The organism is Enterococcus sp. DIV1283b, assembly GCF_051710965.1.
Taxonomy (GTDB): domain Bacteria; phylum Bacillota; class Bacilli; order Lactobacillales; family Enterococcaceae; genus Enterococcus_B; species Enterococcus_B lactis.
Genome location: NZ_JBIOLR010000002.1, coordinates 57672 through 173014, shown reverse-complemented (window position 1 = coordinate 173014; position 115343 = coordinate 57672). Strand labels below are relative to the sequence as shown.

112 protein-coding genes and 8 pseudogenes (1 of these 120 only partly in view) are annotated in these 115343 nt (G+C 31.3%); 35 read left to right on the top strand and 85 right to left on the bottom strand.

All coding sequences use genetic code 11. The features are described from left to right. Positions 1-1834: 1834 nt before the first annotated feature. The gene (locus IGJ53_RS15110; RefSeq protein ID WP_201065359.1) at positions 1835-1978 is read right to left on the bottom strand and encodes a hypothetical protein; all 144 of its coding nucleotides are present in this window, start codon (positions 1976-1978) and stop codon (positions 1835-1837) included. A 158-nt stretch (positions 1979-2136) separates the two neighbouring features. Between IGJ53_RS15110 and IGJ53_RS15105 the strand changes: the two genes are divergently transcribed. Further along, positions 2137-3780, top strand: a complete 1644-nt coding sequence (locus IGJ53_RS15105) for a hypothetical protein (protein ID WP_259742142.1) — start codon at positions 2137-2139, stop codon at positions 3778-3780. Positions 3781-3899: 119 nt separating this feature from the next. Continuing rightward, positions 3900-4352, top strand: a complete 453-nt coding sequence (locus IGJ53_RS15100) for a phosphatidylglycerol lysyltransferase domain-containing protein (protein ID WP_438750683.1) — start codon at positions 3900-3902, stop codon at positions 4350-4352. Positions 4353-5072: 720 nt separating this feature from the next. Here IGJ53_RS15100 and bsh (IGJ53_RS15095) read toward each other — a convergent pair. Further along, positions 5073-6026: pseudogene (gene bsh, locus IGJ53_RS15095) on the bottom strand (choloylglycine hydrolase). Positions 6027-7654: 1628 nt separating this feature from the next. On the opposite strand from bsh (IGJ53_RS15095), the gene IGJ53_RS15090 reads away from it, so the two are divergent. From IGJ53_RS15090 to IGJ53_RS15060, 7 genes are all read left to right on the top strand, one after another. Continuing rightward, positions 7655-8209, top strand: coding sequence for a tyrosine-type recombinase/integrase (locus IGJ53_RS15090; RefSeq protein WP_259742143.1), 555 nt, complete (start codon positions 7655-7657; stop codon positions 8207-8209). A 592-nt stretch (positions 8210-8801) separates the two neighbouring features. After that, entirely contained in the window at positions 8802-8933 is a 132-nt protein-coding gene (locus IGJ53_RS15085) for a hypothetical protein (RefSeq protein ID WP_259742144.1), read from the top strand. A gap of 788 nt (positions 8934-9721) precedes the next feature. Then, positions 9722-9898: a leucocin A/sakacin P family class II bacteriocin gene (locus IGJ53_RS15080; protein ID WP_081201481.1), complete on the top strand. Its 177-nt coding sequence runs from the start codon at positions 9722-9724 to the stop codon at positions 9896-9898. Positions 9899-9999: 101 nt separating this feature from the next. Further along, complete coding sequence (locus tag IGJ53_RS15075; RefSeq protein WP_259742145.1) at positions 10000-12060, top strand: peptidase domain-containing ABC transporter; 2061 nt, start codon at positions 10000-10002, stop codon at positions 12058-12060. A gap of 59 nt (positions 12061-12119) precedes the next feature. After that, a complete protein-coding gene (locus IGJ53_RS15070; RefSeq protein ID WP_048340601.1) occupies positions 12120-12416 on the top strand; it encodes a bacteriocin immunity protein in 297 nt (98 codons plus the stop codon). Positions 12417-12827: 411 nt separating this feature from the next. Then, positions 12828-13037 carry a DUF3173 domain-containing protein gene (locus tag IGJ53_RS15065; RefSeq protein WP_038811063.1) on the top strand — a complete coding sequence of 70 codons (210 nt, stop codon included), beginning with the start codon at positions 12828-12830 and terminating at the stop codon, positions 13035-13037. Further along, on the top strand, positions 13030-14220 hold the full coding sequence (locus tag IGJ53_RS15060; protein WP_438750659.1) for a tyrosine-type recombinase/integrase: 1191 nt from the start codon (positions 13030-13032) through the stop codon (positions 14218-14220). The genes IGJ53_RS15065 and IGJ53_RS15060 overlap by 8 nt, the downstream gene beginning before the upstream one ends. 64 nt (positions 14221-14284) lie before the next feature. Here IGJ53_RS15060 and xerS read toward each other — a convergent pair whose 3' ends face one another. Beyond that, positions 14285-15370 (bottom strand): tyrosine recombinase XerS, encoded by a 1086-nt coding sequence (xerS, locus tag IGJ53_RS15055; RefSeq protein ID WP_259742149.1) that lies wholly within the window; start codon positions 15368-15370, stop codon positions 14285-14287. A gap of 474 nt (positions 15371-15844) precedes the next feature. Between xerS and IGJ53_RS15050 the strand changes: the two genes are divergently transcribed. Further along, a complete protein-coding gene (locus tag IGJ53_RS15050; protein WP_259742147.1) occupies positions 15845-17038 on the top strand; it encodes an ATP-binding protein in 1194 nt (397 codons plus the stop codon). A gap of 222 nt (positions 17039-17260) precedes the next feature. Then, positions 17261-17486, top strand: a pseudogene (locus IGJ53_RS15045) (addiction module antitoxin); the annotation flags it as partial. Positions 17487-18347: 861 nt separating this feature from the next. On the opposite strand, the pseudogene IGJ53_RS15040 reads toward IGJ53_RS15045, so the two are convergent. The 8 genes and pseudogenes from IGJ53_RS15040 to IGJ53_RS15005 all read right to left on the bottom strand — a co-directional run bounded on the left by IGJ53_RS15040 (position 18348) and on the right by IGJ53_RS15005 (position 24245). After that, positions 18348-18744: pseudogene (locus IGJ53_RS15040) on the bottom strand (hypothetical protein). 151 nt (positions 18745-18895) lie between these two features. Beyond that, positions 18896-19245 (bottom strand): annotated as a pseudogene (locus tag IGJ53_RS15035) (hypothetical protein). Then, positions 19238-20173, bottom strand: a pseudogene (locus IGJ53_RS15030) (DinB/UmuC family translesion DNA polymerase); the annotation flags it as partial. The pseudogenes IGJ53_RS15035 and IGJ53_RS15030, both read right to left, overlap by 8 nt. Positions 20174-20223: 50 nt before the next feature. Beyond that, positions 20224-21462, bottom strand: coding sequence for a reverse transcriptase domain-containing protein (locus IGJ53_RS15025; protein WP_438750656.1), 1239 nt, complete (start codon positions 21460-21462; stop codon positions 20224-20226). A gap of 11 nt (positions 21463-21473) precedes the next feature. Further along, complete coding sequence (locus tag IGJ53_RS15020) at positions 21474-21989, bottom strand: helix-turn-helix domain-containing protein (RefSeq protein WP_438750654.1); 516 nt, start codon at positions 21987-21989, stop codon at positions 21474-21476. A gap of 195 nt (positions 21990-22184) precedes the next feature. Then, positions 22185-22745, bottom strand: a complete 561-nt coding sequence (locus IGJ53_RS15015; protein ID WP_201065521.1) for an SLATT domain-containing protein — start codon at positions 22743-22745, stop codon at positions 22185-22187. A gap of 18 nt (positions 22746-22763) precedes the next feature. Next, positions 22764-23582, bottom strand: a complete 819-nt coding sequence (locus IGJ53_RS15010; RefSeq protein WP_259742343.1) for an SMODS domain-containing nucleotidyltransferase — start codon at positions 23580-23582, stop codon at positions 22764-22766. A 417-nt stretch (positions 23583-23999) separates the two neighbouring features. Further along, positions 24000-24245: a hypothetical protein gene (locus IGJ53_RS15005; protein WP_201065494.1), complete on the bottom strand. Its 246-nt coding sequence runs from the start codon at positions 24243-24245 to the stop codon at positions 24000-24002. Between the two features lie 286 nt (positions 24246-24531). Here IGJ53_RS15005 and IGJ53_RS15000 point away from each other — a divergent pair, with 286 nt between their 5' ends. Both IGJ53_RS15000 and IGJ53_RS14995 read left to right on the top strand, forming a co-directional pair. Next, a complete protein-coding gene (locus IGJ53_RS15000) occupies positions 24532-26061 on the top strand; it encodes a helix-turn-helix domain-containing protein (RefSeq protein ID WP_438750588.1) in 1530 nt (509 codons plus the stop codon). 582 nt (positions 26062-26643) lie between these two features. After that, positions 26644-27056: pseudogene (locus tag IGJ53_RS14995) on the top strand (DUF4231 domain-containing protein). 91 nt (positions 27057-27147) lie between these two features. On the opposite strand, the gene bsh (IGJ53_RS14990) reads toward IGJ53_RS14995, so the two are convergent. From bsh (IGJ53_RS14990) to IGJ53_RS14975, 4 genes and pseudogenes are all read right to left on the bottom strand, one after another. Further along, the gene (gene bsh / locus IGJ53_RS14990; RefSeq protein WP_201065496.1) at positions 27148-28122 is read right to left on the bottom strand and encodes a choloylglycine hydrolase; all 975 of its coding nucleotides are present in this window, start codon (positions 28120-28122) and stop codon (positions 27148-27150) included. A 282-nt stretch (positions 28123-28404) separates the two neighbouring features. After that, positions 28405-28656 (bottom strand): hypothetical protein, encoded by a 252-nt coding sequence (locus IGJ53_RS14985; RefSeq protein WP_259742347.1) that lies wholly within the window; start codon positions 28654-28656, stop codon positions 28405-28407. Positions 28657-29080: 424 nt separating this feature from the next. Next, positions 29081-29246 (bottom strand): annotated as a pseudogene (locus IGJ53_RS14980) (recombinase family protein); the annotation flags it as partial. A 388-nt stretch (positions 29247-29634) separates the two neighbouring features. Beyond that, complete coding sequence (locus tag IGJ53_RS14975) at positions 29635-29961, bottom strand: hypothetical protein (protein WP_259742346.1); 327 nt, start codon at positions 29959-29961, stop codon at positions 29635-29637. 840 nt (positions 29962-30801) lie between these two features. Here IGJ53_RS14975 and IGJ53_RS14970 point away from each other — a divergent pair. Then, a complete protein-coding gene (locus IGJ53_RS14970) occupies positions 30802-31146 on the top strand; it encodes a hypothetical protein (protein WP_259742345.1) in 345 nt (114 codons plus the stop codon). A gap of 200 nt (positions 31147-31346) precedes the next feature. On the opposite strand, the gene IGJ53_RS14965 is transcribed toward IGJ53_RS14970, so the two are convergent. Continuing rightward, positions 31347-31928 (bottom strand): recombinase family protein, encoded by a 582-nt coding sequence (locus IGJ53_RS14965; RefSeq protein ID WP_438750650.1) that lies wholly within the window; start codon positions 31926-31928, stop codon positions 31347-31349. Positions 31929-32167: 239 nt separating this feature from the next. Here IGJ53_RS14965 and mazE (IGJ53_RS14960) point away from each other — a divergent pair, with 239 nt between their 5' ends. The 9 genes from mazE (IGJ53_RS14960) (at position 32168) to IGJ53_RS14920 (ending at position 40520) form a co-directional block, all read left to right on the top strand. Then, the gene (mazE, locus tag IGJ53_RS14960) at positions 32168-32398 is read left to right on the top strand and encodes a type II toxin-antitoxin system PemI/MazE family antitoxin (RefSeq protein WP_201064949.1); all 231 of its coding nucleotides are present in this window, start codon (positions 32168-32170) and stop codon (positions 32396-32398) included. Continuing rightward, positions 32398-32739 carry a type II toxin-antitoxin system PemK/MazF family toxin gene (locus IGJ53_RS14955; RefSeq protein ID WP_201064947.1) on the top strand — a complete coding sequence of 114 codons (342 nt, stop codon included), beginning with the start codon at positions 32398-32400 and terminating at the stop codon, positions 32737-32739. Before mazE (IGJ53_RS14960) ends, IGJ53_RS14955 begins: the two co-directional genes overlap by 1 nt. Before the next feature lie 530 nt (positions 32740-33269). Further along, positions 33270-33941, top strand: coding sequence for a hypothetical protein (locus tag IGJ53_RS14950; RefSeq protein WP_201064945.1), 672 nt, complete (start codon positions 33270-33272; stop codon positions 33939-33941). 76 nt (positions 33942-34017) lie between these two features. Beyond that, positions 34018-35040, top strand: coding sequence for a DUF916 and DUF3324 domain-containing protein (locus IGJ53_RS14945; protein WP_259742170.1), 1023 nt, complete (start codon positions 34018-34020; stop codon positions 35038-35040). Continuing rightward, positions 35040-35453, top strand: coding sequence for an LPXTG cell wall anchor domain-containing protein (locus IGJ53_RS14940; protein ID WP_201064943.1), 414 nt, complete (start codon positions 35040-35042; stop codon positions 35451-35453). Before IGJ53_RS14945 ends, IGJ53_RS14940 begins: the two co-directional genes overlap by 1 nt. Then, positions 35453-35653 carry a hypothetical protein gene (locus IGJ53_RS14935; protein WP_201064941.1) on the top strand — a complete coding sequence of 67 codons (201 nt, stop codon included), beginning with the start codon at positions 35453-35455 and terminating at the stop codon, positions 35651-35653. The genes IGJ53_RS14940 and IGJ53_RS14935 overlap by 1 nt, the downstream gene beginning before the upstream one ends. A gap of 18 nt (positions 35654-35671) precedes the next feature. Beyond that, a complete protein-coding gene (locus IGJ53_RS14930) occupies positions 35672-38542 on the top strand; it encodes a BspA family leucine-rich repeat surface protein (RefSeq protein WP_438750646.1) in 2871 nt (956 codons plus the stop codon). A 65-nt stretch (positions 38543-38607) separates the two neighbouring features. Then, positions 38608-39003 carry a hypothetical protein gene (locus tag IGJ53_RS14925; protein WP_201064937.1) on the top strand — a complete coding sequence of 132 codons (396 nt, stop codon included), beginning with the start codon at positions 38608-38610 and terminating at the stop codon, positions 39001-39003. 74 nt (positions 39004-39077) lie between these two features. Further along, positions 39078-40520 (top strand): helix-turn-helix domain-containing protein, encoded by a 1443-nt coding sequence (locus IGJ53_RS14920; RefSeq protein WP_259742172.1) that lies wholly within the window; start codon positions 39078-39080, stop codon positions 40518-40520. Between the two features lie 130 nt (positions 40521-40650). Here IGJ53_RS14920 and IGJ53_RS14915 read toward each other — a convergent pair whose 3' ends face one another. From IGJ53_RS14915 to IGJ53_RS14905, 3 genes are all read right to left on the bottom strand, one after another. Continuing rightward, on the bottom strand, positions 40651-41010 hold the full coding sequence (locus tag IGJ53_RS14915) for a type II toxin-antitoxin system PemK/MazF family toxin (RefSeq protein WP_259742173.1): 360 nt from the start codon (positions 41008-41010) through the stop codon (positions 40651-40653). A gap of 189 nt (positions 41011-41199) precedes the next feature. After that, positions 41200-42072, bottom strand: a complete 873-nt coding sequence (locus tag IGJ53_RS14910; protein ID WP_438750643.1) for an ROK family protein — start codon at positions 42070-42072, stop codon at positions 41200-41202. A gap of 200 nt (positions 42073-42272) precedes the next feature. Continuing rightward, positions 42273-44216, bottom strand: a complete 1944-nt coding sequence (locus IGJ53_RS14905) for a sucrose-specific PTS transporter subunit IIBC (RefSeq protein ID WP_259742175.1) — start codon at positions 44214-44216, stop codon at positions 42273-42275. 190 nt (positions 44217-44406) lie between these two features. Here IGJ53_RS14905 and IGJ53_RS14900 point away from each other — a divergent pair, with 190 nt between their 5' ends. Together IGJ53_RS14900 and IGJ53_RS14895 are read left to right on the top strand one after the other, a co-directional pair. After that, the gene (locus IGJ53_RS14900; protein WP_259742176.1) at positions 44407-45846 is read left to right on the top strand and encodes a sucrose-6-phosphate hydrolase; all 1440 of its coding nucleotides are present in this window, start codon (positions 44407-44409) and stop codon (positions 45844-45846) included. Between the two features lies 1 nt (position 45847). Further along, a complete protein-coding gene (locus IGJ53_RS14895) occupies positions 45848-46810 on the top strand; it encodes a LacI family DNA-binding transcriptional regulator (protein ID WP_259742177.1) in 963 nt (320 codons plus the stop codon). 204 nt (positions 46811-47014) lie between these two features. On the opposite strand, the gene IGJ53_RS14890 is transcribed toward IGJ53_RS14895, so the two are convergent. The 39 genes from IGJ53_RS14890 to IGJ53_RS14700 form a co-directional block, all read right to left on the bottom strand. Continuing rightward, positions 47015-47479 (bottom strand): CPBP family intramembrane glutamic endopeptidase, encoded by a 465-nt coding sequence (locus tag IGJ53_RS14890; RefSeq protein ID WP_242478299.1) that lies wholly within the window; start codon positions 47477-47479, stop codon positions 47015-47017. Between the two features lie 104 nt (positions 47480-47583). After that, the gene (locus tag IGJ53_RS14885; RefSeq protein WP_201064914.1) at positions 47584-48039 is read right to left on the bottom strand and encodes an LMxysn_1693 family intestinal colonization protein; all 456 of its coding nucleotides are present in this window, start codon (positions 48037-48039) and stop codon (positions 47584-47586) included. 584 nt (positions 48040-48623) lie between these two features. Continuing rightward, a complete protein-coding gene (locus tag IGJ53_RS14880) occupies positions 48624-49070 on the bottom strand; it encodes a PBECR4 domain-containing protein (protein ID WP_259742178.1) in 447 nt (148 codons plus the stop codon). Between the two features lie 501 nt (positions 49071-49571). Then, positions 49572-50069, bottom strand: coding sequence for a hypothetical protein (locus IGJ53_RS14875; protein ID WP_259742179.1), 498 nt, complete (start codon positions 50067-50069; stop codon positions 49572-49574). A gap of 275 nt (positions 50070-50344) precedes the next feature. Further along, a complete protein-coding gene (locus IGJ53_RS14870; protein ID WP_002305052.1) occupies positions 50345-50776 on the bottom strand; it encodes a type II toxin-antitoxin system HicB family antitoxin in 432 nt (143 codons plus the stop codon). Between the two features lie 33 nt (positions 50777-50809). After that, positions 50810-50995, bottom strand: a complete 186-nt coding sequence (locus tag IGJ53_RS14865; RefSeq protein WP_065305698.1) for a type II toxin-antitoxin system HicA family toxin — start codon at positions 50993-50995, stop codon at positions 50810-50812. 129 nt (positions 50996-51124) lie between these two features. Continuing rightward, positions 51125-51793, bottom strand: a complete 669-nt coding sequence (locus IGJ53_RS14860) for a hypothetical protein (RefSeq protein WP_259742180.1) — start codon at positions 51791-51793, stop codon at positions 51125-51127. A 129-nt stretch (positions 51794-51922) separates the two neighbouring features. Beyond that, positions 51923-52513 carry a two pore domain potassium channel family protein gene (locus tag IGJ53_RS14855; protein ID WP_201065158.1) on the bottom strand — a complete coding sequence of 197 codons (591 nt, stop codon included), beginning with the start codon at positions 52511-52513 and terminating at the stop codon, positions 51923-51925. Between the two features lie 55 nt (positions 52514-52568). Beyond that, positions 52569-53033, bottom strand: coding sequence for an ArdC-like ssDNA-binding domain-containing protein (locus IGJ53_RS14850; protein ID WP_259742181.1), 465 nt, complete (start codon positions 53031-53033; stop codon positions 52569-52571). 82 nt (positions 53034-53115) lie between these two features. Further along, entirely contained in the window at positions 53116-53874 is a 759-nt protein-coding gene (locus tag IGJ53_RS14845) for a Fic family protein (RefSeq protein ID WP_259742182.1), read from the bottom strand. Between the two features lie 51 nt (positions 53875-53925). Further along, positions 53926-54195, bottom strand: coding sequence for a Txe/YoeB family addiction module toxin (locus IGJ53_RS14840; RefSeq protein ID WP_201065149.1), 270 nt, complete (start codon positions 54193-54195; stop codon positions 53926-53928). Next, positions 54180-54434 (bottom strand): type II toxin-antitoxin system Phd/YefM family antitoxin, encoded by a 255-nt coding sequence (locus IGJ53_RS14835; RefSeq protein WP_010720565.1) that lies wholly within the window; start codon positions 54432-54434, stop codon positions 54180-54182. The genes IGJ53_RS14840 and IGJ53_RS14835 overlap by 16 nt, the downstream gene beginning before the upstream one ends. Positions 54435-54611: 177 nt before the next feature. Continuing rightward, entirely contained in the window at positions 54612-54950 is a 339-nt protein-coding gene (locus IGJ53_RS14830; RefSeq protein WP_259742183.1) for a type II toxin-antitoxin system PemK/MazF family toxin, read from the bottom strand. Then, entirely contained in the window at positions 54943-55170 is a 228-nt protein-coding gene (gene mazE / locus IGJ53_RS14825; protein ID WP_259742184.1) for a type II toxin-antitoxin system PemI/MazE family antitoxin, read from the bottom strand. The genes IGJ53_RS14830 and mazE (IGJ53_RS14825) overlap by 8 nt, the downstream gene beginning before the upstream one ends. A 200-nt stretch (positions 55171-55370) precedes the next feature. Then, entirely contained in the window at positions 55371-55838 is a 468-nt protein-coding gene (locus tag IGJ53_RS14820) for an EF0163 family protein (protein ID WP_311135322.1), read from the bottom strand. An 18-nt stretch (positions 55839-55856) separates the two neighbouring features. Then, complete coding sequence (locus IGJ53_RS14815; RefSeq protein WP_375379640.1) at positions 55857-56936, bottom strand: glucosaminidase domain-containing protein; 1080 nt, start codon at positions 56934-56936, stop codon at positions 55857-55859. A 94-nt stretch (positions 56937-57030) separates the two neighbouring features. Beyond that, positions 57031-58239 (bottom strand): DUF3991 and toprim domain-containing protein, encoded by a 1209-nt coding sequence (locus IGJ53_RS14810; protein WP_259742187.1) that lies wholly within the window; start codon positions 58237-58239, stop codon positions 57031-57033. Between the two features lie 57 nt (positions 58240-58296). Further along, positions 58297-60243: a MobP2 family relaxase gene (gene mobP2, locus IGJ53_RS14805; protein WP_438750634.1), complete on the bottom strand. Its 1947-nt coding sequence runs from the start codon at positions 60241-60243 to the stop codon at positions 58297-58299. Beyond that, positions 60243-60617 (bottom strand): hypothetical protein, encoded by a 375-nt coding sequence (locus IGJ53_RS14800; RefSeq protein WP_438750632.1) that lies wholly within the window; start codon positions 60615-60617, stop codon positions 60243-60245. The genes mobP2 and IGJ53_RS14800 overlap by 1 nt, the downstream gene beginning before the upstream one ends. Continuing rightward, on the bottom strand, positions 60595-60882 hold the full coding sequence (locus IGJ53_RS14795; protein WP_438750630.1) for a hypothetical protein: 288 nt from the start codon (positions 60880-60882) through the stop codon (positions 60595-60597). Before IGJ53_RS14795 ends, IGJ53_RS14800 begins: the two co-directional genes overlap by 23 nt. A gap of 382 nt (positions 60883-61264) precedes the next feature. Beyond that, positions 61265-62197, bottom strand: coding sequence for a hypothetical protein (locus IGJ53_RS14790; RefSeq protein WP_438750628.1), 933 nt, complete (start codon positions 62195-62197; stop codon positions 61265-61267). A 16-nt stretch (positions 62198-62213) separates the two neighbouring features. Further along, positions 62214-64703: a VirB4 family type IV secretion system protein gene (locus IGJ53_RS14785; RefSeq protein WP_438750626.1), complete on the bottom strand. Its 2490-nt coding sequence runs from the start codon at positions 64701-64703 to the stop codon at positions 62214-62216. Further along, complete coding sequence (locus tag IGJ53_RS14780) at positions 64700-65035, bottom strand: DUF5592 family protein (protein WP_002334427.1); 336 nt, start codon at positions 65033-65035, stop codon at positions 64700-64702. The genes IGJ53_RS14785 and IGJ53_RS14780 overlap by 4 nt, the downstream gene beginning before the upstream one ends. An 85-nt stretch (positions 65036-65120) precedes the next feature. Next, the gene (locus IGJ53_RS14775; protein ID WP_438750623.1) at positions 65121-67172 is read right to left on the bottom strand and encodes a pLS20_p028 family conjugation system transmembrane protein; all 2052 of its coding nucleotides are present in this window, start codon (positions 67170-67172) and stop codon (positions 65121-65123) included. Next, positions 67173-69731, bottom strand: coding sequence for a type IV secretory system conjugative DNA transfer family protein (locus IGJ53_RS14770; protein ID WP_438750621.1), 2559 nt, complete (start codon positions 69729-69731; stop codon positions 67173-67175). After that, the gene (locus tag IGJ53_RS14765) at positions 69719-70114 is read right to left on the bottom strand and encodes a hypothetical protein (RefSeq protein WP_438750619.1); all 396 of its coding nucleotides are present in this window, start codon (positions 70112-70114) and stop codon (positions 69719-69721) included. Before IGJ53_RS14765 ends, IGJ53_RS14770 begins: the two co-directional genes overlap by 13 nt. Position 70115: 1 nt before the next feature. Then, on the bottom strand, positions 70116-70952 hold the full coding sequence (locus IGJ53_RS14760) for a hypothetical protein (RefSeq protein WP_438750617.1): 837 nt from the start codon (positions 70950-70952) through the stop codon (positions 70116-70118). Continuing rightward, a complete protein-coding gene (locus tag IGJ53_RS14755) occupies positions 70952-72607 on the bottom strand; it encodes a hypothetical protein (RefSeq protein WP_438750615.1) in 1656 nt (551 codons plus the stop codon). The genes IGJ53_RS14760 and IGJ53_RS14755 overlap by 1 nt, the downstream gene beginning before the upstream one ends. Further along, positions 72582-73691 carry a hypothetical protein gene (locus tag IGJ53_RS14750; RefSeq protein WP_438750613.1) on the bottom strand — a complete coding sequence of 370 codons (1110 nt, stop codon included), beginning with the start codon at positions 73689-73691 and terminating at the stop codon, positions 72582-72584. Before IGJ53_RS14750 ends, IGJ53_RS14755 begins: the two co-directional genes overlap by 26 nt. Positions 73692-73714: 23 nt before the next feature. Next, positions 73715-74074, bottom strand: a complete 360-nt coding sequence (locus tag IGJ53_RS14745) for a hypothetical protein (protein WP_259742199.1) — start codon at positions 74072-74074, stop codon at positions 73715-73717. Continuing rightward, complete coding sequence (locus tag IGJ53_RS14740) at positions 74064-74261, bottom strand: hypothetical protein (protein WP_002334239.1); 198 nt, start codon at positions 74259-74261, stop codon at positions 74064-74066. The genes IGJ53_RS14745 and IGJ53_RS14740 overlap by 11 nt, the downstream gene beginning before the upstream one ends. A 74-nt stretch (positions 74262-74335) precedes the next feature. Beyond that, positions 74336-75145, bottom strand: coding sequence for a hypothetical protein (locus IGJ53_RS14735; RefSeq protein ID WP_438750611.1), 810 nt, complete (start codon positions 75143-75145; stop codon positions 74336-74338). A gap of 16 nt (positions 75146-75161) precedes the next feature. Next, a complete protein-coding gene (locus tag IGJ53_RS14730) occupies positions 75162-75569 on the bottom strand; it encodes a hypothetical protein (protein WP_192211821.1) in 408 nt (135 codons plus the stop codon). A gap of 61 nt (positions 75570-75630) precedes the next feature. After that, complete coding sequence (locus IGJ53_RS14725) at positions 75631-75993, bottom strand: hypothetical protein (RefSeq protein WP_376116479.1); 363 nt, start codon at positions 75991-75993, stop codon at positions 75631-75633. A 186-nt stretch (positions 75994-76179) separates the two neighbouring features. Beyond that, a complete protein-coding gene (locus IGJ53_RS14720) occupies positions 76180-76563 on the bottom strand; it encodes a hypothetical protein (protein ID WP_259742384.1) in 384 nt (127 codons plus the stop codon). Positions 76564-76591: 28 nt separating this feature from the next. Then, the gene (locus IGJ53_RS14715) at positions 76592-76897 is read right to left on the bottom strand and encodes a hypothetical protein (protein WP_259742385.1); all 306 of its coding nucleotides are present in this window, start codon (positions 76895-76897) and stop codon (positions 76592-76594) included. A gap of 18 nt (positions 76898-76915) precedes the next feature. Then, entirely contained in the window at positions 76916-77215 is a 300-nt protein-coding gene (locus IGJ53_RS14710) for a hypothetical protein (RefSeq protein ID WP_438750608.1), read from the bottom strand. A gap of 31 nt (positions 77216-77246) precedes the next feature. Beyond that, positions 77247-78764: a peptidoglycan DD-metalloendopeptidase family protein gene (locus IGJ53_RS14705; protein WP_438750606.1), complete on the bottom strand. Its 1518-nt coding sequence runs from the start codon at positions 78762-78764 to the stop codon at positions 77247-77249. Positions 78765-78803: 39 nt separating this feature from the next. After that, positions 78804-79187, bottom strand: a complete 384-nt coding sequence (locus IGJ53_RS14700) for a hypothetical protein (RefSeq protein WP_259742354.1) — start codon at positions 79185-79187, stop codon at positions 78804-78806. Between the two features lie 324 nt (positions 79188-79511). On the opposite strand from IGJ53_RS14700, the gene IGJ53_RS14695 reads away from it, so the two are divergent. After that, positions 79512-80225: a hypothetical protein gene (locus IGJ53_RS14695; protein WP_259742355.1), complete on the top strand. Its 714-nt coding sequence runs from the start codon at positions 79512-79514 to the stop codon at positions 80223-80225. Positions 80226-80505: 280 nt separating this feature from the next. Here the strand turns inward: IGJ53_RS14695 and IGJ53_RS14690 are convergent, their stop codons facing one another. Together IGJ53_RS14690 and IGJ53_RS14685 are read right to left on the bottom strand one after the other, a co-directional pair. Beyond that, on the bottom strand, positions 80506-84507 hold the full coding sequence (locus tag IGJ53_RS14690; RefSeq protein ID WP_438750603.1) for a SpaA isopeptide-forming pilin-related protein: 4002 nt from the start codon (positions 84505-84507) through the stop codon (positions 80506-80508). A gap of 151 nt (positions 84508-84658) precedes the next feature. Then, positions 84659-85435 carry a LysM peptidoglycan-binding domain-containing protein gene (locus IGJ53_RS14685; protein WP_438750600.1) on the bottom strand — a complete coding sequence of 259 codons (777 nt, stop codon included), beginning with the start codon at positions 85433-85435 and terminating at the stop codon, positions 84659-84661. A 155-nt stretch (positions 85436-85590) separates the two neighbouring features. Here IGJ53_RS14685 and IGJ53_RS14680 point away from each other — a divergent pair, with 155 nt between their 5' ends. Together IGJ53_RS14680 and IGJ53_RS14675 are read left to right on the top strand one after the other, a co-directional pair. Then, positions 85591-85830 carry a hypothetical protein gene (locus tag IGJ53_RS14680; RefSeq protein WP_259742327.1) on the top strand — a complete coding sequence of 80 codons (240 nt, stop codon included), beginning with the start codon at positions 85591-85593 and terminating at the stop codon, positions 85828-85830. Positions 85831-85884: 54 nt separating this feature from the next. After that, positions 85885-86328 (top strand): hypothetical protein, encoded by a 444-nt coding sequence (locus IGJ53_RS14675; protein ID WP_259742326.1) that lies wholly within the window; start codon positions 85885-85887, stop codon positions 86326-86328. A 241-nt stretch (positions 86329-86569) separates the two neighbouring features. On the opposite strand, the gene IGJ53_RS14670 is transcribed toward IGJ53_RS14675, so the two are convergent. The 14 genes from IGJ53_RS14670 to IGJ53_RS14605 form a co-directional block, all read right to left on the bottom strand. Continuing rightward, the gene (locus tag IGJ53_RS14670) at positions 86570-86935 is read right to left on the bottom strand and encodes a hypothetical protein (RefSeq protein WP_259742325.1); all 366 of its coding nucleotides are present in this window, start codon (positions 86933-86935) and stop codon (positions 86570-86572) included. A gap of 364 nt (positions 86936-87299) precedes the next feature. Continuing rightward, a complete protein-coding gene (locus IGJ53_RS14665) occupies positions 87300-87518 on the bottom strand; it encodes a hypothetical protein (RefSeq protein WP_438750596.1) in 219 nt (72 codons plus the stop codon). Positions 87519-88050: 532 nt separating this feature from the next. Beyond that, the gene (locus IGJ53_RS14660; protein WP_438750594.1) at positions 88051-88263 is read right to left on the bottom strand and encodes a hypothetical protein; all 213 of its coding nucleotides are present in this window, start codon (positions 88261-88263) and stop codon (positions 88051-88053) included. Between the two features lie 953 nt (positions 88264-89216). Next, on the bottom strand, positions 89217-89522 hold the full coding sequence (locus IGJ53_RS14655; protein ID WP_201065432.1) for a type III secretion system protein PrgN: 306 nt from the start codon (positions 89520-89522) through the stop codon (positions 89217-89219). 157 nt (positions 89523-89679) lie between these two features. Then, positions 89680-91176 (bottom strand): primase C-terminal domain-containing protein, encoded by a 1497-nt coding sequence (locus IGJ53_RS14650; RefSeq protein WP_201065430.1) that lies wholly within the window; start codon positions 91174-91176, stop codon positions 89680-89682. A 688-nt stretch (positions 91177-91864) separates the two neighbouring features. After that, positions 91865-92290, bottom strand: a complete 426-nt coding sequence (locus tag IGJ53_RS14645) for a hypothetical protein (RefSeq protein WP_201065480.1) — start codon at positions 92288-92290, stop codon at positions 91865-91867. A 19-nt stretch (positions 92291-92309) separates the two neighbouring features. Continuing rightward, a complete protein-coding gene (locus tag IGJ53_RS14640) occupies positions 92310-93122 on the bottom strand; it encodes a ParA family protein (protein WP_259742139.1) in 813 nt (270 codons plus the stop codon). Positions 93123-93899: 777 nt separating this feature from the next. Then, complete coding sequence (locus IGJ53_RS14635) at positions 93900-93986, bottom strand: putative holin-like toxin (protein ID WP_219842351.1); 87 nt, start codon at positions 93984-93986, stop codon at positions 93900-93902. Between the two features lie 155 nt (positions 93987-94141). Next, complete coding sequence (locus tag IGJ53_RS14630; protein ID WP_201065484.1) at positions 94142-94513, bottom strand: hypothetical protein; 372 nt, start codon at positions 94511-94513, stop codon at positions 94142-94144. 302 nt (positions 94514-94815) lie between these two features. Continuing rightward, positions 94816-95037 carry a hypothetical protein gene (locus IGJ53_RS14625; protein WP_201065486.1) on the bottom strand — a complete coding sequence of 74 codons (222 nt, stop codon included), beginning with the start codon at positions 95035-95037 and terminating at the stop codon, positions 94816-94818. Between the two features lie 397 nt (positions 95038-95434). Then, positions 95435-95638 carry a hypothetical protein gene (locus IGJ53_RS14620; RefSeq protein ID WP_201065489.1) on the bottom strand — a complete coding sequence of 68 codons (204 nt, stop codon included), beginning with the start codon at positions 95636-95638 and terminating at the stop codon, positions 95435-95437. A 9-nt stretch (positions 95639-95647) separates the two neighbouring features. Further along, positions 95648-96070 (bottom strand): hypothetical protein, encoded by a 423-nt coding sequence (locus IGJ53_RS14615; RefSeq protein ID WP_086324091.1) that lies wholly within the window; start codon positions 96068-96070, stop codon positions 95648-95650. Positions 96071-96492: 422 nt separating this feature from the next. Continuing rightward, on the bottom strand, positions 96493-97053 hold the full coding sequence (locus IGJ53_RS14610; RefSeq protein ID WP_259742140.1) for a hypothetical protein: 561 nt from the start codon (positions 97051-97053) through the stop codon (positions 96493-96495). Between the two features lie 461 nt (positions 97054-97514). Beyond that, positions 97515-97760, bottom strand: coding sequence for a hypothetical protein (locus tag IGJ53_RS14605; protein ID WP_201065494.1), 246 nt, complete (start codon positions 97758-97760; stop codon positions 97515-97517). 286 nt (positions 97761-98046) lie between these two features. On the opposite strand from IGJ53_RS14605, the gene IGJ53_RS14600 reads away from it, so the two are divergent. The 3 genes from IGJ53_RS14600 (at position 98047) to IGJ53_RS14590 (ending at position 101208) form a co-directional block, all read left to right on the top strand. After that, on the top strand, positions 98047-99576 hold the full coding sequence (locus IGJ53_RS14600) for a helix-turn-helix domain-containing protein (protein ID WP_438750588.1): 1530 nt from the start codon (positions 98047-98049) through the stop codon (positions 99574-99576). Positions 99577-100166: 590 nt separating this feature from the next. Then, positions 100167-100373, top strand: coding sequence for a hypothetical protein (locus tag IGJ53_RS14595; RefSeq protein WP_425268222.1), 207 nt, complete (start codon positions 100167-100169; stop codon positions 100371-100373). 385 nt (positions 100374-100758) lie between these two features. Further along, positions 100759-101208: a helix-turn-helix transcriptional regulator gene (locus IGJ53_RS14590; RefSeq protein ID WP_201065538.1), complete on the top strand. Its 450-nt coding sequence runs from the start codon at positions 100759-100761 to the stop codon at positions 101206-101208. Positions 101209-101399: 191 nt separating this feature from the next. On the opposite strand, the gene IGJ53_RS14585 is transcribed toward IGJ53_RS14590, so the two are convergent. Beyond that, complete coding sequence (locus IGJ53_RS14585) at positions 101400-101894, bottom strand: hypothetical protein (RefSeq protein ID WP_201065535.1); 495 nt, start codon at positions 101892-101894, stop codon at positions 101400-101402. Between the two features lie 279 nt (positions 101895-102173). On the opposite strand from IGJ53_RS14585, the gene IGJ53_RS14580 reads away from it, so the two are divergent. From IGJ53_RS14580 to IGJ53_RS14570, 3 genes are all read left to right on the top strand, one after another. Next, positions 102174-102491 (top strand): hypothetical protein, encoded by a 318-nt coding sequence (locus tag IGJ53_RS14580; RefSeq protein WP_201065540.1) that lies wholly within the window; start codon positions 102174-102176, stop codon positions 102489-102491. Positions 102492-102526: 35 nt separating this feature from the next. Then, the gene (locus IGJ53_RS14575) at positions 102527-104497 is read left to right on the top strand and encodes a BspA family leucine-rich repeat surface protein (RefSeq protein WP_438750585.1); all 1971 of its coding nucleotides are present in this window, start codon (positions 102527-102529) and stop codon (positions 104495-104497) included. A 248-nt stretch (positions 104498-104745) separates the two neighbouring features. Next, positions 104746-105264: a hypothetical protein gene (locus tag IGJ53_RS14570; protein ID WP_201065554.1), complete on the top strand. Its 519-nt coding sequence runs from the start codon at positions 104746-104748 to the stop codon at positions 105262-105264. 428 nt (positions 105265-105692) lie between these two features. On the opposite strand, the pseudogene IGJ53_RS14565 reads toward IGJ53_RS14570, so the two are convergent. The 9 genes and pseudogenes from IGJ53_RS14565 to IGJ53_RS14525 all read right to left on the bottom strand — a co-directional run. Further along, positions 105693-105782, bottom strand: a pseudogene (locus tag IGJ53_RS14565) (helix-turn-helix domain-containing protein); the annotation flags it as partial. Positions 105783-105801: 19 nt separating this feature from the next. Further along, positions 105802-106149, bottom strand: a complete 348-nt coding sequence (locus IGJ53_RS14560; protein WP_438750583.1) for a hypothetical protein — start codon at positions 106147-106149, stop codon at positions 105802-105804. Next, positions 106142-107467, bottom strand: coding sequence for a Y-family DNA polymerase (locus IGJ53_RS14555; RefSeq protein ID WP_438750581.1), 1326 nt, complete (start codon positions 107465-107467; stop codon positions 106142-106144). Before IGJ53_RS14555 ends, IGJ53_RS14560 begins: the two co-directional genes overlap by 8 nt. A gap of 532 nt (positions 107468-107999) precedes the next feature. Further along, a complete protein-coding gene (locus IGJ53_RS14550) occupies positions 108000-109385 on the bottom strand; it encodes a hypothetical protein (protein ID WP_259742203.1) in 1386 nt (461 codons plus the stop codon). Positions 109386-109572: 187 nt separating this feature from the next. Beyond that, entirely contained in the window at positions 109573-110871 is a 1299-nt protein-coding gene (locus tag IGJ53_RS14545; RefSeq protein WP_201067428.1) for an MFS transporter, read from the bottom strand. Positions 110872-110895: 24 nt separating this feature from the next. Further along, positions 110896-111405 carry a flavodoxin family protein gene (locus IGJ53_RS14540; RefSeq protein WP_201065546.1) on the bottom strand — a complete coding sequence of 170 codons (510 nt, stop codon included), beginning with the start codon at positions 111403-111405 and terminating at the stop codon, positions 110896-110898. Between the two features lie 230 nt (positions 111406-111635). Continuing rightward, entirely contained in the window at positions 111636-112259 is a 624-nt protein-coding gene (locus IGJ53_RS14535) for an NAD(P)H-binding protein (protein ID WP_201065548.1), read from the bottom strand. Next, on the bottom strand, positions 112256-113122 hold the full coding sequence (locus IGJ53_RS14530; RefSeq protein WP_201065549.1) for an aldo/keto reductase: 867 nt from the start codon (positions 113120-113122) through the stop codon (positions 112256-112258). The genes IGJ53_RS14535 and IGJ53_RS14530 overlap by 4 nt, the downstream gene beginning before the upstream one ends. A gap of 76 nt (positions 113123-113198) precedes the next feature. Beyond that, positions 113199-113618 carry a MerR family transcriptional regulator gene (locus tag IGJ53_RS14525; RefSeq protein WP_002332330.1) on the bottom strand — a complete coding sequence of 140 codons (420 nt, stop codon included), beginning with the start codon at positions 113616-113618 and terminating at the stop codon, positions 113199-113201. Between the two features lie 313 nt (positions 113619-113931). Between IGJ53_RS14525 and IGJ53_RS14520 the strand changes: the two genes are divergently transcribed. Beyond that, complete coding sequence (locus IGJ53_RS14520) at positions 113932-114513, top strand: recombinase family protein (RefSeq protein WP_438750577.1); 582 nt, start codon at positions 113932-113934, stop codon at positions 114511-114513. Between the two features lie 664 nt (positions 114514-115177). Here IGJ53_RS14520 and bsh (IGJ53_RS14515) read toward each other — a convergent pair. Next, positions 115178-115343: the 3' end of a choloylglycine hydrolase gene (gene bsh / locus IGJ53_RS14515; RefSeq protein WP_201064622.1), read on the bottom strand. The gene runs 809 nt beyond the window's last position; only the last 166 of its 975 coding nucleotides appear in the window; its start codon lies off the right edge, out of view; it ends in the stop codon at positions 115178-115180.

The window sequence follows — 115343 nt, the reverse complement described above, 5'->3', positions numbered from 1 at the left end:
ATAAGTAGAGCACAGTGTAAAGTTTATCTGTCAGGAGTGGTTCTTATGTTGTATGTTGGAATAGATATTGCAATCACAAGAATGACTTATCTGTTATTAATACTGAAGAAAAGATATTTATCCGTCATCTTCAGATCGAAAATAACAGTGAAGGATTTACGAATTTTCAAATGACGCTTGCGAATCTGCAGAAAACAAGACGCAAAGGTAGCTATACTCCGTAATTAAAGAATTTGCCAAAAATCAAAACTTGCGAAAAACAAAAACGATGAAAAAGACACCATGAAGATTACTCGAAAACTACATATCTTGATAAACAACGTTTTACCACCCAACCTTTGATAATTAAGTTGAAGTATTTAATTCGACATACAATCAGATTAAAAGAGTACTGTATTTGAAAAAAATTAAGTTACATCCGCATTTTATATATTCTATTTCTTTTCAGAGCTGTTATCTTCTTTTTGTTCTTCTTTTGCGAAGCACCAATTCTATGTGTAAGCATTCTTAAAAGAATAACCCTCTGCTAGAAAACTAAAAACACTAGTGCTAGCGTTAGAATTTGAAATACTTCAAACCATTGATGTCATTCAGTACCTTACAACTATGCGAGACGCAGCAGATAAGGAAGTTGATCGATTAATAAGTGAAATCGATTCACCTATTTTAACGATTTTTGGTATTGGTTTTAAATAAGGGAGTGTCATTCTAGCCGAATTTTGAGATATTAATAATTTCCGTTCTCCGAATCAATTACTGGTCTATACAGGTGCAGAACCTTCAGTCCCTTCAGTTTCTACTTCTGAAATGAATCAAGACTGAAACTGGTCGAATAATCAAACGAGGTTCTTCTCAATTACGTTAGTCCTTACATAAAGCACTATTTGGTCACCGTCTATGCGCGTTTCTATTTCCAGAAAAAATAGCTGAAGGAAAATACTACAACTCGCACTCAGTCATATTGTTAAAAAGCTGCTGCGGATCATTTACCAACTACTGAAAGATAATAAAACTTATGAAGAGCAGAAAATGATTGTTAACTGACCTTTTCAAAAATTCTCTTTGCCTAAGTTTTTTTGCCATACTTCAAAGCATATCCAAACAACTACGTTATTCAAGCTTTTCATTTTGTGATTGACTTAATATAGTTTGTCTTTCTACCACTTCCTGACGACTGGTTGAATCAAAAAGAGGGAATCCTTACCTCCAAAATTTCTTCATAAATAAATCTAGCACCAACTACTCATTTGATAATAATGATAAATATTTGTTTAAATAAATCATTTTTTCTGAAATGCTTACCCAAATGTGAAAAATCAGGAACTTTATCAATTAAAATAATTCCAAGAAATAAACAATAAGCTGGTCTTGTTTCAACTTCTTTAATGGTCTAATGTATTGAACGAATATATATTTTTTCTCGAAACTAAGTCTTTTCTTTAATTGTAACAAAAAACTGTAGGCAAAGAAAAAATTTCTTTGCCTACAGTCTAAAACTGATCTGTTTAGAACAGTTTTTTAGAGGTACGACGTTTCTTATATGATAATATAACAAACTTGCATACTTTATTTTGGAGTAAATCAATAATATCAAATATCGATACATAACACAATTATTCTTTTAGCAAACACATATATATAAAATGTTATTTTATAACATTTAACAAACATTTTTAATAACTAAAAAATGTAAGTATATATGTAGTTTTTTATATATTTTCAATGTACCATTTACTTTTCTATAATTGTTTTTCAACATGGAATAAAATATAGACAAAATAGTGACACTACTATTATTAAATTAATTGATTAATTCTTTTAAATAATTAGGAGTCTATTCTAACGTGTAGTACATCATATAATCAACTTCAAATTTTTCTTCAAATAATAAAATCAGTTGTTCCACTTCTGGTAATACTGTACAAATCAATTCTTGTTCTTTTGTATAAGAAAGTTTATTACAGGTATTTAATGGCATCAAAGCCAATAACAGAGTCAAGAATGACAGATATCAGACGTAACAGTTACTTTTTATGTTTCGATGTTTATGACGAATAAAAAAGATCAAATAACATAAATGTCTAATATTTGTTAACATTAATTATAAATAGAAATAGAAGGAGGAATAGTAACATTTTGAAAATAAATAAAAAAATAGTATTACTTACTTTACTTGTAGTTATTGCTAGTCTTTATTCTTTTTTATTTTTTAAAAATGCACAAAAAATCTCAACAACGGGGGATCTATCCTTTCATTTTTCTAGAATAAAAGGATTAACATCTGTATTATCAGGTCCGGTAAACTTTAGTACATTTAATAATTATGGTGGAGGAGTAAATTTCTTTTATCCTTATCTCACATTATTTCCAGCTGTAATTTTTTATTGGGTTACAAATAACTTGATTTTAAGCTATATTTTGTATGTTTGGGTTCTTAATGTTTGTACAATCGTGGTAATCTATCATTATGGAAAAAATTTTTTCAAAAGCATAGACGCTGCTTTTATGTTCAGCTGCCTATATAGTTTTTACGGTTATCGTTTAATTGATATATATCAGCGTTCAGCAATATCAGAAGCAATTGCTTTGACAATTATCCCAGTCGTTTTGTACTACACATACTGCCTTATTTTTGAAAAGAAAAATTGTGTGATTTGTTTAGCTATTAGTATGAGTTTACTCATTTATACTCACGTTATTTCTACTTTCTTGAGTGTGTTTGTTATAGGAAGTATATTCATAGGAACCATTATTTCTAATATAAAAGATAAAAAAGCAATTTTTTATTTAATAATAAGTATGTTAAAAGCTATCAGTTGGACAATTCTGTTAACTGCTTATGTTTGGTATCCTATGTTACAGCAAGTATTATACCAAAAAATTAATCGACCTTTTACTACAAATCTTCAAAAAAGAGCATTAGACTTATCTGAAAGCTTAATTGGTTCGATAAATAATGATCTAACAACATTCACTATGGGATCAATTGGAATGATATCATTGATTCTCCCAATTTTCTTTTTTAAGAAATTTGGTATGAAAGAAAAAGTCATTTATTTTTTTACAATAATTACTTGGTTCTTATCAACTAATCTTTTTCCGTGGAAAGTTTTACAAAAAACACCTTTTCTGTTGATACAATTCCCTTGGAGAATTCTGGGATTGCAAGTATTATTTGGTTCATTGATTTTAACTTTAGTATTTTCTAAATGGAGAATGGATAGGAGAAACAGTATATATAGTATTGTAGGAATACTTATTTTGCTTTTTGTTGTAACTATGGCAACGGAAATAAACTATTCACAAAAAATTGAATCGTATAAAGGTAATTTGATTATGACAAAAAAAGATGTTACCCGTTATACTACCTCATGTACTGTAGGACTTTATGATTATGCTCCATTAAATGCATTGAAATATAAACAACATTTAAAAAAACATGAAGTGAAAATTGGAAACAAATGGGAAAAGTCAACTTATAAAGTTTACAATTCAAAAATAGTATATGTAGTAGAAGGCGCTGAGGACTTAAAAGTCACATTACCAGTATTTAATTATTGGGGAACAGTCGTAAAAATAAATGGAAAAAAAACAAATTTAGAAAATGACAATGGTTTAGTATCTATTAAAAGTAATAGAGGATTAAATATAGTTGAAGTTTCATCAACTTATCCAATAACAATGATTTTATCTTTATTCATAAGCTTAGGAACTCTATTATTCTTGTTTGTACGTTATTTATTTTATAAAGTAAAACTATTGCATAAAGAAGATTATTAGATTATATTAACAAAACTAAAGCAAAAAAGCTCTTTGGAAAATTTGGAGGAAATTATTTATCCTATCTTATCTATTTAAAAGACAATTATTTTATCCTTGAGTAAGATTTAGAAGTTGGTATTATATTTCAAGAATATGAGCACAATATCTTTATTTTAGGATATCCAATTGGGAATTCAAAAAACATATTTGAGTTTCTAAATAGACTCTTAATTATGGCAGAAATAAAAGGAAAATATCTTATTTTTTATCAAGCATCTATAAGGTTTTTTAATTATTACAATGAATTAAATTTTAGTATGTTTAAATTAGGTGAAGAAGGAGTAATTGACTTAAAAAATTGGTCGTTATCAGGAAAAAGCAAAGGAGGATTTCGATCGACTTGGAATCAAGCAGACAAACTGGGATATAAATTTGAAACAATTGATCCTCCATTTGATAGTTATGTCTATCAGGAATTAGAAGATATTTCGAATGAGTCGTTAGCTGAACGATCAGAAATGACATTTTCTGTAGGAAAATATGCGGAATACTATAAATCACTCCTCTATAGGAGTGATAAAAGAAGGTAGTAGGATCATCGGTTTTGTGTCTCTTATGCCGACTAATAACAGCACATACCATATCTGTTGATTTGATTCGTTGGAAAGAAAATTCAAATATTGTCATGATGGATATACTTTATCTTAAAATATTACAATCGTCTCAAGAGGAGCGATTCAGTCCATTTAATTTGGGAATGGCATCGTTATCTCGTTCCTATGAGAATACAAACACATAGAAAGATACGATTTTTTCTAGTGTACATTCTAATTCGAAACAGTTTTATTTCTTTTAAAGGATTACAAAAATATAAAGAAAAGTTCAAACCAAATTGGCAAGAAAATATGTAGTCTACAACAAAAAATCATTGTTTAAAGCATTATATTCTTGTTATTGCATTATTCACGAAAAAAAGTAATACATCAAATAACAATTATATTAAAAAAATAGTGGAACTGAATAAACTAGTCAATGAAATCTCCATAAGTAGTCTGAACTGTTAATAAAATTTAAATAATATAAACTTATGTTAAAATTACTTCGAAATCATGAACGTTATATGATTTCGGAGTACTTTATTGTTAATAGAAAACGTAATTTTTTATAGATATTAGGTTGTCAAGCTCTAGAATTATTCGATCTACTGTCCTAACGTATAATGATACCATCTGTTTATACTTTCCTTGTTGCTCAATAGATATACAAAACAATCAAGGTGGTTTTACTGATTAATTCATATACTTAATTTTTTATTCTCCTATTATTGGATAACTAATTAATTGCTCACTATCTAAATTCTCTCTATTTAGAACTACTGCCGTAATTTGGCTATTTTGATATGTTCGGTAATAATAAATACCCTTATCCATATTACAACAGGACGAATAGATTGTATATTCATATTCTCCATCACCTACATTACACAATCCCTTTTGTTGTTCAACAGATCCAAGAATATGAAAAAATTGACTAATACTTTCAGACTCAGAGCTACCAGATACTGAGTTGAGTTTAGTAAAAGTTGCTTTAACAAACCGAGAAACTGATGACAAATCTCCAGGTAATCCAATTCCCCCCATCCCACGACTATAATCTTGCAAATCGATTTTATTTGAAAAATTATTTTGGGGATTTTTGCTTGATAATACGCGATAATTATTCAAATTAAATAATTGATAATTAAACGAAGAATTATTGGTCAAAACGCCTACAGGATTATCATAGATATACAGCCCATCTGTTATATTTTCAATAACTATTGACTGATTTTTATCTGCTAATAGCCAATGTAATGGTGATAACGGGAGTTCTTCGCTAAAATTAATATTTGCTAAATTGATACTTTCTAGTCTTTTTTTAGCTTCTTCTACAGTTGCACATTGCCCTAAAATTCAAGGTATTAACTCGAAAGGGGAGACATTTTCTTTTCCTGATTGTATTGTTTGATAGTCTGCATAGCCAGCAAAGTTTAATCCTGCCATACTTAGCCCCTTTTCGTTTGTAGCATCATAATAAAGTGGATAACTTGCTATTCCAGCTGCAATTCCAATTATGGCATAATGTTTGTCTAAGTTATTGACCTTTCGAAATCCCAATGGATAATTTCTTGGAGTGATAGTAATTGCTTCATTGTAAGACACCTCGTAATCAAAGTTTCTTCCAAAATAATGATCCTTGGTAATATAAGTAATAGATGTACACATATTAAAATCCTCCGATAAATAATTAACCGTATTTATTAGACTATTTAGAACATGTTAAGAATAGTAACTATTTATTAGTGGAACAACATCTCTTATGATAAATAATTATAAAAAATATTAATTTAAAAAGTATATTACTAACATTTTTAAACAAACCAAGGATGTTTAGAAACAACTTATTCTTTTATTATTTACTTATAGAACTGCTATTATTCTTTATAATCACTTGTGTAATAGAAAAAGAAGCTAAAAATAGGATAAATAGCACCTAATAACCAATACAAAGGAAAAAATGGCTTTTATGATTTTGTTAAATTTATTAAAAAATATAAATAAAAACAAAAAAAATAAAATAGCATATATAGTCAAAAAAGTAGATAATAAGTATTATAAGATTATGTCATATGGATAGGTTCAATCTCTTTCTTTTTTAAGTAATTGTAAAATAAAAAAATTCTTCTATTTGGTTAATAAATAGAAGAATTTTTTTATTCAGAAGATAAATGTCCTATTTATGTCAATATTTAAAGAACGTCAAACTTTATATCAAGTAACAAATTGAACTATATTAAATTTTAACAAAACTATATAATACTATTTTTAATTATATGTCAGAAGAAATATCATAACAAAAAACGGTTAATACTTCAGAAATTATAGGTAAAAGTATTGCTATTAACCTAACGTTGAAGATATAGCTATTGAAGATAATGATTTACTTGAAACCAAATAAATGTATTTTCTTAAATCATGAATTTACAGAACTTATCAATAACTGTATTAATTACCTCAAATTATAAGATATGGTGTTCTTCAAAATCTTAGATGGTAAGTTTTAATAATCGGTTACTTAGTGGTTAGTTAAAGAAAGGAAATTCTTTTAATATAGACAAAAGTAACGAAGATAATATCCAGTGTTAAGAATTTATATCAATTTAAAAGGATGATCATAATTTAAAATAGTTAGCACAATACAAAAAATAAAGTACTACCAACTAAGGGTAGTACTTTATTTTTTGTATTTAAATTATATTAGTGTGCAATATTATACTACCAATAAACTACCATTTATTAGTAGTATAATATAAATAAAATAAGTGACTCCTTTATTAATTACGTTTAGTTTTTTTACAGGAAAAATTTAACGATATAGCTAATAATATAAATGAAGTCATTAAAACTTATTGTTTTTAATGATATAATGTATTTTTTATACTTTTGAGATTATAAACTTCTCGTAAAATAATAAAAAAATACTTTGTTAATGACAAACGTGTTAGCTCTTTTAATCATGTGTTCTTTATTTCACTTTGTAGTAAGGAGAGTCCTTAGTATATTATTCAAATTTAAATTTAATATAAATTAATTATGTAAACTAGGGGTTCTAAGAACTTCTACGGAGATCTGACCGTCTAAATTTTAAACAAAGGCTTAGAATCTTCATATAAGAAAAGGAAATTTTTTCGCATAAAAAATCAGAATATTCTGAGTTAATAAAATGATATAAAATCATAAACTAAACCCCTTGATTTCATTGACTTTTAAAAGTTTATATATATAAGTTCATGATTATGGTAAAATACATACATAATCATAAACTCAGAATATTTTTAAGAAGGGAAACAGTAGTGAGCTATAATGTACAACCATTAAGGACAAATGAAGAGATACAAGATTTTCAGTTTTGGCTAAGAAGAACAAGCAATCCGGAAAGAGATAGTTTTTTATTTTTGTTTGGAATCAATAATGGGTTACGTATGTCAGATATTATAGGATTAAAAGTTGGAGATATACGAGGTAAAAGTAAGCCTATTATTGTTGAACATAAAACAGGTAAGCGAAAACCGATTTTTATAGATAATTTGAGAGAAGAGATTTTATTATATACTGAAGGTAAAGAAGAAAATGATTGGTTATTTCCAAGTCGGCAGCAAGGTCGACATATAACAAGGGATCGTGTCTATCAGATATATGCGGATATAGCAGAAAAATTAGGAAGAGATGATATAGGAACACATACCTTAAGAAAAACTTTTGGGTATCACTACTACAAGAAAACTAGAGACATTGCTACCTTAATGTTTATTTTTAATCATAGTTCTCAATCGATTACTAAAAGATATATTGGAATAACAGAAGACGAAATCGGCGCTTCTTTAAAAGGCTTTAAACTAGGTGTTTAGTAAGTACATGATTGTAACAAAAATTAAGATATTGAATCAATCATCCTATTTCAAAAAGAATTAAAAACCTCCAAGATATTCTTGAAGGTTTTTTAGTTAGTTGAACTTCTTAAAATCAATGAAAAACAAACTTTTCAAAATTGTTTTTTTCTAATAAAATTCCAGAGATAAACATTTTTAAAGTATATCGTTTAGTTCTTCTAATAGTTCCATCTCTAATAAGTGAAATTTTTGCTTTATAAAATTCTTTTCTGTAAGCTAATTCGTATAAAAATTTTAGGACTTTTTTTCGAGATGTTGTATTATTGACATTTATCTTTTGCAAATTAGGATATTTTTTATTGAATTCATTTGGTCTTTCCAATTCTTCAAGTTTAAGTCGTTTTTTATTTTCCTTTTCTTCTTGTACTAAATATTATTCATATTCGGAAACAGTCATACCGTAGTTTTAGACGCCTTATTTTTTTGTACTCTTCCTCTAACATAAATGGCTGTTCCTATAGCTAAGCATCTTGTATTATAAGTAATTGTTCAAAGAAAACTACTGGGGTTGATTTCATCATTGATACTATTCGGGAGAAGGAAATTGATCATGAGCAAACTACTTAGTTTAATTGCAGGACCTAATAGACAATTCGCAGTGAACCAAAAATTACCATTGAAGCAGTGGTTATTTGGAATAGTAGGAACCAAATTAGATAAAAAAGCAAAAAATTTGTTGTAGAAAAACAATTATATTCTAATCCACAATTAAAGGAAAAAGAAAAATAAAGTTACTGACTATTATATGTATAAAAATAGTAAACCACATTTAATCAATGATAAAGAATTTGAACAATTGATTAAAGATAAAAGTAATCATTTCGAGAAAATTTATCAAGAATAATAAATAGAAATTAAGAACATTGCTTATACAGCAATTTTTTTATATAAAATTAGGAGAGGATTTGAATGGAGAAAGTAGAAAAAAAGTATGATATCATGATTGATCATAATCGTTTAATTGAATTGGAATTTAAATCTAATCAAGCTTCTAAAGAATAATGGGCAAACGATGAAGGATAGCGTAAGATAAATAGCAGTTTGCTTCTCTCTAATGATCAATTTTAAATTAGGTAGTTGATCACATGGTAAAAAAGTTAAGACATAAAGTATTATGACAAGAATATGAAGTGAATTTATGATTTGCATTTTTTATGGACGAATATATTTAAAAAATTTTTTGGTTAATTTCAATAGGGATAACTCAGTCTTTAAAGAGAAAATGAAATATTGTAATACTACGTAATTTCACAAAAAATATATTTACGATTATGATGCTAAAAATAACTTTTATGAATTCAAAATCTATGTTTATGAAATCCGGTTTCATATTCTATGAATTTAAAATTTTGGGTGACAAAAACGTTAGTTAAAATAACTTAAATGTAAGTTATTTTAATATAAATAATGTGCTACCATTCTAAATAAGAACAATTATATATTGTTCAAAAATGAAAGAAGGAATGAAGTATGGAAAAATTAACTGTGAAAGAAATGTCTCAAGTAGTTGGCGGAAAGTACTATGGTAACGGAGTATCATGTAATAAAAAGGGATGTAGTGTTGATTGGGGAAAAGCTATTGGTATTATTGGAAATAATGCTGCTGCTAATTTAGCTACTGGCGGAAAAGCAGGGTGGAAAGGTTAATTTAGTCATTTTGTTTTGTATATGAATACATTTTCGAACACTCATTCATTAAAATATATGGATGAGTATTCATATTTATAGGTGATTTTTTGAGAATAAAATTGATAAAACAATATAATGAAGTTGACTGTGGTATTGCTTGTATGCAGATGATCTTAAATAACTATCATTCATGGGTTTCTGTAGAAATATTAAGAGACTTAACAGAAACTGATTCTGAAGGTACCAGTGCATTAGGGATAGTGAGCGGTTTTTCTAAAGTAGGGATAAATTGTGAAGCATATAAAGCTCGCAATAATGTGTGGAAAGAAAATAAGTTTAATTATCCAGTAATTGCTAACATAGTAACAGATAATCAATATCTTCATTATTGTATTGTATACGGCGTAAAAAAAAATAAATTATTAATAGCTGATCCTGCAATTGGAAAATACAAAGAATCGATAGAAACATTTGATAAAAAATGGACTGGTGTTATTTTAGTACCTAAAAAAATGCCTAATTTCCAAGCTATAGATAATAAATCAAAAAGTATCTTTTCATCAATAAAGTTGTTAAAAAAACAATATAAAAAATTATTATTTGTAACATTTATTTCATTTATAATAACGATTATAGGGATACTATCTAGTTATTATTTTAGAATTTTGATAGATTGGTTGGTTCCTGATAGAGATTTTTTAAATCTTTTTATGATATCAATTAGTTATATTATAGGTATATTTATAACAACAATATTTGAAATAGCCAGAAGATATATTTTAGAAAAATTAGGGCAAGATGTAGGTAGAGATATTTTATTTAAATATTTAGAACATATTTTTGTTTTACCTGTTTCCTTTTTTTCTAAAAGGAAAACTGGAGATATAGTATCTAGATTCTCTGATGCTAATAAAATCATAGAAGCTTTAGCTAGCTTTACAATATCTATTTTATTAGATTTAAGTTCAGTTATAGTTGTAGGGCTGATACTGATTAACATTAATAAACAATTGTTTTTAATAACTTTAAGTTCTATACCTTTTTATATTATAATTATTTTAGGATCGAATAAAAAGATGATTCGATTAAATGTAGAAGAGATGCAAAAGAATTCAATATTAGATTCAAACTTTATTGAATCATTAAACGGTATATATACTATAAAAGCACTTTGTAGTGAGAAAAAAATTGTAAACCAAATATATAAAAGTTTAAATGATTTTTTTGATGTATCATTAAAACGAAATATGTATGATTCTGTAACTCAAAATTTAAAAATAATGATATCTTTTTTAACGTCGGCGTTTGTATTGTGGATTGGTTCATATGATATTATTAATGGTAAAATTACAATAGGAGAATTAATATCTTTCAATTCATTATCTATATTTTTCTCTGCACCTATACAAAACATAATAAATCTACAAGAAAAATTTCAAAAAGCACAAGTGGCAAATACTCGACTTAATGATGTATTTTCTATAGATCATGAAGACAAAGATAAGCTTATTCATTTGGAAAGATTACCTGAAAATTCAATAATTACATTTGAAAATGTATATTTTACTTATTCTTCCAAATATTCTAACGTATTAGATAATATAAATCTTTCTTTACCTCTAAACAAAAACATAGGAATAAAAGGTTATAGTGGGGTGGGAAAGTCAACTTTAGCACAACTTCTAGCTGGATTTTATGTACCAGATAGCGGGAAAATTTGTATAAATGAGAAAAATATTGAAAATATTAATAGAAAAGACTTACGTAAATTAATTACTTATGTTCCTCAAGAATCTTTTATTGTGAGTGGATCTATTAAAGATAATTTAGTTTTAGGTTTAGAAAGTGTCCCTAATGAAAAAGAATTTGACAAAGTATTGAAAGATACTTGTTTGTGGAGTTTTATTAATGAGCTTCCTCTGGGTCTTGATACGTACCTAGAAGAAAATGGAACGAATTTATCAGGTGGTCAAAAGCAAAGAATAGCTCTAGCAAGAGTTTTATTATCAGAAAGTAAAGTTTTATTGTTAGATGAAGCTACGAGTGCTCTAGATTCTAAAACTGAAATGCGAATTTTTGATAAGTTATTAACATACTCTAATAAGACATTAATAATGATATCCCATAACCTTAACTTAATAAACAAGTGCGATTTGATAATTGATTTAGATAAAAAGTGACTTCGAGAAATTATAATAAAATTATTTAAAAGTAAATTAAAATCAAGGAGGATTAATAAATGAGTAATTTAAAATGGTTTTCTGGCGGAGATGATCGAAGCAAAAGAGCAGAAATAATTATTACTGAATTATTAGATGATTTAGAGACAGATTTAGGAAATGATTCCCTTCGAATGGTATTGCAAACCTACCTTGGAAATCTGAAAAATGAAGGAACTTCAGTACCTTTAATTTTAAGTCGTATGAATTTAGAAATATCAAATGCAATAAAAAAAGACGGTGTATCTTTAAATGCAAAGCAATCAAAAAAATTAAAAGAATTGATGTCTATATCTAATATAAGATATGGTTATTAGTAATTTCCTTATTTCTTATATTAAATTAAAGATAATTAAATGAATAATAATTATACTTTAATATCTAAAATTATATGAAATATTTGGAAAACTATGAAATTTAAGTGTTCGCTAATAATTATTTCCTACTTTCAAGCTATTTGTAAACAAAAAGCAAATTTATTGACCCGTAAGGTCTAGGTGTGACCTTTATGACTAAGAGTAGAAATCAATCTGTTACAGATTTTGTAACAGAAAACCTCAAAAAAGTATATTTTTTAGAATTAGATTTCTAATGTGCATTTTTTGAGTATTAAGGAGCAAGTATACAAAAATTTATGAAGCTGATTAAATTTGAATAAAAATATGCAGGAACGCTACTATTTTTAGTAGTGTTCTTTTTTATATTTGAATAAAAAATGAGGTGTTTAAATGGTAGTTATAACAAAAAATGAATTAATGAAATTAGGTTATGGGAAGTATCAGTCTGAAAGAATCATACGACAGGCAAAAGCAATTATGGTTTCAAAAGGCTATACCTATTACGAAAATAGAAGATTAGGACTAGTACCTGTTGAATCTGTAGAAGAAGTTTTAGGTATGAAGATAGAGGTAGAGGAGGATTTTCAGAATCATGGTTAATTTTAAAAAAGATAAAAACGGGAAATATTATTTTACTGCTAGTTTGGGATTCGACAAACGAACAGGGAAAAGAGTACAAAAAAAACGTAGGGGATTTAAAACAATTAAAGAAGCAAAAAAAGCGTATGCCGAACTTATTTCTAATTATGGAAAAGAAGCAGAAACTTCTCAAAGTACTATGTTGTTTGAGGAGTTTTTTTATAAATTATTCCTACCTTATTATCAAGGGAAAGTGGAAGAAAGAACATATAAAAATCGGTTATCTACAATCAAAAAAACTTTTTCTTATTTCTTTAAAATGGAGTTAAGAGAAATACGTCCAATTGACATTCAAAAGTGGCAAAATAATTTATTGAGCAAATATAAAAACTCTTATGTAAGCAACATATATGGGATTTTTCAGATGTCATTAGATCGAGCAGTTGTTTTGGGACTACTTGAAAAAAATCCTGCAAAAGTTATTGGAAATGTGAAGAAAAGGAAAACTACAGTTGATTTTTGGACAAAAGAAGAACTTGAAAAAGTTATTTCAACTTTTTATATTGATGATTTGTACCAACATTTTGGTTTTATTTGTATTTGGTTACTTTTTATGACCGGTATGCGTTTGGGAGAAGCCACTGCATTAACTTGGAAAGATATTGATTTTGAAAATAAAAACTTGCGTGTGAATAAAACACTCTATTATAAGAGAGCCAAAACCTATGAGTTTGTAGAACCCAAAACAGCTTCTAGTATTCGTACAATCGAACTAGACGACGATACAATTACCTTTTTAAAAGCTTGGAAGGAGCGTCAAGTTTCAATAGGAGGCATGTCGTTTGTACTTTCTTATAATGGAACACCTACTCAGAAATATACAATCCGTCATATTATGAGAAGACATGCAACGATTGCTGGTGTTCATATAATCCGCATACACGGATTAAGGCATAGTCATGCTTCTTTGCTTATATCACAACAAAAAGATGCACTTCGAATTAAGGAAAGGTTAGGACATGCTGATGTACAAACGACTTTAGGAACTTATGGTCATTTGTATCTAAATTCATTGAGAGAGATAACAAATGATCTCATAGATTCTATCCCAACTAATTTTTCTAAAATCAAACCGACACCTATTTACGATGATAAAAAATTAATGATAAACAAAAGTAGGATCACACCAAAAGAAACACACTAGAAAAACTATAATACAGGCTTTTCTAGCGTGTTGTTTCTTGTTTCCGCCTATTTATATATTATACTCATAAAGCATTCAATGCATCAATTGTAGCTGCATTGTCTATATGGGTATATAAAGTAGTTGTATTGGTACTTGAATGTCCCAATTGTTGGGCAGTTAATACCAAAGAATTTGTCTGTTGATAGAGTCTAGTAGCTAATGTGTGGCGTAATTTATGTGGACTGACTTGGACTCTGAATCCTTTCGAATATTTTGCTACCATCCGTTCGATTGCAATACCGGATATACGCTTGGCTTCACCTTGGTAAATTGCTAGAAATAAAGCTTTTTCGTGTTCTTTTACTTTATATCGTTCTTTCCGAATAGCTAGATAATTAGCTATATATTCCATTGCGAATGCTGCTATATTGACCGCATCTCTCTTATTTCCTTTTCTTGTTACTACCACATTATTCTTATCTAAAGATAGGTCATCTATATTAATATTTACAACTTCGGAGAGTCTCAATCCAGATCCTAAAATCAGTGCATTGATCGCTAGGTCTCTTTCTACATCTCGATGGTAGTAAATCAAAGCTCGTTTGCTCAAAGTTTTTTTATATTCATTGGCAATATAATCTAGATAATTTTGTGTATCTTCGTCTAGAAATAATTTTTTCTCGATTGCGTTTGCACGGGCAGCTAACGTAGTTTTATCTGTGATAGTTGCTACTTGATCCATAGGATTATTGTCTAAGTATGGTTTTCCTAAAGGATTATTGGAACTTTTCGAAAGATATTTAAATAGAACCTTTAATGCTGTGATATTTCTATTGATAGTAGAAGTAGATAGACCTAAGTTATTATTATCTTTGAGCTTAGTTTTTGTTGTATCTTTTTTGACGTTTTCTTTTGCGCGACGTTTCAAATGAGATTTGTACAGATTTAGGTCATAGGCGGTTAACTGTCTTATCGAGGTGATTGAAGTATCAGGAACGATAGACTCACTCAGAAGCCATTCATAAAAGAGCTTATAATTTTTTAGATATTCTAAAGTAGTTCGAGGTGATTGATCTTTATCCTCACGATCTTGAACAAAATCTTTTATATAATCGGGCATATGAAGTATGATTGTATCTATTTTTTGATATATTTCTGTATTTTTCATGTTATTCATCCTTTCGATAAGTAGGGGAGAGGAGCATCCCTATAATTGGACTATACCAATCATGGACTGTTTTGTCAATTGGTATACTCTGAAATTTATTGATTTATTCAAAAAAAGCAGATAAATAGGTATAAATTTAATAATTTAAAATAAATGGTATATATGAATAGGAAGGGAAATAGAAGGGTGAAATCTAAATTTTTTGAATTTTCTTAATTAATTATATAAAAGAGCAATCTTTCTATATAATTGCAAAAAAAGAATTTTTATGATGATTATAACCATAAACTACTAGTGGGTAGGACAATGGTTTTCTTTTATGTTTCTATGTTAGTTAACGAATAAACTTACTATAAATCTAATTTTTTGAAGAAATTTTCAAATAAAACGTAAATAAAAAATTATTTGAAGGTAACTTCAAATAATGTATAATAAGAGATATATTTGAATACTTCATTAGGAAGGATGGGACTAATGTTTCAAAGACCGTATTATTTATCAAAACTAATCGAATTTAAAGATACAGATTTTATCAAAATCATTACTGGAGTAAGACGTTCAGGAAAATCAGTTCTCATAATGCTTTATAAGGAATATTTGATTAAAAATGGGATTGATAAAGATCATATAATATATATAAACTTTGAGAGTTTTACTTATCAGACAATTAACAATGAAAATATGTTGAGAGAGGCTCTGACTAAATTAATACCTCACGATGATAACAAAATTTATTTTTTGTTTGATGAAATCCAACTTGTTGAAGGATGGCAACGTGTAATAAATGGATTGCGTGTTAGCTTTAACAGCGATATAGTAGTTACTGGCTCTAATGCAAATATGCTTTCTGGAGAAATAGCTACACTATTAAGTGGTAGATATATCGAAATTCCTATTTATCCATTATCCTTTAGTGAATTTTTACTGTTTAAGAACATTGATAAGAACTCAAGATTAATTGATCAAGCATATGAAGAATATGAAAAATATGGTGGTTTTCCAAGTGTTGTTCTCGCTTATGAAAATATAAAAGATACAATCCTGTCTGGCATATTTGATACAATTGTTTTAAACGATGTCGCATTACGCTCAGGTATAAAAGATCCTGCTGTTTTAAAAGCCATTATTCGTTTTTTAGCCGATAATGTTGGTCAGCTAGTCAATTCTTCTAAAATAGCTAATACACTTAAAAGTGAAGGAATAAAAACAAGTGTGCATACCGTCAATCGATATTTAGATATGTTAGAAAATGGTTACTTGTTTTATCGTGCACAACAATACGATATTAGAGGAAGAGATTACCTGAGGACAAATGGTAAATATTTCATAGTTGATTCGGGACTACGCAGAAATGCCATAGGTAGAAAAGATGGTAACTATAGCAATAGACTAGAGAATATTGTTTATATTGAATTACTTAAACGAGGATATAGTATAGATGTCGGTAGACTTGATAATAAAGAAATCGATTTTATTGCAAAAAAATTAGATGAAACAGTCTACATTCAAGTCACTTATGAATTACCTCAAAATAACCATGAAACTGATAATTTACTTCATATAAAAGATAACTACAAAAAAATAGTTATCACAGGACGTTATTATGATACTACTCAAATCGATGGAATTCATATTATATATATTGTTGACTGGTTACTTGGAAAATAATAGAATTCTTTTTGGTAAACAAAATTTATCACAAACAAAAGCATATAATAAGCCATACTATCAGATAGGGCTTATTATATACTTTTTAATTTATAGATTCCCCAATTATACAGAAAGAACAATCTTTCTATATAATTAGACATAAGAGAGACTACGGTTGATCTGATATCAACAAACGTATATACCGGTATATACAAAGAAAAAAGGGGGCGGGAGAAGACTATGGCAATTAAAGAAAGAAAATTCAGAGAAGTGGTGCACTCAGTAGTTTTAACAATTTAAAAGGAATTTCTTAAAGAAAATGGTTTGCATCCTGGAGATACAATTTTTTTAGATGAGGAAAAAATTCAAGCAGCAATTCAAAAAAAGCTTAACTGCTGAGATTGATGTAGCAATATCTCAATCATCAACAAAGTACGATCCTGCCTTTCAAGAGCTTATTGATAAATGTTTATTCATTATAAAAATAAAAGAAAAATTTATGTCAGCTTTTTTCATCAAAGTGGTAATGATAATTCATCTATTAATTGTATTTTTTAGTAAATATGGTATAATTGTTTTAACGAAAAGGTAATTTCATGATACACCAAAAACCACTAGCTGGCGGGCTAGTGGTTTTCTTTTACGTTCTATTCAGATTAACGGGTAGGCTTACTGTCTTTTTTGGCAATAATTTTGCAATCAAGCCATTTACAGATGTAATGCGCGGATACTTCTGCTAAGATTGCAAAAAACATATCGAAAAGGTAATTCATAATACAACCTCCTCCCCTTGCCAGAATAGGCCGGGGTAGCAGACAGCATAAATATTATACCATAACTGAAAATTTCATTTTAGTACATTTCAATATATTGATGAACCAGCACAATAAAACATGCCATGACTAACAGAAAAAATCTTATTAAACCAGATATAACTTGTAAACATCCAAGTATATAGAAAACGTAAATTTTCTATATACTTGGATGTTTAAGAGAATTACCCCCTTCCTAGAAGATACAATATAGAAAAGTTACAGGATAAATAGTCATATCCTTTCTCCTCTAGTAGCTGCTCAAAAGTTAGTCCTAAATAACTTCTTTTTTGTTGCTAGTAAAATCTAATAACAATTTATCAATACTAAAATATCTTTAAATATCTAATAAATACTGATTTTAAAGCTCATAATTATTATGAAACACGATATAACAATATTGTTATATCGTGCTATTGTAATATTATACATTTGAAGACAGCATATTCTTGTTCTAATAACAGGAGTTTTCCATAAATATCAGTCATATTAAGACTATAAGCAAGACTCAAAATTTATTGGTATGTTCCTCTGTATAGAGTTTGACCGTCTACCATTATATAGCAATTATTATCATTATTGTCTTGCACCAGTACACCGTTAAGGGTAGCACTAGGAGTAGTAACAATCACTGGAAATTCATGAGAAATCTCGGTCATTTTTCCTGTTCTGCTAGGATCGTGTTCTATTGTCAAACTATTTGCTATAAACACTTGTAGAGGATTCTACGGCTTCTCGAGTGACCACGCTGGTGCTGCTAGCTTCATCTAGTTTCCTTTGGTATTGTTCGTTACTGATTGCTAAGCTTTCCCGTTGGTCATCAAGCTTATTCATTTCTGTAATAGTATAAAATAATCCTCCTGCTAGTGCTATATTAGCAACTAAACTAACCGCAAGTATTACCTTTTTCATTCTTTCTTCTCTTCTTTCTCTTTTATAATTCCTTACTATTGGCTCAAAAAGTCACTTATTAAGTTTATACCAACCGAAGCTTTTTAAAAAGTCAAATATTTATTTCTCACTGCACATGTTATATACCTTAGCTCAAATTACTGGATTATGTTCATTCTAAATGACTCCATTTTTGTTCCTGGTAAAATTCAATATGCGTATTTCGTCGTAGTGAACTTTGTTTTTTCCAACATAGATCCCCAGCTCAACACTACCTAATATCTTGCCGATGATATCGTCTGGATAGTATCCCTCAGCATTTCGTTCTTCTTTTTGGATACAGACAGATCTATTTTTTATTAGCGCCGTCTTCAATATTTTTGAAATATCTTCAGTCACCATTTGTTCTTTTGCTAAGTTTTGATTGGCTCGCTGTTCATTGTCCGCATCAATTTCTTCCGTGTGATCTGATAAATAGAACCCTGCCCATTTCAAACGTCCTCGATCGTTGTAATCAATCATTATTAAGCTCTCCATTTCCGCCAGCATGTCCACCAACAAGTGTGCTTCTAGTAATGCTTCTAGCGCCTTCTAACATCGAAGAAGCATGTACAATCGACGTAAAACCATATTTTTGCCGAACCTTGTCAATAATTTTATCTAAATTTTCTTCGTCAATTTGCTTTTGTGGATCACTAAATAAATCCAGCTGAAGCGAATCGGTGTACACAAGCTTGCTATAGGTTATTCCAACGTGCCTTACTTCTTGTCCTTCATAATACTTATCAAACAAGAAAAGACAATAATTCTGCAATTCCTTTGTATTGTCTGTGATAGGGATTTTCATCTGGTGTGAGAACCCTGGTCTCGTTTCTAAGATCGATGTACCAATGTTTAAATGGACACATCCTGTTTTACAGTTATGCTGCCTAATACGAATGGCTACTTGTTCTGCCATTTCTTTTACGACCAGTTCGATTTCATTTCTCCTGGTATAGTCTCGTAGCAAAACTTGTGAATTACCATAGGATTTCTCTTTGGTTGGTTCTGGTGGGATCGCTATATCTGTTCGATCGATCCCGTTAGCATGGAAGTACAGCTGTAAGCCAATCACACCTAACCGGTTCTTAATAGTGTATGGATTCCAATTAGCTAAGTCTTTAATACTCATGATACCCATTTGGTTGAGTCTTTTTTTCATTCGAGAGCCAATGCCCCAAAAGTCCGTCATTTCAGGAATATTCCATACTTTTTCAGGAACGTTTTCGTACGTCCATTCCGCAACAAATCCTTCATTATGCTTTGCTTCATTGTCTAAGGCTAGTTTAGCCAAAAATACCGATAGGTAAGCCTTTGAACTAATCTCCAGCTTTTCCCCCGGCCCACACCGTACGTGAGACTTTCGCCTCATACGGCGCTCCATCAGTTTAGTAAATTTCATCATTTTCCTTCAATCCTCTGTGTAGTTTTTACATAATTATCTTTACTGTATACAATTATCTAATTAAGGAATATTTTTTCGTTTCCTGCCATCTCTCGTAACTTGTTTAATTTCTCAAGTTGTTCACTATTAGGGTTAACTACATTCATGTATTTTCTAATTGTCTCTTCCTTTATCACGTGGATCAAACGATGAGGGAGAGAACCTAATAGTATGAGATTATTGTAAGAATCATCGTTAGTAAGATGATATGGTATTTTATGGTGACAATGCATATCATGTATCTCTAGTTCTTGACCCATAATTCCGCACAAACCTTTTTGAGCTATAAATAATGAGATTCTGTTATCATTTAGTTCAGTTGTTCCTCTAACACCTTTGATTGGTAGATTACGAAGGATACCTAATTTAAATTTTGACACACTACTTTGTTTAGAATGCATTTCTTTCCTACCAGCTTCTGTGTATTTACAAATGCTTCTTTTCTTAAACAATGCATTCTTAGTTTTTATTAACCCGATGGGTAGTAATGGTTGTCTCTGTAAATATCGCATCATTGGCGAGCGAGCATAGGGAATAATTCCTTTATCCGTCCCCATGTATTTCCCATTTTTGGTTAATCCATTCCCACTCAATCTATTTTTCATCAAAAGAAGACATCTGTAATGAACTTTTTTTAAGTCAATGGATACACACGTTGCTATTCTGTAGTATTGGTGAATTCCAATGACTTTGCTGTTGTATCTTCTAATTTCCTCAATTGTTTTTTGGCTGTTAGGGTTTCTTTGAATTTTCTTAATCTGTTCCTTTAATTGATACTCTATAGCTTTCAACGCCTTAGGAGAGATATGCGAGCGCATAATATTCCTGTTTTTACTCTGCATCTTTTTTATTGTAAAACCTAGAAATTCACTATCTTGTTTTTTGAGATTAGTAACCTTCGATTTTTCTTCTGAGATAGGGAGTTTCAACCGTGTGGCTAACCATTTTCTTGTTGCGTAAAATACTTTCCACGCTGTTCTTCGGTTTACGCAGAACAACTTGAAGTCATCTGCATAACGAACCAAATAGAATTCTTTCAGTTTTGTTGAACTTCTTAGTTTTCTATAGTGGTGTCCCTTATCCTCTGATCCATTTTGGTTGTAAACCCTTTTGATTTCTTCACAGTACCGATTCTCCCATTGATTTGTTGCCCACCAATCGAACTCATTTAGATTGATATTGGCTAGTAGGGGACTCAGAATTCCCCCTTGAGGGGTACCTTTCTTTGGGTATAGAATTTGTCCATCTGTAAGCATAATTGGCGCCTTTAACATTCTACGAATAATAACAAGTAATTGTTTATCCTGTATACCAAGTGACCCAATTGCCTTATTAGTTTGCTGTGATTTACTTCATCAAAGAACCCTTTAATATCCACATCCACCACATAATTCATGTGGCTTATGTTAATTCTTTGGGCACAATCGTCTATCGCATGTATTGATAGTCCAAATTTCTGCTTTGCTAGATCAATATATTTGAGTACGACTTGATATAAGTTTAAAAATTCTAAATTATTTAATATCCATTGCTTAAGTATCTCTTTTCCTTCTTCAATAACAAAAAAACGTTGTATGGGTTCTTTTCTACCTGTTAAAGTTTCCATACCCTTTCTAGTTATTACTAAAGTTTTTCCAAATAATCTGATTTCCCCTCCAGATATTTTGTTAGGATATTTTTTCTTCATTTGTCTTACATATCCTGAATCATATCCCCATCTTAAACTAGCTTCAGTCGCAGTCATTAAATCGTTGTCATGTAAATCATATTTCTTTTCTGACATATTAATCAACTTTTATACACTGTATAGATTATAAATAATTATATGCTTTATAGTGTATAAAAAAATTAGTGTTAATTTTGAGTGTACCCTAAATAGACACTAGTCAATCATTGAAAAATCTAGTTGTCATTTTTCTTTTTAAATGGCGAATATTTTATTTAATAAATGGCAAAAAATCACCTTAGAAAAAAGAGTTCAGTAGTTAGAACCCTTTTTTCTAAGGTGATCTGGTAACATTTTATCTAATTCTTCTTCTGAAAAAAATTGCTCTTCTTCAGATTTTAGTGCTTTTAGTGCTAATTTATAACTTGTACTATCTGTTTTTGGAGCATTTATATAGATTTCATGGGTTTCGTTCATTAATTTATCTCTTTCATTTGTGATATCATTAATGCTCAAACGATTTAAATCTGTTAGTAAACTTATATATTTTTCTCTAATTAACCATAATTTATCAGCAATAATTTGATGATTTTTAGCTTCTTCAGCAAGATTAAAATTTTTAAAGTATAAATTCAATCCAAGAGAAATTGTAGAACATAGACCAGCAATAATTGTTGAAATATTATTAGTAGTAATGATAGTCCCAAAAAATCCTCCAGTAGTGACAGCTGATAATCCTATCTGAACACATTTTAAACGTTTATTTTTAGAAATGATTCTATCTGCTTGTTTTAAATGAGTCGTATAAGTATAAGTTACTCGACCATAAGCTTCACGTAGTTGAATTTCTAAACACTTTTTTTCTTCTTCCATATTATCTCCCACTACACTTTATAAAGCTATTTTTTTTAAAACTTTTTCAAGGCATACAATACTATTTTCTGTATCAACAAATTGATTACTTCCAGGAGAATATAAATTTAAAAAGCCAAACATATTATGTAAATTAAAGTAATTTAATAAAGTTTTTTCGTATTCTCCTGAATTTACAACTTGCCCATTATTATTGTCTACATATTTCCAGCTCCCTATAGCTTCATAAACAAAACTATCAATGACTATTCCTGAAAGGTGATAGCTTTTAAATTCTGTATCTCTTACATTACGAAAACGATTACAAGTATCGTGTAACAAATTATTACTTTGGATATTTTTTAGTTTCATAGCTTCTTGCTCTTTTTTAGGATTAGTAGCCTTCCAGTTTCCACCCATATTTGAATCTGGATAGATAAATCCTTTTGAATTTCCAAAATAATCTTTTTCATTAAATGCTGGCACTATTTCAAACTTAATTCCATCATGAAAATTTATTTTAACAATTTGTCCATCAGCTCTAATATCACTACTTGGTAATATCTCTAGAATTGTTTTTCGTATAACTTGTAATAATCTAGATGGTCCATTTGACGAATAACTCTTAAATCTATCCAATTCTGACATTGGTAATTCAACTAATATATCTATATCACTAGTGCTTATTGCAGTTCCTCTTCCATAAGATCCTACATATAAGCTATGAGCAGAATCGCTTTCAGAATTCCAAAATGCTCTATTTATTGCTTTAGTAATTCTATGATATCTTGTAGCTATTAGTTGACGTTTATATAGTGGGATAGAATAAAAATTAGATTTTTGAATTAATAATCCCATGTTTATCATCTTCCTTTTAAATGTATTCTTATATTCTATAATATCGTAAAATTAGTATTTCAATCAATCATTATAAGTAGTGTCCAGAAAATCAGTGTTTTCTCTTCTTTTTTCATTACTTTATCCTTTCTATGCAGTATATTTTTAATAACTGTTAAAGGAATTTCTTTTTGAAAATATATTACCCTATTTCTATACTAACTCATACAATGGATAAAGGAATTATAGAAGATCCCCATCAAGTTTCTACAAATGGCAGTTCAAATAATTGTTTGTATTGCCATTTGGCTTTTTAAAAATTACGTCAAAAAATTTCTGCTCATAATAGAACAGAAGTCTGAGAAAATATTGAAAAGGGTTAGGAATAACGATATATCATTATCACTAAAATAAAGAAAAGAAACATTTCAAAAATACTTACATATCATCAAAAAATTTTTCGATTTTTTCCATTTCTTTTTCGTCATATTTATCATATTTATCTACTTCATGCAGCAAACGTTTGATTTCATGAATAGCTTTTTTCTCTTCAATCCATTTTTTAAACTCATGTTTTTTATCTTCATCAATATTGTCAATTTTTGTTAATTCTTCATCTAATTTTTCAATCGTTTTTACAATTTTTTCGACAACTTTCTCTTCTTTTTTATCAATGTTTGCCATAAAAAACACTCCTTTTTTATTTATTACAGATAAATCATAAGAAAAATAAACAAAGAAAGCAATCGATAACAAAAAATTACTTTTTATTAAATAAATCTATAAAATATAGAAATCACAATTTTTTCAAAAAATCAGCCACTATCTTTTCAATTCTCTACTGCTCATTTGTAGCATATATCCTCTCTTCAAAACTCGCCAAGGAAAGAATCTCTTATATTTCCTTTTCTCTATCGAAATTGGTATGGTTGATATGTGGGGGAACTTTTATATAAAAGGGGAGTTTCTAATGATTGAACAATATATAGAGAAGGATATTTTACGGCAAATAAAATTTGTAGAATATTTGTTAGATAATGATAAGCTTCGAGTATCTGATTTAGCGAAACATTTTTCAGTCTCCAATCAAACAATCTTTAATGATATGGAAAATATCAATGTGACATTGGAAGGAAAAATGCAACTAGTTAATTATCATGGGTATGTGTCGTATTTCAAATTAGAAAAAGAGAAAAGCAATTATGATTTATTGCGAAGAATGTATAGTGAATCTAAATTTTTACGTATTTGTGCACGATATAGTTTGAACCAAACTAATTATACAGAATTAGAATACCATGAATTTCTTTCCGTATCGACTATATTCAAGTTGAAAAAAAGAGTAGAAAAGCTTTTGGATGAAATGTCTGTTATCCAAGATAAAGAAACCAAGACAGTTCATGAACTGAATTTTCGTTACTTTGTTTTGGCAGTGTGGATGCGTTGTGATTTATTAGATGAGTATGTTGATCCAAACTTATGGAATCAGTGTCAAGATTTGGTAGATCTATTTCAAAAAGAATTGGCCAATGAATTTATGGAAGTCGATCATGATTTATTGATGAAAGGTATCTATTTATCGATCGTAAGGATGGCAGCTGGTTATAAACTTCATGTAGAATCACTCTTTTTAACAGCGAAAAAACATCCTTATTTCCAACCAGTTTGGGAGTTATTCCAAAAAGCCTTTCCTAAGAAAGAAATTCCAATAGAGGAAGGGGTATTTTTGACTCTATTATTGGCTTTGATGCCATTAAATACCTGTAAATATCAAATCAGTCAACTTTTTTATACAAAAGAACAAGAATGGATTCGTACAGTATTACCAGAAATAGAACAGCTGATTTTATTATTTGAACAAAAATTTAAGTTACCTTTGAAGGGAAAATTTGAATTTGAATATGCAGTATCCAGCTTTAGTTTGTCCTTAATTTGGAATGCGCAATCATTTTTACTGAAAAAGCACGTGTATTTAACACGCGAACAACAATTACTCAAAACACGATTACGTCAGGTGATCTTGGAATGGCAAAAACACTACTATCCTCAAGCGTTTCCTTTAATGGAACGTCCTTTGGATCTCTTTTGTCTACAAGTTTGTCCGACGTTAATGGAAAAGCCAAAACACAAGCAGCTGATTCTCGTAATAGCTCATGATGAAGCCACGCATATTCTTTATCGAGAAAATTTGATGCGTCATATTTATGAAGAAGAATTTGAAGTCGATGATACGATGTATTATACGTTGGAATCGATTCCTAACTATTTAAGAAATTCAATTATTCTTTGTGATCGAAATGTTGTGAAAGATTACGTAGAAATACCTAAATTGAAGTACGTGTATTTTTTATCGAACAATCATGTAAATCAAGAGTTGAAAATGATTACGGATCAATTCAAGCAACAGCTTTCTGAAAAAAATTCCCCTATTGCATCAACAATAGAGGAACATTTTGCTATAAACTCTAGCCAGCCGAATAATTACGTGAGAAAAAAATAATGTTTTGATAAATAGATAATATCATATCAATGGTATTTCTAGATAGAGAGCTTATTTTATATTTTTTGTTTTTTTAAATAGAAAGAGAAGGACTATTCTTCCATTTATATGAGTAATATTGTGAATAATATTGGACATTTTTCTATCTAAATGAACATTTACAAGTATTCAATATCAGAAAACATAATAAAAATAACACTTTTTTTATTTATATCTCCCGTCAAAAATATTGTTTTATTTATAAGCTTTTGATATTCTTAATTTACTCCAAATTTCAAGCAAGCATAGTTTGTTATATTTAGTAGGAAGTACACTATCTCCCAAAAACTGCTCTGTTTAGAGCAGTTTTTTCTTAGTTATCAAAAGAACAGTTAAATTAATTTTATACAAACAAAAGATTTAATTCTCAAATAGTAGATGGTATTTCTTATGGGACCAAAGTAAATAAGTAGGGATTTATGAGTACGCACATTTAGAAAACAATAATCAAAAACTAGTATTAGATGCTTTATATGTTATGTAGAATATTTACAAGTTAACTAATTATTCTGATTTTAATTAAATAAAGTAGGAGAGAAATCTATGAACCAAGAAGAATTTATTAAATCCATTGATCTTACAATCAATAAGCTAAAAAAAGACATTCGATTGTATAATAGGATTATAGGTACGGGAAACATTATAAAGATAATATTATCTGCTAGTATTCCAATATTAATTCATGGAGCTTCTGAATATAAGTCTTTTCTACTAGTTGTATCAATAGCTTCAGCAATTATTACGATTATTCAAAGTGGAATGTCTGCTTTTGACTATCAAAAAAAGTTCAAACTGCAACACAAATTTTAATAAAAATAGAGAATGAAAAGTTACTTTATACAACAAAAACTGCTCCTTACGATAAAACTGAAGAAGAAAATTTTCATTTGGTTGTTTTAACGCTTCAAACGAAGTTGAATGATATTATCTCTGATTTTAATCAAGTAAATAATTAATATTTTTTATGAGGATGGAGAATCAATTATGATTCTTCATCCTCATAAATTATAAAACTATTATTAAATACATCTAGTCACAACACACTAACTAATTCATATATTTAATTTGTTGTTCCTCTACTATTGGATAACTAATTAGTTGTTGACTATTTAAATCTTCTTTATTCATATCCACTGCAGTAATTTGACTATCTTCATATGTTCGGTAATAATAGATTCCTTTGTCGACATTGCAACAAGAAGAGTAAATCGTATATTCATATTTTCCTTCACCAACATCACATAGCCCTTTTTGTTGTTCTACTGAACCTAATATATGGAAGAATTGACTAATACTTTCAGACTCAGAATTACCAGATACTGAGTTGAGTTTAGTAAAAGTTGCTTTAACAAAACGAGAAACTGAAGATAGATCTCCAGGCAAACCTATTCCTCCCATCCCACGACTATAGGCATTCAAATTGATTTGATCTGAAAAACTATTTTTAGGAGTTTCACTCGATAATACACGATAGTTGTTTAAATTAAATAATTGATAGTCAAATGAAGGATTATTTGTAAGAACACCTACTGGATTATCATATATATGGATCCCGTCTTTCATACTTTCAATGACAATCGATTTTTCCTTATCAGCTAATAACCAATGTAGAGGTGATAACGGAAGTTCATCACTATAATTAATATTGGCTAAATTAATACTTTCTAATAATTTTTTAGCTTCTTCTACAGTTGCACATTGTCCTAGAATCCAAGGAATAAACTCAAATGGTGATACATTATCTTTTCCTTCTTGAATCTCTTTATAATCTGCATATCCAGAAAAATTTAGCCCAGCTATACTTAATCCTTTTTCATTTGTCGCATCATAGTACAACGGATAGTCAGCTATCCCAGCGGCAATACCAATCATAGCGTAGTGAGTATCCAAATCATTTACCTTGCGAAAATTTAGCTTATAATTTCTTGGAGTAATAGTAACAACTTCATTGTAGGATATTTCATAGTCAAAATTTCTTCCAAAATAATGATCCCTTGTTACATAAGTAATAGACGTACACATCAAACATTCCTCCTACAGATTCGTTTATTCACATTTGTTTGTAAGTTATTTTACAAATTCATTGTAGCATAAAAAGAAGTTTATTTAGATTACTTAACTGAAAAATATTGTATAATGAGTAACCAATTCGGGTATTTCCTTGTTTCCCTCTGTTTTTATAATGATAGTTGAGATTGTACAAATAAAAAGTCTTCTGTCCATAGTAGAACAGAAGACTCTAAGATGTTAAAAAAATGACAGAAGATTTTGACAATCAAAAAATATAAAGAATGAACGTATCTATTATTTCAATTCAAACTCTTCTTCTATTTTTTCCATTTCTTTTTCATCATATTTATCGTATTTCCCTATTTCGTGTAATAAACGTTTCATTTCATGAAGTGATTTTTTTTCTTCAAACCATTTTTTCAATTTATGTTTTTTATTTTTTTCTTCGTCAAGAGAATCTATTTTATCCAACTCTATATCTAATTTTTCGATTACTTTAACCATTTCTTCGACTACTTTTTCTTCCTTCTTTTCATAATTAGTCATTAAAATTCCTCCTTGAGTTATTCTAAATTTATTGTAGATAACGTTTAAATAAAAATCAAATAATAGGTACCCATAAACTCACTTGATTATTATAAGGATAGTGCCCCTTATATTCTGGAAAGCAATGCCCTTCTTGTTGTAATACTTTTTTGGATACTATATTTTGAAAACAGAAATAACTTTATACTCATTAGAATACATGATTAAATAATTTTAAAATTACATTTATTTAAAGAAATGGTATTTTGAGTTTATTTTTGTCAATGAACTGATTGAAGTGATCTAAAGAATTCAAAATTTACGAGCTAAACGAACAAAACTTCCCTAAAAGGGTCAGCGTACCAACTGAACAGAAATTCCTACGCAGTTGGTACGCTGACCCTTTTATAATTGAAATCACTCTTTTTGAAATACTTTGCGCCTAGCGTCGTTTAGATTCGATACGCTCTTGATCTGCAATCATGGCCAAAATTTGGATGATTAAATCTTTAATGAATTTATCCAAAAGAGGATTGCTAATTTCTTCCAAGTCGATCAATAGCTTCCACAATAAAAATATCTTGATCTCGGACGAAATCCAAATATTCTTTATTATTCATTTAAATCATATTATATTAAAAATTAATTATATAAATTCAACTAAACCAAACATTTCTGGAATCAAAAAAACATTCATTATAATGCCCTCTAATCTTAGTATGTTTTTGTAAAGTTTCGCTTGTTTCACCTTCGACAAAATTGTTGTTTTGCAATGATTAGGCAGAGCTACATTTTTTTCTTTTTTTAGATAACTTAAATTTTACATATGGAAGAGTAATAAGATAATAAAAATTAGTCCGTATATTCCTTGATAAATAAAATCGCGGTTAATAATATATTCGATAGCTATCCCTAATAAAATAGAAAATAAGCTTAGTAAAATCACACTAAAATATGGATGTTTGATTACAAAATGCTTAACTAATACTATGAGTTTATTCATAATGTTTTATACCTAGTATCCACTACTCTTCCTGCTCCGTCATATCCACGTTGATAGTAAAAGCCAATCCAGCCATTTTTGTTTTTATCCCATAAATTTGCTACAGCTTGCCCTGGTTTAGATCCATATTTTGTCCAGCTAGCACCATTTAATAGACCTTGTAATGCCCATGTTGATATACCACCAAATATCCCTGCAACTGATCCAATACCAGAATATAGAGCAGTATTGATAGCGTTGGTAGCTACTCCTTTAGAAACGGAAACATTTGTATATTGCCATCTGCCCCATCGAGCTACGACAGCTCTCGCTTTGCTTTCCATTTTTGTTACAACAATACCTTCATCTGTTTTTTCATAAAAATTACCTCGAGCATAGAAAATATTTTTTATATATTTAAAATAATCAGAAAATTTAACATTGTCAACAGGAGTATTTTTATAAAAATGTTATTTTAATAGTTGATTGATATAATGACCAGTATACCAAGTAGTGTTTGTATGAAGCAATACAGGCGATGATTTTGTGATTTTATATTGGTTTATCTCCAACACAACAGTGAATACTTGGTTTCTGCTCTGTACTTTTTTCCTTTTTTTGACATTTTGACCGGTCATTTTTTAGGTCTTGTTATTTTACGAAAGATTTGTTATAATTTTGATAGCGCTTTATAAAAGCGTTGCTTTTTCAAGAATAAACTCTCATTATTTTAACTGGCTGCTCGTAAGAGCAGTCTTTTTATATTCACTTTCCCCTTTATCATTGATTTCTAGATCTTTACAAATTATTTTATCCTAATTATATAATGTTGAAAATTTGGTGTTTTCTTGTATGATTAGGATACATTTTATAGCTTTATTAACGAATATTTTTAATGCTTTAGTTCATGAGAAGTTTATTTTGGTTGGTCATACACTCATGTATATGTTAGGAGAAATGCTTTTTTCATAGTTACAAGAATCGCAATAAGTAAACTTACAGTTTCATTTTTTGAATCTAAAGTTGCATTCTGATTTTATGGGATTCAGAAGCAGTATGACATTAGCTCAATGTGTAGATAGTAACGATAATGAACATCTTATACAAATGATATATTAGAAACTATAAAGGCAGACCTATTATTGGTACTAAAGATAGGACATACTAAAAGGAGTTTATATTTAATGAAAAAAAATATAAAAGTTTTAAAAGAGCTTAAACAATTTATTGGTACATTTATTTTACTTTCCTTCATTTGGAGTGCTAGTAGTTTGATTAAAAATCACTATTTATTATTCAATCCTGTTGCTATTATCTATGGACTACAAGCTTATTTTATTTATATAATCGCACGTGATAAAAATAGAACATTTCAACGTATAATAATATGTTTTTTAATTTCTTATTTAGGAATATCGCTATTAGATCTATTAAATATCCAGTCAATAGTAATTAATAACTATTTGTATGTATTATTTCTTATTATAGGAATAGGAACTTATATTTACTTGCAACGAAAAATCAATTAGTCAATTGGTTTGTTGCAAAGCAACAATTTCACCGAAAGTGAAATAGAGAAACTTTACAAAAAGTAGCTAGCATTTGCTAGCCTTTTTTGCATTGTGAAGCGTGGGATAGGGGAGATTTAAGAATGGGCTGAAGCAATTGGTTTAATGATTCACTTTGGATTAGAGTATGATTAATCGTAAAATAAGGAAATGCCCAAGTTTTACTTAGGAGTTTCCTTATTTTTTTCTTCTATTTTATTAAGGTAACGGTAAATCGTTGTTCTAGAAACATGCCAACGTTCTGCAATGGTCTTAATTGGGGTACCGCTATCTACTAAGGTTTTAAGTAATTCAAGATCTTGTTTAACTAGCTTTTCAGGACGACCACCAAATCTTCCTCTTGCTCGTGCGGCAGCGCGTCCAGCCGCCGATCTTTCCAAGATTAAATTACGCTCAAATTCTGCAAAAGCTGCGAAGAGGTGAAACATAAGTTGACCAGTAGAGCTAGATTTATCCATCGTGATATTTTCTTGAAGACTATGAAAACTGACACCTCGTTCATTCAAACGATTCACAATCAAAATCAAATCTTCCATATTCCTTCCTAATCGATCTAAACGCCAAACGACAAGTGTATCTCCAGAACGAACAAAATCGATGGCCATTTCTAATCCTGGTCGATTACTTTTTGCCCCACTCATATGATCGGTAAAAATTTTCTCACAGCCAAATTTATTTAAACTATCTTCTTGTAAATCTAAATTTTGTAATCCGGTAGATACCCGGGCGTATCCTATTTTCAAAAAAATCACTCCTCATTAAAATCTATTGTACCATAACTTTATCAATATAGTTTAATTGAACATAGATTTTGTTATGGGTTTATGAACATGAAATGAATTGATTTCTCGAACAATAAAGCTAAAAAATAAAGTGTCCATAAATGGGTGATTTTATGAACATTGAATGCTTAAATAAATATTTCAAAACTATTGCGTTACTCAATGTTGTATACTATTCTAAAATAAAAGGAGTGATATTTATGCTTGTTACAAAATCTAGATTACAAGGAAGTTCTGTAGTAATTACTCTTCCGTCTGATAATGGCAAAAAACCTTCAGATAACCAAGAATATATCGTGGTATATTCTGATGATGGAACAATTACGTTAGTTCCTAAAATCGATGATCCATTTAGTGGAGGAGAAGAATCTGAATATTATGAAAAAGATGAATGGGAAGATTTAACTTCTGAAGGGAGAGAAATTTTATAGTGTCAGAAGATAAAAATTACATTCCTAAAAAAGGAGATATCGTTTGGCTTGATTTTGATCTTTCAACAGGAAATGAGATTCAGAAGAGAAGAGCAGGGGTCGTTGTTTCTCGTTATGAATTCAATCGTAAAACAATGGTTGCGGTTATTTGTCCAATTACTTCTACTGTAAAAAAATTACCCACTCGATATTCTCTTCCCGAAGATCTGGATACCAAAGGACAAGTTCTGATTTCTCAATTGGAGTCATTGGATTTCAAAGAAAGAAAACTAAAAAAAATTGAGAACTTACCCTTAAAAGATATGGCTAAAATTGATCAAATTATCCAATATATATTTTAAGCCTAGTAATTAATTTACTATGCTCAGACTGTAGACAAAAAGGAGTTGGCAATTAAGCCACTCCTTTTTGTCTACAGTCTGAATAAAGCAACAATTTATCAGTATTTAGCTGTAAATTGTTGTTTTATTTTTTTATATTGTCAAAATATCCATGTGTTTTTTTCCAAAATAAACAAAGATTAATGATTTATAACTATGAATAAACGGAAAAAATATATTTTTAGAATAAAGATTTTTTCTATTGAAAGATTTCGACCTTAGCGTATTTTCTATTTTATGAGAATAAAAGTTTTTGCGTTTGGTTCTAATAGAATAGAAAAGAAATTTTTTATAGATCAATAGAAAGAATTTGATATTTTTTATTAATTCTCTTATTCTGATTCATTGTTTATTTTGGAAAAATATCAGAAAAAGCTTGCCAAAATACAAAGCGTTAAACCTTTTCAAAATGACAGGACTATAGATACACTGAGAACGTAAGGAATAGCTCTTATTATTTTTTACAAAAATAGAGATAAAGGAGAATAACTATGAAAAAGACAATTATTTCATTAGTGTCAATTTCGGTGTTGGCAAGTATTGGTGGAGGAATGGTATTTGCTGCGACAAGTGATACTGAAGGAGAAACCCCCATTGCAGCTAATCTAACTTTACCTGCAGATAAAAATGTCACACCACCAAGTGTACCAACTCCAGGTCCAGGTGAACCGGCTGTAGTTCCACCAACAGTTGTACAACAAAATGGTCGAGGCATTGTTTACTATCCAGGTGCTCAATCTGTATCTGCTACATTACAAGAAAATGGTGCACAAGATATTAAATTACAATCACAAATCCATGTAGGGGTAAAAGATACATTAAGACAAAAAGATGCATGGACATTAACTGCGACATTAAATTGGGGTAGTAATGATTTGAATGGAGTCACAATTAAAGGAAGCAATGCTACTGTTACTGAAAATGATGGTAGTGGGAAACTTTCCCCTATTACCAATGATTTAGTCACAACGCCAAATGCTGATTTAACCATTAGTGATACTCCATCTACCATTATGGAAACAACTGCTGGAAAAATGAAAAATGGTGTATATGATTATCAAGTGAATGATTTCAAAATTAATATTCCAGATGCAAGTACGGTACCAGCAGGTTCCTATACTGGAACGATTGATTGGAACTTATCTATCGTGCCTAATCCTTAAAGCAAATAATCACAGCTCTCTTGTTTCTATATTTTGATAACAAGAGAGCTACATTTTAGAAAAAAGGATGGGGAATATGAAGAAAAAAATAAGCTTCATTTTATTTACGTTACTTTGTTTCAGTAATTGGTTGACTAGTTCAGTACATGCAGAAGAAAATCAATCATCCCAGGGCGGATATAGTATCGAAGGAATTGCAAATGAACATCAAATCAGTTCGGATGTTAGTTACTTTTATCTATATGAAACTCCTGGATCTACAGATCAGTTAAAAGTGAAACTAATAAACCAATCAGATAGTGAAAAAATTTTACAAGTAAAAGTAACGAATGCGAATACTAATTCGAATGGTTTGATCGATTATACTGGAAAACTTCCTGATCATCAAACACTAAAGACTCCCTTAACTTCTCTTTTAAAGCCTAAGGAAGAACATGTAACTGTTCCTGCACATAGTGAAAAGATTGCTACACTTGATTTAGCTATGCCTCCAAAAAAACAATCAGGAATCATCTTGGGAGGGATTGTTGTCTCAGATATTACTGATAATCAAACAGAAGAAAGTCAATTATCTGTAGGAAATACGTATAGCTATACGTTAGGCGTTGTTTTGACGAACGATAAAGAGGGAAAAATAAGTGTAGATAATGGAATTGATATCACATTAGAAAAAGTTGAGGCGAAAAGTGTGTCCGGAAAACGAATCGTTCAAGCTGATATTTTGAATGATAATCCCTATATGCTTGAACAATCAACTGTAGAAGGAAAGATTCTTTCGGAAAAAGGAAATAAGGTTCTAAAAGAACGAAAAGTAGAAAATGTGCGAATGGCTCCATATTCTGTTTATCCATTTCAATTTGATTGGGAAAAAGAGAATCTTGAGGCAGGCACTTATATCTTTAAAGGTAGTGTAAAAACAGCGAATGATACATGGGAATTTACTAAAACATTTACGATCACAGATAAGGAAACAAAAGAAATCAATAAAAAATCTGTATTTAATGTACAAATTCCTTCCTGGCTGATTTGGAGTTTATTCGTTGGATGTATTCTTTCAGTTGTCAGTGCCTTATTTATGGTATTTAAAGGAGGAAAATGATGAAAAAGACAGTATTTATGAGTGTTTTTCTTAGCTTTCTGTTATTTGGTTTAACTGTTTGTACGCATGCAGATACTGTACAACAAGATCAAGCAACCACAGAATTTAATATAGAACTAAAGCGGAAAATTCTCCCCGATGTATTTCCAGAAGAAACACCCCCCAATGAACCAATAAATGGTACTAATACTAGTGGCAATACTAGTTCTAATAGTAGTAGTTCTAATTCTGATAGTCAAAATCGTTGGACTCATTCAAAAGAAAGTGTAACGATTTCTGCATCAACAGATACATTGCCAAAAACAGGTGAACAAGCAAGTTATTGGATCACAGGATTAGGAGTAGGATTATTAGGTTTCCTACTATTTTTTTTCATTTACAAAAACAAGAAAAAAATAGGAGTTGAACGTTAATGTATACTCTTCCTATTTGTCTACTAGTGATTGGACTGTTGCTTCTTATTTTACAAGTTCGTTATTTCTTGATTTTTTATGAAAGAAAAACAACTACTGCTAGTTTATTAAAATATATGAATTATTTAGGACTCGTGAGTTCATTAGGTGTAGCGGTATTGTCTATCGTCTATCTCTTTATTCTGAATAGTCAATTATAAAGGAGATGTAGGAATTTTATGAAAATAAATAAACTGGTTTGTTTATGTTCCACTGTTTTATTAGGAAGTCCAATTCTAACAACTACTACTGTTATAGCAGAAAGTATTGATGAAAATGGATGGAATCAAATGACTCCTCCTGTAGGAGGACAAACTGAACCAAACACTTTACTAGAAAGTAAAGTCAATATTCCAACAGAAGGAACTACTCAAACACTTATGGATCCATTATCTTCAAGTGAAACACCTTCTGCAAAGGAAACAACAGAGGAACTACCAAAAGGAGAAAATCTTGAAACCTCTTCTTCTTCCGTAAGTGAAACAGGTGAAGAAGAAACAAGCACTAGTTCAACAGACAATAAAGAAGAAGCCAACGAATCTAATTCTTCTACAGAAGAGGCTGTCGTTCCTTCTGATTCGGCAGAAACAGTCTCTTCAGAAGAAAAAACAAAAACAGCGACTGCTGCTGAAGCAACCACACTAGGTTGGAAAATTACAGTCTCAGGTACAGATGCAGAAATTGAAGGATACGTAGGTAGTGATGTCGATCGTGTCATTCCTACGTTGGAAGACTTGCAAGCAGCTGATCCAGCCACTTACGGTAGCTGTACACAAGTTGTGATTCGAAACAATATTCTTGGCAATGCAGCGGTTGGTGCAACATCATTAAGCATAAGCACCAATGGATCAAAAGTGAAAATGAAAGATACATCTTTAGCTTCCGCTTTTAGTCACACCGGAGGAATTAAAAGTATAAATTTGAATAATCTAGATACGTCTAACGTTACGGATATGAGCAGAATGTTTTTTGACTGTTCAGGCTTAACCAATGTAGATGTAAGTAACTTGGATACGTCGAATGTCACGAGTATGAGCAATATGTTTTATCTGTGTTCAAGCTTAACAAGTCTAGATGTAAGTAACTTTAATACGTCGAATGTTACGAATATGAGCAGGATGTTTAGTCAGTGTAGCAAATTAACAAGTCTAGATGTAAGTAAGTTTGATACGTCGAATGTTACGGATATGAGCTATATGTTTTCCTGGTGTAAGAACTTAACAAATTTAGATGTAAGCAATTTTAATACTTCAAACGTCACGAATATGAGTTATATGTTTAGTGTTTGTAAAGGATTAACAAGTCTAGATGTAAGTAAGTTTGATACGTCGAATGTTACGGATATGAGCTATATGTTTGGCAATGATATGTATGGGGATGGATTAACTTTAACAAATTTAGACGTAAGTAACTTTGATACATCGAATGTTACGAATATGAGCTATATGTTTGCTAGATTTTCAAGCTTAACAAGTCTAGATGTAAGTAAGTTTGATACGTCGAATGTTACGGATATGACCTGGATGTTTGAAGGTTGTAGCGATTTAACAAATCTAGATGTAAGTAATTTTAATACGTCGAATGTTACGAATATGAGCAATATGTTTTATCTGTGTTCAAGCTTAACAAGTCTAGATGTAAGTGACTTTAATACGTCGAATGTTACAAATATGAACGGTATGTTTGGTAGTTGTCCAGGATTAATAAGCCTAGATGTAAGTAACTTTGATACATCTAAGGTAACAGATATGAGTGAAATGTTTAGTCAGTGTTCAAGCTTAACGAATCTAGATGTAAGTAAGTTTGATACGTCGAATGTTACGGATATGAGCTGGATGTTTAGTCAGTGTTCAAGCTTAACGAATCTAGATGTAAGTAATTTTAATACGTTGAATGTTACGAATATGGTAATTATGTTTAGTGGTTGTAGTGGCTTAACAAGTCTAGATTTAAGTAACTTTAATACGTCGAATGTCACGAGTATGAGCAATATGTTTTATCAGTGTAGCAAATTAACAAGTCTAGATTTAAGTAACTTTAATACGTCGAATGTTACGGATATGAGCTATATGTTTAGTCAGTGTAGCAAATTAACAAGTCTAGATTTAAGTAGCTTTGATATGTCTAATGTTACGAATATGAACGGTATGTTTTATTGGCAATATTATAGTAGTACTACTTATCCACTTTTAATAAAAATAGACAAGTCTAATACCAAGTTACTAAATTATAACTATTCAAGTGATAATCGAGTTCCAGCTGGCCCAAATCTTGATCCTAATGGTGGCTCCTTTTCAGGTGGAACCACACAAACAAAATCTTATTTAGAAAAAGTCGCATTGACCACTGAAGAATATGCAGAAAAAGAAAAATTAGATAATTTTAAGAAGTTTATTCAAGATAACACTCCTACAAAATCAGGAGTCCGATTTGGTGGTTGGCAAGATGCTCAAGGAAACACACCTGATCAAGTGACAAATCCATTGGATCAATTAACAACTACTTATATGGCACAATGGAAACAAGATCCTAATGTCCCGCAAGGAAGTGTGAAACCTTTACCTAATAGTCAAGAATTATTGAGTTTATATTATTTACCTACTCAATTTTCTATACCAACTACACAATTAAATCAAACAGGTGAACAAATTATTCCATTTGATAATGGCAATAATTTCCATGTGGGAATAAAAGATATCCAATCTGGTACTTCTTGGCAATTAAATGCTCAACTAGTTTGGAATACTCCTGGTCTAGAAACTAGTTATATTCAAACAAAGAATACAACTGGCCAAGTGAATGAAAACCAAAATGATGGACAGACCGACGTTAAAGATACGGATTTCCAAATAACTACTGATGTGGTTGGAGAAAAAGACGTGATCATTAGTGAAACGGAAACTACCATCATGAAAAGTGATCAAACGAATTTAAATGGTTTCTATGATTATGCTCTTGGACAAGCAGATTTAGTGATTCCTGATGCGAAAATGATTCAGCCGAATAACTATAAAGGAACTGTAAACTGGAATTTAATCCAAGCACCATAAATCACTATTTATGCGAGAACAAATTTTTGTTCTCGCATATTTAAATAAAGAAAGGAATGACCAGAATGAACTGGATGGATTTAAATGAGTTAGAAATGATGATGATGAGATTAAGAAAAAAGGAATTCAATGATCTTAAAAATAAATATGTCAAAGAAAATATCCAACTTGCTTTAAAGAAAATAAAAAAACTCAAAGAAGAATGTTTAATCACAATACAATTATCAGAAAAAAATATCATGGACAACATGATGATGATTCTAAAAACAGAAGCAGAAATTGTAAGTATTATTGGTTTGGCTACGTATGGAGATTTTAATAAAAACCAAACAATTGATTTTTATTTAGAAAAAGACAAGAACTATATTTACAAAGATTATGTTATTGATATTGATTTTTATGCCAAAGAATATCAATCTGTTTGTTCATTAGCTAATTTTTACGTGAAGTTTGTTGGTTAATTGGGAAACACCTTCAATTATTTTCATTCTATATAAGATCTACCAAAAGGAGTATTTGTGAAAGAGGAGATTAAGTGATTGAAAAATATATTGAAAAAGAAATTATGAGACAAGTAAAACTAGTTGAATATCTTTATGAGTACAAAAAATTATCTATTGTAGACTTAGCTACACGTCTAGATGTCAGTTACAATACGGTGAAACGAGACATTCAAAGTTTAACTATTCATTTAAAAGAATATATTGAACAATTTGAATTTGCAAAAACACATGTTAGTATTTATTTTTATTCCACTTATACAAGATATGACTTAATTTTAAAACTATATGATCATTCGAAAGTTTTAAATGTTTGTTTAAACTATTTAAATGGAGATGATGATTATTTATCGATTGTTAAAAATGAATATGTTTCTCCTTCTAAAGCCTTTCAATTAAAAAAAAGAGTAGAAAACTATTTAACAGCGATTGGCATATGGAACGAACATGGAGAGTGGCTCGAAGATGAATATACTTTTCGTTTAGTTACCTTAACCGTTTTGTCACGAAAAATCCTCACTGATCGTTACTTAGATATAGAAAAATTGAATGTTGCAAAAGAAACTGTAGAAAAGATATTTCTTCACCTGTCGAATATGCATACTAGAAATAAACGGGAACATACTTTTTTATCCTTAGGTGTATATTTGACAGTCACTCGATTTCAAGAACATCCCCTTCCATCCGTGCCAGAAGCTGTTCATTTGAAAGAAAGTTTAGCCTTTCGAGTAATCAAACAACAACTCAAAAGATATTTTAAAGAAATTCATTTAAATGATGATGAAGTTCTTTTTCTAACTATTCTTTATAAAAATATGCCATTAGATACAGACACGTATGTAAATACTGAATTAGATTATCAATATGAACGAAAACATGTGATTGAAAATCATCCAACTATTGAATCGCTTATTTTTAAGTTTGAAGAAGAATTTCATAATCATTTATTCTATCAAATCATGTTCGAACGACCATTTATATTTTTTTGTTATTCCATGTTTCATAATGCACAAAATTTTATTTTATATCGTCACTATTATTTAAATGAACAACAGCTCCACTTACGAGACAGTGTCAAAAAAGTATTATACGAATGGAAACAAGAAGTATGTCCAGAAGCACCATTTATATTTAATGATTTAGCTATTGAATGGTTTGTTTCACAAGTGTCTTTTAGTTTGACTTTAAAAAGAAAACAAAAAAGAGTTTTTTTTATTGTGGCGGAGAATGAAGAATCGCATATTATCTATCGAGAATCGTTAAAATATTGGATTAACTTGGACTATAATATGATTGATTCCCATCTATACTATTCTTTAGATCAGTTATCTTTGTATAGTGATAAAAACCCTCATGTCATTATTTGTGAACGATCTATTTTACCTGTTTCCGAAATAAATCATCCACATTTGTTTCCAATTTCTCGTCGATCCATTCGAGAAGATATTAAGGTCATTATATTAGAAAACTGTTTTTAATGGACGGATCTTTTTCGATGTAATAATTTAAATTTATGATACTATTTTGTATTCATGAACTTGTAAACAAATATCAATCCTAGAAATTATAGAGACAAAAAAGCCCACCCTATGTAGTAGGATGAGCTTTTTATTCTCCCAATAAAGTATCAAAGCTAAAAATCATATTTATTGTTTGTGCTATTTGGCCAAATTCTGACAATGTTGCTTTTTCTATTTTTTTCCAGTGGCGTGCTTTATAGTCTAAAGTTTTTACTTGTAAAGCATTGACATAACCTTTTATCTGATGATTTTCATTTAGTGGAATAAAATGTTCTTTTTTGGTGCTTGTGATTGGGCAAACAGCTACTAATCCAGTAACTAGATTATAGTTATCGGTGCTAACAACTAGAGCTGGTCGTCTTTTTTGAATTTCTCGTCCTGCACTAGGAATATTGCCATTTAAAAAGAAAAGTGACACGTTAGATACTCGAATACTGATTACTGGCATAGTTATCAACTCCCTTTTAAGTTTATCGTAATACAAATGTATGACGAAATCAAAAAAAAATACAATTATAAAAATTGAAGAAAATCACTCAGGTGTTTTTGAGTGATTTTCATGGTGAGTACATATTTATAATCTGTGTCAAATAAATTTAATAATTTTTGCCATTCAAAAAGAAAAGTAACAAATTGTTTAAACAGGAGCTATTTTTTTTGCTAATCCTAAGCAACCTATAACACCAGCTTGATCCCTTAATTTTGGAAAAATAATATATTTTTCTAATTTCGGAAGACCAACATAATTATTCATAATTTTTGTAAATTCACGGTGAATTTTCTTTTGTAAATGTACCTGTTTCATTACACCACCTCCTAAAATAATAATATCTGGGGAAAACATCAATGTAGTATTATAAATGCATTGTGCAACATAAAAAGCTTCGATTTCCCAAAAAGGATGTTCTTCAGGTAAGTCTTGACCTTTAATCCCTATTCTCTTTTCTATAGCAGGACCTGCTGCCATACCTTCTAAACAATTTTGATGATACGGACAGTTACCTTTAAAATAGTCGTTAGGGTGATTACATACAAGCATGTGTCCCATTTCCGGATGACTAAATCCTTCAATAAATTCTCCATTTTGTATCGCACCACCACCTATACCTGTTCCAACTGTATAATAAACAACTGATGAATATCCCTGACCATTTCCAGCTATATATTCTCCATATGCCGCAGCATTTACATCAGTTGTCCAATATAAAGGGATTTTTTCGAAATATCTTTTTAGATAACCAATAAAATCAAAATTTCTCCACGGTATTTTAGGTGTTGAGGTTATATATCCATATGTTTTTGATTCAGGATGGATATCGATAGGGCCAAAAGATCCAACAGCAATACTAGATAATTCTTCTTCATATTTTTTGAAAAAAGAAACCACTTGTGGCATTGTTTCTTTTGGAGTCAAAGTTTCAAAACTCACTCTTTCAATAACATCCAATTGTTTATTACCAACTGCACATACAAACTTTGTTCCGCCTGCTTCAATTGCACCATATAGCATAAGACATTTCTCCTTATATTCTCAATATTCTCAGAGCTTTAAAGAATTCAAAATCCATATCTCATATTTTAATGTTGAATTTCTTTTAGAAACTCGATGTTTGATAGTTAATACATCAAGTAAAGCATTCTTTCAAATAATCAGTTAGTTAATTTATGTTTTAAATATAGAAAGAATCAGTATTATTACTGACTATTCCATTATTTAACTTCAAGTAAATCAGTATTTTCAGTGATTGTTCCTCTAACAAGTGGTATTACTTCTGAGTAATCACTAGTATTTGTTACAATAACCATTGTTGTATTATCAAGTCCTGCTTCTTTAATTAGCGTACTATCAAATGTTCCGAGTATATCTCCTTTTTTAACGTTTTGATTAGCAATAACTTTTTGTGTAAATCCTTTACCTTCCATTGATACTGTATCAATTCCAATATGAATCAGTATTTCAGCGCCTTTATTCGATTTAAGTCCATAGGCATGTCCGGTTTCAAATGTAACTTGAACAGTACCATCTACTGGAGAATAAACAGTGTTACCAGTTGGTTTAATCGCAATACCTTTCCCCATAGTTTCTGAAGAAAATACTGGATCAGTTACTGAGTCAAGATTAATTACTTTGCCAACAAGAGGACTAACAATTGTTTCGGCAGAACGATTTGTCTTTGTAGGCTCACCAGAAGTAACTGCGGTTTGTTTTGTTTTCTCTGAATGAGCAATCAATGTTTGTTCAGTAATAGCTTCTGCTTCAAAAATACTTGAAGCTTTTGTTTTTCCATAAAAGTAAGTAAGTATAAAGGCAATAGCAAAGCTAATTAGTTCACATAATAAGTAAAATGAAACAGAAGTTGCATTAATTGAAAGAAACCCAAGAAAACCTGCTGAACCAAGTGACACTGCAACAACTTTAAGTAAACCTGCTACTGCAGCAGCAACTCCTGAACCAATCAAAGCACAGAAAAATGGGAAACGATATTTTAAATTGACACCAAACAGAGCTGGTTCAGTAATTCCAAGAAGAGCCGATACTCCTGCAGAAGAAGCAAGACTTTTTGTTTTAGATTTTTTAGTTAGGAACCAAATAGCAAATGTTGCAGCACCTTGAGCAACGTTTGCCATAGAAGCAACTACAAATATAAAGTCTCCATGTCCAATGCCATTTGTCCACGCTGAAAGTAACTGTGTTTCAATTGCAGGAAATGATTGATGAAGACCTGTCATAACGATTAGCGAGTATGTTCCACCAAAAATACCCATTCCAATAAATCCGGTTGCATTATATAGCCAAACAATTGCGTCTGTAATTCCATTAGAAAGCAATAACATTATAGGGCCGATAATTGTAAAGGTTAGAAAGCCAGTAATGATTACAGAGAATAAAGGGGTAAATGTAAAGTCAACTGATGAAGGAAGTTTTTTGTGAAAAAATTTTTCCAATACCGATAATAGCCAAACAGCTGCTAATACTGGAATTACTTGATAAGCATAGTTTGTTTGGGAAACATGATAACCAAAAATATTCCAATATTCAGTAGAACCACCAAGATCTGGTGTTGTCATAATCATTCCAATTGCAGCACCAAGAAACTGATTTGCGCCAAAACGTTTAGCTGCTGAAATACCAACTAGAATAGGCAAAAACATAAATGGTGCTGCTGACATTAGTTGAATCATTGAAGAAATCCCTTGAATAGCAGGATACATTTCTTCAATTGATTTTGGTCCAAAAAGTCCAGCAGCCGTTAAAAAGTTTCGTAATGCCATTAATAAACCGCCTGCAACAAGAGCAGGAATAATTGGTACAAAAATATCTGATAGTAGTTTAATTAATGCCATAATAGGATTGAATTTTTTATCTTTACTAGCAATTTGCTTTAAATCATCAGTTGAAATTTCTGAAAGACCAGTTTTTTTGATAAGTTCGTCATAAACGAAATTAACATCACCGGCTCCAATGATAACTTGATATTGCCCATCAATTTTAAATGTACCTTTTACATCTGGATTTTCATCCAATGCTTTTTGGTCAACTTTCGTATCATCTTTTAATACGAGACGAAGTCTTGTTGCGCAGTGTGCAGCTGCAACAAGATTATTTTTTCCAACTGCTTTTATTACGTCGGAAGCTACTTTACTATAATTCATTACAATAACTCCTTTATAATTTTTTCACACTTAAGAAAACGCTTAACTTAATTGCATATAAATTTTAACACATTTATCAAATGTGTCAAACGTTTGTCATATTTTTTTATTTATCTATTAAAAAAATTGATTTTCAAACAGAAAACGTTTACTATGTTTCTGTAAAAAGAAAAATTAAAGGAGAACATGTATGAACTTACCTCAAGAAATACGATATCGAGCTTATTCTGATTGGAGTAAAGATGAAATTGCAAAAATCAATAGAAATGTAAAAAAATCTCCTTGGCATGCTAGTTATCATATTGAACCTAAAACTGGACTATTGAATGACCCTAATGGATTCTCTTTTTTTAATGGAAAATATACTCTTTTCTATCAAAATTGGCCATTTGGAGCTGCTCATGGTTTAAAAGAATGGGTGCATACAGAGTCAGATGACTTAGTTCATTTCTATGAAACTGGGGCTGAAATACGTCCTGATACAGAATACGATAGTCACGGTGCTTATTCAGGTTCAGCTTATGAAATAGATGGAAAACTTTTTTTGTTTTATACAGGAAATGTTCGGGATAAAAATTGGGTACGAGACTCACTACAAATTGGAGCATGGATGGATAAAAATCATAACATTATAAAATGTAAAAATATTCTTATTCATAAACCTGATGATGTAACAGATCATTTTCGTGATCCCCAAATTTTTAATTATGAAGGACAATTATATACGATTGTTGGAGCACAAAATTTAGAAAAATCAGGTTGCATCAAACTTTATAAAGCTACTGACAATAACGTAGAAACATGGGAAGAAGTTGGCAACCTTGATTTTGGCAGCACTGGTTCAGAATATATGATTGAGTGTCCCAATCTTTTATTTGTAGATGAAAAGCCTGTTCTAATTTATTGTCCTCAAGGACTAGATAAATCTGAACTTAATTATGATAATATCTATCCAAATACTTTTAAAATATATCAAACGTTTGATACAAAAGATATAAAACTTGTGGGTGCTTCTGAAATTCAAACCCTTGATTATGGATTTGAAGCATATGCGACTCAAGGGTTTAATACTCCCGACGGACGTACTCTAATTGTTAGTTGGATTGGACTTCCAGACATTGATTATCCAACTGACAAGTATGATTATCAGGGAGCAATGAGTCTTGTAAAAGAACTTTCTATTAAAGATGGTAAACTTTACCAATATCCAGTAAAAGCTATTACATCCCTGCGTGTTAATTCCGAAGAGTTCATATCAAAAGTAGAAACAAACAATACTTATGAATTAGAATTGACTTTTCCCACAAATCAGAAATCAGAATTACTTCTTTTCTCCGATAGTAAAGGAAATGGACTTAGCTTAATTGTAGACACTAAAGAAGGAAAAATAATTCTAGATCGTAGCAAAGTAGGTATTCAATATGCAACCGATTTTGGTACTACTCGTGAATGCTCAATTGATACCAAAGAAGCAACTGCTAACATTTTTGTAGATAACTCAATCATTGAGATTTTTATTAATAAAGGAGAAAAAGTATTTACTAGTCGTGTATTCCCTGAAAATTACCAAAGTGGTATTCAAATCAAATCAGGTGAACCGACTGGAAAATACTTTGAATTAAAATATTAAAATGGTAGCAAAATTAACTGATGTCGCTGAATTAGCTGGAGTTAGCCCAACAACCGTTTCACGCGTCATTAATAATAAGGGATATTTATCGGAAAAAACTAAACAAAAAGTTCATGAGGCTATGAAAACTCTTGGTTATAAACCAAATAATTTAGCACGTGGACTTCAAGGAAAGTCACCTCAGCTTATTGGACTTATTTTTCCTAATATTAGTAATATCTTTTACTCTGAACTCATTGAGTATCTTGAAATCGAATTATTTAAACATGGCTATAAAACAATTATTTGTAATAGTCAAAACGATCCTGCTAAAGAGAGGGAATATATTGAAATGCTTGAGGCAAATCAAGTTGATGGGATTATCTCATCTAGTCATAATCTTGGAATTGCTGATTATGAACGTGTTAGAGCACCTATTGTTGCTTTTGATAGAAATTTAGCTCCTAATGTTTCTATTGTTTCTTCAGACAACTTTGAAGGTGGAAAACTTGCTGCTAAAACGTTACAAAAAAATGGTTGTCAAAATAGTATTATGATTACAGGAAATGACAATACGGATTCTCCAACAGGCTTACGTGCACTTGGTTTTTCTTTTCAAAATCCAAATGGCAAAGTTTTCAAAATCCCTAATACTCTCTCTACGATTCGTCGAGAAATGGAAATCAAGTCGACGCTCCTAAGCCACAAGCCAGATGGTATTTTTGTTTCTGATGATCTAACAGCCATTCTTACTATGAAAATTGCTCATCAGCTTAAACTTAATATCCCAGAAGAGTTAAAAATTATTGGCTATGATGGAACATCTTTTGTCGAGAAATTTTTCCCACAATTGACCACAATCAGACAACCAATTGATGAAATCGCAAGTCTGATTGTTGATATTCTTATAAAAAAAATTAAAGGCGAAAAGACAAATAAAGATTATATTTTGCCGATTTCAATACTTTCTGGAGGAAGTATTTAACATCAGATTAATTTTTTGATGTAATTGAGATAGCCAAAAAGCAAAAGAAAGTCGATTCTATTTATTATAGAATTGGCTTTCTTTACTATCTTTCATAATGACAGTGCAAAAAAGCTAGCAAATGCTAGCCACTTTTTGTAAAGTTTCGCTTGTTTTCTGTAGAATTCTGTTTTTGTAACAAACTAATTGATTTTTCGTTTTATCTTATATAGATATCAAATAGATTAATATGCCGATTGTATTATAACATCCATGGACAAATATGGAATACCATATATTATTTGTTTGTATATAAACAAAACTTAAAATAATACCAATAAAGAAAATACTTAGACCTCCCCCATGAACAATAGAAAATAGAAAAGAAGAAATTAGTATTGAAATATATTGTTGTTTTTTATTTGATTGAGGATCAATCATGCAAAATCGAAAAATTCCTTCTTCTAAAAACGTTCCATAAGTAGCAGCATTTAAGAAGAATAAAGTGAGAGAACCATTTACTTCGTTAGGAATTATACCTTCTGAGAAAGGTGTATTTAGAACATTGATTAGGAATAAAGCAGAGAATGAAAAAAAACTATATTTAAAGAGTTTTTTTAGTTTTACTTCTTTGAATTCACGAGCGAAGGTAGAATGAAATAGTATAATTATCAGCACTAAAAAAAACATATCACTATGTTCAAATAAAAAATATATATTTGACGGTACTCCTAATGATGGGATAGCAAAGGTTAAAATCAAGTAAGTAATACTAATTATCCATTTTATTATCATTAGGCAGGAATATAATCAATATATTGTGTATTTGCTGTAGAAGTTTGAGTACGAATATATTTATTATCTATCTTACGATAAACTCTGTAGGTTACAGTTATTCTTGCATATTGACGATATTTTTTAAATTTTCCACTTGCAGAGGTGTTTCTAGCTATTTCGATTTTCATCCCAAAAACACTTGCACTGACAGATAGTTTTGTACCTCGACTATGAGTTTCTATACCCAAATAAGTACGGCTTCCTTTAGCAATTGACCAGCTTTGAGGTTTAGACCAAGTTCTTGTTTGAATAACTGGTTCATCTAACACATAGTAGTACTCATCGTCAGAATAAGTGGCTATATCAGAAATGCTGTCCTCACTAGCGAATATCGCTCCGCTCGGAGTAATAGCAGAACCAAAAGCTAAAATAGAAGTAGATAATAAAAATGTTTTAAATAACTGTTTTTTCATCAAAATCACCTCAAACATAAGATATTTAAAAAAACGTTTTCTCAGTGAATTATAAAATATTTTTATTTAGAATGACGACCACCTTCATAAAATACTGTTTTGGATTCATAATCGGCAAAAAACAAATAAATAATTGTTTTTTTGTAGAGTTATTAGACATAATGTACAGTATGCTAAGTAGTCCCTCTAACAACGGTGTCATTTTTATATTTAATTGGCACATTTTTTTCTAACTTATTTGTCATATTCATAGTCAACAATAGCTACAAAAGCATCTAAAAAATTATGCCATTTATCTAGAAAAATGACACCCAATTAAGTGAACTACTGAAAGTTCTATGAAACTAGCAATTAACAAAGGATCAAAAACTATTAAGTTTCTGACCCTTTTATTTTATTTCTCTTGCTCAACTTCAGTGTCATTTTCTAATTTAAGTTTTTAACAGCTAAATAGAAAGTCCAACTGGGTATACTCAATTGACCTTCTTGTTTTTCACTAAGTTAATAAAATTAAATGTATTACTAAAAAAGTAAGAAAATGCGTAAAAAAATAAAGGTCAAAATTTTTTTATTTTTTGACCTTTTTATACTGTCTTCTCGAAAATAGTTTTGCTAATATCATTTGTGCCTATTTTTACTTTCTCGATTTTTACAACTTCGTGAGATTCTAATAAAAATTTAGATAAGTTTTTATTGGTTGTCCCATTTAACGCTAATAATGACTGTGGCGCATATTGGTTTTCCGTCCTAACACATGTTAAAGCTATTATCATTTTACTTGTACGAATAGCTTTGTCAAAACTCAAATTATAAAATGAACCATTATCACATATCCTAACACCTGACGAAGATAATAATTCCAGTAAATGAATAATTTGTAGTTTTTGTCCTGTTGATCCGTCATCTTTTACATGTATTTTCTTTAATGAAATTTTCTTTCTTTTTATAGCTTTATAAAATTGTGTAGCACTATAGTCATATTTTACGCCACACAGGTGCATGAAATTACCTGGAGTAAATACAATTTTCATCTGCATATTTTTTTGGTTAATCTATGTTTGTATGTATAAGTAAATTCATAATTATTGAATTCTTTATCATAAATAGAAAATGCGTTTCTAATTAGTTCGAAATATTTTTTTTCAATCATCATTTTACTCCTACAATAAATTAAAAAGAGTCAAGCTAAGCTTGACTCTCAAAATATCATTAAAAATCAGGTTTTTCTATTGCTCGCCAACTATTGACCCAAAGTTCAATTTTAGTATCGAGTTTTTCTGTTGCTCGCCAACTATTGGCCCCAAGTCCAATTCTAGTATCGAGTTATTACAATGCCTGATCATTGAGAGATATCTTTATCTCTATAATTATATTATCATATACGAATAATAAACTCAATTATAGAATATCAATACTTAATAATATCAGATTTCAAAAAACTATTACTCTCTTACGTTATGTCATTTTTTATTTAAACGGCAAAAATTTTCAGTAATAAATAGCAAAAGATACTAATGTTTCTTGGTAGCTTTTTAAATATCCATCACTGATTTTCTATCTTCCATCTGATGTTTTTTCATTAAAATTAAACGAGCAAACGGTTGTGCAATACAAGCTTCTATTAAAAAAGCAATTGTAAAATTACGAGGCCACTTGTAAAAGAACTGTTCAACAGGTAACCATGAAATAGTTCTCATTCCAATCCAACTACCAACTACTGTTAAAACAATTGACATCATCATCACGTTCACCAAACAATTGATAATCATATGTGAATTAAAACTATCTTCTTTTGAAATTAAAAAATTTGTTATCTTTGAAGCGGGTGTGTGAGTTAGCAAAACCAATAAAACAACAACGATCCAAATGAATGGTAACACCTTTAAAGTATGTTTCCATGTCTTAAAGCTAAATCCCATTTCAAAACCAGAAATAAGTGGCGCAATAATATTAACAGAAAGTACTGAAACAATAAATAAAAACAAACCAAATTCTTTCCTATTACGTGGTAACTTCATATAAAAATCCAAAATATTAACCTCTTTCTTCGTCTTTACACAAAAAAGCGCAAAGACACTATTATTGTGTGCTTTACGCTGAACCATTATACGCAGTAAATATACTTTAGTAGTATATCATTTATTTTTTGGAAAAGTCAATAAAAATATTAATTGCTGAATAAGTACAAAAGTAATTGCCATTTAAAATTTAAATTGGCACCTAATTAAGTGAGCTGATGAAGGATCTATGAAACTAGCAATTAAAAAAGGATCAAAAACTATTAAGTTTCTGACCCTTTTGAGTTCTAATTATTTCTTCCAGAACGAAGAATGTTATCTGCTTTATCTGCAATTGATTCTGTTAGAAGGACTGAAAAATTTATGCCAGCCCTTTTGCCTAACTTATCCGCCCATTGAGGAATTGTTAAGGTTTTTTTGACAAGTTCTGTGTCTTTCAAATATTTGGCAACATCTACACGAATTAAAGTAGTAAAAGAATCATCTTCAACAGAAATCTTATTGATTGGTGTTGGTTCTGGAAGTAGATCTTCATGCTCAATATAATCTGCTAAAACCATACCTAACACCTCTTGTGCCATAGCAATTCCATAAGATATATCGTCTTCATTAATTCCTGTGTAAGCACCTTGAACATCAGGAAATTCAATAAAGTACCCACCACCTTCTTCTGGGCTAAAAATAGCAGGATAGGTTTTTGCTAAAGGCTCACTTAACATTTCAGTCAATCCTTTCTTTAATCGAATGCGAGATTATTTCAATCCCGCATCCTTTAAAATTTTTCGCTCAAGTCCTCGGCCAAGATCTTGATTGGCATGAACAGGAACAGTGATTCTAACACCATCCTTATAAAGATGATGATGAGATCCCTCTTGCCTTCGCTCAACCCAGCCATTTTTTTTCAATAACTTAAGCATTTCTTTTCCCGTAAGTGGCATTGTGCACTATACCTCCTTACAAAATAATCATAACACGTATTAACACGTGCGTAAAGTGCTATCACTTTTAAAATTTTAGAATAAAAAGTGACGTCACTTTCTTAGTGCTGGTACCTCAAATATAAGATCTTATTTACTTGTTTTTCTTATCGTAAAAGGACGTTTACGATTGATTTGTTGATTTTTCTCAGAAGTTACAATATTTTCTTCCTCTGGTATAGTGATATAATCTGTCTTTTTGAAACCCTTCGCAGCTTTTTTTAAAAAGAATGGTTTAAATTTTGGTTCAAATATAGATACTTCTTTATCAAATTGCGTTGGTTTATAGACTTGGGTAATTAATACATGATACTTTTTACCTTTAACAGAAAAGATAACAATATCTCCTATGCCAATTTTCTTATGAACAGTTGGTGGTACTTTAAAATAAACTTTTCGTTTAGTTTTGTGTAAGGTCTTATCTTTTAATTCCAACAATAATCCTTCAAAAATCGTATTTTGGTTTATGAACCGTATTTTAGGTGTTTCTTCTCCTTTTCGTGCAGGGAGAACACTAGGGGTTTCATTAAAAATTTTACTAATGACCGCAGTATACTCGTTTTCTTCTTCTTTAGATCTACCACTAATTATGTTTTTTACATAAACCAATTGACCATCTTTAGAATAAACAAGCATTCCCTTTTGAATCTTTTTTTCTAATTTTTTAGCTACACGAAAAGTAAATATCTTATTTTTCAAGTAGATGGAATCATTTATCCTTCCATGTGCTGGTTGAACATGAACAGCTTCTATTAACAACTAATTCACTTCCTCTTCATTTAATATATTAGAAAATTATCAAATAATATACTATGAATGAAAAAATCTATGCTTAAAAATAACCCTTAAAATTACTTCAGAAACAGACATTGTTCATAATATCAATATTTAGGAACCATCTAAATCCATTATTTTCAAAATATTACTTGTTAACATACTAATCAAACTTACTCCTAATATCATCAGAATTATTCCTATTATTCTGCCAAATTTACTTGTAATTTCTATATCTCCATAACCAACTGTCGTAACAGTCTGCATAGTCCACCAAATTAAGTCTTCATAGCTTTTTATATCTTCTTCAATCCAAAGTAAGGGTAAGGGTAAGACAATAATAATTAAAAAAAACCATACAAAAAATTTAATATTTCTATTAATTAATTTCTTTAATCTAATATTTTTATTTGTTGATAAATCAATAATTGAAATTGCTATAGAAAAAAATTTTAAAAGTCTAAACCCAGAGTAAAAGGGAATCAAACAAATCAAATCAAAAAAATGATTATTTAAATATTTCATTTTATTGTTGCTCTTAAATAAATTAATAAAGAAATCTAAACTAAATATGAATAAGATAAAATAATCAATTATGTCAGAAAATTTGTTATCAATTATATTAGAAAATAAAGAAACGATTACCAAACTTAATAAAAATAATAAGTATTTTTTATTTTTAATTACAGTTATTATTCTTTTCATTCCTCTCTCCTTAAATAGTGGATAAATATATTAGCATCTTATCAAATCATCCTTTTTAATAAAATACCAGAAATAAACTAATTTCTATAGATAATCTACGAATATCTGGTTCTTCAGTAAAATCAACTATTTCATCAATTAAATCTTCTATCTCTTGGTTAACTAAAATATTCCAGTCGTTCTTTCCTAACGTATAATCTGGAAAATCAAGTTCTTTTCCATCTGTTTGAGAAAGATCAAAATAATGTTTTATATTTATTTTCCCTGTTGACTGACTGAGGACAGCAATAGATCTTTCTCCTTTTTTAACAAATCGTCCTAATTTTTTCCACGTATCAAAATCAGCGATATGGGTAGCATTCGATTTCTGTCCGTAAATAAATATCTGCTCAGAAATATCGTATTTATGAAACATCTGAACCTGGTTGAAAAAATCAAATAAATTGTTTTTATCAGAAACAACCGATCGAAATGTTTCCTTGAATAAATCTCCTAATTCTTTGTACTTTTGATAATTCATAGTTTTCCTCCCACAAAGATAAAAGAAGGAGGAGCGGATACGCCCCTCCTTAGAAAAGGCGTACCCTTTTCTATTCAATTTTTTATAACTCTAAATCGTGTTCCTGTACTTTTTCTTTTTCAATGAATTGTTCTTGCCGTTTTTCTTCCTTCGCCATTTGTTCAAGAGCATACTTCATTAGCCCTCTGACATTTTGTTCAGCTAATAACTCCAGATATTGACCTTTATCTTCCGTTTGAATCACTAAAGGTGGAAATCCCTCTTTGAGTAAAGAATAATTCATAATTAATCGACCGGTACGTCCATTACCATCACTAAATGGGTGTATACGTTCAAATTGGATATGTGAATCTAAAATTGCTTCAAGTTGTTCGCCTTCAGTCTTTGCATTGTCTAAACGAAAATTTAGATTTTTAACCAATTGTTGCATTAACAATAGGGTTTCCTGTGGTGAAGCAGTATCAAAATCTGACCCTAATATCGCATTTTCATTGGACTTGAATCGACCTCGGTCAATAATTAATTTATCCATCAAACGTTCATGAATAGCCTTAATTAAAGATACTGATAGTTTTTCTTTCTCTTGCACCTTTTCAAGCATTAATGCAAAAGCACCTCTATGATTCTCAACCTCATACAATTCTCGTAGCGAAGTTCTTTCTGGAACTGTATTGTGCAAAATGATAGAAACAGTTTGAGGTAAAGATATAGTATTTCCCTCAATAGCACTTGAATGATAAGCTAATCGAACTAAAATATCATCTAAGTATTCTGAAGGGAATTGCTGGTTATGAAATTGATTGCGCGCGATAGAATACTCATCGTAAAAATTATAAGTCATTTTCTCACCTCTAACTTTCTTTTTGGGTTGAATGGTACTAGTATATTTTTTCTAATTTAATCCTCTTTCATAAAGTGACCATATATAAAGGATAACTACCACATTTTCTTCTGTATCTACGCTATAAACTAATCGGTGCTGTATATTAATTCTTCTTGAATAATATGGAACACCAACTAATTTTTCATATGGTGGTGGAGTTTGAAAAGGATTTTCTCGAATCACTTGAATCAGTTCATCAAATTTTTTATGCAATCCTGCTGCTTTCAATTTTGGTAAATCCTTTTTGGCATTTTTCTTAATCTCTATAGTGAATCCCAATCAATTTCACCTAGCTCTTCTGTGCCTTCATTTTCGTGACGTTTAATTTGATCAAGAACCCCTGTATTTTGTAAATATAATGTTTCTTGAATCGCATTCCAATCAGATTTACTGATCATAACGACACTCTCATTCTCATTTTTTGTATTGATAATTTCTACAGGTTGATTATCAGAAACAACGTGCCTAATCAACCCATAAATATTATTACGAGCATTTGTCGGTGTAGTGACTTCCATTATGTTCACATCCTTTTTTGTTTATTCACCTCTGATTATAGCGTACGTTTTAACGTTCTCAAATGTTTTTGTTATAGAAAATAAATTATTTATATATCTTAGCTAACTGTCATAATTCTCCCATAAAAATAAAAGAAGAAGGAGCAAATACGCCCCTCCTTAGGTTTTTATCAATAATCAAAAATCAATTTCTAGTGAATAATCTAGAATTTGTTTCACTAATAAAAAATCTTCTCCTCTTAATCGATCAATAAATTCTTTGCTTACAATTCGCTCAGTATCAAAGCTATGAATTTGTGTTGCATTTATTCTTCCATGTATCTTATATCCATGTAATGGAATATAACCAGAAAAATCATTTCCGCCTGAAGTAATTGGACACACAATAATATAATTCGTTTTTCGATTATACGCATTGGAAGAAACAACCAGTGCTGGGTGTTTCCCCCTCATCTCTCTTCCAAAAGAAGGCGTAAAATTCAACCATATGAGATCACCTTGTTGCGGTTCATACATCTTTTTCTATCTCCTCCTGAGCTAAAAATTGCCATTCCTCCTCTTCAGTCTTTTGAAAAGATTCATCTGATAAAAATGGATTTTTAATTTTGGGTGTAAAAATCAATCCTCCATTTTTTGACTTATAGGTGACATACTCTGTTCCTGCTTCGACTTGATATTGTTTAGGAATTGAAATAGAGATTGAGTTACCAACTTTTCTAGCTGTTACATTAATCATTCTACATTCCTCCTCTTCACACATGATTTTACCATGTAAAATTAAATTTAACAACGTATATAATCATCGATAGCTGAAAATGAACAAAGTTTAAAATAATTAGGCTTATCTTCTAAAAAATATACCAATTGGTTGATCTATTTGTTGTAAAAATTCCCATATGTTTTGGTATTTCATCTCCATTTCTTTTTTAGTATTATTCAGTGGTCATGGAGTTGTTCATAGCGAAAATTATTAATTTTATATTGGCCATCTTCTTCAACCAGTTGAACAACAAATAGTACTTCGTTTTTCACCCCACGACTGTCTTCTTCTCCCAATAATGCATATTGCTTTTCATTATCGGTATCTTGAAACACTTTGATAATTTTTCCTACGCTACGAAATTTAGCATCTAAATCGACATTAATACCATTCTCTTCTTGGCATTTTTCTGTCATATATTCTTTTACGGATTGATTCCGCTCTTTTAATGAATTGAAATTTAAAAATTTATTTCCAAATGCTAATAACATCGGACGTGGATTTTCGGGCTCTTTACTTGCTTCAGTCGTCTTATCTTCCAAAACCATAGTTGACTGACTAGTAGTTGTTTCTTCTACTGTCTTTTCTTCTTTTCTATGACAGCTCGAAAGAAAAAGAACCGCTAGTAAACTGAGTAATATCACTTTTTTCAATCTTCTCTCCTACTTTCCACTTTGTTGTAAATAAGGCAATGGATCTAACCAAACACCGTCATTTTTAAATGCTGAAGCTTGTGCGGCATACCAATCGCTCTTAGTAACTCCTAAGTGTAAATGTGCCGTATCTCTTATTCCTATTACTTGTCCTGCTTTCACTTTATCCCCCACTTTCACACGTGCATTTGAAGGAGAAGAACCAAATTCCTGATACACCATGCTTAAATCACCATCCTTTATCACAATGACGCATGAACCCAGTGCCGCAATACTTGGATTACCAGCAAATACGACAGTTCCTGCATGAACCGCATGTATCTCATTTCCAGGGTGATCAACCGATCCAAAGTCTAATCCATTGTGGAAACCATTCACACGAAATTCTCCACCAGGATTTTTTCCAAAAAGTTGTCCTCCCAAAAATGAACTTCGCTCTAAACTTGATCCAGGAAATGGATTGTACCATCCACCACCTAAACTACCAGTACTTCCGCCACTAGAAGTTGAACCAATGCTTCCCCATTTTTTGATCGCAAATTCATCGTATTCTGTTAGATTATAGGATTTAATAATTCCCATAGCTCCTTGATAATAGGCACTTCCTTCGGTAATTCCTGCCGCTGCATATCCTCCCCTGCCTAGAATTAAAAGGCATTGTCCAGGATCTTTGTTTCCCACACACGCATTAAAATTGGATTGAGTAGCCACCATGTATCCATAGTATGCATAGCATGCCTTTGCATTAGGAAATTTCATGTAATTTCCTCCTTCACTTCCTCCGACACCTCTTGCACTACCTTTAGGGTAAGGACAACCTAAATACCAAGTTATCCCAAAATAATTGTTATCATTTTTTCCAGAATAAGATTGTCCATAGGCACTTTCCCATCCTAATTGCGAAAGAATGACTGAAGGTAATAATTTGTATTTGACTGCCGCTCCTACAGCGTATCTCGCATGTTCATCTGTAATGGGGCCTCTTCCTTTGATTTCTTCAAAAATAGGTAAATCTTCCGTATACTCACCTGTAAACATTCCTTCTGAGTAAAAGCTTGTTTCCTCTGTTGCTCCTACTGAACCAATCATTTGTATAATCATATTTAGCATAATAAAAAAAGGTAAAAGTAATAGAAGAACCCCTGAACCCAACACCATTAATTTCCATTTCATTTAGATACCTCTACGCCTGTTCCATCACATTATCTTCTTTGACTATCAAAGACTGTTCTACTGCGTTATCTTCTTCAGTTACTATGGATTGTTCCACCACGTTGTCTTCTTTAGCCAATATAGATTGTTTCATCACGTTGTCTTCTTGAACCATCATGGATTGATCGACAGTTTTCAAATGATTGGTTTCTTTTAATAAATCATTATAGTCAAAGGATTCAGACTTCCCCAATTGTGATACCGGCAATTCTTGACGAACATTATAGTTGATAAATGTTTCTGAATATCCCTTTTGTGCCAAATACTTTTTAAAACGATCGACAAAGTCTCTTCCTGCTTCATCATTATTCACACACAACGAAATACGTGGGACAATCGTTTTCTTCCCTTCTGCCATCTTCCGATTGGATTCTAATACTTTTCTAAAATAGGATTCTACGACTTGGTGCTTCAACCCTGACATAGCACAAAAATCAGTATTTACCAATACTTTTTTCGCACCAAAATAATTTTCTTTATATAAAGAAAGATAACTCATCACTTCAATCGGTGCTTCAAATACTTTTAATTCTCCAGTAGGCATTTTCGAGTTTAAACTAGCAAAAAACATCGCATCTTTTTGATTTCCTGGGTGTTGAAAAAGAAAATAAGGACGATCCTTGATCAATCGTTTTTCTTCTGGTAAAAAACGTGTTCCTCTTAATTCCACGCCCACCACTGTAGGATTCATGATTTGGGTTCGATCAAAAAATTTGAAAATAATATTTTGATAGCGATCTTCACCAATTAAATTGGCTTGATTAAATAAGGTCACAATCGTTGGGTCAATTTCTCGTTCTTTGGTCAAATAAGAAAACACTTCTGAAAAATTGGACTGTTCTTTAATGTCTCGTTGATAATTTAACGGTTCATTCTCCTTCACTTGATAATCGGCTTCAGACAACACCTTGACTTCACTGCCTAAAATATCGCCAATGGCTTCTTCAAAAGAAAAATCGTAAAGTTTCATCGCTAATATGATACAGTTATTAACTGCAGGTTGATCAATTTCTTTATTGAAAAACATCACTTTTCGACGACTATCATATACCCAGCTAGAGTGTTCCGCATGACGATAATAGTTGCCTTGGCGTTGGAAAGTTTCTCCTTTTGAGATCATATATTCTAAAATATCTGAATTACGTGCTTCCTTTATTTGATTTGGTGAATAGTAACTCATCTAACATCCTCCTTTAGTAATAAAAAAAGAACAACTTCAATAAAAGTTGTTCACTCGTCAAACGGATAGATCTAAAATGTTTCGTTCATAAAAGCGTTCATTTCGCCATTGTTCTGTATTCTCTCGCAATACACGTTGCAGTTGATACACTTGTTTTCGCTTAGCTACTTCTTTCTGCCATTGTTTTTGTAACATATCACGTTCTTTTTTGGATAATGGAAAACGACGCTTCTTCGTCCATTTAGATTGTTTGTCAGATAATTGTTTGGTTCGTTGATACATGGAGCGCACCTCTTCATCCTGATTTTGGAATAAATGGTCATAAGAATCTTCTGTTGGTCTGGATTGTTCCAATGATTGAAAGTAACGGTGCCATTCTTCCGCTGTGGGTGGTTCATTTTCTTTATGTTGGAAAGGATTATTTTCAATTTTCTCAACTGATTCTTTCAAACTTTTTACAAATTCCTTTTGGTATTCTGATACTTCAAAACTTTTTGGTAAACAATGATCGATAAAGTATTTGATTTGTTCATTGAATACTTCTTCTGTAATCGTTTCTTGTCTCGAACTTGTTAAAATCATTTTTTTCAACATCGGGGGAAAATTACTTTCTTCCACTTCCTGAATGGTTATTCTTTGGTTATTACTTGTGCGAAGTTTCCATTCATTTTTTAATTCTTGTTTGTATTGTTCACGTTCATCGGATTCTTCCTCGATTACATTCATTTTTTCTTCTTCCGTACGAATATAAGCCAACAAACTTTCCAAAACTGGAGGCTCGTTGGCTCGGTGTCGTGCAGGATTATTTACAATTCGTTCAAGTGCAAGTTGAAAAGCTTCAGTCGGTTTTGTCTGATTCTCTTCTGTGATTTTGTCAAGATCAATTGACTGATCTTCCATCATCATATCTCCTAATGAACCGTTGACTTGTCTTTTTTTAGGAACGAGATCCATCGCTTGGATTTCTTTTAAAATATGGTTTCCTAGACGTGTGTATAAGGTATGCAATTTATTTTCAGAACTATTCCGACCTTCTCCAAATGCAGACTCTTCTTCTGACTGAATATATGCTTGTCGATCCATCATTTCTTGATACAACTCAGGAAAATTTTGGTTGATAAAAGACTGGATCACTTTGTCTAATTCTTTTTTAAATCCATATTTTTCTGCGTAACCATATTTCTGGTAACCTTTTTGTTCTGGCAGTTTTTCAGCCACACGTTGTAAATCCATAACCATATGATTCAATTGTTCTTGTCCTTGTTCGGAACGTATTCCCTCAATCATTACTTTACGCAACACATCAATTTTCGCACGTTCTTTTTGTAAACCTAACAATTGGTTGGCAAAAACTGATTTCATTTTACGCATGGTCTTACGTGAACGATATCCTTTGACTTCAGTAACCAACTCACCCGTTTCTGGATCGACAAACTTTTTCTTTTCTCGAGTAGGATAAGGTTCGACAGTCGCTACATGGACATGAATATTATCTGTATTGTAATGGATAGAAGCTGTCCACACAGCGGAATCTGTCATTCCTTCTTCTGATAACATTGTAAACATCGCTAATCGAATGGCTTCATGAATTTTTTCTTCTTTTAATTGATTCGTTCGTTCATCTAAGTAACCATGTTGAACCAGCCATTGGTTATCAAATGAAAAAACATCTTGCCACATGACACTTCCATTTTTAGCAGCGGCAGTAAATTGTTCTTTCATTCTTTTTAAATCTTCTTCATTTAATTGGTGTTTATCTGCGGAAAACAAGCGAGACGTTTTGACAGGATTCGCCATATAATGAATGTACCCTTCTAATGTTTCGTCTTCATCTCCTTCATACGCCGCACTCGTCCCTTCTCTATTCGTAAAAGCAGAGTAGGATTCATAGGCTTCATTACGAACAGCTTCTTCTCGATCCATATAATCAATATAAGACTGAAATGCAGACGAACCTGGTCGAGCAAATTTTCCAGTCATAATAATCCCAGGAGACGCCCCCATCAGTCATTCACTCGCTGTTCAAAGTGATGAAAAATCTCTTGATTCCGTTTCATCTCTAAATGATTTTCTGCTTCTCTTAAAATATGATTGGGCTCTTGATCAGACGATTTCATTTTGGGAAAATCTTCGTAATGAAGTCGTGTGTTTTCAATTTCGTACACCACATTCATTTTGTTTTCTAAATTTCGCAACAAACTTTTTCGCAAGCGACGTTCTTCATCTAATTCTTCTTGTAGTTGTTCGATCATTTTTTCTTGTGCTAAGTAACGATCCGCTAAAATATTGATCACTTCAATTTTTGATCCACCAAATTTCTCCAACATCTCATTTAATAATTCTTCCGTTTGTAAATTAGGGTTGATTGAAAACTTCATGGCTATTCTCCTCTTCTGTATCTATCATTGGTAAAATACCTTTTTTTACATTTAACAAGTAAGCTTGTGTATTTAAATCTAAATGGGCAATCACATCATCTATTATCGCCTTCATTCGTAATTCTGTTTCGAGTACTGCTTCAAATTTTCCTGCATCACGAATAAATTCCTTTAACATTTCTGAGCGACTACGATTTGATTTTTTACAAAATACTTCAAAACGATCCCACTCTTCTTTATTCACATTTTTAATTTTTATATCCATTAATCATCTTCTCCTTTTAAACCTCATAGTCGACAAAAATTGACGAAATTTTTCTCCTTTGTTTGATAAAAAATAATAGTTTCCATAAAAAATACAACCCATAAAAATAAAAAGGATCAATAAACACAATACAAATCGAATCAATGATCTCCCTCTCTTTCGTTCTAAAATGTAATTTGCCATTACTAATGCAAGAGCATAAGACAAAAAGGGGGGCCTAAACGTCCCCCAACCCGACAGTGTCGGGCTTTTTGAGGTACCCCCTAAAATAGCCGTTTTCACCGTTTAGATGACGGAATCACAAAATAGGTGACACTAATCATCTAACAGATGACAGTTTTAACCGATTAGGTGACAGTCAATTTCTCACAAATGATTAATTTTATTGCCCTCTCTCCTGGTAATCTTGAATCTGTTCATGAAGCTTTTGGATCTTCTCCTGCAATTCCTCATTGTTAGATTCTGCTTCAGTAATTTTTGTCTCATACTCACTAATTTGTGATTGTTTCGTTTGAATTTCTTGATTGGTTTCTTCAATTTCTGTCTTTGTTTCGTATTTCTTTTCGCTTTCTAACTCATTGATTTCCCTCTTAATTCCTTCAATAAATTTTTGACTTTGACGAATCAAATCTTTATTTGTTTGGATCAATTTTTCTGATTCTTTGATTTGTAACTCTAAACATTTTGCCAAATACTTGTCCTCATTTTGTGGTTCTGCCTTCGAATCTTCTGATACTTTTTTTCGATTCATAAACAAAGCACCTTGTACGGTTTCTTCATCTGGATCGACTTCTTTTCGACCATAGTTTTCAAATAAATCTTGAATACTTTTTGGATCGAAGTCAGGATTTGTTGGAGAAACAATGCCAATATCAATGACAATGGATTTCCAGTTTTCTGGAATTTGAGAGAGCTGAATCAAATAATAGTTCTCTGTTAACCGGATCAAATGATGGGGAATTTCTTGTTCTGTTTTTGATTCAGAAGCAATCATTTCTAACTTTCCACCCTCTGGCATTGTTCCATCTACTTTCAATAATATCTCGGCATAATGTGTCTTTTCGTTATAGCCTCGTTCTAATTGTGTAAGGGTTAGATCATTCAAAGAAAGACTATGATTTACACCGATAGGCGTGTCCGCCAAATCTTTTTCTGTTCCTAAAAGAATGGAAGGTACCGCAAAAAATACGACCATTCCTAACGTTAAAAAAAGAGCCATGCGATAAAATTGATCCGCATGCTCGACAAAAAATCGTTTCGCTTTTTTCCATTTTTGTTGAATAAAAGTAACGATAAGGTTCCACCTTCCTCTCAAAAAATAAGCGTCTAAACTAATGCCCACCGGCAAAAATTTCGATTTCTTCTTTTGATAAATCTATATTCAATTGGAAATTTCCTTTTCCTTTGATAGATAAAATGGCTTGTCCTTGATTGAGATTAGGAATACTTTCTAGTTCGCTTTCACGTAGGGTTTCTTTGAATGAATCTTTTAATTCGTCAATCGAACTTGGGTCTTGTTTCATGATAAAAGTATAGGTCGACAGCTTCAAAAGTTTACGTACTTTCTCCTTAAAGTTGTCGGACGCCCCTTTAGAAAATAAATCTGAAATATCATGCGTAGCTAAGCCTAAACCTCCAAAAGCTTTACGTGCTTCTCGTTCATACCGATCAAGTAAATCAATGGCGTCCATGTTTTCTTGTCGGGTAATATTATGAAATTCATCGATCACTAACAAATTTCGTATCGCTTCTTCTGGACGTTTCAAATGATTATCTACAAAATATTTTTCTCTCATCCCTCGTGTCATCGCAAGATTCCATACTAAGAAAAGAAGATTATAAAATTGTGCATTGAATACAGCTTTTCCTTTATTTAACAAACTACTCAAATCAAATGAGACGGAGTAATAATCTTCAAAATTTAAAGTCGTATGTCGATTAAAAATTTTTCCATCTGATCGTAACATGGCTTGACTAACTGAATAGATTTTATCTAACCTTTTGGCTTCAAATTCTGATAGGGAGGAGCGAAATTTCCTTTCCTCTTCAAACAATTCATTGTGAATAAACTGAGAAAAATCTTCCAATAAAGGATATTGAATCGCTTCATATTGCGTGGCATTTTCCAATACCATTTGGTGATCAGAAAACCATTTTTCATAAAACAAATCAATATACATATCCAATGACGTATTTAGCTCCGGATCATTTTCTCCATGAATATTTGCGAAGATAATTTTCAATTTATTCTTACTAACGTTGTAACTTTCTTGTTCATCTACTTCGCCAGTCAACTCATTAATCACTGTCGCAAATATTTGGAAAGGATTGACTGTTCCATCACGACCAGAAGCGTCTAACGACAAACCACCATAAGCTTTCATGAAACGATTATTCTCGGCATTTGCCATAAAATAATACGTATAGTTGCCTAATAAATGATTGTGACTACCGATTTTTTTCAACGTTGAACTTTTACCAGAACCAGGAATACCGATCAACACAAAATTATAAGAAAGGCGCATATAATCCTTGTGCCACATATCTAAAATAACCAATCCTCCTGTATTGGTTCGACCAAAGTAAAGGCCTCTTGGATCAATTAATTGGCTGTAATTCAATGGATAACTTGCTCCTAAATCATTCGTCGTCAACTCTTTCCCTTGACGATTTTTTGCTTGCTTTTGTTCTTTATGTGAACGATAAAGTGCCAATAACTCTGTATCTTCTTCTCCCAAAAAGAAAGAAGCTTTATAACCTCTAATAGAAAGTCGTTGATTGATTTTATCTGCTTGTTGCTGGACGTCTTCTTTCGTTTTTCCTGAAATATAGTAACGTGTCGTCACTTCTTTGACGCTCTCATTCCCTGTAATCATGTCCTCCATCAATTCTTTTAACAATTGATACTCAATACCTGCTTCTTGTCGAATGTCCTCTGAGAATCCCTTTCTCGCATTATCACGACTCTCTCCAATGGATTTATTCAACTCTTTTTTGATTTTGGATAAACCTAAATGAGAAATATCAACTGTGGTAATCACACCAGGTTGACGAAAAATTTGTTCTCCCCAATAAAAAAATTCTTTCTTTGCGTATTTATATAAATGAGAGACACCGATATAATTCCGTCCTGTTTGACTAAACCAATTTCCCTTAAAAGTAATTCCTGTTTGTGGCATGATCTCACTCATAAACTTCCAATCTTCTTTTGCTTTATTACAATAATCTGGGTCAGATAAAGAATCATCAAATTGCGGAGGGCGATCGCCTAAATTGTATAACTGATAAAGTAAACTTTTCTTTTGCGCCACTGAGATTGGATGAATATGAATATATTTGTTCACGCTGTGTAACACTTCAGAACGAGCATTCTCCAACGCTTCTCTTGTTTCTCCAAAAATTTGGATATACACGATATCTTCTAACAATGATTGTGACCGTTCGAGTTCCCATACTTTGTGTTCCCGCTGTTCTTTCAGATACGCACTCCCCTCTTTTGGAAATCGATCATACAAATAATCAATTTGTTGGGTTGTATCTGCCGCATACCCCATAAAAATTAATTTAATGTCTGACGTAGTACTTCGGAAAAAATCTACATAGCTTTGAATCCCTTGGCGCTGAATTTCTGTTGGTTCTTTACGAATCGAATAGTTTTCTAATAATAAATAATCTGTAAATCCATTTCTTGTGACAATACAATCTTCTTCAATCATAGAAACATGATTCATCAGTTTTAAGACACTGTTTGAGATTTTGTAATTTGGTTTGTGTTTCTTTTTCTTCTTTGTTTCTTTTTTTAAGGAATCATCGATAATCATTTTTCTGCCTCCATTAGTTGTTGATTCTCTTCAAACGCTTCTTGTTGCGAAAGATAAATCGTATCTGGGTGATAAATGGTCAGATCCTTTCTTAAAAGATCCACAAGTGTGGTAATATTCTTTTGACTTGGTTTCATTGGAGACGGCAACATCCAAAAAATAGTTACCAATACAAGAAATAGACGAAACCACAAGCGTAAAGGTGGATAAACTAAAGCTGCAATATAATTCCAACCATAAAGCAATACACCAAAAAATACAGCGGCGTCCATTAGAGTGTAAACACCTCCGACACGCATTGTATCCGTGATTCGATTAGGTCGAGTAAACATATTTGTTCCTTCCTTTCATTTATCAGTAAAAATTGAAGAACCCTATTGAGAAATAGAGTTCTTCATCAGACACCAATATAATCACTTATTCTTCTTTTTTAGCTTCTTTCAATTCTCCTTTGATTCGTTTCTTTTCTCGACGGTATTCTCCATAGTCTTTTCCTAATTCATAGGCATCTTGACGTTTTTCTATAAAAGAAGGAGTATGATAACGTCTAGGATCTTCTTTTCCATAGCCAAATACTTTATTTTTAGTTGCTTGTTTTAATGGATTATTTTTCTTATGTTGAGACAATTCTTGATTTAATCGGTCAGACTTCGCAGAAAATGTTCGTTTTGGCTTTTCTTCAGTTTTAGAAGATTTTGGATCGTCAGACTCTTGATTGAAACCAGTCTCTTTTTCATTATTAGCTGATAAACAAGCTTCTTCCTTTCCAGATGAATAAGAATTGAAATCATCTGAATGAGTCATTTCTTCCGGTTCTTCAGACTCTTGACGTGCCATTTCATTGAATCCTAGTGGAAAATCAGAATCAATCGTTTCTTCAGTTGGTTCGAGCGATTCCAAACTATCAAAATCTGAAGATTCAGAGGAATATCCTGAATTCTCTTCTGAAGTCTCTTGAGATTCTTGTGTATGTTCTCCCACGTCTTCTGATTCTGTAGACGATTCTTCATTCTCAGAGGATTCTTGATTTTGTAAATCATTTGGATCTTTTTGTTGTTCTTTCTCTCGTTGTTGTTCATTAAACCCTTTACTTGATTGAGAATCGTCTTCTTCCTGTTCGTTATTCTCTGAGTTAGAACCACCATTCATCATATCGTTAATTCCCTTCATTCCTTTTCCATTGCCATTATTTCCTGCGCCTGCAGTAGCTAAAGTCATTCCTAAACCAAAAGCACCAACGTCAGCTAATGCCCCACCTGCGGACTTCGCTGTACTCACACCAAAGTCTTTGATCCCTCGTACAAGTTTTGACCCACTGAAGGCTGCCATCATCACACCAGCAGTTCCTTTCAAACCTGCGTCAATTCCTGTCACACGTTGGAATCCATTTGGTCCATCGATCAATGCCCATGCAGCACCTGCCATCGCAATAATGTAAGTGAAGAAATCAAAATTCATCGACTTAATATAAACTGTCGCAACAATATAGATTTGAAAAAGAATTGGCACGTAGACTAACAAAGCAAAACTACCAACTAACTCAGAAAAAACAGCTTTCACTCGTTGCATACCCATGAAATCTGCTACTCCACCTTTGACTAATAAAACATAATCACCATACATTTTGGCAATGATTATCGCAAATTTAAAGGAAGTAATTGCTAATGCCACAATCATTACCAATTCTGTTAGATAAATATTAAAAAAACGCACTTTGTTGCGATAATAATTTGGTGAAAAGAAATTAGACATTAGCCAATCTGCAAAACCACTTGGTTGTTCAATATCTACCACTGAATCCTTTCCTTTGGAATCTGTTTTGATTTCTTTTTCAAAAACTTTTCCATTTTTTATATCATCAGGCTCATCGATTTTTTCTTTCATATTGATTTGTTTGACACTCTTGTAATGATTCAAATTTTCTCCGCTTTTTAGTTTCCAACCTTCTTCTGCCACAGCGACTAAATCAGTTGTATTTTCTAAAATAATCGACTCACCAGGACTTTGTTCTACTGTATTAACAGCTTTCACAACTTCTTGTGTCATAGTAGAAGCCGTTGACCATAACGTAGGAGCCATCAAAGTTAAACACAAAATCAGCAATAAATTTAATGGTGCTTGTGTCGCTCCATTGACTTTGTTAAACATCAACAAAATAAAAAAGCCCACTACTGCCATCAATAAAAGAAATCCTTTCAGTGGATCTATTTTGTGCATTAAGTCAGTGAAAGCTTGATTATCAAAAATATTTAACAACTTTAAAAGGTTCTCCATCACACCATACAATCCGTCTAAAACCCATGCGCCACCTTCCGCAACATTCATGGCTATTGGTCGTAAAAAATCCCAACATGGATTTCCTTGTGTTAAATAATCAGAGTAGTCATTTAACAGCTTCAATACTTGATCATCTGACATGCTATTTCCAAATAAAAAATCTGTGATAATATTTGCTAACAGAAACGGCATTTATTTTTCCTCCCCTCCTATTTGAGTAAAACCATTTTTTTCAACGCTTTGAATCATCCGTTCATAAAGGGGCTCTCTACCAACATTGGCTAACCATTTTTTTATATCTTTGATCGTCCCTGATTGAAGCAATTGTTCATATTCTTCCTCTATTCGTTGTGGATTTTCCTGTGATTCACAAAAGATTCGTACGTCCTTTTTCAATTTCTGTTTAAAGAAATAACTTAATGGACTGGCTGAATCCAATTCTTGTATGCGTTGTTGTTGAACGTCTTCCGTAAAATAGTCGTCAAAAATCGTATCTAATTCTTTCAAACGTAAGTTTTCAACTTGTGGTTCGACATGTTTTTCTTGCGGCACACGTACAGAATCCTCTTTTTCTGACTGATTTTCTCCTTCATTTTTTGAAGCTTTCTCTGCTTCAAAGTCTCTTCCTTCAAGAATCGCTTGTCTTCTTTCTTCTTTTTCTTCAATCATGAAAGGATCAACCAAATAAAGTAAATTACTTAAGTTGATTTGGGTATGTGGTGCATGGCGATACTCTTCTTCGATTTCCTCCCAGGTACTTTCTTCATATGGAAGATATTTCCACGCTTCCAACATTTTTGTTTCCCCGCGATTGTAAATAGGATACATATTTTCAATGACATTCCCTTTTAAATCATGAGTTTTCATGCTTCGAATCACTACCGTTTGTCCAAAAGGTAAACGAGATAATTCATCTTTCGTTAACATAGGGATACGTTCCATGGAATCGGTGAGTGTTTTCTCACTGTCTGCGACTTTTCCTTGACGTGAAAGGGAAAGGTTTGCTCGATTCCCTAAGTCTTCGACAATCATTTCTCTTGTTTTCTTTGATTTAGTTTTAACTACAATGGTATTTCCGCAGTTTGCAATAATCGTATTCGCGTCATCACCATACTTATCTAATTGTTCATAGTTTTGTAGAACAATCACATGACTAAGTCCTACTTTTAACCCATCGGTCATTTTCGTTGCTAATTCAGGGATTTTTACCATATTTCCTGCTTCTTCATAAAGAAACACCACTTGTCGTGGCAACTTACGATTCGGCTGTTTTAATCCCGCTTTTGTTAATTCTTTAAAGCTTTGATCGAAATAATTGGCCGCAATCTCGTGATTCGATTTATCTTGGTCAGAGACAACTACAAAAACAGCCATTGGTTGTTCTCCAAACCCTAAATCCATGTAATTGATTGAGTTTTGAGCCATTAACTTGGCATTTCCTGTTCTACGAAACGCTTTTAAATTCGTTAACATATGTGTTACAACGTTCCCAATGGTTGATTTTGCAGGGGCAGAAGCCAAAATATCTAAATAAGCCAAATGAGCAGGGTGATCTAAAGGCAATTCTTGGAAATAGAAGTCTAATACTGACTTTCCTTTGTATTTACTGAATAATTGTTTTCTTTTTCTTAAATCATCTGTATAGTTTTGAATAACAGCGTGTGATTCAGTAGTAATTTGATCACTGTTCATTTCCGCAATCATATTCACAATTGTATACATATTGGAAAGTTCTTCTCGTTGAATCAATAAAGATTCTTCAATCAATGCCAAAGATCCAGCAGTAAATAAAGCAGTCGCCGCATTTTGCCAAAAAGGTTCTTTTGCATGCGGATCATGAAAATAGGTATAACATAACGTAGCTAGTTCAGATTGGGCTTGATCGAGTCCTCGATCTCTCTCAATTGTTGTTTTTCCAAAAAGATATTGTTTATAGTAATGAACAACCAAAGATAAAGGATTCGTGGTATCTGAAACAGCTGTATCATTTAAATTTAACAGCTTGACCTTATACATTCTTTTTTCCAATAATTTTTTCCATTTTAAATAAAGTTCTCCAGAAGGATCGTGAATATTCATCGAACGTTTTTCCTTCATATTCGTTGTCCGACTGTATCCATCGATCGCTTTTTCAACACCAAAAACCCCTTTACCGACACGAGTTTCCCCAACGATAGCCACATTCGTTGGCTCACTAGAAATATATTCTCGAACTCGATGGCATTCTCGATCTTCATTTGTACGAGGGGACGTCCCTACGACCATACCTGATGGGCCATCATAGGCTTCCATATCATCTGTAGGCATAACTGGATACTGATAATCTAGTTCGCTTTTTCCATCTGCCCAACGAGACGTTGCCGCAGTCATCACGTCTTCTAATGGCATAAAACTCTTTCGAATACGATATAGTTTCAGACCAAATAAGAACGTACAAAAAAAGAACAGGAGAAAAAAATAGATCCATCCTATTCTTGTATTAGGAAGTTGAAAGAAAAATTTCCATTGAAAAAATTGACTCCAGTCACATTCTCCAAAAAGTCCATTTGGAAAGACTTCTGTCAAAGCAGTTGGTAATGACACTAAGTAATTAGAAAAGAAAAAAAGCAAAACTATCAATCCTACAAATAGCGGAATTAAAACTCGTTTTTGCCCAAGATAACGTTCGACATATTTATATGGTGTTCGTGTAGGATCACGCCATAATCGAGTGCCAACCAAATCTTTTTTCCAATTATTTAGTAATCGCATATTCGTTCCCTCTCTTTTTGAGAACATAAATCAAAAGTATCGGGTTGTGAGGAAACTGTTTCATCCACTGTATTATTTATATCTCGTTCCATCTGTTCATATTCTTTTGTTAAATATTTATCTGCCAGTTCTTCATGTTCTAGTAAATCAATCAACTGATTAATTTCTATTTCTTTACATTTTTCTTGACGAATCTGTTGGTATTCCTTCAAACTATCAATGCGAAGTTGAATCGCTTTTTCAATAGTATGCGTTTCGTCATAATTTTTGATCATATGACATTCTTCTTCAGTTAATCCTGTACTCTCACAATAGCGCCGATAGATTTCTCGTAAGTCCGTCTTGAGAAGTTCTTCTTGTACTTCTTCTTTACTTAAAACCATATTAGTTTTTTCCTTTCTTTCGATAATTCAAAAATAGTTTTTTCGCTTTTCTAAACATTTCATATGAAGTTGGTGCTTCAGCGATAATTAGCAACAAACTCAATAGGATAAGACCTAAATAACGTAAAATGTTTTGTTCTTCAATCATTCCATTTATACTTAGATAGAAAATTAAAAAACTAAATATTAGATTCCATATACAACGTTTGAAATAATCAGATTGATTGTAATGGTCAGAAACAGTTAGAAAAAAAGGTGTATATTTTATTCGATAATAATGAACGGTATGTTTTAACTTAATATTTCTATCGTCTTGTACAATCACTGCATCAATTTCTTTTTTTGATCCTATATACTTCAGATACTTCAACGTTGTTTGTTTCTTATATAACTGATAACTGGTGATCATTGACTGATCGTATACTTGATTTAAACGAATTTCTAAGAATGTAAAAATAAATAAAATCAAGAACGAACAAAATGCAGAAATAGAACGATCTCCTGCAATAAAACCATCAAAATAACCAAATGTACCTGTCAATAAATAGAACCCCCACCATTTAAAAAATTGGTGTCGAATAAAAGAAAATAAATGATATTTTCCTCTTAGATAATAAAAAAATACTTTTACTATCAAAAAGATACCGTAATAGATTCCAACAAGCAGAAACAAACTGCCTAAATCACCAGATCCTAATCCTCTAAAATAAATTTTATAAGATTTCAAACAATCATAACCAGAAAAAATCACTGGTAAAGAAAACAAAATACATGCAAGAATCAAAAATTCTTGCATGCATCGATGAATAACTAACGAATAATAATCGTTTTTACTCATTATACGATTCCTCCATTTTCTATTTGAGTGCCGCTATCCGAAGAAGCCCCTTCTGACAAAATGGTAGATTGATCACCTGTATCTGCGTTCATTGAAGATTCTGATTGATTTTGTTCATTTAACGATAAATCAGTCATTTCTGGCGTTTCTGGAGCTGTTTCAGGCGTAGAAGGAGTTTCTCCCTCTTCTACAGTGGGCAATGATTGAAAATCATTTAAAACGAAATCTACAGCGCTATTTTGTTGATTCGCTTCATTCGTTACCGTTTCGACAATTTGGCTTGCTTGTTCCAAAGCAGGTTGATAATCAGTTTGTTGGCTCTCTTCTATTTGACTACCTACCACTTGATTTGTTGTAGTTAATGTTTCTGAAGCTTGTGTCACTTGGGTGATTTCATTCTGTACTGCATTGCTTACTTGTTCATTCGACTGTGCATTAGATACTGTAGCTTGGATCTCATCCTTAGTTGTAGAAATTTGTGTCTGTAACTCTTGATATTGTTGATTCATGTCTGGTAACCGATTAGCTGTTTCTTGTGCTTGTTGAACCGATTCACTCATTTGTGTAGTTGTTTGATTGGCTGTGTTCTGTGCTTCTTTGATTTCAGTTACTTTTTGAGCCAATTGTTCATATGTTTCGCGATATAACTCATAATTGATTGGCAACACTTGTCCATCGACTTCAATCAATTTTTTGATTTCTTGTGATAGACGATTGTATTCATCGACTAGATCAGAAACTTTTTGCCATTCATTCGTTGCTTGTTCTGCAGTTTGTGCAGTTTTTTCTTCAATCATAGTTAAGTTTTCTAACTCTTTCTTTACTTGATTCAATGATTGATTCAATTGTTCTGCTTTATTTTTAACAGTGGTTAAAGCAAGCTTATTCGTAGTAATGAGTTGATCTAATGTGTGATCTGGTTCTTCTGGTGTAACTGGCGGCACTGGTTCTGGATCAGGTGTTGGCTCGGGAGTAGGATCTACTGGAATATCAGGAATATCTGGTATGACGGGTACATTGGGATCATCTGGTAAAACAGGTATATCTGGAACAATTGGTTTTTCGTCATCTATTCCAGGGTTTTCAGGCTTCTCAGGTAAAATGACTTCTGGCTTTTTATCTGGCAAAATAGGTTTCGATAAATCAATCATTTCTTCTTTGGACGATTGTTGTTTATCTGTCAGTAAGAATAAAGGTTCTTTCTTATTTTCACTATTTGATTTAACTTCCCGTTTTTGTTCCTTGCTTTCTTGTAGATCTAATGCTTTAGCTAATTCCCCAATGAGATTTGTTCGATCTTTCTTGTCATTATCTGACACTTTAAATCCAAAAATACTTGAATCATCTTCGTTATTTTCTCCTGTTAATACACCTAAAAGCTTATCCATATTACTTTTTCTCTTTGGTGTTGATTTTTCTTTACCTTTTGTTTCTTTTTCAATGACTTTTTCCCATGCTTTTGCACTTTCTTTATCGCTATCCATAGAATGCACTTGCTCTTTTTTGGCTACTTCTTGTTGTGGTGAAGTACTATAACTATAAGTAATAAGACCTCCTACGCCTAGAATAGAGACGGAACATAATCCGATCAACCACCATTTTTTCGGAATCGATTGAAACCCATTTCCTTTATTGTTCGTTGTTTGATTCGTCATTTGAAACTCCTCCTAATTGTTGTAATTTTTCTTCCCAAAGTTTATAGTTTTCTTCTGCTTCTTTACGTTCAGATTCAGAAAGTGTCGTATTCTCTTTGTCTTTTTGATATTTTTCAAGTAGATTCACAATACTTTTAGCCACAGATAGATCTTCAGTTAATTCTTCGTCATGAATTTCTTGATTGATTTGTTCTGCTTTTTTGACATCTTTCTCATGAATGGCTTGATAAGCTTCTTCTTTTTTTGCAAGCTGAATCTGCTCGTCTAATACCTTACTTTTAATTTCTTGGTTGATCAGTTCTGCTTCTTCGATTTTTCCTTGCTTTAAATAGGCAAAACCAAGCATACCTTGTGTTTCTTCATTCACAGGCAAATCAGTCATTTCTGTGATTTTTTTCCACTGGTGTTCTAAAAATAGTAAATAAAAGAAAGCAAGAGTTGATTTTCCTTCTTTTGATAGCTTAGATAACTCTTCTTTGTTTTTTTCCTGATAAAGTTGCTTTACTAACACTTCTTCTTTTTGTGGGTATTCTTTCAACGCTACAATATATTCTTTCTTATCAACCAATGTTTGATAAGAATCGATTGGATTCGTCTTGATTTTTTGAGTTGAACTCCACAAAATACCAATAAAAAGAAGAAAAAAAATACTTCCTCCTATACCTATTTTTTTCCAATGAATCTTAAAAAAAGATTGCAAAGAATCAAGGTTGAGAGAAAAGTACTTTTTGTTCTTCTTTTCAGAAGACGGTGTGAAAGAAACTGAAGTAGACGAAGGTTGTGTTCCACCAGGAAAAGCTAATTCTTGATCTAACAACTCCAATAATTTCTGTCCTTTACGCTGTTTTAATGTGCCTGCTTGAATCATTTGTTCAATACTATAATGAATGGATTCATGAAACGATAAACCTGAAACACATTGATATTTCCCTTGATACAAGACTTTTTTATCTTGTACCAAGAGATAAGTCACCGAATTTTCTGGACGTAATTCTTCTGAAAGTTGTTCAAATTCCACATACGAATAGCGTTCTTTTCTAATTCGTACGGCATTAGATTCTTCAATCTTAACTTCAATCAACATTCTCACCAACTTTCGTTTTCAATCTATTTAATGGACATAACCCAATCCACTATCTGTGACGCAAATGAAATACCTAAAATAGAAAATCCAGCACGAATAATAACCATCTTTGCTTTCTGACTAATTTCTATAATTGGTAGCATGTTGGCTAAAAAGGCACTTGCAATAACCGCTGTTCCAACTGCCGCAGTAATATTCCGTACTAATTTCGTGATTGAATCCCCCGCATGGTTTACTGAACTTTGGATATCAGCAAATGCTTCCATCGGAAATACTAGTTGAAAGAGCAAAATAACCGCTAATGCACTTAAACTAAATGTCATCCACAAAGAAATGCCATATTTTTTCCTTTGTCCTAAAAGATTCATTTGATTATTTTCCATTGTATTGTCCTTTCTGAAATTGATTGTTATTTGCTTGTTTTTTCAAGCTTTTTAAAATCAGTTCTTGATTTTCGGAAATAATTTTCTGGTGGAACTGATCTAATGCCGTATCATAGTCTTGGCCGTTGGCTTCTAAAACTGCCATTGCGACCTCTTTTGTTTTTCGTTGTTCTACAGATAATGCCATATTCATTTCTCCTTTATTTTTTTATAAAAAAATAGAAGACACAGAGTCTTCTATATGAAAAACACTTGATTCAATTATTTTTGTAATTCGGGTACTCGTTTTCCTGCCAATCGTTGTTCTTTTAGAAAAGTACGTACTTTATCGTATTCTATACTCGGAATTTTCTTTATCCACGCATTTTTATAGCCATACCCATTCCAGATAAACCCTTCTTTTCGTAAAATTTCACGATATTGATAAGCACCAGGAACAGCAATATAATACGTTTGAATGAAAATTGGCTCTAAGAAGGAAACGACTTTCAACTCAAAATCTTGGTGAAAACTTTCCAAAATTTGTCGTTCTCTCATGGCTTGTGCTTCGTTCTCAAATTTTCTTACCCACATATGTTGACTAGATAAGTAAGAAAAATCACGTCTTTTTAGCAATGCACGTGCGTGATAAGCACCCAAAACAACCACCGTATCTTTTTCTTTTGACTCTGTAAACTCCTTTGCAAAAGAATTGCCATAGTACTGACAGAGTTTCTTATAATCAGAAGAATCTTGACTATCCATTAAAAGATCTTCTTGATTGAGATATCCTTTATTTAACGCTGTACAGACTAAAGGATAGAAACGAGCATAGAACGTTTCTTTATGCGCTGTTTCGCCGAGATCCATCGCTTCTATATGATGAGCCACTTCATGCAAAGCGGTTAAAAAATTTGCGCCAGGCGCACGACTCAAATTATAGATTTCGATTTTTCGATCATTTTGAATGTATTGACCATGTTTGGATTTTAGTTCTTTAGGAACGATCTTAATTGTAAAGTCCTGATAAATTTTCTTATCTGGATAGGTCTCTTGAATGACTTGTTTCAATACATGTTCTAATAACAACATGATCACCTCTTTTCATTTAACTCTTCTTACCTATTAATTTTTCACTTTGAAGACAGAAATTCTCACACACTGTCATATACTGTAAAAAATCCTTTGAATCTAATGTCGTCTGAAGGCGAAATAGAACATTTCGTATAAAATACTGATTCAATTTAGAACAAATTATATCCATTTCTTTGATTCGTTCTTCTTTTGTCTGATTTTGGGATTCGCCTGAAGGATCTAACTCTGGAATAAAAAATGCCAACAAATGCGCAATTAGCTCAAAATAATTTGTTTCCTTGGCTATCATTGAATCATTATATTTGTTGCCGATTATTCGTTGATTTTCCAAATTTTTAATAAAATCTGGCAATTGTTGTACTTCACTAACTACTTCTCGCAATTCTTCTATTAACAATTTGAATTCATCTGATTTCTCCAAATGAAACATCCTCCTAACTAAAATTTTAAAAATCAAATAATACCTACTTATCTTTTATCGTTTATTTCATCATTTTTTCTGTTAAAGTTTGTCGATCGATTCCAAAGTTCAATGCACCACTTCGAGATTGAATAACTCTCAAAATAGGTACTTCTTGAATTATATTTTTTCGATCATCCAAAATACATAAGTTCTTAATATATCTAGCATTTGGTAGTTGTTTTTGATAATTTAGTTGATTCTTAATGGCATTATCAGGTAAACAATAACAATACTCTGTTTCAATTATTCCACTCTTTTTCTTTCTCAGTTTTCTTGAGACTCTAGATTTGATAATGTCTTTACTATAAGCATAAAAATTGTAATCTTTTTCCTCTAATAATAAATCCTTCACAGGATATAAATTTGATTTTTGGTTTTCCAATATAAAACTTCCTCCTAAAAATTAGATAAATCTGTTTTTTATTCTCTTCCGAAGTGTTGATCTTCTTGTTTTCCTGCAACTAATAGTGCCATTATTCCTATTCTAAATATATCACCCACAAATAAACAGAAAATGAATAACATTAAAATAAACTTCTCCTTTTTTGTCTAAAAAACATCATACAAACTATTCATATTCTTTCAGAATAATTTCTAAGCAAATTTTAGTTTGTTGAAATAGTTTATTATTTTCAATACTGTTGATATTTTCATCTTCTTTTCCAAATGAAATTTGTTCTAAAAACTTTTCGTAACTTATTCTTGCTGGATGAGAGCTAGCCAAATGCAAAAATACTCGATTTAAGTTTTCTTGATTCAGAATATATGAACATTGCAAAATAGTATGTTTATCACTGGGATAAACATAAAAAATATATTGAATAATAGCATTAAGCAATAAACGTTGATATTCAATATAAATCTGTTGTTTTGTTGACTCTGATACTGCCAATATTTTATTTATTACTTCATTTTTATTGTCTTTATTAATGTTCAAGTGTTTATTGTCCACAATCAACAATTCTCCTATAAACTCAAATTCATTGAATAATAGTTTTCACTACGAGTGAAACTTTGATATCTAGCCAATTCGCTTTATTTGCAAGAAGTTCATAGATTTTAGAATCTATTATATGAATTGGCAACAAATCCTGAAGTGATTTATTTTCCTCTTCTTTTTGCCAAACAAGAATATTATTTCTACTAGCAAAAGCAGCTCCAGATACTGTCCAACCATTGGATTTCATGTAATGTTGTAAAAATAGACGTCCAAAATCTTCTGGAATTTCCCGACTGATTTTTCCGTCATCAACCACACAAATTCGTAATTTTTCTTCTACTATCAATAGATATCTCCTTTGTTTCTAGTTACTTTTAACCGTAAAAGGACAGAATTTATAAAACAATTCTTGTGCCAAAAATTGATATTCTGGCTTAATATTTTTTCTAAATTCATCAAAAAGTTCTGAAATACTTTTATGAGGATCAAAAAAAGTTTTTCTTATATCTTCAAAAAACGGATCAACAACGATTCCTCTATAAATAAAGAAACTAGCTTGATTGACCTCTCTTAAATACTGAATCATCATGTCTTCGTCATAAAAGATAATATGATCTTCAAGATATTCATTATCAAAAAATTTTTGAACAATATATAATCGCATGTTATTCCTCCTAAAAAAACAGCCTTATTCCTTAGAATAAGACTGTTTCTGGATCAACCAATTGTGATTGATTTAAGCTATGATCTAAACAAAGTTCAAAGTGTAAATGACTACCTGTGCTGTTCCCCGTAGAACCAACATAACCAATAATCTGCCCTTGTTTTACTTTGTCGCCAACTTTGACTTGATATTCTTGTTGGTGCGCATATAAAGCCGTTGTACCATCTTCATGTTCAATGGCTACAACATTGCCCCATGAAGGGTGAAACTCTGCTTTAATAACCGTTCCTGCCTTGCTGGCATAGATTGGTTCGCCTTGTGGTGCTGCCAAATCTAATCCTCGATGAAATTCTCCCCCACGAGCACCAAATGGACTAGAAATCGTGTAATTCTTTAAGGGAATGACATATCCTTCTTTACTTAATTGTGGTCCTGCGACTTCCTTATCGTAATCCGTTAAATGATAGGTCTCAATCAAACCATTTAATTTTTGATTGTATTTCGTATCCGTTGCATATCTACCAGTTAAGAATTTGGTTGCTTCTTGATAAGTTTTTGCGTTTGTTTTCCATACACCACTATAAAATTGACTATTACCAGTCAAACCTTCTTTTAATAGTTGAGCATAGTCATTTAAGCTATCCTCGTAGTTCTCATACTGTCTAAAAGTGGATTGGGTAGTGTAGAGTGTCCCATTACCTAAATCTTCTTGTGTCGCAAAAGAGACACCTTTTCCGTTATGTGTTCCTTTGATTCCAAATAAATTGTAATTTGGCGCTTGGGCTAACTGACTTTGACCACTAGCCGATTCTAAAATCGCTTGTGCAATCATGACTGAAGCATACAAATCATTTTCTTGTCCAATTTTGCGAGCAGATTCGCCAATTTTACGAATAAATGTTTCGACTGATTCGTCTTTTTCAAAATGAATGTTTCCTTCGGTGTCCTGTTTGCTAGAAGGTACTAATTCTTGAATGGGCGCAGTTGGTGCTTGATGGTAAGCTTTTGACTCTTCTTGCACAGTTGCTTGAGTTTGTGCCTTTGTTTCTGCTTTTGGTTGTGCATTTTGTCCAGTGGTTGAAGGCTGTTTCGAAACTGGTTGTGAAGGAGTGACTTCCGCAGGTTTTGTTGGTTGTGTCACTTCTTGATTCACTGATTCACTTGGTTTTGTGGTTGGCTGTTCCACAGGCTTCGTTTCTGAAGGCTTAGTAGGTTCTTGCGTATTATTTTCTGGTTGACTAGAGTCTGTCGTACCAGGAGTAGTTGTTTCTGGTTTGGACTCTGTTGTCTGTGAACTATCTGTCGTAGAATCAGTAGGTTGATCTGTTGATTCACTTGGTTTTTGTTCAGGTTGTTCAATAGAAGAATCAGTTGTGGTTTCTTCCTTAGTTGTATCTGTACTAGCTGTTGTAGAATTGTCAGCATTCACTGTCGCTGATTGCTCTGTCGAAACAGTTGGTTGTTCTTCGTCTGCTAAAACAGATGGAGTATAGCCAACAACTTGACCTAATAACAATAAAGCAGACAATAGTTTACTTGTTTTCTTCATCTACAAATTTTCTTCCTTTCCTTCATTTTTTATATCAGATTATAAAAAGTCTCTTATATATGTCCACATATCACATGAAATTGATAGATCATAAAAAAACTTTTTAATCTTATCTCTGTCAAATATTGTTTGAAAATTGTAAGCCATAGAACAATCATTTCTTAATGGAAACATTACTCCATAAGAAAATGTATTTAAGTATAATTCGTTTATTTTATCAGATAACAGCTCTCCACTTTGATTGTCTAAGAACTCACCAACTACGAAACCATTTTTAGTTGGAAAACATAAAATCAAATACTCTGTTGATCTTTCAATAGAATTTACAGATAATATATCAACCCAATATGGTGGCTGGATAAGTGGATTATACGTAAAACCATATAAACAACCTATTTTGTAAGTCCTATCTTTATCTTTCATGCTTTTCTCCTTACATTTTAGTCAAAATCTCTCAACAATAAAGTAACTTCACATTTTTTTCAAAAAATTTTTATGATTTACATAGAAACTTTCTATAACATCTGCATTTCTTGATATTGAAGTATGTGTTCTACAGCTCTATAGAACTCTACTTCCTTTTTTGTAGCAGGAACTAAATCTAATTTTTTAATAGGCAATATGGGGCACAACTAATTTTTTCTTTATTTTCACTCTAAATATCTTTTGATAAAATAAATTTAAATAATAATCTAATTTATCAATAGTAGTATTACAATTCTTATTTAAATAAAGGAGTAAATCATTATGCCTTACAAATTACCATTTCTAGAAAAGTACACATTAGACTATCAACAATTATCAAAAGAAATTTGTGAAAATAGTTATAAAAAATTATTTTCTCAAAAAAGAATAACCGAAAAATACGTAAATACGTTTATTGAACTACTACAAGTATCTGATAAAAGAATGACACATGCGCTTCTTGATCAAAATATCAAGCAAAAAGTTAAAAAATATTGGTTTGAAAATGAAGTATTCCAACTACCAATTCATTTTAATAGTCAAGATATATTTATTCATTTTAATGTTTCCGAAATTCTATCCGCTCTAAAAGCAGAAAATAATGTTGCATTAGATGTTCCAACAAGTTACTTTTTAGGAGAATACGCAAAATATTACTGGACTAAACCAGATATTTCATTAAGCTCTACTCCTAATTCAATTCCTATTATTGCTGTCCCATATCCTTGGGGATATAAAGATTGGCTTATTATAGATGGTAATCACAGAATACAAAAAGCAATTAAAACTAAACAAACTATTCCTGTTGCACATATAGATGCTAACTCACTAATAAAATGTGAATTGTTTCCTACTGATTTCGATAAATTCTTCTATATTTTCCATTGTGATTCAGTTATTTTAGCAAATAAAAAAAGAGATTATTTATTGTCTGACGAAGAATTACTCACCCATTCTTTTATCAATACATTGACATTACAGTTTGATAATTTGTAATTATCCAAACAAGTTTTTATAAATAATTGTTCTGGGTTACAAATAACCTTCCCCATATGAAAACACATTATATTTCATCCTCTCTTTTAAAACTCAATAAGCGATTAGGAATATCCTAACCGCTTATTCGTTTTATTTTTTTGTTTCTACTCCTGAAAAATTGTATTCCTAAATTGGCTAATATATCTTGTTGGTCGATTGCAGGAAGTGGTATTAGGTTACTGAGTGGTATTACTGGAATTATTACACTCTGTCCCTATTGCTTCATGTTCTATTTTTCCTATTTATATGACTGACGACGTCTCACAAACCATACGACACTAGCACAAACAAAAAGAACCAAGCCAATCACACTTATTAGTACGTCGCTTGATTCATTCGTTTTTGGTAAGAATTTAAGTGTTTTGAAGGTGACAGTTTGGTCTTTATTGGCCAAGTTGTCCTCTTTCCCAACAAGTTTTGTTTTTTCTTTGTCGTAATAAATATAGTGAGTAGCTACTCCTTTTTGACCGTCTTTCATTGTATTTTTCGCAATTGGAATATCTACATGAATGGTTTCATTCTCAGCTTTTGCGGTATACGTAGACTCAACAGTAGTCATTACTTTTTTCGTTTCTGGATCAACGTATGGCGTTTCGATATAGTACGTATGACCAACTTCCGCACCTTTGATTTCTACTTTATCACGCAATGTATTATCAACCGTTGGATTAGCTTCTTTTTTGCCGTCTACGGTTGCTAAAAGTGTGGTGATTTTCATTGGTTGACGTTTATTGACTGCTTTTAACGTAATCAATTGTCCATTCGTTTCTGGCGTTACTTTAAAGCTCAAATCATCTGTATTTGGATAGTACCAATTTAACGGTTTTGTTTCTTTAAATTTGTAGCTTCCAGTTGGTAGCTTCTTCACAGCGATTTTTCCGTCTTTATCTGTCTTATACGTCTCGATCACTGTATCTTTTTTACCATCTACACGAATTAATTGGAACTCAACACCTTCAAGTGGTTTGTTTCCTAAGTTATCCAATTTGATTAGCTCAACGTCTGTATACGCTAATTTGTTTTCGATCTCTTTGTGAGACATTTTTGTTAGAATTTCTTTATTTTCGGCGTATCCGTCTGCAAATACATGAATCGTATGCTCTTTTTCGTTGCTTGAAGGAACATACTGGAATGTATATTTTGTTTTATCTAATACATGATCTTCCCCAGCATTCACTTCTTGCAAGTAGTAATTACTTGAAATATTAGGCAAGGTCAATCCTTCAAATGAAATTTTGCCGTCTTCTACTTTTGCATAAGCAAGAGCATTCCCTTCAGGTAAGATATCATAACCAATTTGTAATCCTTCTTCACCGACATACAAGCCGAATACTTGACCATTTTTCGCATTTTCAAGTTCAATCGTTGGTTTTCCATTCTCCCAACCAGTTACGACTTCTTGTTTTTTATAGCCGTATACATTAATTTTTTGTAATGGATTTTCAACTTTGACATCAATGGAAGCTAATTCAATCAATTGACCTGCGTATTTTATTTCAAAAGGAATAGGAGCTTTTGACATGACAAATCCATTTGGTGCTTCAACTTCGATAGCTTCATATTTCCCTAAATACAAATTAGGATCAGAAAGAGTATCCCCTAAATCATTTGTCACTAATTCAAGATCTTTTCCATCTTTTTGAATATATTCTCCTTTGGCTAATCGAATTGTTCCATCTGGAGTTGTAATGTCTTCTGCCGCACGAACTTTGAATTTGACACCTGCTAAATCCATTTGATCGTATTGAATATCGACATATTTACCATATTCACCTTCTTTTTCGACAGTAGAAATCCCTTTTTCTCCAGTTTTATGAATTTTAACTTGACCTTTTTGTGGCATGTTCTCGAACTTAATTGTAATCACACCACCTGCATCAGCTTCATTTACAGAAAAAACAACAGGTTCAGTTGCAAGTAAATATCCTTCTGGCGCACGTAATTCACGAATTTCATAGCGATCTTTACCAAATGATAAACTATCGCTTGTGACCAATTCCCCTTTTTCATTGGTTTTAAACTCGTCACTGACTTCTAACGAGTTAGGAACACACATTGAAACGTAATCCCCTTTTCCATCGTTTGCCCATCGATCCCAAATTTTGAACGTGGTATCTCTCAAAGGAATATTCTTTCCTGTTTCTGCGTCCACTTTAACCAAATGCAAACGAGCTTCAATGATTTTATCTTCCAATACCCAGAAGAATTTTTGATCTTCTTCTGAAATGGTAAATTCGATTGGATCAATCGTTAGATACCCTTCAGGCGTTTTTGTTTCTTCCATGATATAAGAATCATACGGCAATGTTTTACCTGTACTTGCTTTTCCGTCTTTATCAGTTGTAATTACTTTGACTGGCTTACCTGTCGTTTTAGAAGTGATTTTAAATTCTGCACCTTCTAGTTTAGGTTTCACGTTATCAGACTTGCCAGTCACTTTGTCCATTATTTTTTTTACAAGTGGCTTATCACCAATTTTAACGATTTCTATACCACCTTTAATGACTTGATCTTTTAACGTCATTGATTGAACTGCAACTTCTTTATCTTGACCAGCATACGCAATATTTACTGGATATTTTGTTGGATCCAGATTGTAGCCTTCTGGCGCTTTAACTTCTTGAACATAATAGTCATGCATAATTTGCATGTTTTCAAAAGAACCAGTGACTTTATCTCCAGATTTTTTCAATGTTACTTCTTTTACCTTCTGACCATTTGTTTCGAATAATCCATATACTGCACCATCTAATCGAGCTGAACCTTGCGGTTGGTTTCCTGTTTCTTTGTCTTCCTTAATAAGATCTAAACGTCCAATTTGCTTTTTGTTTTTAAAGGTAGCCGTAACTGTTTGATTGGCTTCAATTGTGACTGTTTGTGGTGTTTTATTAATTACATAGCCATTGGCAGCTTGAATTTCTTGAATCGTTACTTTTGTCCCATGAGGAACGTCTTTCAGATCAGCTTCCCCATTTGCATTTGTGACAACTTCTACCTGTTTTCCACCATAAGAAAGTTTAAATTTCGCACCAGAAATAGCTTTTCCTGTGTCTGCATCTACTTTTTTGATTTTCGCATTCCCGTTTTTTAGTACTTTAACATTTATCGTTGTTTTATTAGGATCATTTAAATACAACCTACTTAAGTTTTGTGCGTTAGGATTTACATAAGCATAAGAAGAGCCCACTCCTCTAACTCCTACCGGCAAATACGTCAAATCCACTACTCCGTCTTTAGAATCATTAGTAGCTTTAATAAATAAACTATTTCCAGACTTTCTTACTTGAATATTTGCAGTATTTGTTGTTATAGCACCAGACCAACTTGAAAAAACACCTTTACTATCCCTTATTTCTATCTCCTGACCTAATTTAATGGTATATGTTTTAGCATTAAAAGAAGGTTTTTGCTCAAAACTATAAATTTTATTATTAATAGTATTTCTAAAACTTTCATAGGCGTTCTGCCCAATATTCCCATAATTGACAAAACTACCTCCAATCGTGTCCCAAGCCATCACTTGAGTTAGAACATAATTACTCATCGTAGGATTACTGTAGTAACCAAAATATCCCAAATGAGATAGTTTCCTTTTTATGTTAACATTACTAATAATACTATCTAAAGATTGTTGATTGTATGAAATCCCAGATTGCGTAAATGCTCCTTCTTGAAGACAAAATACATCCTCACCATTCAAACGCCAACGAACAATATAATCATGTGTATAATACGTACCTGTCGGCGTTATTCTAGTCATATTCACATATTGTCTTCCATTTTCCGATAACGACATTCCAGAGCGTAAACGTCTTTCATTATTTAAAATGGATTGCCATTCCTGTGAATTTTTTGCTAGCTCTTCTTGTTTAGAAAAAGAATTTGCTGATTGAATATCTTTTAATCCAAAGAAATACTGTTCCGTTCCTTTAGGTACTTCTTTAGTAATTACTTTAGGAAACTTATCTTGTGACACCTCTCCATCATTTGTTGTAGTCTGATTTATTTCAGAAATATCACTTTTCTGTTCTTGTGTTGATTGATTCACTCCGTGATCGGAACTACTTATTTCCGTCAATTCTTTTCGTGGTTCTTCTACTGCATCACTACTTTGTACTTGATTCAATGCTTCTACTTCAGCCAATATACTTGTTGGTTGAATCACTGCCCCACTCAAACTCAATAAGAACATAAGCGAAAATAGTTTTTTCTTTACTTTGCTAAATCCTCCACATCTCATATTTTTTGATTCCTCCATATTTCTATTAATTACTAAAATATATCAATCAATAGGTAATCACACATCAATCACCTCCAATAAATGAATATAAAAAAAGAAGAAATAACTTATCGTCATTTCTTCTAAAAATTATGTTATCTTTTTTCATAAATTAATCAAAAAAGTCAACTGTATATTTCTGAGAACCATCACTATAAATAATTGGACTAACAAGGAAAGCTTTAACGTGCCATTGAGAATTAACATCAGATGATTGAGCATCTGCCCAATCGTATGCTTCATCATGTGTAGCAAATACCATTCCTGAATTTCCAATCTTTCCTGCAGTAATCGTAGGAGCCTGTGGTTTACTTGGAGTAGTTGTTCCACCTGTTGAACCTGATCCACCTTGACTTCCATTGTTTTCTGGTTTACTTGGTATTGTTGTTCCAGTATTGCCAGTTGTTTGACCACCAGTTTGTGTGTTACCTGCTACTGTGTTATTAGTTGAAGACGTTGTGGTATTTTGAGTTGCTGAATTTGTTGTATTATTGCTGGTTGTTCCTTGTGAAGTTGCTGGTTGCCCCACTGGTTTAGTTGAATCTACTTTATCTTGTGGTTGAATCACTGATTGCGCAACTGTTTCTCCTTTGTTATTCTGAACAGTTGCTACATTTCCATCAAAAACTAGTTTATTGCCTGCATAGATCAAATCTACATTCGCAATTTTATTCATGTCTGCTAATTTTTGTACAGAAATGTTTGTTGCTTGGCTAATTCCACTTAGCGTATCTCCCCAAACGATTGTATATTCGTTACCTTTCATATCTGCTTTGATTTGTTCCACTGAACGTGGTGTCCATTCTGCCGCATCTACTTTCTCGTCAGCTGTTGCTAACGCAACTCCACCAATAGTCGCTCCAATGGCAAATACTCGTAATAATTTCATTCTATATTCCTTCTTTCATTTTAATTATTTATTTCATCTTTATACGTTAAGTTTATTATAATAAACTTAACGTATAAAGTAAATGCATTTTTGCTATTTTTTTATTTTTTAGTATAATAAATTTATTATATGAAATATGACAAGGAGATTTGTAAATGAATTTAAAAACAAATCAAGAAATTCAAGATTGGTGTTTAAAAAATCTGCTAACTCGACAAGAAGCTACAAAAATAACTAAACAAAGTTACAGTAGTTTTTCTCAATCGGTAAATTTAAAATACATTCAACCCTTTTTAGAATATGGTTCAGGTACAGGAACTGTTCGTCTATATCTTAAAAGTGATATAGAAGCTTACGCTAAGCAGTTACAAACTAAAAAGCAGAAACAACAATAAGTCGTTTCTGCTTCTTTACCGAAAAAAACAATTTTATCATGGAGAATAACTATTATGAAGAAAAAAACCCTCATAATCTTATCACTCAGTGTCGTACTGATATCTGTACTTATTATTGCTTTTTCTCTGTTTAGAAAAACAGAAACAAGTAGTTCCACAACCACAACAACTTCTAGTAGTGTGATTAAAGATTCTATTTATCCCTCACTAGACGAATTAAAAGCGCTTATAAACGCAAAATCTATAGATAATAATTTACAAATTTTGGGGAAGACTCAAATTACTACTGTTCTCTTCCAAGATAAAAACATCGCTATTCTTTCTCCAGATTCTGGAAAAGAAATTCAATTGCCAATCAAAGTAACTGACAAAAAGAATAATTTATTTGAAATTCCAAAATTGAAATATGCTTCTAAATCTTTGAAAATAGGTGATACTTTTGGCTTAGCAAAAAAAGAACAAAAATATTTCGCTTATCGACTTCCAAATAATGATTAGTCATTGGTGCCGCTTATTTATAATAACTATTACCAAATAATTATAACAGAATTCATCTTCAACGTGTATATAGATGTCATAATCGTTGGTTTTGAGTTCATAATCGTACAATACTTACGAGGGAAACTCCCTTGTAAGATACTACATGTAAAGAAAAGAATGAAAATGAGTATAAATTTGCTATACGTCACAAAAACAGAAAAATTCATTTTTCCATCTTCATGGATTTTTCTATCATAATTTATACAATCATTCGTGCCTTCCTTGTTTTTTGTTGATATATATGGGTAACTGCATTTACTAAATCAACTTGTCGTTGTCTCCAATCCTTTGGATCTCGATACCATTTCATGAATTCAGAACTCATTTCAAGATAGGCACTAGCAAAAATTTCTTCAAACATCATTGCCAATTCTTCTTCGTCTGGTTCAGCTATAACTAACAAATACAAATCCGAGTAAGTCAGCCCTTTTGAAAGATACTCTGCAAAATATTCGATTCTTTCTTGTACAAAACTTGGAATTTCAGATCCAATGAATTCCTTCTGATACTCTTTCTTCAACCGAAATGTAGTTAGAGAAATTGGACTCCTTGTATTTATTTTCATATCGTCATATCTCCTTAAACAAGTGCAGGGTCAATACTTAATACACAAGCTTTTTGTTCATCAATAATACTAAAAATTTCTTTTGTGGCTTCTTCCATGCCGATTGGTTCTAACGTTTCTTCACTGATTGTTTTGGCATCTTCTTCAATCGCTTTATTTCTGTTTTACTTTGGTAAAAATGATACACATGTCCAGTATCTTTCCCCATAATTTTTACCATAGGCATTTACTCCTTCTCTTAATTCATTTTCTTTTGATCTTCACTTATGATCCGTTGGAATTTTTGATTGGTTTCCTCAGTGACCGCAATCTTAATTTTTTTTCTTTGTTCCCATATTCAGGTGTCCTCTCTACTTTTTTAAACCTAAGCAGTTCTTAATCTTAGTATTCGGACAACCTGCCCATTTTGAGTAACATAGTTTGGAGGAATCGCCTGACTTCTCGATAATTCTGCCAATAACTGACGATAACGTCTTTCTGACCATTTCTTTCTTCTTTGTTGAAGAGAAACATATTCAGCCATCGAAATTTCCTTGCGTTTTCCAGATTCTAAAAAACAAATCAATCGTTGAATTTCTGTCATTTTAGATGCCTCCTGATAAAAAATTCCTCTTGTTTACAAGTAAATCGTAAAGTAATTTAAATAAAAGTTAGTGTTCGTTGTTAGGTAAAACGATAACCTGGCATGTTAGGTAAATGCTCAACCTGTGAACCACAAATCACTCGAAATGTACCAAGTATCAGAAATCCTTCTGCTAACAAATAGTTACCAAAGTAACCCTTACCTGCTCTACTTATTTCTTCGCAATTTGCCCTCACACAATCATCCCAAAGGGGCACTACGCCTTCAGGTACTGTCCTTCAAAACACGACCGTAGATTAGACAGCGAGAATATCTACGACTGGTAAGAAAACATTCGTATCTCCTTCTAAATCTTTTCCACCTCCTCATTTAGAAAACAGACGGTTTTCTTACACCCTTAACTGTGTTCTTTTTATTCAGTTGTCAAGGATCAAAAGTGTTCACAAGTAAAGAGATTTACTTGCAAACAAGAAAAATCTTTTCGTTCTTACATGTGTTTTGTCTTGTAGGGTTTCTCCAAAAACAAGAGTCCTTATCGTTTCTTTTTACGCTTCGCAATCACTTGATGATTCACACCCACAACAGTTCGAGTAGAACGGTAAAGCAAAGAAATTGGTCGGATTTGCTTCGTTTGACGATTAATAAACCGTCCGTCTCCTAAATTAGCCCATACACTGTTGTTATAAAGCTTGATCGTAATTGCTTGACGCTTCAGATCTTCTACTGTACAAAATCTTTCAAACATTGCTTAAACTCCTTTAAAAGTGTTAAACTATGATTGTTCAACTTGTTGTTGAACAATGAAGAACCAAACAAAAAAAGAGAGAAACTAGCTACTACCTCAAAAGAAGTAATAACAGTCTCTCTCTTTATGTCACAGAATTTTCCTTATAACAGAAAAATAATATACGCACTATATCTCATAAAACTAGATACACTACTCCATAAAATGGCAATAAAACTAATACAAGTATAAAATACATGATTGTTCATTAACACAAATTTATGATATTATTGTTCATGTTGCAGGAAACCCTGCGGCAAAAAGGAGCAGCACCGTTAGTCTTCTTAACGGTCGGGGTAGAAATCAATGACCTTAGAAAGGGGTAGGAGTCTTTCTAAGCGAGATTTCTAAACCACTCCTTTTTTTGTTTGGCTCTACATTGCACAGCAACGCATCATAACAAAAAAAGTGTATTCACTTTTAAATTCATTTTAATTTTAGAATATCTAAAAATAAAATAGCATATTCATGGATAATCTGCAATAAATTTACTAATTTTGTTGTTTTGTCTATAAAAAAGCTGATAACAGTAGACTTCTCTCCTCCTTTACTCCTAAGATTATTATTCATTCATGAATGAATTTAAACAATTGGTCTATTCATCTAACATCATATATTTATTTCCACCTGAAAATCCAACAAGTTAAAAAAACAAAAATGTATAATAAATTTATGTCTATTATCTTATTAAAATACTTTAACAGATAGAGATAAACCGAATTATTGTAAAAATCTTTACAACAACAGAATAACAGAAATTTTAAAAGGGAACAATAGTTCGAAAAACTTTAAAGATTAACGATTATGATCCCAAAACCAATAATTATGAATTAAACTAATTATTTATTAATAATAAATATAGATAAAACAACAAATCCTATTGTAAAAATTGTAATATATAAAATTATAATAAATTAGTCTAATCTTTTTTTTATTTTCTTTCCTCTTTTAAACCCCACACACTCACGATAACGATAATATTCATCTTGTAACTTCAACAATTCCTCATAAATTTCTCCCATATTACGACTAGAAGCTAAAGACAACGCATAAATAAACGACGCAGGCAACGTCTCAACTGCCCGATCCCTCGTTACCCAACTAGCCACAGTTCCCTGATTAAAACCATAAAGTTCACAAAATTGTTCTACAGGCATACCTAAATACCGCAAAATATAAACATTTACCGCATGAGAATACACATACAACTTCATAGACATAAAAACCCCTCCTTCAGATAACTACACATCATTACATACGTAATAATAGCACAGAACTAGCAAACTAAATAAAGAGAAATAGCAGATAAAAAGACTACGAAAAAATCAAGGAGTATCAAAGATATAATGTAAAAGGCAATTGACGTCTTTTATTTTTTCAACCTGTATCGACTTCAAATAGACTGATTTCTTGGGTTTCTTTCTCAGGTAACAGCGTTTGAATGGTTCGTTTCCATTCATCGATTGTTAGCTTAAACTGCGCAGTAATCCTTTGAATAAAAGTTTCTTTTTCCTCTTTCTTTGCTTGAATCAAGCTTGCGACTAACACACGTACAGAAGCAAGTAAAAGGCCGCCACCACGTCCTTTTTTGACATGGTAGAACACTTTGTGTTCTTGTTTTAAGGCGCTTAATGCACGATCCAAACTTCTTAAGGGCATATTTAATTGTTCCGCTAATTCTTTTTTAGACAGTTTCAAATAAGGCATACGAAGATCACTTTTTTCGCTCAAATAGCACATGATATCTTCTTGCCATTCATGTTTATGACTATATTCTCGTTGCTCACGTGGTTTCTTAAACTTCCACCAACCACGACGTTGGATAAATAACTCGTTTTCTTGAATATCTGAAGCTACCCATTCCTGACATAATTCCAAAACAAAATCACGATTGGCTGCTTGATAATTGCCAGAATATGCACTTTTGACAATCTTTCGCACTTCACCTTCAGACAATGGTTCGTTTAAGCGTTCGTTAAACTCAAACATGTTATATTCACAAGTTTCTTGTCCATAACTAGAAGAATAATAGGCTAAAGAAAGAGTAAAAATCACGTTATTCCGTCCTAAACGACCTTCTCCTCCAATAATGTTTGCTTTACGTAACAATAAATCAAACCAAGGTTCATCGACCTGTCGATACTCTTTTTTCTCAGGAAAAACAATCAATTTAGCGTTTCTTTCTGCTTCAGATTTTTGGTTAGACGCCATTTTCATTGACCAATTCAACCAGTCAGAGAAAGAATATTGATTTTCTAATTCACAAAACACGATATTTTGTCTGTTTGGGAATCGAGCAATTCCAAAATGGTTACAACCTATATCAATACCTGGTAACTGGTTAGCTAATTGTGTGCGAATCGTTATAGAAATACGTTTTGCCACTTCAATCACTTTAAAGTTACTCTTTTTCGTCACATAGGCAGGTGTTTTTAGCACAAAATAAACTTGATAACCATGATCTGATTCTACAATCATTGTTGGCATATATCCTAATTCATCCATACAAGCTAAGAAAATTTCTCCCTGGTGATTTTCTTTAGAATCGATATCTACCACAAAAGTATTGATTTGGCTTAAATTCTTTTCTGAGTGTCCTTTGACCACTGAACGATTTTCGTCTGCATATGTTCCATAGCAATAGACATTCGGTGTCCAATGGGTCAATTTAGATTCATTTTCTAAAATTGCTTCTTCCGACGTAATAACCATCCCACGTCCTGCATTCATCAATTGTTTACTACGGTACGCAAAGATCGCACCATTCCTGTTAGTATTCTCATACCCAACAGGCTTCATGGTGCTGTTTCGATATTTGTATGTACGAATGCCTTGTTTCAACAAAGCTGCATAGCATTGATCTAAATTTTCCATCCTACAATTTCCTCCGAATTATATTGAAAAAGAGAACACATGCCAATTCTAAAAATTGTTCTGTGTTCTCTTTCAATATTCGGCTTAAATTTCTGTAAAAAACCTAGAAAACTATAGCTCTATCTATTGAACTGCTCGCTCTAAATGTGCTATAATTAACGCACATTTGTAAAACAACTAAGTGGTTTGGTAGACCGCTTAATTTATTTATTGAGACGAGCGCGAACACATGAGGCTGTTTCATGTGATTCAGAAATAATTGATCCGACCAAAGTCAATTATTTCCGTCTCTTTTTTTTATGTAATTTTTAATCTCTATAGTTAGAGTACCTTTTCTTGAAAGATTTGTAAATAAGCTAAAAAACGAAAAATTTTTCTTGTATTTATAAATTTCAAATGAAGTTATTCTTGATTTTAAATATAGCAAAAGCCAAAATTTTTCACAAGATTTTCTTTATTTTAGGTATAACTTATTCCAATATATTGTTGGTATAAGTTATACTTTATAAAACAATAAAGTATAACTTATACCTTATTATATAGTATTTTTACAAATTTGTTCTTCAAAAATCCTTATTTAATATAGCATATTATCAATATTTAAAAAGATATAAAAGTATAAGTTATACTTTTATATCTTTTTTTTATATTAAACTTATACTTTAAATAATAGATAATTTTAAAAAAATTATTTCAATTTATCAAAAGCCTCTTTTATTTCTTCTCTTAAATGTTCTTCTTTTGCCATTCCAAGTTTTTGGGTAATATAAGCTTCTGCCAAAGTATCTATTAATTTTTCAAAGGTAATTCGTCCACTAACTGATTGCAGTTCTACAACATAGTCTTGTAACACATTTAATTTTGATTCTAGAGCAGGTGAGATCTTTTTTGGTTTAGTAACTTTAAATCTTTCATCGGTAATTTCAACTGGTCGTCCTCTTTTTTTTCCTTTTGGTAAAACGAGTTTTTTCTGGCTAGTGAATGCAGATTGTCCGAACTCATTTTCTCCACTTATAGAAACTTTTTTCTTCTTCTTTTTCCCACCAGGATTTAATAGTCCTTCATATTCTGTATTGAATTCATTTGTTATTTCGAATTCTTTTCTTTTAGTCATAAGATCTATACCTCCAGGATTATTGTTCAAAAGCTTGTCGACGAATTTCTAATTCTGACAATATTTTTATAAATGTCTCATGAGCACGATAGTCCCATTGATCATAATTTCCGTTTCTATATTTTTTTAATGAAATACCTTCTCTTGAATATCTTTTTAATCTTTTTTGGAAGTTCACAATATTTTTCGAAACTGCTGGGCCATACAAGCTTATTGCTTCACTTAAAACATCTTTATCTAGGTCATCATCAGGTTCTAACATACAGGCAATTATAGAGATTACTTCTAAATCTATATCATAGTTATTAATCATAAATTTCTGATAGCCAATATATTTACTGATTCCATCTAATGATTCTTCTTGAGTCTGAAAAGCAATAATACTGTAATCCGAGGCTGCCATTGCATTATCAGAAAATGCACTAATAGTTGGCGGTACATCTATAAAAATAGAATCGTATTTTTCTTTAAGAGGGCGCAGCAAATTCTCAAGTACCATTATTTGGTCCTTTTCATCTTGATAGTTATTAATCACAAAATTTGAAAATGAACGAAAACTTGTATCACAAGCAATTAAATCTAAATTCTCCATTATTGGCGTGATACATGTTGAAAGATCTCCATTGTTAATTCCATCAACAATTGTTTTATCGATATGTTCTAAGTCAACAGTTTTAGCTAATATTTGAGACGCATTTGCTTGTGGATCAATATCTATTACTAGCGTCTTTTTTTCATTTATTACTGCATTGTCATAAGCTAACATAGTTACAATTTTGGTTTTTCCAACTCCGCCTTTAAAATTTCCTACCGTATAAGTGGTTGCAGTCATACTATTCCCTACTTTCTATTAATGTATATTTAAAGTATAACTTATATTTTAAATTTATTCAACATTTATTTTATACTTTATATATCGTATTATTCTGTTAAGTAAAAACACTGATATTACAGTATTTTTATATAGTATAAGTTATACCTTAATTAAAAAAGCATAACTTATACTATATATATCAATAATATATAAAGAATAAGTTATACTTTTAAAAATGTTAGAGTAAATTGAATACTATTGTCTATAGTCGAAATCAAAAATTATTGACACCCGAAAGAAACATATGTTCTAATTGCTATGTTAGGAAATCAAACCACTATCTTTGATTATCCTAAAGAACCTAGCAGAGACATATAGAATATACGGAACAATTAGGATTCAAAAATATAACGTTAATCTAGTGAATGCATTACAAAATACATTAGACTACGAAACACAGGATGATTTAGTTTCTAGTTTATTAGATAAGCTAGAAACTTCTATGTCTCCAGAACAGCGGTTGATGTTTGATATGTATATGAAAAATTATGAGGCACGCAATAAGAAAAAAGAAAATAAATAAATACTATTTGTATATTTTACTACTAATAGTATAATATACAAATAGTAAAAAAGATTACTTTGATATATTTGCAACGCTCACTTTACTTTGTTATACTTAAGATAAGAAAAAGGAGCTATGCGAAAACATAGCTCCTGTAGAACCGTTAAAAAGACGGTGGCTTCATTAAGTGTATATTGTAACCATCTTAACTCGCCAAAGTTAGGAGATGGTTACTTTTTTTGGTCTTTATGGTCAATAATCAGCAAAACTAACGTCGCAAAAGCGATCATCAGTTGAATTGCTTCAAAAGTTGACACTTGCTTACTCCCTTCTAGGGATAAAGCTATGAACCATAGGCATCACCCCTTTATTAAGAGATTAGCCACCATCGTTTTACTTTTCTACCTCTCAATTATAGCATATCCACTCACTCACAAAACAGCTGATAAATAGACTTAAAATATTATCACCACTAATCAATTAAATTCCACTCAATAGAAAATAATTGGTGAAATACTTCTTCATTTACAATAATAAAAATATCTTCAGTAATCTTAACCACATAATCCCCATAAACGATTGATTTCGCACCAGAAGGAGTTAAAAAATTAACGGCGCTATTTTTATTGTATTTTTTAGTTTTATTTAGTTTGTAAGGTAAACAAAAAATTTTTAGCTCCTTAAAACTTTCACAATTTTTATAATAGAAATAATCAAAGGCCTGTTTTGCAATAGCTACAGTTTTTCTATCTTTTCCTCCTTCGACAATTGTCACTAATTCATTGAGTTTTGGATCTTTTGCTAAATAGCTTTCTCGATTTTTTATTTCAAACTCTCTTTTCAAATCATTGTTTCTCCTTTTTCTTAGATATGAAATTATGTAAAAAAGTTCCCTATTGATAATCCGAGTGAAAATAAAAAAACACCTACTTCATCTTATCAGTTTAGAGGACTTTTTTTATACCTCGTTGGAAACTTTCCGGAACCACCTGCTATGTAGGTGGTTTTCAAAATACAAAAAACTTCTGTTCTATCTAGAACAGAAGACTAAAAAAACTATTGAAAGGTAAGGATTAGCAACAACGATACAATATCGTTGTTTTTTATTATATCAAAACAATTTTAAATATTCAATATCAGATCAGTCTACAAAATATTATGATTATTGAAATCTTCTTTTCTATCATACTTAGGAAATGTATATCCTTTTTTTCGGAACTCATTTTTCGAAATAAGATATCGCTCATTCCCATAATTTGTTTTGTGCTCAATAACAAATGTATTTTTCTCAAAACTAACTACTTTTCCTGTACAGTAGCTCCCATTTACATCAACAGTAGATATTTTCATTCCTTCTTTTATTTGCATATCTCTTTCACCTGAAATTTACTTGATTTCTGCTATCTGTAAGATTAGCAGTACCTCTATATATGTATTTAACGCGTATTTTCCCTTCAACTTATAACAGAAAGCTTTTATCTGAAAAATAGATAAAAGCTTTCAAATGACATGATTGTAAGTTTCAAGAAGTGTATAATTATGTTAGCAAACACAAAAAAACAATTCAAGTATTTCTTAAGAACAATTTTAACTCATCTGAGATTACCTTAATAAATAATTAGCTACAAAAATAATTCAAAATTTTTTCTATATCTTTTTTGTCCCAATTTACATCAATGACTATAAAATTCTTGAAATCTTCGATTTTATGAACACTTTCAATTAGAAAAAAGAATGTCGACTAGACACTCTTTTTATAAAATCATTATTTTTCTTTTTGATATGTTTTTTGGTCTCTTTTTTTTCTTTTTTCTTCAGAATCTTCTAGATTAGAAATTGATTTTTGAATTTTTTGCGTCTCCTGTAAAGTTCGCTGAACTTGTAAAACTGATTCTTCTTTCGGTAAATTAATTTTACTTAGAATATCGCTATCTTGATAAAAATTTGGTGTGTTCACAAATTCTGGCATAAAAAATCACTACTTTCTAGTTAATGTTCCTGAATAAGTCGCAATCCAATTGTTTCCAGCTGATTTATAACTTTGTAAATACAATTTTCCATAGTACCAATAACCATTTCTTTTTTCTTTCCAATTCCGTGATTGAGGAGGTCTAGAAGGCCAACCAACTTTATCAAAAATCATCGTTCCTGTCACTCGTATTGTTTTAGAAGCTGCTCGAGCAAGTAATGGAGAAACTATTAAATAATTTTCAGTAACAGTTAAGTCGTTAGTTGGGCTACCAATGGCTATTCCGTCCCTATCTAAAGGAGTTAATTCTTGGTTATTATCTACTACAGTAGTTGGTTCATTTGCACTATCAGCAAATGTAGGAATTGTAGTTCCAGTTACACTAATTCCAATAGTTAAAATACCTAAAGATAAAATAAACTTATTTTTCATTGTCTATCACCACGAAATCAAAATTCAGAAAACGCTCTCTAAATAAATCATAACAGATAAATCAAGTTATATACTAGAAAATTCATAAAATATATTTTTAATGTCATAATCGTTTAAATTTTCTTGCTTGACATTTATTTACAAAAAATATTGCCATTTAAAAAGAAAAGTGACAACTATATAGAATACAAATAATTTTAAACTTTATATATCAATTTATTTTTTTTTAGACTTTATTATGTCTAAGACAACTAAGATTAACACTAAAAATAAACCAGATTTGTATAATTGCCCTCCGCTTAGCATATTAACAATTATAGCAACAGCTATAGCAAATATAAAAATACGAATAGTAGCTATTTGCGGATTCTTTTTAGTAAATGATTTTAATGATTTAGGTATCAAAAACATCACTCCTTAACTTATAACGTTGAATATCTAGTAGCTACAACTCTTCCAGCTGCATTATATCCTCTTTGGTAATAAAATCCAATCCAGCCATTACCATTTTTGTCCCATACTTTTGCAACTGCATTTCCTGGAGAAGCACCTTTTTTAGTCCAACTTGCACCTGTTAACAAGCCCCCAATTGCCCAACCTGGAATACCAAACATAGCAGTACTAGCTTTTCCTCCTGCCCAAAAGGCAGCATTAATAGCATTAGCAGCTACTCCAGTGGTTACAGCAATATTTGTATATTCCTTTTTGCCCCATCTTGCAACTACAGCTCTTGTCATGATATCTGAAGAATTTGCAAAATCTTTCGCACTATAACCATCCTCATATTTAGTTACGACCATACCATCTTCAGTATACTCAATAACTACATTTTCAGTGGTATTGTTTTCGTTTAATGATACCACTTGGGAATCTTCTGAAGCATAAACTATAGTAGTTGACGGTAAAACAATTGACCCGATAGTTAACAAAGCTACCCCTAAAGTAAATTTTTCATAGAACTTCCTCCTGTTATAGAAAAACAAACAGAAAACGTTTTCTTTGTAAAAGTCATATAATGAAAGGTATAGGTTTGTCAATATGTTCTGCTATCAAAAAAACTTACATTTTTGTTATAAAGGTATAGTTATTTCTAAATAGATAACTATGTTATATTAAGGATTAGGTGACATAATGTACAGTAGGAAAAGTAGCCTGTCATTTTTATATTTAATTGGCACAGTTTTTTTCTAATTATTTGTCATATTCATAGTCAACTATAGCTACAAAAGCAACTAATTTTGGAGATAGATTGAGATATTTAAAAATCTATCATGAAAAATTAGTTGCTTTTGTCACTTAGCGCTGAAAATTTATGCCATTTATCTAGAAAAATGACACTTCTGCCCATAATAGAACAGAAGTCTGAGAAAATATTGAAAAGGGTTAGAAATAACGATATATATTATTATCACTAAAATAAAGAAAAGAAATGTTTCAAAAATACTTACATATCATCAAAAAATTTTTCGATTTTTTCCATTTCTTTTTCGTCGTATTTATCATATTTATCTACTTCATGCAGCAAACGTTTGATTTCATGAATAGCTTTTTTCTCTTCAATCCATTTTTTAAACTCATGTTTTTTATCTTCATCAATATTGTCAATTTTTGTTAATTCTTCATCTAATTTTTCAATCGTTTTTACAATTTTTTCGACAACTTTCTCTTCTTTTTTATCAATGTTTGCCATAAAAAACACTCCTTTTTTATTTATTACAGATAAATCATAAGAAAAATAAACAAAGAAAGCAATCGATAACAAAAAATTACTTTTTATTAAATAAATCTATAAAATATAGAAATCACAATTTTTTCAAAAAATCAGCCACTATCTTTTCAATTCTCTACTGCTCATTTGTAGCATATATCCTCTCTTCAAAACTCGCCAAGGAAAGAATCTCTTATATTTCCTTTTCTCTATCGAAATTGGTATGGTTGATATGTGGGGGAACTTTTATATAAAAGGGGAGTTTCTAATGATTGAACAATATATAGAGAAGGATATTTTACGGCAAATAAAATTTGTAGAATATTTGTTAGATAATGATAAGCTTCGAGTATCTGATTTAGCGAAACATTTTTCAGTCTCCAATCAAACAATCTTTAATGATATGGAAAATATCAATGTGACATTGGAAGGAAAAATGCAACTAGTTAATTATCATGGGTATGTGTCGTATTTCAAATTAGAAAAAGAGAAAAGCAATTATGATTTATTGCGAAGAATGTATAGTGAATCTAAATTTTTACGTATTTGTGCACGATATAGTTTGAACCAAACTAATTATACAGAATTAGAATACCATGAATTTCTTTCCGTATCGACTATATTCAAGTTGAAAAAAAGAGTAGAAAAGCTTTTGGATGAAATGTCTGTTATCCAAGATAAAGAAACCAAGACAGTTCATGAACTGAATTTTCGTTACTTTGTTTTGGCAGTGTGGATGCGTTGTGATTTATTAGATGAGTATGTTGATCCAAACTTATGGAATCAGTGTCAAGATTTGGTAGATCTATTTCAAAAAGAATTGGCCAATGAATTTATGGAAGTCGATCATGATTTATTGATGAAAGGTATCTATTTATCGATCGTAAGGATGGCAGCTGGTTATAAACTTCATGTAGAATCACTCTTTTTAACAGCGAAAAAACATCCTTATTTCCAACCAGTTTGGGAGTTATTCCAAAAAGCCTTTCCTAAGAAAGAAATTCCAATAGAGGAAGGGGTATTTTTGACTCTATTATTGGCTTTGATGCCATTAAATACCTGTAAATATCAAATCAGTCAACTTTTTTATACAAAAGAACAAGAATGGATTCGTACAGTATTACCAGAAATAGAACAGCTGATTTTATTATTTGAACAAAAATTTAAGTTACCTTTGAAGGGAAAATTTGAATTTGAATATGCAGTATCCAGCTTTAGTTTGTCCTTAATTTGGAATGCGCAATCATTTTTACTGAAAAAGCACGTGTATTTAACACGCGAACAACAATTACTCAAAACACGATTACGTCAGGTGATCTTGGAATGGCAAAAACACTACTATCCTCAAGCGTTTCCTTTAATGGAACGTCCTTTGGATCTCTTTTGTCTACAAGTTTGTCCGACGTTAATGGAAAAGCCAAAACACAAGCAGCTGATTCTCGTAATAGCTCATGATGAAGCCACGCATATTCTTTATCGAGAAAATTTGATGCGTCATATTTATGAAGAAGAATTTGAAGTCGATGATACGATGTATTATACGTTGGAATCGATTCCTAACTATTTAAGAAATTCAATTATTCTTTGTGATCGAAATGTTGTGAAAGATTACGTAGAAATACCTAAATTGAAGTACGTGTATTTTTTATCGAACAATCATGTAAATCAAGAGTTGAAAATGATTACGGATCAATTCAAGCAACAGCTTTCTGAAAAAAATTCCCCTATTGCATCAACAATAGAGGAACATTTTGCTATAAACTCTAGCCAGCCGAATAATTACGTGAGAAAAAAATAATGTTTTGATAAATAGATAATATCATATCAATGGTATTTCTAGATAGAGAGCTTATTTTATATTTTTTGTTTTTTTAAATAGAAAGAGAAGGACTATTCTTCCATTTATATGAGTAATATTGTGAATAATATTGGACATTTTTCTATCTAAATGAACATTTACAAGTATTCAATATCAGAAAACATAATAAAAATAACACTTTTTTTATTTATATCTCCCGTCAAAAATATTGTTTTATTTATAAGCTTTTGATATTCTTAATTTACTCCAAATTTCAAGCAAGCATAGTTTGTTATATTTAGTAGGAAGTACACTATCTCCCAAAAACTGCTCTGTTTAGAGCAGTTTTTTCTACTAGTGTATATTTTTCAACGTGTATAATAATATTAGACCACCTATCAAAAAAGTAGGCATTACATCGTAAGAATATTTTGTCAATAACAATGGAGGAAAAAGGAATGAACAGATTAAGTTGGATCAGATTTAGAAAGATTTTGTTTATTATTTTAGCATTTATATTTGGAACATTACTTGCTAAACTTATCTTTTCAATGTTCTTAATCCCACGATAACAGCAAGGGAGAGTATTTATGATGAAAAAATCACAACTTCTTATTGGTTCAATTATTTTAGGTATACTAGGATTTAGTCCTATGCTATTGTCTGTTATCAATCAAGGAAATAAAAAAGGTGAATTAAAAATAAATCTAAATTACTACAATAGTCCTAATGAGGCATTTTTTGTAAAAGAATCGGACAAGCAAAACAAGACTGCTCTAACGAGCAGTTCAAAATGATATTATCCTATTCATCAATAATAAAAAATATTGCAAAATGAGAAAGTACAAAAAAGCAGATCAAATGCTCAAAAAAAGAACAAATCTTTAAAAAGTGACAGATAAAAATACACAAAGAAATGAAAGAAACAAATCGTATAAAATTAAGCTTTAGAAAGTCTTTTTAACTAAACCAATTAAAAATCACAAAGTTAGCTGCTCTATCCACTGGTAGAAGGGCTACTGGGCATACTGTACATTATGTCTACTATCTCTTAATATAACTATTTAGAATTTAATTTAAACGATTATGAACTTAAAATAATCATTGAAGAAATATAATTAAAAATCAGATATCATCATTGTATAATATTAGAATACTATTATTTGATAAAAGGATTAACTAATGACTGTAGGAAGTACTTTAAAATATCATAGAAAAAAAGCAAATTTATCTCAAATTGAGCTTGCACATAAATTACATGTCAGTCGTCAATCTATATCTAGTTGGGAAAACGATCATTCTTATCCTTCTTTAGATAATTTAATAGCTTTATCTAGAATTTATCAAACGTCTATAGAAGACTTATTAAAAGACAATGAATCATTAAGAAATAGGTTATCTGTACATCATGATCAACTATTAGAATGCGAACAAAAAATATATCAAATACAAACTCAAGTAGATAATTTAAACCAAGATTTAAACTATGATAAAGAAGATCAATTTTTATTTTGTATTACTTTAATATTTATAAGTATAACTTTAGCTCCTTTAGGACTTGTTATTCCTATTATTTACTTTATTAATAAAAAGAAAAAAAGAAAGAAGAGATTATTTGAAAAAGATAGCTGAAAAAAAATGGTTCTATTGGATTATTGCTTTTGTTATACTTTTATTTTATATCCTTTTCTATATCACTAAAAAAAATGTTTTTTTAATAGCTTTTCTTGTATCATGGATTAGTTTTACCCTTTATGGTTTTTATCTAATTCTACATGAACTTAATAAAAAATCCGATTAGTTAAAACTAATCGGATTTTTTATTAAAATACTAACGTCATAATAGCTGCAGTTACAATATTTGCTACATTTTTACTCATGCCAACTTTTCTACATGCATTATATACAGCATCTTGAATTGTACCAGTCGCATTCTCTATAAAACTTAAAAGAGTATCTAGCCCTGTATGTGCCGCAATATATCTTTTAACTGATTTAGGTAATTTATTATATCCCTTTCTAATAGCCTTTACTGCCCAAGTAAATTTTCCTCTTTCTTTATGTTGTTCTTTACTATTTATAACCATTCCTTCTTGAATATAAACAGGATTATTTAAATTGTCATGATAGTTTATAATATCAGCTTCTGAAAAACCTAAATCTCTCAATTCATTATCGCTCAAACCTTTAAATTGATCACTTTCTACAGAAACATTTTTAATTTCATCTGCTTGTATAATTGTTGTTCCCACAGGAATTGTAGCAGATAATAAAGTAATTGTTGCTAATCCAACAGTAATAAATTTAGCATGCTTCATAATTGTTTCACTCCTAAAAATATTTTGCGTAAAAATTACAAAATTATCTTATCTACCTTATTGAATAAATAAAAGAAATTTTAACTTTACATAGCTTTACATTTATATTGTTGATTTGATTTTTTATTTCACTGATGTCTGTAAATGTATTTATTCCAACCGTTATAAGCAGGAAAGGCATTATATTGCTCATTTCTGGAATACAACTACCTGTAATTATAGTTCTAACCCCAATTATGTTATAAAATAATAAAAAATTTAAACTAGGAGGAATATTTTATGAAATTAACAAAATTTTCTATAATTTTAGCTATTATTGAGGGCATTATTTTATATTTTGTATTGCCTACTAATCAATTCTTCCTTTATTTTGGGATACCTGCGATTTTAATAGTCAATGGCGTAAGAATCTTTGAACAACGAAAAAAGTTAGCTTTACCTAATCGTTGCAAAGCATCCATTCCATCAAAAATAAAACAAGCAAAACTTTACAAAAAAGGCTTTATATTTTTTAGAGAAGAAAAACTATCTGGTTTTAAATATTTATTCAATCATTTTATTTCTATTATTGATTTTAGAAATTATCTTTATATATAATAATAAATAATCAATTATAAAAAGGAGAATATTTTATGTTGAAAAGGAAATATATGTTAGTTGGATTAAGTACAATAACAATTCTTAATCTTTTATCTTTTCATACAGAAAATAACCAAGCAGAAGAATTGTTATCTACATATGATAGTAGTATAGAAAATCAAACAGTATCTTCCACTTCATCCGAAGAAAATTCTACGATTGATTCTTTAATTAATGCAGACTCTTCGACAAAAAAATCAGAAACAGAACAATCAACTCAAAATTCTAAAACAGACACCATTACTGTACAAAAAATGACAGATGAAAACAAAGATAATACTAAAAATAATCAATCAGCTAATTTTAACCTAAGTGATTGGCAATATACAGAAGCTGCAGATACTATTACTCTTAACAAATATATTGGTACTAGCAGTGAAATAACTATTCCTGGAGAACTTAATAATAAGCAAGTTATTATTTATAGTATTCAATCAATTAAATTGCCTACTAATATGACAAATCTTGCATTTCAAGCAAAAAATAATAGACAGGTTATTATTAATTATCCAGACATGAGTGCTGTTTTTCAAAATAATAACCAAATTAATAGTATTGATTTTTCTGGTTTAAATATGGATAATATTACTAGTATGCTTAACGCATTTTATAATTGTACTAATCTATCTTCTATTTCTTTCGGTAATAATACATTACCAAAACTTACTAGTTTAGTTTCAACATTTTCTAATTGTGTTAAGTTGAAACAAATTGATATGTCTCAGCTTAATCTAGATAATGTAAATAGTATGAATAGAACTTTTTATGGTTGTTATACCTTGGAAAATGTAGCTTTTGGAACAAATAAACTTCCTAAAGTGACTAGTCTTGCAAGTACTTTTTATAATTGTAGTCAATTACAATCTATATCTGGACAATTTACCTTAGATTCTGTAAATAATTTAAATGGTACATTTCTTAATTGTAGTAGTCTAGAAAATGTTGATGTTTCTAAATGGAATGTTTCTAAAGTAGCTTATTTTAACGATTTATTTAGTGATTGTTTTTCATTACACGAATTAGATTTATCAAATTGGAATATAAATAGTAGCGCAGATATTTCTGGGATGTTTTATAGTACTCAACATTACTCACTTTTTCTATTAACCAATGATGAAAGATTATTGAATTATGATTATGTTGATGCTTGGATAGATCCATATGGTCCTACACTAAAAGGAAATGGAGGAACTTTCAATAATAAAGCAAGTTCACTTAGCTTTTTAGGATCTCCTGCTATTCGTCCATCGGATCCACGAATTCAAGACAATACATTTAAAAATGAATTATCTAATTTTATGAACGAAAATATCCCAAATCGTACAGACTATGCATTTACACAATGGACAGTTAGTGGAACATCATTAGAAAATGCTCAAACAATCAAAGATTTATTTAATACTACTTATACGGCACAATGGATCAGTTCTAAATATAGTACTTCGGTAGATAATACGGTTTTGACGACTAGTGCTAATCTTGATTTTGCCTATATTCCAACACGTTTTACAACAGCAGCTACACCTATAAATAATTCTGGAAATCAGGAAATTCCGTTGCTAAAAACAGAAACATTTAATATTGGAATAAAAGATCGTACACGTACTAATAAATCCTGGTCCGTGACAGCACAATTAACGTGGGACAATCCACAATTAAAAGACACGTATATTCAAACCTATAATCCTGGTGGCGCAACGAATCAAAATATTAGTACAGGTTCTGCGCCTTACGATCCATCTAAGGATTTGGTTGTGAATCAAGATGGCGTAAATGGCATACCTGATGTAAAAATTAGTACTTCTGCCCCAATTCCAATCATGGAAAGTAATAGTCAAACTAATAAAAATGCCGTCTATGACTATGGATTAGGAGAGGCAAAACTGGTTATTCCGGAAACACAAAATATTCAAGTGGGTTCTTATACTGGCAACGTGGAATGGAATTTAATCTCTGCTCCTTAAAAATAACGTTTTACCTAGACCAATATAAATTCACAAAATCAGCGCCTGTATCCTTCGATAGAGGTGCTATTTGGGTTAGTGTACATTATGTCTACTATCTCTAAAAATAACAATTATTTATTTGTTTTTTGACGATTATGAATCCAAAAAAGTATTTTATGAAGTTAATCGTCATTTTGAATAAAAATATTTTATAATTCACTGAGAAAATGTTTTTTTAAATATATTTTATGTTCGAGGTGATTTTGATGAAAAAACAGTTATTCAAAACATTTTTATTATCCACTTCTATTTTAACTTTAGGAGCTACTGTTATTCCTAGTGGAGTAGTATTCGCAAGTGAATTAGTGGAGGAAGATTCAACTAACTCTACACTTGTAGAAATAAATGATCCTACAGTTATTATCGAAAAAACGGACGAAGGTATTGTTGTAACAAAAATGGAAAGCAAAGCTAGAGCTGCCGTAGCTCGATGGGGCGGATGGCAATATACAAATGTTGCCGTTTCTAAAGGAGTAGCTGCGAACGCTATCAATGCTGCTCTATATTCTGGTATTGGAGCAGTTGCAGGGATATTTGGTGGTATACCAACATGGGCATTACAAGGTCTATTAAATGGTGCTAGTTGGACAAAATATGGATCTAAACCAGGTCAATCTGTAGCAAATTTATGGGATAAAAACAAAAATGGCTGGATTGGTTTTTACTATCAACGTGGATATGACGGAGCAGGAAGAGTAGTGGCAACTAGGTATAAAACGTTATGAATAAACTCATAGTATTAGTTAAGCATTTTGTAATCAAACATCCTTATCTTAGTGTAATTTTATTAGGCTTACTTTCTAGTTTATTAGGAATAGCTATCGAATATATTATTAATCGCGATTTTCTTTATCAAGGAATATACGGACTAATTTTTTATTATCTTATTACTCTTCCATATGTAAAATTTAAGTTATCTAAAAAAAAATAGCTCTACCTAATCTTTAAAAAGCAACAATTTTACCGAAGATGAAACAAGCGAAACTTTACAAAAAGTGGCTATCATTTGCTAGCCTTTTTTGTATTGTGAAGCGTGGATTTTGAGGGAGGATTTGAGCATGGAATGAAGAAGTTGGATTGATGATTCACTTTGGATTAGGATATGATCAATCGTAAAATAAGTAAATACCAAATTTTTACTTAGGAGTTTCCTTTTTTCTTCTATTTTATTAAGGTAACGGTAAATAGTTGTCCTAGAAACATGCCAACGTTCTGCGAAGGTTTTAATCAGTGCCTTGCTATCTCATAATGTTGAATAATATTCATAATTGACTCCACTTATCGAGATCTTGGATTTCAGCATAGCGTACTTCATCATAGTGAACTTTATGATCACCAACAAATATTCCTAATTCATCATGCCCTATAATTTCACCTATAATATCATCCGGATAGTAGCCTTCAGAATCTTGTTCTTCTTTTTGAATACAAACAGTTTTCCTTTTAAGGACAGCAGCGTTCAATACTTCCGTAATCTCTTCAGTCACCATTTGTTCTTTTGCTAAGTTTTGATTGGCTCGCTGTTCATTGTCCGCATCAATTTCTTCCGTGTGATCTGATAAATAGAACCCTGCCCATTTCAAACGTCCTCGATCGTTGTAATCAATCATTATTAAGCTCTCCATTTCCGCCAGCATGTCCACCAACAAGTGTGCTTCTAGTAATGCTTCTAGCGCCTTCTAACATCGAAGAAGCATGTACAATCGACGTAAAACCATATTTTTGCCGAACCTTGTCAATAATTTTATCTAAATTTTCTTCGTCAATTTGCTTTTGTGGATCACTAAATAAATCCAGCTGAAGCGAATCGGTGTACACAAGCTTGCTATAGGTTATTCCAACGTGCCTTACTTCTTGTCCTTCATAATACTTATCAAACAAGAAAAGACAATAATTCTGCAATTCCTTTGTATTGTCTGTGATAGGGATTTTCATCTGGTGTGAGAACCCTGGTCTCGTTTCTAAGATCGATGTACCAATGTTTAAATGGACACATCCTGTTTTACAGTTATGCTGTCGAATACGTGCAGCCACTTGTTCCGCCATTTCTTTTACCACGATCTCTACTTCTTCTTTCCTCGTATAATCCTTCGGTAGCACCTGAGAATTGCCATAAGATTTCTCTTTCGTTGGTTCTGGTGGTTCTGCGATATCCGTTCGATCAATCCCATTCGCATGAAAATAGAGCTGTAGCCCAATAACCCCTATTTGTCTCTTGAGCGCGTATGGGTCCCAATTGGCTAAATCTTTAATACTCAGAATCCCCATGTGGTTCAATCTTTTTTTCATGCGTGATCCGATACCCCAAAAGTCCGTCATTTCTTTAATCGCCCAAATTTTTTCTGGCAAATTTTGATACGTCCATTCCGCTATAAATCCCTTATTATGCTTGGCTTCATTATCTAAGGCTAATTGAGCTAAAACAGGATTATCACCAATACCGACGGTCGCGATCAAACCTGTTTGACGGTAAACGTGTAACTGTATCTGTCTTGCGAGCTGTTTTCGTCTCTCACTTCTTGTACCAGGTGTCGTGAATAAGTTCAGCGATTTTGTTACCTTTAGAATCGACTCATCGATGGAATAAATCAATAAGTCTTCATCTGCGACGTATTGCCGAAAAATACTATTTACTTCCATATTTTTTTTGATATATAAGTTCATCCTTGGTGATACAATGTGTAATTCTTTAGGCAAAGGATAAGGTAGATCACGAGGTCTACTGACATTCGTGATTCCATATTTACTTTTGGCAGTTGGTGAAGCGGCTAAAGTAAGTCCTGACCCTGTATTATCTGCTCGACTCATCACAACTAAAGCCGTTGTTAATGGATTTAAATTTCTTTCAACACATTCAACGCTCGCATAAAAACTTTTTATATCGATCAAAAAGTAATCATTTACCGGTTCATTTGAGTAATCAAGCACAACAATCTCCCCCATTCCATCACAATTACACAAACATACATTCGTTTTTGCAAAGGGGAACTTCCTAAAATTAAAAAAATCAGACAAAAATGTCTGACTTTTATTTTCCCAACTAAATTAGCTATTATAATTAGGTTCCGATTCGCCCTGTTTGACCAACTATATAACCTATGGATTCTAAATGACCTTAGAATCACCGTATGAACACTAAATATCATGTCATTTTCCATATTCAATATAGATTTTCTTACTTGGACAAATAGATAACCCAAATTTCGTCTTGGCTAGATCGATATATTTTAATGTAACTTTTTCTTTTGACACTACTTCTCAAATTTATGAAATTACCTTGAATGGTTAAATGTTGATCCTCTTTCTATTTTAAGACTCATAAAAATTTAGATTATTAATTTAATTATATGATAAAGCCAGCAATCGTTGCTCAACTACTGATAGACTAATACCAAACCAATTATCAACTAAGTACTATTCGAAAACTCAGGCTTTCTTATCGTTTTTTTCAACAATTTTTTTAAGTTATATTCTTTTCTTCTTTTGACTGGTGTATTTCCATAGTCGAAATTGATTCTTCTAATGTACTTTTTAATTGAGGAAAATCATTCAGCTTCTCAAATAGAGTGCTAAAGTTTGAGAGAAAATTCGTATCCTTATTAGTTTTACCTGAGTTATTCTGTTCAAATAATCTTTTTAATCTTTCAAAAACTTCCTTCACTCTTTCATTTTCTTTATACTCACTTTCTAATAATAAATCTGATATATAAATAATGTAATACATATTTATATTTATATCATCCCATGAAAACGTGTCTATTTTTTTTATTCTTCCGTTGTATCCTGTATAATTATATGTTTTTTCTACTGATTCTAATGCAATATCTATAAGTATCTCAGTTAAATTACTATCCCTAGCTATATCTTTTAGCTCTTTTAATTCAAGTATTTCAAATGTAAGCAATTCTCGAAAAAAATAATCAAGTTTATTTCGTAAACTAATTGGCCGAACGGGATCTAGTTTATAAGGTTCGGATAAAACATTAATAAAATCAATTATTTTATCTTTTAATAACGTCGTATCCTGTATGAAAATGAAGTTAATTATTTGATCAATCATTTCTCGATTTAGTCGTAATACTGAATCACTATCATCTCTGCTCCATGTCAAACAAGCTACATCAAAGTTATTAATTACAAAAATGGAGAATAAAGCTATTTCATGGTCAGAACTTACCAAATTATACATATCTGATCGGTGATCCTCAAATAAGTGATTAAACACTTCTTTGGTGTGCAGAGTGTATATATTATTGGAAAAACTATTACGAAAACTATCATAAAAAAATCTAAGAATTTCTATTTTTTCTTTTTCTGTTAATAAATAAAAAGACTCTTCGATTACTCTCAATTTATATTCAGGGATATCACCAGGTTTTCTATACCATTCAGCAATTTCCTGGTAGTTTTTTAAAAAGCTTTCCTTATCTCCACCTATTCTAGTCCTATGTGCATATTCTATTATGAACTCCCATAAAGATTGTAATTGTGCTATAGTAATTCCATTTGTTTTATCATGTACTGCATCATTCCTAATATTTTTAAAGTAGGAAAGTTTAGTTCTTTCTGCATTATTTAGTCTTAATATATTTGTATCACTATTTTCGTTTAAAGCAGTAATAAGTTTATTTTCCCAATTATCAACATCCTGTAAATCTACTTTTAACTTGTTCCACTTTTTGTCAATTCTTAATCTGTATTGTTCTTCTTCTTCAGTATCTTTTTTTTCTATTATACCAAAATAGGGATTTTCTTTATAAATTATTATATTTTGCCTTATTTGTTGTAAAAAACCTACATATGAAGTAATATACGATGACCTGTAATCCCCTATAGCATAGGTCATAAAAGACTCTTCAAATAAATAAGAAACTTTATTAAAATATTGTCACTTTTCTATTTAAATGGCAAAATGTTTCGGTAATAAATGACAAATATAAGAATAATTTATAAAAACTGAGATCTAAAATTTTGATTGCTCATCAAATCTTAAATCTCAGTTTTCATTTTGGATGAATTTTAATAAAAAACACCTATTTTCTATTATTGACAAAGAGAGCAACTACTAATATAGAAATAAACGTAAATACTGTCATTATCCAAATTTCTGTCTGAAAATTAGTTGTTGTTGCGACAATTACTGATAATCCGATAGGACCACCAATTTGATGCATCGTGTTTGTTACACCACTTGCAATACCAGCCAATTCATCAGGTGCTTCATAAACACCCGCAGATGTTACTGGAGCTAAAATTAAACCTTGGCCTAATCCAAGTATGATCATAGGTACAAAAACAGTCTGCCAATAACCATTTTCTGGATTTGAAATTGCAAGTAAAATCAACCCTATAGATAATGTGATTTCTCCAATCAGTAATATCTTATTGTTTCCAAATTTTGAAGTTAACTTCGGTAATTGCATCGCAATTATAAAATTAACAATTGTCAGTGGCAAAAAAGCGAAACCGGATTCTAGCGCTGAAAAACCATATTGACTTTGCATCATCTGTGGCAAGAAGAACCAAAATGGCAACATAGCCATCATAAATAAGAGACGGGTCACATAAGCACCAGAACGAATCTTATTTTGAAAAAGTGCTAAAGGTAGGATTGGTGAAGAAGTCTTTCGCTCCCATAAAATAAACAAACATATAAAGATCATCCCTATAACTACGAAGCTAAGCTTTCCTTCAGTAAAACCATAGATAATACCAACCAAACCAATTATAGAAAATAAACTTCCTAAATAGTCGATTTTTTCTTTTCGACGTATTGAAGGATTCACATACTTCAATGTTAAGATAAATAATACAAGAGTAAATGGAACATTTATTAAAAATCCTGCACGCCATGAAATCAAGCTAGTCAGTCCACCACCAACTAATAAACCAATACTTGAGCCAATTCCAGCGGTTGCTCCATAATAAGAAATCGCCCGTTGCCTCATATTATTTTGATAAGCATCCATAATCAATGCCAAAGTTGTCGGTGCGATAATGGAACTACCAATTCCTTGTACCGCGCGCATCATAATGACCATTTCAGCTGTTTGCGATAGCCCAATCACTAAAGAACTGAGACCAAAAATAAGTAATCCTATCAAAAAAATACGTTTTCTCCCTAATAGATCAGAAAGACGTCCACTTAATAACAAAAAACCTCCAAAAGTGAGTGTGTACGCACTTGATACCCATGAAAGTGCCGCAGCAGATAACCCTAAACTTTCACCTATCTGCACAGAACTTGTAAAAATGATTGAATTATCCATTAATATCAAAAAATAAGCTAATAATGTAATTGGTAAAATGACACCAAATTTTTCTCTGTTCAAATTTCCTAACTTCTTTCTATTTCTTTAATTGATTGTTTCTAACCATGTATCAATTTCTTTTGATACTTTTTCTCTATTTTTATTTTTAATAATAAGCATGAGACCGTTTGTCTCTTCTCCACCTTTTACAGTGTACCCTTCTAGTACATTGGCACCAGCACTTATCTGGCTGAAAGTTGAACCCACACCGTAACCACCATGTGTATTAAAAGGTATGATTGTTTTCCCATTGAAATCATAGCTATTTAAAAAAGAAACAACGGCTTGGGGTAACGCCATATTCCACGTTGGTGTCCCAACAAAAATCCGTTCGTACTTGTCAAAATCAGGAATGGTCGTTGTTAATTCTGGTAAGATCTCTCTTTCCTGTTCTTGTGCATTTTGTTCAACTTCCTTCTGATAATCTGTTGGTCTTTTTTCTACTGTTTCGATTTGTACAAGCTCTCCACCAACCTTTTCTTGAATCAGTTCAGCAACTGCCTTTGTATTTCCAGTTCGTGAATAATAAACAATCAATGTTTTGGAATTTTTCATCGTTTCTCCTCCTTCTTGATTTTTGCTTATCATTTTAGGTAAAGTAATAAATCCAATAATAATGAGGCTTATAAACGTTATTAAAAAGTATGAGATCCGTTTCTTAAACACCTCAATCGCCCTCTTTACATATTATTTCCCCATAAAAATACTGCGGCATCAACTATCTCATGATTGATGCCACAGTATTCACTTTTACTTTGCTAAATGGTTAAACTGGTATCCTTCTATCAATAAAAATCAGGTTTTGATTTATTTTCTGAACCAGGTTCCCACAACCCAATACTTGCTCGTATGTCATTTCTTTTTTCTGTGATATTGTCCATTATAAATTGAGCAATGGCACGTCTCGTAATTTGAGCACCTAAAAATGGTTCTCCCTTAGGACTAGCAATATAATCCTTTCGATTCCCATTGTAGAGCCAAGTCATACGCATATAAGTGTAATCCAAATCACTAACTTCCAATGATTCTATACCCCGATTATGCGCGACTGACCCTCCCATCATGCGACTATTCCATATGGCAAACGGTTCTGCAACTTCACCGTACACGCTAAGTACACCTGCTTGAATGATTCGTTTCACACCTGTTTTATGCATCGCATCGATCACGATTTCTGTTACTTTTTTATTATCAAAATTCATATAAATGACCTCTTGGTTTTTCATAACCTTGATCAAGTCAGTTAAATTTCCAGCATCTCCAGAAACCTTTGTTACATTTGTATAAGGCAAGTCAGCGGCATGACGTCCAAATAAAGTCAAATGTAAATCAGGTTGCTCTTGCAAAAGCGGGATTAATACCTGTGGAATCTGACCACCAGCACCAATAATTAGGATATTTTTGCTCATTTTTCTGTATCCAACATCCGATTCATAAACCATTCTACTTGTTGGGGTGCATCATGATCAAAGAACGCAGATTCTTCCCTATCTAAAGCCGCTATCTTTTCAATATCTTCTTTTGAAAGCTCAAAATCAAAAATATCAATGTTTTCAGCCATTCGTTCGGGACGAACTGATTTTGCTAAAGCAATAATCCCTCTTTGCATTAACCAACGCAATACAACTTGTCCTACTGTCTTTCCGTATTGTTTACCGATTTCTGCTAATACAGGATTGGTGAATAGTTCGTGACGACCTTCAGCAAATGGTGCCCAAGCTTCCACTTGTACGCCATATTTTTCATGCCATTCTTGATCTTCAACTCTTTGATTCCAAGGATTTACTTCGATTTGATTAATTTGAGGTTTTACCTCATTCAAACCAACAAACTCGATCATCTTAGCTGATTTGAAATTTGAAATCCCAATGGCACGTAATTTTCCTGCTTTTTGAGCAGCAACCATTGATCGCCATGCACCATAAATATCTCCGTATGGTTGATGAATAAGATAAAGATCCAAATAATCCAACCCCATTACTTTAAGAGAATGTTCAATCGTTTCCGCAGCTTTTTCTTCTGGTGCTTGAAGAATAAATAATTTAGAAGTAACAAAAAGTTCTTCTCGAGTGACTAGGCCTTCATTGATGGCACGTTTGATTCCTTCACCTGTTTCTTTTTCATTTCCGTAAATAGAAGCTGTATCGATCAGACGGTATCCTGTTTTAATGGCTTGATAGACTGCTTCAGCTGTTTTCTCCAATGGAATTTGATAAACACCAAATCCTAATTGTGGCATTTCTACGCCATTGTTCAAAGTAATTGTTTGCATCTTGTTTTCCTCCTCTAATTTTCTTTACATGTTCTATCCTAAACCTTGGAGTTAAGTCCATAGCAAGAAAAAAGTTTTATTTTTTTCGTTCCCATAGTTTTTCGACTTTATCAGGCTCTAATTCACCTGCTTTAAATTTTGCGATGTGATCATCATACGTTTCTATCTTATAAATAAGTAAGTCTCGTACTTCCTGCATTTCTGCTAACTTCTTGTCTAATTCTTCTAATTGATCAGATAAAATCTGCTTCTGAGCTTTTTCTACATTCTGCGTTTCACGTAATTGAGCCAATTGAGCAAACTCAATGAGTGATTCGATCGATAATCCCGCATTTCGTAAGTTTTTTGCTAGATAAATCCAATTAAGATCATTCGTAGTATAATCCCGATAGCCGCTCTCATTGCGGTGAATAGGTGGTATGACACCAACCCGTTCATAATAGCGTAGTGTGTCTACACTTAAATCAAACATTTCCGCTGCTTTTTTAATATTCATTAAAATTAACCTCCACATCTTTTTATATAAGTATCATAAACCCTAAAGTGAACTCTAAGGCAAGCTATTGTAAAAAAGTTTAAAATCTCGTTTTATTTTTGTTACTATTCAAAACTAGAATCAGATCAGACGTATCTTTTTATCTCAAAATAATTGTTCATAAAATCAGCCATTTCTGGACACTTTATTTTTTAGCTTTATTGTTCAAGAAATCAATTCATTTCATGTTCATAAACCCATAACAAAATCTATGTTCAATTAAACTATATTGATAAAGTTATGGTACAATAGATTTTAATGAGGAGTGATTTTTTTGAAAATAGGATACGCCCGGGTATCTACCGGATTACAAAATTTAGATTTACAAGAAGATAGTTTAAATAAATTTGGCTGTGAGAAAATTTTTACCGATCATATGAGTGGGGCAAAAAGTAATCGACCAGGATTAGAAATGGCCATCGATTTTGTTCGTTCTGGAGATACACTTGTCATTTGGCGTTTAGATCGATTAGGAAGGAATATGGAAGATTTGATTTTGATTGTGAATCGTTTGAATGAACGAGGTGTCAGTTTTCATAGTCTTCAAGAAAATATCACGATGGATAAATCTAGCTCTACTGGTCAACTTATGTTTCACCTCTTCGCAGCTTTTGCAGAATTTGAGCGTAATTTAATCTTGGAAAGATCGGCGGCTGGACGCGCTGCCGCACGAGCAAGAGGAAGATTTGGTGGTCGTCCTGAAAAGCTAGCTAAACAAGATCTTGAATTACTTAAAACCTTAGTAGATAGCGGTACCCCAATTAAGACCATTGCCGAACGTTGGAATGTTTCGAGAACAACAATCTATCGTTACCTTAATAAAATAGAAGAAAAAAATAAGGAAACGCCTAAGTAAAACTTAAGGCGTTCTCTTATTTCACAATTGATTATATTCTAAATAGACACTAGTGTTTTATCTCATATCTGAATCTCACCTTCAGAAATTTTCCCCAGTTATTTTTTATCTGGTCTTATATGTCCTGACTCATAACCTTAACGTTAGCTTGCTTCAATAGCTGGCATTAAAATTTCATCTTATAATTCGTACTCTTATCTAACATAGCGCTCTCCTTTTACATACGTTATAGAACACTGTATGTTTTTATAATAAATATTTTCTAAATTTTTTTGAGATTGGAAATAAAAATGCACAGACAATCATCAGAAATTGAGCAATACATAGAATAAATAAAATACTCTTATGGAAAATGTAGAAAAAATAAAGATGAATCAGCTCTTCCACTAAGTTAAGGCAAAGAAAAAAAAGATAGTTCCTTATTTTAATTTTATGATTGTACAATAATCCATATCCTAACTTAATATCGAGTATTAATAAAATAAGAATAATCAACTTATAGATGATAGATATAGCTGTATAGTGAGTAGACAATTGAAAGAAAAAGAAGAGCATAGTAGGAATTGGAATATAAATAATAAGAAAAGTCAAAAAGAAATAAACAATAAAAGGCATAAATCTTCTCCGTATCTCTTTCAGTATTTACTTATCTAGCAACAATAATCTAATTCACATACTTAATTTGTTGTTCTTCTATTATTGGATAACTGATTAACTTATCACTATCTAGATCTTCTTTGTTCATGTCTACCGCTGTAATTTGGCTGTTTTCATACGTGCGATAATAATAGATACCTTTATCCATGTTACAACACGATGAATAGATCGTA

What these genes read in the sequence shown, in the direction of transcription:
- IGJ53_RS14655 (WP_201065432.1), bottom strand. Translation starts at nt 89,522, where the DNA reads ATGTCTATGAAGTTGTATGTGTATTCTCATGCGGTAAATGTTTATATT.
- IGJ53_RS15025 (WP_438750656.1), bottom strand. Translation starts at nt 21,462, where the DNA reads ATGCTTACAGATGGACAAATTCTATACCCAAAGAAAGGTACCCCTCAA.
- IGJ53_RS14935 (WP_201064941.1), top strand. Translation starts at nt 35,453, where the DNA reads ATGTATACTCTTCCTATTTGTCTACTAGTGATTGGACTGTTGCTTCTT.
- IGJ53_RS15110 (WP_201065359.1), bottom strand. Translation starts at nt 1,978, where the DNA reads ATGCCATTAAATACCTGTAATAAACTTTCTTATACAAAAGAACAAGAA.
- IGJ53_RS14850 (WP_259742181.1), bottom strand. Translation starts at nt 53,033, where the DNA reads ATGAATTATCAAAAGTACAAAGAATTAGGAGATTTATTCAAGGAAACA.
- IGJ53_RS14760 (WP_438750617.1), bottom strand. Translation starts at nt 70,952, where the DNA reads ATGAGTAAAAACGATTATTATTCGTTAGTTATTCATCGATGCATGCAA.
- IGJ53_RS14895 (WP_259742177.1), top strand. Translation starts at nt 45,848, where the DNA reads ATGGTAGCAAAATTAACTGATGTCGCTGAATTAGCTGGAGTTAGCCCA.
- IGJ53_RS14670 (WP_259742325.1), bottom strand. Translation starts at nt 86,935, where the DNA reads ATGAAAATAAATACAAGGAGTCCAATTTCTCTAACTACATTTCGGTTG.
- IGJ53_RS14705 (WP_438750606.1), bottom strand. Translation starts at nt 78,764, where the DNA reads ATGAAGAAAACAAGTAAACTATTGTCTGCTTTATTGTTATTAGGTCAA.
- IGJ53_RS14645 (WP_201065480.1), bottom strand. Translation starts at nt 92,290, where the DNA reads ATGACTAAAAGAAAAGAATTCGAAATAACAAATGAATTCAATACAGAA.
- IGJ53_RS14625 (WP_201065486.1), bottom strand. Translation starts at nt 95,037, where the DNA reads ATGCAAATAAAAGAAGGAATGAAAATATCTACTGTTGATGTAAATGGG.
- IGJ53_RS15070 (WP_048340601.1), top strand. Translation starts at nt 12,120, where the DNA reads ATGAGTAATTTAAAATGGTTTTCTGGCGGAGATGATCGAAGCAAAAGA.
- IGJ53_RS14535 (WP_201065548.1), bottom strand. Translation starts at nt 112,259, where the DNA reads ATGAGCAAAAATATCCTAATTATTGGTGCTGGTGGTCAGATTCCACAG.
- IGJ53_RS14785 (WP_438750626.1), bottom strand. Translation starts at nt 64,703, where the DNA reads ATGATTATCGATGATTCCTTAAAAAAAGAAACAAAGAAGAAAAAGAAA.
- IGJ53_RS14770 (WP_438750621.1), bottom strand. Translation starts at nt 69,731, where the DNA reads ATGCGATTACTAAATAATTGGAAAAAAGATTTGGTTGGCACTCGATTA.
- IGJ53_RS15080 (WP_081201481.1), top strand. Translation starts at nt 9,722, where the DNA reads ATGGAAAAATTAACTGTGAAAGAAATGTCTCAAGTAGTTGGCGGAAAG.
- mobP2 (WP_438750634.1), bottom strand. Translation starts at nt 60,243, where the DNA reads ATGGGGGCGTCTCCTGGGATTATTATGACTGGAAAATTTGCTCGACCA.
- IGJ53_RS14595 (WP_425268222.1), top strand. Translation starts at nt 100,167, where the DNA reads ATGATGAAAAAATCACAACTTCTTATTGGTTCAATTATTTTAGGTATA.
- IGJ53_RS14900 (WP_259742176.1), top strand. Translation starts at nt 44,407, where the DNA reads ATGAACTTACCTCAAGAAATACGATATCGAGCTTATTCTGATTGGAGT.
- IGJ53_RS14945 (WP_259742170.1), top strand. Translation starts at nt 34,018, where the DNA reads ATGAAGAAAAAAATAAGCTTCATTTTATTTACGTTACTTTGTTTCAGT.
- IGJ53_RS14925 (WP_201064937.1), top strand. Translation starts at nt 38,608, where the DNA reads ATGAACTGGATGGATTTAAATGAGTTAGAAATGATGATGATGAGATTA.
- IGJ53_RS14835 (WP_010720565.1), bottom strand. Translation starts at nt 54,434, where the DNA reads ATGGAAGTCACTACACCGACAAATGCTCGTAATAATATTTATGGGTTG.
- IGJ53_RS15015 (WP_201065521.1), bottom strand. Translation starts at nt 22,745, where the DNA reads ATGGAAGAAGAAAAAAAGTGTTTAGAAATTCAACTACGTGAAGCTTAT.
- IGJ53_RS14580 (WP_201065540.1), top strand. Translation starts at nt 102,174, where the DNA reads ATGAAATTAACAAAATTTTCTATAATTTTAGCTATTATTGAGGGCATT.
- IGJ53_RS14620 (WP_201065489.1), bottom strand. Translation starts at nt 95,638, where the DNA reads ATGCCAGAATTTGTGAACACACCAAATTTTTATCAAGATAGCGATATT.
- IGJ53_RS14795 (WP_438750630.1), bottom strand. Translation starts at nt 60,882, where the DNA reads ATGGATATAAAAATTAAAAATGTGAATAAAGAAGAGTGGGATCGTTTT.
- xerS (WP_259742149.1), bottom strand. Translation starts at nt 15,370, where the DNA reads ATGAAAAATACAGAAATATATCAAAAAATAGATACAATCATACTTCAT.
- IGJ53_RS14880 (WP_259742178.1), bottom strand. Translation starts at nt 49,070, where the DNA reads ATGAAAATTGTATTTACTCCAGGTAATTTCATGCACCTGTGTGGCGTA.
- IGJ53_RS14940 (WP_201064943.1), top strand. Translation starts at nt 35,040, where the DNA reads ATGAAAAAGACAGTATTTATGAGTGTTTTTCTTAGCTTTCTGTTATTT.
- IGJ53_RS14700 (WP_259742354.1), bottom strand. Translation starts at nt 79,187, where the DNA reads ATGAAAGATAAAGATAGGACTTACAAAATAGGTTGTTTATATGGTTTT.
- IGJ53_RS14970 (WP_259742345.1), top strand. Translation starts at nt 30,802, where the DNA reads ATGAAAAAAAATATAAAAGTTTTAAAAGAGCTTAAACAATTTATTGGT.
- IGJ53_RS14775 (WP_438750623.1), bottom strand. Translation starts at nt 67,172, where the DNA reads ATGCCGTTTCTGTTAGCAAATATTATCACAGATTTTTTATTTGGAAAT.
- IGJ53_RS14890 (WP_242478299.1), bottom strand. Translation starts at nt 47,479, where the DNA reads ATGTTTTTTTTAGTGCTGATAATTATACTATTTCATTCTACCTTCGCT.
- IGJ53_RS14800 (WP_438750632.1), bottom strand. Translation starts at nt 60,617, where the DNA reads ATGAAGTTTTCAATCAACCCTAATTTACAAACGGAAGAATTATTAAAT.
- IGJ53_RS14885 (WP_201064914.1), bottom strand. Translation starts at nt 48,039, where the DNA reads ATGAAAAAACAGTTATTTAAAACATTTTTATTATCTACTTCTATTTTA.
- IGJ53_RS14660 (WP_438750594.1), bottom strand. Translation starts at nt 88,263, where the DNA reads ATGTTTGAAAGATTTTGTACAGTAGAAGATCTGAAGCGTCAAGCAATT.
- mazE (WP_259742184.1), bottom strand. Translation starts at nt 55,170, where the DNA reads ATGATTAATGTAACAGCTAGAAAAGTTGGTAACTCAATCTCTATTTCA.
- IGJ53_RS15010 (WP_259742343.1), bottom strand. Translation starts at nt 23,582, where the DNA reads ATGGGATTATTAATTCAAAAATCTAATTTTTATTCTATCCCACTATAT.
- IGJ53_RS14855 (WP_201065158.1), bottom strand. Translation starts at nt 52,513, where the DNA reads ATGAAAAGAATAATAACTGTAATTAAAAATAAAAAATACTTATTATTT.
- IGJ53_RS14845 (WP_259742182.1), bottom strand. Translation starts at nt 53,874, where the DNA reads ATGACTTATAATTTTTACGATGAGTATTCTATCGCGCGCAATCAATTT.
- IGJ53_RS14665 (WP_438750596.1), bottom strand. Translation starts at nt 87,518, where the DNA reads ATGACAGAAATTCAACGATTGATTTGTTTTTTAGAATCTGGAAAACGC.
- IGJ53_RS14540 (WP_201065546.1), bottom strand. Translation starts at nt 111,405, where the DNA reads ATGAAAAATTCCAAAACATTGATTGTTTATTATTCACGAACTGGAAAT.
- IGJ53_RS14575 (WP_438750585.1), top strand. Translation starts at nt 102,527, where the DNA reads ATGTTGAAAAGGAAATATATGTTAGTTGGATTAAGTACAATAACAATT.
- IGJ53_RS14905 (WP_259742175.1), bottom strand. Translation starts at nt 44,216, where the DNA reads ATGAATTATAGTAAAGTAGCTTCCGACGTAATAAAAGCAGTTGGAAAA.
- IGJ53_RS14685 (WP_438750600.1), bottom strand. Translation starts at nt 85,435, where the DNA reads ATGAAATTATTACGAGTATTTGCCATTGGAGCGACTATTGGTGGAGTT.
- IGJ53_RS14550 (WP_259742203.1), bottom strand. Translation starts at nt 109,385, where the DNA reads ATGACCTATGCTATAGGGGATTACAGGTCATCGTATATTACTTCATAT.
- IGJ53_RS14570 (WP_201065554.1), top strand. Translation starts at nt 104,746, where the DNA reads ATGAAAAAACAGTTATTCAAAACATTTTTATTATCCACTTCTATTTTA.
- IGJ53_RS15065 (WP_038811063.1), top strand. Translation starts at nt 12,828, where the DNA reads ATGGTAGTTATAACAAAAAATGAATTAATGAAATTAGGTTATGGGAAG.
- IGJ53_RS14755 (WP_438750615.1), bottom strand. Translation starts at nt 72,607, where the DNA reads ATGACGAATCAAACAACGAACAATAAAGGAAATGGGTTTCAATCGATT.
- IGJ53_RS15085 (WP_259742144.1), top strand. Translation starts at nt 8,802, where the DNA reads ATGAGCAAACTACTTAGTTTAATTGCAGGACCTAATAGACAATTCGCA.
- IGJ53_RS14870 (WP_002305052.1), bottom strand. Translation starts at nt 50,776, where the DNA reads ATGTTAAGTGAGCCTTTAGCAAAAACCTATCCTGCTATTTTTAGCCCA.
- IGJ53_RS14865 (WP_065305698.1), bottom strand. Translation starts at nt 50,995, where the DNA reads ATGCCACTTACGGGAAAAGAAATGCTTAAGTTATTGAAAAAAAATGGC.
- IGJ53_RS14710 (WP_438750608.1), bottom strand. Translation starts at nt 77,215, where the DNA reads ATGCGATTATATATTGTTCAAAAATTTTTTGATAATGAATATCTTGAA.
- IGJ53_RS14745 (WP_259742199.1), bottom strand. Translation starts at nt 74,074, where the DNA reads ATGGAAAATAATCAAATGAATCTTTTAGGACAAAGGAAAAAATATGGC.
- IGJ53_RS14560 (WP_438750583.1), bottom strand. Translation starts at nt 106,149, where the DNA reads ATGATTGATTACAACGATCGAGGACGTTTGAAATGGGCAGGGTTCTAT.
- IGJ53_RS14525 (WP_002332330.1), bottom strand. Translation starts at nt 113,618, where the DNA reads ATGAATATTAAAAAAGCAGCGGAAATGTTTGATTTAAGTGTAGACACA.
- IGJ53_RS14750 (WP_438750613.1), bottom strand. Translation starts at nt 73,691, where the DNA reads ATGTTGATTGAAGTTAAGATTGAAGAATCTAATGCCGTACGAATTAGA.
- IGJ53_RS14930 (WP_438750646.1), top strand. Translation starts at nt 35,672, where the DNA reads ATGAAAATAAATAAACTGGTTTGTTTATGTTCCACTGTTTTATTAGGA.
- IGJ53_RS14590 (WP_201065538.1), top strand. Translation starts at nt 100,759, where the DNA reads ATGACTGTAGGAAGTACTTTAAAATATCATAGAAAAAAAGCAAATTTA.
- IGJ53_RS14600 (WP_438750588.1), top strand. Translation starts at nt 98,047, where the DNA reads ATGATTGAACAATATATAGAGAAGGATATTTTACGGCAAATAAAATTT.
- IGJ53_RS14810 (WP_259742187.1), bottom strand. Translation starts at nt 58,239, where the DNA reads ATGAGTTACTATTCACCAAATCAAATAAAGGAAGCACGTAATTCAGAT.
- IGJ53_RS14780 (WP_002334427.1), bottom strand. Translation starts at nt 65,035, where the DNA reads ATGTTTACTCGACCTAATCGAATCACGGATACAATGCGTGTCGGAGGT.
- IGJ53_RS15050 (WP_259742147.1), top strand. Translation starts at nt 15,845, where the DNA reads ATGTTTCAAAGACCGTATTATTTATCAAAACTAATCGAATTTAAAGAT.
- IGJ53_RS15005 (WP_201065494.1), bottom strand. Translation starts at nt 24,245, where the DNA reads ATGGCAAACATTGATAAAAAAGAAGAGAAAGTTGTCGAAAAAATTGTA.
- IGJ53_RS14815 (WP_375379640.1), bottom strand. Translation starts at nt 56,936, where the DNA reads ATGATTGGTTCAGTAGGAGCAACAGAGGAAACAAGCTTTTACTCAGAA.
- IGJ53_RS14530 (WP_201065549.1), bottom strand. Translation starts at nt 113,122, where the DNA reads ATGCAAACAATTACTTTGAACAATGGCGTAGAAATGCCACAATTAGGA.
- IGJ53_RS14985 (WP_259742347.1), bottom strand. Translation starts at nt 28,656, where the DNA reads ATGACTAATTATGAAAAGAAGGAAGAAAAAGTAGTCGAAGAAATGGTT.
- IGJ53_RS14650 (WP_201065430.1), bottom strand. Translation starts at nt 91,176, where the DNA reads ATGGAAAATTTAGATCAATGCTATGCAGCTTTGTTGAAACAAGGCATT.
- IGJ53_RS14765 (WP_438750619.1), bottom strand. Translation starts at nt 70,114, where the DNA reads ATGGTTTTAAGTAAAGAAGAAGTACAAGAAGAACTTCTCAAGACGGAC.
- IGJ53_RS15000 (WP_438750588.1), top strand. Translation starts at nt 24,532, where the DNA reads ATGATTGAACAATATATAGAGAAGGATATTTTACGGCAAATAAAATTT.
- IGJ53_RS14950 (WP_201064945.1), top strand. Translation starts at nt 33,270, where the DNA reads ATGAAAAAGACAATTATTTCATTAGTGTCAATTTCGGTGTTGGCAAGT.
- IGJ53_RS14975 (WP_259742346.1), bottom strand. Translation starts at nt 29,961, where the DNA reads ATGGAAAGCAAAGCGAGAGCTGTCGTAGCTCGATGGGGCAGATGGCAA.
- mazE (WP_201064949.1), top strand. Translation starts at nt 32,168, where the DNA reads ATGCTTGTTACAAAATCTAGATTACAAGGAAGTTCTGTAGTAATTACT.
- IGJ53_RS14690 (WP_438750603.1), bottom strand. Translation starts at nt 84,507, where the DNA reads ATGAGATGTGGAGGATTTAGCAAAGTAAAGAAAAAACTATTTTCGCTT.
- IGJ53_RS14695 (WP_259742355.1), top strand. Translation starts at nt 79,512, where the DNA reads ATGCCTTACAAATTACCATTTCTAGAAAAGTACACATTAGACTATCAA.
- IGJ53_RS15060 (WP_438750659.1), top strand. Translation starts at nt 13,030, where the DNA reads ATGGTTAATTTTAAAAAAGATAAAAACGGGAAATATTATTTTACTGCT.
- IGJ53_RS14675 (WP_259742326.1), top strand. Translation starts at nt 85,885, where the DNA reads ATGAAGAAAAAAACCCTCATAATCTTATCACTCAGTGTCGTACTGATA.
- bsh (WP_201065496.1), bottom strand. Translation starts at nt 28,122, where the DNA reads ATGTGTACGTCTATTACTTATGTAACAAGGGATCATTATTTTGGAAGA.
- IGJ53_RS14735 (WP_438750611.1), bottom strand. Translation starts at nt 75,145, where the DNA reads ATGTTGTTATTAGAACATGTATTGAAACAAGTCATTCAAGAGACCTAT.
- IGJ53_RS14910 (WP_438750643.1), bottom strand. Translation starts at nt 42,072, where the DNA reads ATGCTATATGGTGCAATTGAAGCAGGCGGAACAAAGTTTGTATGTGCA.
- IGJ53_RS14640 (WP_259742139.1), bottom strand. Translation starts at nt 93,122, where the DNA reads ATGACTGCAACCACTTATACGGTAGGAAATTTTAAAGGCGGAGTTGGA.
- IGJ53_RS14915 (WP_259742173.1), bottom strand. Translation starts at nt 41,010, where the DNA reads ATGCCAGTAATCAGTATTCGAGTATCTAACGTGTCACTTTTCTTTTTA.
- IGJ53_RS14615 (WP_086324091.1), bottom strand. Translation starts at nt 96,070, where the DNA reads ATGAAAAATAAGTTTATTTTATCTTTAGGTATTTTAACTATTGGAATT.
- IGJ53_RS14830 (WP_259742183.1), bottom strand. Translation starts at nt 54,950, where the DNA reads ATGTATGAACCGCAACAAGGTGATCTCATATGGTTGAATTTTACGCCT.
- IGJ53_RS14605 (WP_201065494.1), bottom strand. Translation starts at nt 97,760, where the DNA reads ATGGCAAACATTGATAAAAAAGAAGAGAAAGTTGTCGAAAAAATTGTA.
- IGJ53_RS14740 (WP_002334239.1), bottom strand. Translation starts at nt 74,261, where the DNA reads ATGGCATTATCTGTAGAACAACGAAAAACAAAAGAGGTCGCAATGGCA.
- IGJ53_RS14585 (WP_201065535.1), bottom strand. Translation starts at nt 101,894, where the DNA reads ATGAAGCATGCTAAATTTATTACTGTTGGATTAGCAACAATTACTTTA.
- IGJ53_RS14680 (WP_259742327.1), top strand. Translation starts at nt 85,591, where the DNA reads ATGAATTTAAAAACAAATCAAGAAATTCAAGATTGGTGTTTAAAAAAT.
- IGJ53_RS15020 (WP_438750654.1), bottom strand. Translation starts at nt 21,989, where the DNA reads ATGTCAGAAAAGAAATATGATTTACATGACAACGATTTAATGACTGCG.